Source organism: Flavobacterium sp. FlaQc-30 (assembly GCF_044005885.1).
Classification (GTDB): domain Bacteria; phylum Bacteroidota; class Bacteroidia; order Flavobacteriales; family Flavobacteriaceae; genus Flavobacterium.
Window position 1 is genome coordinate 173,015 of the sequence record NZ_JBIPCO010000004.1, and the last position, 115,343, is coordinate 288,357.

The 115,343-nt window shown below is 34.5% G+C and carries 78 protein-coding genes and 1 tRNA gene (2 of these 79 running past the window's edge); 39 read left to right on the forward strand and 40 right to left on the reverse strand.

Annotation, left to right across the window (positions count from 1 at the left end; genetic code table 11):
* From ACHRV0_RS11060 to ACHRV0_RS11125, 14 genes are all read left to right on the forward strand, one after another.
* Positions 1–34, forward strand: partial view of a penicillin-binding protein gene (locus ACHRV0_RS11060; protein WP_370432554.1) — the end only. The gene continues 1,976 nt to the left of window position 1, outside the view; only the last 34 of its 2,010 coding nucleotides appear in the window; its start codon lies off the left edge, out of view; the stop codon is at positions 32–34.
* Complete coding sequence (locus ACHRV0_RS11065; protein ID WP_129023810.1) at positions 31–1,494, forward strand: UDP-N-acetylmuramoyl-L-alanyl-D-glutamate--2,6-diaminopimelate ligase; 1,464 nt, start codon at positions 31–33, stop codon at positions 1,492–1,494. Before ACHRV0_RS11060 ends, ACHRV0_RS11065 begins: the two co-directional genes overlap by 4 nt.
* Before the next feature lie 99 nt (positions 1,495–1,593).
* Positions 1,594–2,826, forward strand: coding sequence for a phospho-N-acetylmuramoyl-pentapeptide-transferase (mraY, locus tag ACHRV0_RS11070; protein WP_129023809.1), 1,233 nt, complete (start codon positions 1,594–1,596; stop codon positions 2,824–2,826).
* Positions 2,827–4,158 carry a UDP-N-acetylmuramoyl-L-alanine--D-glutamate ligase gene (gene murD / locus ACHRV0_RS11075; RefSeq protein ID WP_089054915.1) on the forward strand — a complete coding sequence of 444 codons (1,332 nt, stop codon included), beginning with the start codon at positions 2,827–2,829 and terminating at the stop codon, positions 4,156–4,158.
* Positions 4,159–4,235: 77 nt separating this feature from the next.
* On the forward strand, positions 4,236–5,552 hold the full coding sequence (locus ACHRV0_RS11080; protein ID WP_395415291.1) for an FtsW/RodA/SpoVE family cell cycle protein: 1,317 nt from the start codon (positions 4,236–4,238) through the stop codon (positions 5,550–5,552).
* Positions 5,553–5,586: 34 nt separating this feature from the next.
* Positions 5,587–6,675, forward strand: a complete 1,089-nt coding sequence (murG, locus tag ACHRV0_RS11085; RefSeq protein WP_395440867.1) for an undecaprenyldiphospho-muramoylpentapeptide beta-N-acetylglucosaminyltransferase — start codon at positions 5,587–5,589, stop codon at positions 6,673–6,675.
* A 140-nt stretch (positions 6,676–6,815) separates the two neighbouring features.
* Positions 6,816–8,165, forward strand: coding sequence for a UDP-N-acetylmuramate--L-alanine ligase (murC, locus tag ACHRV0_RS11090; protein WP_395440868.1), 1,350 nt, complete (start codon positions 6,816–6,818; stop codon positions 8,163–8,165).
* On the forward strand, positions 8,152–8,874 hold the full coding sequence (locus tag ACHRV0_RS11095; protein WP_129023805.1) for a cell division protein FtsQ/DivIB: 723 nt from the start codon (positions 8,152–8,154) through the stop codon (positions 8,872–8,874). Before murC ends, ACHRV0_RS11095 begins: the two co-directional genes overlap by 14 nt.
* Positions 8,875–8,880: 6 nt before the next feature.
* Positions 8,881–10,287, forward strand: a complete 1,407-nt coding sequence (gene ftsA, locus ACHRV0_RS11100; protein ID WP_089054910.1) for a cell division protein FtsA — start codon at positions 8,881–8,883, stop codon at positions 10,285–10,287.
* A gap of 77 nt (positions 10,288–10,364) precedes the next feature.
* Complete coding sequence (ftsZ, locus tag ACHRV0_RS11105) at positions 10,365–12,353, forward strand: cell division protein FtsZ (protein WP_395440869.1); 1,989 nt, start codon at positions 10,365–10,367, stop codon at positions 12,351–12,353.
* A gap of 288 nt (positions 12,354–12,641) precedes the next feature.
* Positions 12,642–13,091, forward strand: coding sequence for a GatB/YqeY domain-containing protein (locus tag ACHRV0_RS11110; RefSeq protein ID WP_089058254.1), 450 nt, complete (start codon positions 12,642–12,644; stop codon positions 13,089–13,091).
* Positions 13,092–13,169: 78 nt separating this feature from the next.
* Positions 13,170–13,243: transfer RNA gene (locus ACHRV0_RS11115), tRNA-Arg, on the forward strand.
* A 201-nt stretch (positions 13,244–13,444) separates the two neighbouring features.
* On the forward strand, positions 13,445–14,002 hold the full coding sequence (locus ACHRV0_RS11120) for a suppressor of fused domain protein (protein ID WP_395440870.1): 558 nt from the start codon (positions 13,445–13,447) through the stop codon (positions 14,000–14,002).
* Between the two features lie 33 nt (positions 14,003–14,035).
* Positions 14,036–14,767 carry a hypothetical protein gene (locus ACHRV0_RS11125; RefSeq protein WP_395440871.1) on the forward strand — a complete coding sequence of 244 codons (732 nt, stop codon included), beginning with the start codon at positions 14,036–14,038 and terminating at the stop codon, positions 14,765–14,767.
* Positions 14,768–14,892: 125 nt separating this feature from the next.
* Here ACHRV0_RS11125 and ACHRV0_RS11130 read toward each other — a convergent pair whose 3' ends face one another.
* A complete protein-coding gene (locus ACHRV0_RS11130; protein WP_395440872.1) occupies positions 14,893–16,467 on the reverse strand; it encodes a RagB/SusD family nutrient uptake outer membrane protein in 1,575 nt (524 codons plus the stop codon).
* Between the two features lie 7 nt (positions 16,468–16,474).
* Positions 16,475–19,918 (reverse strand): TonB-dependent receptor, encoded by a 3,444-nt coding sequence (locus ACHRV0_RS11135; RefSeq protein ID WP_206733597.1) that lies wholly within the window; start codon positions 19,916–19,918, stop codon positions 16,475–16,477.
* A 1,141-nt stretch (positions 19,919–21,059) separates the two neighbouring features.
* Here ACHRV0_RS11135 and ACHRV0_RS11140 point away from each other — a divergent pair.
* Positions 21,060–23,660, forward strand: a complete 2,601-nt coding sequence (locus ACHRV0_RS11140; RefSeq protein WP_395440873.1) for a family 20 glycosylhydrolase — start codon at positions 21,060–21,062, stop codon at positions 23,658–23,660.
* 6 nt (positions 23,661–23,666) lie between these two features.
* Here the strand turns inward: ACHRV0_RS11140 and ACHRV0_RS11145 are convergent, their stop codons facing one another.
* Together ACHRV0_RS11145 and ACHRV0_RS11150 are read right to left on the reverse strand one after the other, a co-directional pair.
* Positions 23,667–24,131, reverse strand: coding sequence for a DUF962 domain-containing protein (locus ACHRV0_RS11145; RefSeq protein ID WP_395440874.1), 465 nt, complete (start codon positions 24,129–24,131; stop codon positions 23,667–23,669).
* 139 nt (positions 24,132–24,270) lie between these two features.
* Entirely contained in the window at positions 24,271–25,527 is a 1,257-nt protein-coding gene (locus tag ACHRV0_RS11150) for a TMEM143 family protein (RefSeq protein ID WP_395440875.1), read from the reverse strand.
* Between the two features lie 711 nt (positions 25,528–26,238).
* Here ACHRV0_RS11150 and ACHRV0_RS11155 point away from each other — a divergent pair.
* Both ACHRV0_RS11155 and ACHRV0_RS11160 read left to right on the forward strand, forming a co-directional pair.
* Positions 26,239–26,631, forward strand: coding sequence for a hypothetical protein (locus tag ACHRV0_RS11155; RefSeq protein ID WP_129023800.1), 393 nt, complete (start codon positions 26,239–26,241; stop codon positions 26,629–26,631).
* 332 nt (positions 26,632–26,963) lie between these two features.
* Positions 26,964–28,493, forward strand: coding sequence for a SulP family inorganic anion transporter (locus ACHRV0_RS11160; protein ID WP_395440876.1), 1,530 nt, complete (start codon positions 26,964–26,966; stop codon positions 28,491–28,493).
* Positions 28,494–28,721: 228 nt separating this feature from the next.
* Here ACHRV0_RS11160 and ACHRV0_RS11165 read toward each other — a convergent pair whose 3' ends face one another.
* The 9 genes from ACHRV0_RS11165 to miaB all read right to left on the reverse strand — a co-directional run bounded on the left by ACHRV0_RS11165 (position 28,722) and on the right by miaB (position 38,121).
* The gene (locus ACHRV0_RS11165; RefSeq protein WP_395440877.1) at positions 28,722–29,921 is read right to left on the reverse strand and encodes an ectonucleotide pyrophosphatase/phosphodiesterase; all 1,200 of its coding nucleotides are present in this window, start codon (positions 29,919–29,921) and stop codon (positions 28,722–28,724) included.
* Between the two features lie 397 nt (positions 29,922–30,318).
* Entirely contained in the window at positions 30,319–31,947 is a 1,629-nt protein-coding gene (gene groL, locus ACHRV0_RS11170) for a chaperonin GroEL (protein ID WP_089053993.1), read from the reverse strand.
* Between the two features lie 114 nt (positions 31,948–32,061).
* Entirely contained in the window at positions 32,062–32,337 is a 276-nt protein-coding gene (gene groES, locus ACHRV0_RS11175) for a co-chaperone GroES (RefSeq protein ID WP_012023920.1), read from the reverse strand.
* Between the two features lie 141 nt (positions 32,338–32,478).
* Positions 32,479–32,805 carry a preprotein translocase subunit SecG gene (gene secG, locus ACHRV0_RS11180; RefSeq protein ID WP_395440878.1) on the reverse strand — a complete coding sequence of 109 codons (327 nt, stop codon included), beginning with the start codon at positions 32,803–32,805 and terminating at the stop codon, positions 32,479–32,481.
* Positions 32,806–32,808: 3 nt separating this feature from the next.
* The gene (locus ACHRV0_RS11185) at positions 32,809–34,206 is read right to left on the reverse strand and encodes a tetratricopeptide repeat protein (RefSeq protein ID WP_395440879.1); all 1,398 of its coding nucleotides are present in this window, start codon (positions 34,204–34,206) and stop codon (positions 32,809–32,811) included.
* A gap of 98 nt (positions 34,207–34,304) precedes the next feature.
* Entirely contained in the window at positions 34,305–34,808 is a 504-nt protein-coding gene (locus ACHRV0_RS11190) for an LptE family protein (RefSeq protein ID WP_395440880.1), read from the reverse strand.
* A gap of 102 nt (positions 34,809–34,910) precedes the next feature.
* Positions 34,911–36,167, reverse strand: coding sequence for a sigma-54-dependent Fis family transcriptional regulator (locus tag ACHRV0_RS11195; RefSeq protein WP_089058323.1), 1,257 nt, complete (start codon positions 36,165–36,167; stop codon positions 34,911–34,913).
* A 57-nt stretch (positions 36,168–36,224) separates the two neighbouring features.
* On the reverse strand, positions 36,225–36,596 hold the full coding sequence (locus tag ACHRV0_RS11200) for a GxxExxY protein (protein ID WP_395440881.1): 372 nt from the start codon (positions 36,594–36,596) through the stop codon (positions 36,225–36,227).
* A 79-nt stretch (positions 36,597–36,675) separates the two neighbouring features.
* On the reverse strand, positions 36,676–38,121 hold the full coding sequence (miaB, locus tag ACHRV0_RS11205; RefSeq protein ID WP_395440882.1) for a tRNA (N6-isopentenyl adenosine(37)-C2)-methylthiotransferase MiaB: 1,446 nt from the start codon (positions 38,119–38,121) through the stop codon (positions 36,676–36,678).
* A gap of 319 nt (positions 38,122–38,440) precedes the next feature.
* On the opposite strand from miaB, the gene topA reads away from it, so the two are divergent.
* The 8 genes from topA (at position 38,441) to ACHRV0_RS11245 (ending at position 49,474) form a co-directional block, all read left to right on the forward strand.
* Positions 38,441–40,957, forward strand: a complete 2,517-nt coding sequence (topA, locus tag ACHRV0_RS11210) for a type I DNA topoisomerase (protein ID WP_395440883.1) — start codon at positions 38,441–38,443, stop codon at positions 40,955–40,957.
* 3 nt (positions 40,958–40,960) lie between these two features.
* Positions 40,961–42,112, forward strand: a complete 1,152-nt coding sequence (locus tag ACHRV0_RS11215; RefSeq protein ID WP_129023792.1) for a formimidoylglutamase — start codon at positions 40,961–40,963, stop codon at positions 42,110–42,112.
* A 262-nt stretch (positions 42,113–42,374) separates the two neighbouring features.
* Entirely contained in the window at positions 42,375–43,778 is a 1,404-nt protein-coding gene (gene gldK, locus ACHRV0_RS11220) for a gliding motility lipoprotein GldK (protein ID WP_129023791.1), read from the forward strand.
* A 69-nt stretch (positions 43,779–43,847) separates the two neighbouring features.
* Positions 43,848–44,495 carry a gliding motility protein GldL gene (gldL, locus tag ACHRV0_RS11225; protein ID WP_089053983.1) on the forward strand — a complete coding sequence of 216 codons (648 nt, stop codon included), beginning with the start codon at positions 43,848–43,850 and terminating at the stop codon, positions 44,493–44,495.
* Positions 44,496–44,546: 51 nt separating this feature from the next.
* Positions 44,547–46,082 carry a gliding motility protein GldM gene (gene gldM, locus ACHRV0_RS11230; RefSeq protein ID WP_129023790.1) on the forward strand — a complete coding sequence of 512 codons (1,536 nt, stop codon included), beginning with the start codon at positions 44,547–44,549 and terminating at the stop codon, positions 46,080–46,082.
* Between the two features lie 45 nt (positions 46,083–46,127).
* On the forward strand, positions 46,128–47,117 hold the full coding sequence (gene gldN / locus ACHRV0_RS11235; RefSeq protein ID WP_089053981.1) for a gliding motility protein GldN: 990 nt from the start codon (positions 46,128–46,130) through the stop codon (positions 47,115–47,117).
* A gap of 188 nt (positions 47,118–47,305) precedes the next feature.
* Positions 47,306–48,295: a gliding motility protein GldN gene (gldN, locus tag ACHRV0_RS11240; protein WP_395441027.1), complete on the forward strand. Its 990-nt coding sequence runs from the start codon at positions 47,306–47,308 to the stop codon at positions 48,293–48,295.
* A gap of 78 nt (positions 48,296–48,373) precedes the next feature.
* A complete protein-coding gene (locus ACHRV0_RS11245; protein ID WP_395440884.1) occupies positions 48,374–49,474 on the forward strand; it encodes an NAD(P)/FAD-dependent oxidoreductase in 1,101 nt (366 codons plus the stop codon).
* Here the strand turns inward: ACHRV0_RS11245 and ACHRV0_RS11250 are convergent.
* Complete coding sequence (locus tag ACHRV0_RS11250) at positions 49,424–49,807, reverse strand: DUF983 domain-containing protein (protein ID WP_089053978.1); 384 nt, start codon at positions 49,805–49,807, stop codon at positions 49,424–49,426. The genes ACHRV0_RS11245 and ACHRV0_RS11250 overlap by 51 nt on opposite strands.
* A gap of 66 nt (positions 49,808–49,873) precedes the next feature.
* On the opposite strand from ACHRV0_RS11250, the gene abc-f reads away from it, so the two are divergent.
* The gene (gene abc-f, locus ACHRV0_RS11255; protein ID WP_089053977.1) at positions 49,874–51,787 is read left to right on the forward strand and encodes a ribosomal protection-like ABC-F family protein; all 1,914 of its coding nucleotides are present in this window, start codon (positions 49,874–49,876) and stop codon (positions 51,785–51,787) included.
* Between the two features lie 191 nt (positions 51,788–51,978).
* Here the strand turns inward: abc-f and ACHRV0_RS11260 are convergent, their stop codons facing one another.
* Positions 51,979–52,938: an App1 family protein gene (locus ACHRV0_RS11260; protein ID WP_395440885.1), complete on the reverse strand. Its 960-nt coding sequence runs from the start codon at positions 52,936–52,938 to the stop codon at positions 51,979–51,981.
* A gap of 63 nt (positions 52,939–53,001) precedes the next feature.
* Here ACHRV0_RS11260 and ACHRV0_RS11265 point away from each other — a divergent pair, with 63 nt between their 5' ends.
* The gene (locus ACHRV0_RS11265) at positions 53,002–53,871 is read left to right on the forward strand and encodes a diacylglycerol/lipid kinase family protein (protein ID WP_395440886.1); all 870 of its coding nucleotides are present in this window, start codon (positions 53,002–53,004) and stop codon (positions 53,869–53,871) included.
* A 33-nt stretch (positions 53,872–53,904) separates the two neighbouring features.
* Here the strand turns inward: ACHRV0_RS11265 and ACHRV0_RS11270 are convergent, their stop codons facing one another.
* Positions 53,905–55,050 (reverse strand): peptidogalycan biosysnthesis protein, encoded by a 1,146-nt coding sequence (locus tag ACHRV0_RS11270; protein ID WP_395440887.1) that lies wholly within the window; start codon positions 55,048–55,050, stop codon positions 53,905–53,907.
* 118 nt (positions 55,051–55,168) lie between these two features.
* Complete coding sequence (locus ACHRV0_RS11275; RefSeq protein ID WP_129023784.1) at positions 55,169–55,657, reverse strand: DUF1761 domain-containing protein; 489 nt, start codon at positions 55,655–55,657, stop codon at positions 55,169–55,171.
* Positions 55,658–55,843: 186 nt separating this feature from the next.
* Between ACHRV0_RS11275 and ACHRV0_RS11280 the strand changes: the two genes are divergently transcribed.
* Positions 55,844–56,629, forward strand: coding sequence for a Two component regulator three Y domain protein (locus ACHRV0_RS11280; protein WP_395440888.1), 786 nt, complete (start codon positions 55,844–55,846; stop codon positions 56,627–56,629).
* A gap of 256 nt (positions 56,630–56,885) precedes the next feature.
* Positions 56,886–57,191: a hypothetical protein gene (locus ACHRV0_RS11285; protein ID WP_395440889.1), complete on the forward strand. Its 306-nt coding sequence runs from the start codon at positions 56,886–56,888 to the stop codon at positions 57,189–57,191.
* Between the two features lie 67 nt (positions 57,192–57,258).
* Here the strand turns inward: ACHRV0_RS11285 and ACHRV0_RS11290 are convergent, their stop codons facing one another.
* On the reverse strand, positions 57,259–57,552 hold the full coding sequence (locus ACHRV0_RS11290; RefSeq protein ID WP_089053970.1) for a GNAT family N-acetyltransferase: 294 nt from the start codon (positions 57,550–57,552) through the stop codon (positions 57,259–57,261).
* 184 nt (positions 57,553–57,736) lie between these two features.
* On the opposite strand from ACHRV0_RS11290, the gene ACHRV0_RS11295 reads away from it, so the two are divergent.
* Entirely contained in the window at positions 57,737–58,588 is an 852-nt protein-coding gene (locus ACHRV0_RS11295) for a helix-turn-helix domain-containing protein (protein WP_395440890.1), read from the forward strand.
* 62 nt (positions 58,589–58,650) lie between these two features.
* Positions 58,651–59,214, forward strand: a complete 564-nt coding sequence (rclC, locus tag ACHRV0_RS11300) for a reactive chlorine resistance membrane protein RclC (RefSeq protein ID WP_395440891.1) — start codon at positions 58,651–58,653, stop codon at positions 59,212–59,214.
* 34 nt (positions 59,215–59,248) lie between these two features.
* Here rclC and ACHRV0_RS11305 read toward each other — a convergent pair whose 3' ends face one another.
* The 9 genes from ACHRV0_RS11305 to ACHRV0_RS11345 all read right to left on the reverse strand — a co-directional run bounded on the left by ACHRV0_RS11305 (position 59,249) and on the right by ACHRV0_RS11345 (position 77,081).
* Positions 59,249–59,671 (reverse strand): MgtC/SapB family protein, encoded by a 423-nt coding sequence (locus tag ACHRV0_RS11305; RefSeq protein ID WP_395440892.1) that lies wholly within the window; start codon positions 59,669–59,671, stop codon positions 59,249–59,251.
* Between the two features lie 109 nt (positions 59,672–59,780).
* Complete coding sequence (locus tag ACHRV0_RS11310; RefSeq protein WP_395440893.1) at positions 59,781–62,732, reverse strand: FAD-binding and (Fe-S)-binding domain-containing protein; 2,952 nt, start codon at positions 62,730–62,732, stop codon at positions 59,781–59,783.
* 272 nt (positions 62,733–63,004) lie between these two features.
* Positions 63,005–65,302: an aminotransferase class III-fold pyridoxal phosphate-dependent enzyme gene (locus ACHRV0_RS11315; protein ID WP_395440894.1), complete on the reverse strand. Its 2,298-nt coding sequence runs from the start codon at positions 65,300–65,302 to the stop codon at positions 63,005–63,007.
* 142 nt (positions 65,303–65,444) lie between these two features.
* On the reverse strand, positions 65,445–67,577 hold the full coding sequence (locus tag ACHRV0_RS11320; protein WP_395440895.1) for a beta-galactosidase: 2,133 nt from the start codon (positions 67,575–67,577) through the stop codon (positions 65,445–65,447).
* A 38-nt stretch (positions 67,578–67,615) separates the two neighbouring features.
* On the reverse strand, positions 67,616–69,616 hold the full coding sequence (locus ACHRV0_RS11325) for an MGH1-like glycoside hydrolase domain-containing protein (RefSeq protein ID WP_395440896.1): 2,001 nt from the start codon (positions 69,614–69,616) through the stop codon (positions 67,616–67,618).
* Positions 69,617–69,805: 189 nt separating this feature from the next.
* Positions 69,806–71,305 carry a RagB/SusD family nutrient uptake outer membrane protein gene (locus tag ACHRV0_RS11330; RefSeq protein ID WP_395440897.1) on the reverse strand — a complete coding sequence of 500 codons (1,500 nt, stop codon included), beginning with the start codon at positions 71,303–71,305 and terminating at the stop codon, positions 69,806–69,808.
* A gap of 24 nt (positions 71,306–71,329) precedes the next feature.
* A complete protein-coding gene (locus ACHRV0_RS11335; RefSeq protein WP_395440898.1) occupies positions 71,330–74,455 on the reverse strand; it encodes a SusC/RagA family TonB-linked outer membrane protein in 3,126 nt (1,041 codons plus the stop codon).
* 167 nt (positions 74,456–74,622) lie between these two features.
* Entirely contained in the window at positions 74,623–76,176 is a 1,554-nt protein-coding gene (locus tag ACHRV0_RS11340) for an aldehyde dehydrogenase family protein (protein ID WP_395440899.1), read from the reverse strand.
* Between the two features lie 92 nt (positions 76,177–76,268).
* Complete coding sequence (locus ACHRV0_RS11345; RefSeq protein WP_395440900.1) at positions 76,269–77,081, reverse strand: DUF1338 domain-containing protein; 813 nt, start codon at positions 77,079–77,081, stop codon at positions 76,269–76,271.
* A gap of 188 nt (positions 77,082–77,269) precedes the next feature.
* Here ACHRV0_RS11345 and ACHRV0_RS11350 point away from each other — a divergent pair, with 188 nt between their 5' ends.
* A complete protein-coding gene (locus ACHRV0_RS11350) occupies positions 77,270–77,740 on the forward strand; it encodes an Lrp/AsnC family transcriptional regulator (protein ID WP_129024530.1) in 471 nt (156 codons plus the stop codon).
* Positions 77,741–77,947: 207 nt separating this feature from the next.
* On the opposite strand, the gene ACHRV0_RS11355 is transcribed toward ACHRV0_RS11350, so the two are convergent.
* Positions 77,948–79,255: a S28 family serine protease gene (locus ACHRV0_RS11355; RefSeq protein ID WP_395440901.1), complete on the reverse strand. Its 1,308-nt coding sequence runs from the start codon at positions 79,253–79,255 to the stop codon at positions 77,948–77,950.
* Between the two features lie 155 nt (positions 79,256–79,410).
* On the opposite strand from ACHRV0_RS11355, the gene ACHRV0_RS11360 reads away from it, so the two are divergent.
* The 3 genes from ACHRV0_RS11360 (at position 79,411) to ACHRV0_RS11370 (ending at position 82,893) form a co-directional block, all read left to right on the forward strand.
* Positions 79,411–80,385, forward strand: coding sequence for an ornithine cyclodeaminase family protein (locus ACHRV0_RS11360; protein WP_395440902.1), 975 nt, complete (start codon positions 79,411–79,413; stop codon positions 80,383–80,385).
* Entirely contained in the window at positions 80,378–81,445 is a 1,068-nt protein-coding gene (locus ACHRV0_RS11365) for a proline racemase family protein (RefSeq protein WP_395440903.1), read from the forward strand. Before ACHRV0_RS11360 ends, ACHRV0_RS11365 begins: the two co-directional genes overlap by 8 nt.
* Before the next feature lie 236 nt (positions 81,446–81,681).
* Entirely contained in the window at positions 81,682–82,893 is a 1,212-nt protein-coding gene (locus tag ACHRV0_RS11370; protein WP_395440904.1) for a M24 family metallopeptidase, read from the forward strand.
* 156 nt (positions 82,894–83,049) lie between these two features.
* Here ACHRV0_RS11370 and ACHRV0_RS11375 read toward each other — a convergent pair whose 3' ends face one another.
* From ACHRV0_RS11375 to ACHRV0_RS11410, 8 genes are all read right to left on the reverse strand, one after another.
* Positions 83,050–86,898 carry a M43 family zinc metalloprotease gene (locus ACHRV0_RS11375; protein WP_395440905.1) on the reverse strand — a complete coding sequence of 1,283 codons (3,849 nt, stop codon included), beginning with the start codon at positions 86,896–86,898 and terminating at the stop codon, positions 83,050–83,052.
* Between the two features lie 280 nt (positions 86,899–87,178).
* On the reverse strand, positions 87,179–88,636 hold the full coding sequence (locus tag ACHRV0_RS11380; protein ID WP_395440906.1) for a SusD/RagB family nutrient-binding outer membrane lipoprotein: 1,458 nt from the start codon (positions 88,634–88,636) through the stop codon (positions 87,179–87,181).
* An 11-nt stretch (positions 88,637–88,647) separates the two neighbouring features.
* Positions 88,648–91,842 (reverse strand): SusC/RagA family TonB-linked outer membrane protein, encoded by a 3,195-nt coding sequence (locus tag ACHRV0_RS11385; RefSeq protein ID WP_395440907.1) that lies wholly within the window; start codon positions 91,840–91,842, stop codon positions 88,648–88,650.
* Between the two features lie 496 nt (positions 91,843–92,338).
* Positions 92,339–93,634 carry an aminopeptidase P N-terminal domain-containing protein gene (locus ACHRV0_RS11390; RefSeq protein WP_395440908.1) on the reverse strand — a complete coding sequence of 432 codons (1,296 nt, stop codon included), beginning with the start codon at positions 93,632–93,634 and terminating at the stop codon, positions 92,339–92,341.
* Between the two features lie 4 nt (positions 93,635–93,638).
* Entirely contained in the window at positions 93,639–94,874 is a 1,236-nt protein-coding gene (locus ACHRV0_RS11395; protein ID WP_395440909.1) for an NAD(P)/FAD-dependent oxidoreductase, read from the reverse strand.
* A 266-nt stretch (positions 94,875–95,140) separates the two neighbouring features.
* A complete protein-coding gene (locus ACHRV0_RS11400; protein ID WP_395440910.1) occupies positions 95,141–96,151 on the reverse strand; it encodes a 4-hydroxyproline epimerase in 1,011 nt (336 codons plus the stop codon).
* A gap of 3 nt (positions 96,152–96,154) precedes the next feature.
* A complete protein-coding gene (locus tag ACHRV0_RS11405; RefSeq protein WP_395440911.1) occupies positions 96,155–97,738 on the reverse strand; it encodes an aldehyde dehydrogenase (NADP(+)) in 1,584 nt (527 codons plus the stop codon).
* Positions 97,739–97,898: 160 nt separating this feature from the next.
* The gene (locus ACHRV0_RS11410; RefSeq protein ID WP_089058305.1) at positions 97,899–98,819 is read right to left on the reverse strand and encodes a dihydrodipicolinate synthase family protein; all 921 of its coding nucleotides are present in this window, start codon (positions 98,817–98,819) and stop codon (positions 97,899–97,901) included.
* A 164-nt stretch (positions 98,820–98,983) separates the two neighbouring features.
* On the opposite strand from ACHRV0_RS11410, the gene ACHRV0_RS11415 reads away from it, so the two are divergent.
* The gene (locus tag ACHRV0_RS11415; RefSeq protein WP_395440912.1) at positions 98,984–99,850 is read left to right on the forward strand and encodes an AraC family transcriptional regulator; all 867 of its coding nucleotides are present in this window, start codon (positions 98,984–98,986) and stop codon (positions 99,848–99,850) included.
* 280 nt (positions 99,851–100,130) lie between these two features.
* Here ACHRV0_RS11415 and ACHRV0_RS11420 read toward each other — a convergent pair whose 3' ends face one another.
* From ACHRV0_RS11420 to ACHRV0_RS11430, 3 genes are all read right to left on the reverse strand, one after another.
* A complete protein-coding gene (locus tag ACHRV0_RS11420) occupies positions 100,131–101,276 on the reverse strand; it encodes an agmatine/peptidylarginine deiminase (RefSeq protein ID WP_395440913.1) in 1,146 nt (381 codons plus the stop codon).
* Between the two features lie 140 nt (positions 101,277–101,416).
* Complete coding sequence (locus tag ACHRV0_RS11425) at positions 101,417–102,145, reverse strand: LytR/AlgR family response regulator transcription factor (RefSeq protein WP_395440914.1); 729 nt, start codon at positions 102,143–102,145, stop codon at positions 101,417–101,419.
* On the reverse strand, positions 102,123–103,112 hold the full coding sequence (locus tag ACHRV0_RS11430; RefSeq protein ID WP_395440915.1) for a sensor histidine kinase: 990 nt from the start codon (positions 103,110–103,112) through the stop codon (positions 102,123–102,125). Before ACHRV0_RS11430 ends, ACHRV0_RS11425 begins: the two co-directional genes overlap by 23 nt.
* 289 nt (positions 103,113–103,401) lie before the next feature.
* Here ACHRV0_RS11430 and ACHRV0_RS11435 point away from each other — a divergent pair, with 289 nt between their 5' ends.
* From ACHRV0_RS11435 to ACHRV0_RS11445, 3 genes are read left to right on the forward strand one after another with little or no spacing between them, the layout of a single operon-like run.
* Positions 103,402–105,063, forward strand: a complete 1,662-nt coding sequence (locus tag ACHRV0_RS11435; RefSeq protein ID WP_395440916.1) for a T9SS type A sorting domain-containing protein — start codon at positions 103,402–103,404, stop codon at positions 105,061–105,063.
* An 8-nt stretch (positions 105,064–105,071) separates the two neighbouring features.
* Positions 105,072–111,089, forward strand: coding sequence for a DUF5977 domain-containing protein (locus ACHRV0_RS11440; RefSeq protein WP_395440917.1), 6,018 nt, complete (start codon positions 105,072–105,074; stop codon positions 111,087–111,089).
* A 43-nt stretch (positions 111,090–111,132) separates the two neighbouring features.
* Positions 111,133–114,624, forward strand: coding sequence for a DUF6443 domain-containing protein (locus tag ACHRV0_RS11445; protein ID WP_395440918.1), 3,492 nt, complete (start codon positions 111,133–111,135; stop codon positions 114,622–114,624).
* 503 nt (positions 114,625–115,127) lie between these two features.
* Here the strand turns inward: ACHRV0_RS11445 and ACHRV0_RS11450 are convergent.
* Positions 115,128–115,343 carry the 3' portion of a helix-turn-helix transcriptional regulator gene (locus ACHRV0_RS11450; RefSeq protein ID WP_395440919.1) on the reverse strand. Its footprint extends 39 nt past the window's final position, so only the last 216 of its 255 coding nucleotides appear in the window; its start codon lies beyond the right edge, outside the window — the gene reads right to left on this strand; its stop codon occupies positions 115,128–115,130.

Genomic DNA, 115,343 nt, shown 5'->3' on the forward strand with positions numbered 1-115,343 from the left:
TAAAAACTCAATTATAGTATTAGAATTATCGTGAAAATACTAAAAGACATATTATACAAAGCGGCGATTGAATCTGTTATAGGTTCAACAGAAACACCGATCCATAAAATTGAATTTGATTCGCGAAAAGTTGAAGCAAATGATGTTTTTGTGGCAATTCGAGGAACACTTTCTGATGGTCACGATTATATCAATAAAGCTATTGAGTTAGGAGCGGTTGCAATTATTTGCGATACACTTCCTGAAACAACTCAAAAAGGAATTACTTATGTTCAGGTAAAAGACACCAATACGGCTTTAGCTTTTATGGCGGCGAATTATTTTGAAGATCCGTCAGCAAAATTAAAATTGGTTGGAGTAACAGGAACAAATGGTAAAACAACAATTGCATCATTATTATTTCAGTTGTTTCAAAAAGCAGGATTTAAAGTTGGTTTATTATCAACTGTAAAAATCATGGTGGATGATACGGAATATCCTGCAACGCATACAACGCCAGATTCAATTACAATCAATCATTATTTAAATGAGATGATTGAAGCTGGAGTAACGCATTGCTTTATGGAAGTAAGTTCACACGGAATTCATCAAAAACGTACAGAAGCATTGCATTTTGTAGGTGGAATTTTTACGAATCTTTCACATGATCACTTGGATTATCATCCAACTTTTGCAGAATACAGAGATGTGAAAAAATCATTTTTTGATTCTCTGCCAAAAACAGCTTTTGCTTTATCAAATATTGATGATAAAAATGGAACTGTAATGCTGCAAAATACGGTTGCAAGAAAATTTACTTATGCTTTAAAAACATATGCAGATTTTAAAGCAACAATATTAGAAAGCCAATTATCAGGATTATTATTAAAAGTAAATGACAATGAAGTTTGGGTAAAACTAATTGGAACTTTTAATGCTTACAATGTTTTAGCTATTTATGGAACAGCTGTAGAATTGGGTATGGATAGTCTTGAAGCGTTGCGCTTATTGTCTGATTTAGAAAGTGTTTCAGGTCGTTTTCAATATATTGTTACTGATTCTAAAATCACAGCAATTGTCGATTATGCACACACACCAGATGCTTTAGAAAATGTTCTAAAAACAATTGAAGACATCCGTACTAAAAACGAGCAATTGATTACAGTTGTGGGCTGCGGCGGAAATAGAGATAAGACAAAAAGACCAATTATGGCAAAAATTGCTACAGATCTTAGTGATAAAGCAATTTTAACATCTGATAATCCTAGAAACGAAGATCCTGAAGTGATTTTGGATGAAATGGAAAAAGGTGTAGAAGCACATAATTACAAAAAAATATTAAGAATTACTGATAGAAAACAGGCTATAAAAACAGCTTGTCAATTGGCTCAGCCAAATGATATTATCCTAATTGCAGGAAAAGGTCATGAAACCTATCAAGAAATAAACGGAGTTCGTCATCATTTTGATGATATGGAAACCGTAAAAGAAATTTTAGATCAATTAGCAAAGTAAAGTTTAAACGGTTAATTGGTTATTCGTTTAATGGAGTAATTATTAAATGAGCAATTAACGAATCAACAAACCAACGATTAAACAAATAAACCACGATATATGTTATATTATTTATTTGAATATTTTGACAAAACACTGGATTGGCCAGGAACAGGAGTTTTTCAGTACATCACTTTTAGATCAGCTTTGGCTTTTATGCTTTCGCTGCTTTTATCAACGATTTACGGAAAAAGAGTTATTAACTTCTTGCGTAACCAGCAAGTAGGAGAAACAGTTCGTGAGCTTGGTCTTGCGGGGCAAAATGAAAAGGCAGGAACACCTACAATGGGAGGTCTGATTATCATTTTTGCAACCTTAGTTCCAGTTTTGTTATTTGCAAGACTGCACAACATTTACATCGTATTGCTTATTGTAACTACGTTGTGGATGGGTACGATTGGTTTTGTTGACGATTATATCAAAATATTTAAAAAAGATAAACAAGGACTTAAAGGAATCTTCAAAGTTATCGGACAAGTTGGTCTTGGTATAATCGTAGGGGCAGTTCTTTATTTTAATCCTGCAGTTACCGTTAGAACTGATACAGGAAGAGCAGATATTTTTAAAGTAAATGCAAGCACCACTGTAATATTGCCAGCTCCCGCTGAAGAAAAATCTACAGCAACAACAATTCCGTTTGTAAAAAATAACGAATTTGATTATGCTGAAGTTTTATCATTTTTAGGAGATGGATATGAAAAATGGGCTTGGTTGGTATTTATTCCCGTAGTAATTTTTATTATCACTGCAGTTTCTAATGGAGCTAATTTAACAGATGGAATAGATGGTCTTGCGGCCGGAACCTCGGCGATCTCAGTCCTCGCCCTCGGAATTTTTACGTTTGTTTCGGGTAATATTATTTTTTCTAATTATTTGAATATAATGTATATCCCCAATTCAGGAGAAATGACCGTCTTTATCTCTGCTTTTGTTGGGGCGCTGATTGGTTTTCTTTGGTACAACTCCTATCCGGCATCTGTTTTTATGGGAGACACAGGAAGTTTAACAATTGGAGGGATCATTGCAGTTTTAGCAATTGCAGTTCGTAAAGAAATATTAATCGTTTTGTTCTGTGGAATTTTCCTTGCAGAAAGTGCTTCGGTAATTATTCAGGTAGCTTATTTTAAATATACAAAAAGACGTTTTGGAGAAGGTCGAAGAATTTTCCTGATGTCGCCATTGCATCATCACTATCAGAAAAAAGGATACCATGAAAGTAAAATCGTTACAAGATTCTGGATCGTTGCAATTATGTTAGCCATTTTATCAATCATTACTTTAAAATTAAGATAGATGAGATTGGTAGTACTAGGAGGAGGAGAAAGCGGAGTTGGAACCGCGATCCTCGGGAAGAAAAAAGGTTACGATGTTTTTGTATCTGATTTCGGAAAGATAAAAGAGAGTTATAAAGAAGTTCTTATCATAAATAAAATTCCTTGGGAAGAAGAACAGCACACTGAAGATTTGATTCTGAATGCTGATGTGGTAATGAAAAGCCCTGGAATTCCTGAGAAGTCTCCGATAGTAAAAAAGCTGATCGCGGCAGGAATAAAAGTGATTTCGGAAATTGAATTTGCATTTCCTTTTACAGAAGCAATGACAGTGGGAATCACGGGAAGTAATGGTAAAACAACGACAACAATGTTGACCTATCATTTACTAAAATCGGCTGGACTCAATGTAGGTTTGGGAGGAAATATAGGAAAGAGTTTTGCCTGGCAGGTTGCCGAAAATAAATACGATGCATACGTTCTTGAATTAAGCAGTTTTCAGCTGGACGGAATTATAGATTACAGACCGGATATTGCGATAATAACAAATATAAGCCCGGATCATTTAGATCGATACGAATATAAATATGAAAATTATATCAATTCGAAGTTCCGAATAACAATGAACCAGACTGAAAGTGATTATCTCATTTACGATGCGGATGATGAAGCAAGTGCAGAATGGTTAAAGAACAACAAAACAAAAGCAAAATTAATTCCTTTTTCATTGACTCAGAAATTTGATGAAGGGGCTTCTATAAATAACAACAAAATGGAAATAAAGATCAACCAAGAAGAGTTTACAATGGAAACAGAACACATTGCGTTAGAAGGAAAACATAACATGAAAAACGCAATGGCAGCAAGCTCCGTAGCTAAATTGATGCAGATTAGAAATGCAACAATTCGCGAAAGTTTATCTAATTTTCAAGGTGTTGAGCACCGTTTAGAAAAAGTATTAAAAATTCAGAACGTACAATATATCAATGATTCAAAAGCAACAAATGTAAATGCTACTTTCTTTGCTTTAGACAGTATGAATGTTCCAACAGTTTGGATTGTCGGCGGCGTTGATAAAGGAAATGATTACAACGAATTAATGTCATTAGTTCGTGAGAAAGTAAAAGCAATTATTTGTTTAGGAATCGATAATCGTAAAATTATTGATGCTTTTGGAAACGTTGTTGATATTATGGTTGAAGTAAATAATATGAACGACGCTGTAAAAACAGCACAAAGATTAACAGAAAAAGGAGATGCTGTTTTATTGTCTCCAGCTTGCGCAAGTTTCGATTTATTCGAAAATTACGAAGATCGTGGAAAGCAATTCAAACAAGCGGTACATAACTTGTAGAAAATAGTTTAATGTTTCAGTCTTGATAGCTGTCGAGATTGAAACCTGAAACAAAAGAAACTTGAAACAAAACAACAATGAAGGAGTTAGTTAACAAACTAAAAGGAGATAGAGTAATATGGTCATTCGTGGCTCTGTTGGCGTTGTTTTCATTTATGCCGGTTTTTAGTGCGAGTAGTAATCTAGCATATATAGGTCATGGAACTGGGAATACATTAGGTTATTTGGTTAAGCATTTAGCGCACGTTTGTATTGGTTTTTTGATTATTTACTGGGTTCACAAAGTGCCGTACCATTATTTTAGAGCAATTTCTAAAGTGGCGCTTCCAGTAGTTTGGTTGTTATTATTATACACCTTGTTGAAAGGAACTGTAATTGCGGGAGCAAATGCAAGTCGTTGGATTCAGGTGCCGTTCATTGGAATTACATTTCAAACATCAACATTAGCGGCAAGCGTATTGTTTATTTACGTGGCTCGTTATTTGTCGAAAACTAAAGAAGAAAACGAACCGTTTCAAACCTCGTTTATTCAGCTTTGGGTTCCGGTTTTTATCACTCTGGCGCTTATATTACCAGCTAACTTTTCGACCACAGCGTTGATTTTTTCGATGGTTATGATGTTAACGTTTATTGGTAAGTATCCATTAAAATATATTGGATTTATCATTGGTTCAGGAATTGCAATGCTGGCATTTTTCCTTTTGGTGGCAAAAGCATTTCCAGATTCTAGATTCTTCAGCAGGGTATCAACTTGGGAAAGTCGTATTATGAACTTTACCACTGACAAACCAGATGAAGATGATTATCAAATTGAGAAAGCAAAAATTGCAATAGCATCTGGAAGATTAGGAGGATTAGGTCCTGGGAAAAGTGTTCAGAAAAACTTTTTACCGCAATCATCTTCAGATTTTATTTATGCAATTGTAGTAGAAGAGTATGGTTTGGTAGGCGGAGTTTCGATATTGGTTCTTTATTTATTGTTATTATTCCGATTTGTGATTGCATCGCATAAAGCCAATACGCTATTCGGAAAATTAGTCGTCGTTGGTCTCGGATTCCCCATGATATTTCAGGCAATGATTAATATGGCGGTTGCAGTAGAATTACTGCCAGTAACAGGACAAACGCTTCCGCTGATAAGTTCTGGAGGTAGTTCGATTTGGATGACTTGTTTTTCACTTGGAATTATTATAAGTGTAACCAAGAAAGATGAAGAGATTGCAGAAGAAATGGAGGAGAAAGAAAGACGAAAAGAAGCACTTCAAAGATTAATTGATAAAGAATTAGCTGAAGAAGATTTAGCTGTTGATGAAAAAGAAGTTTATCAAGATGCAGAAATGTATTCAATCGAGGATAGTTCAAAAAATCCAATGAATGCAGTTTTAAATAAATAGGATAAAATAGTTTATAATAATAGCTATTAAAAATATGACAAAGTATAAATTCATACTAAGCGGAGGAGGAACAGGAGGACATATTTATCCTGCAATTGCGATTGCAAACGAATTAAAATTACAATTTCCTGATGCTGAATTTCTTTTTGTGGGCGCCAAAGATAAAATGGAAATGCAAAAAGTACCGCAGGCAGGTTACGAAATAAAAGGTCTTTGGATTGCTGGTTTACAAAGAAAGTTAACATTGCAAAACATGATGTTTCCTTTAAAATTGGCTTCAAGTTTATTAGAGTCAAGACGAATTATTAAAAAGTTCAAACCAAACGTAGTTATTGGAACTGGTGGTTTTGCCAGTGGTCCATTATTGCAGGCAGCTGGTTCAGCTGGTATTCCGACAGTAATTCAGGAACAGAATTCTTTCCCAGGAATTACCAATAAATTGTTGAGCAAAAAAGCAAATGCAATTTGCGTAGCCTATCAAAACTTAGAAAGATTTTTTCCAAAAGAGAAAATTGTTTTGACAGGAAATCCAGTTCGTCAGGATTTAATTGATATTGAAAGTAAGCGTGATGAAGCGATTGCATTTTATGGTTTAGATCCGAACAAAAAAACATTGTTGGTTCTAGGAGGAAGTTTAGGTGCGCGAAGAATCAATCAGTTGATCGAAAAAGAATTGCCAAACTTTCTTTTGCAAGATGTTCAGGTAATTTGGCAGTGTGGAAAATTATATTTTGAAGAATATAAAAAATACAATCAGCCGGGTGTAAAAGTGGTTGATTTCATTGAAAGAATGGATTTTGTATACGCTGCTGCGGATGTGATTATTTCAAGAGCAGGAGCATCATCAGTTTCAGAATTGTGCATTGTCGGGAAGCCGGTAATTTTTATTCCGTCACCGAATGTAGCTGAGGATCATCAAACTAAAAACGCACAAGCTATTGTAGAGGCTAAAGGTGCAATTTTGTTGAAAGAATCTGAATTGGATAATGAATTTAGCATTGTTTTTGAAGCGCTGCTGAAAGATGAAGGAAAGCAAAAACAATTGAGTGCAAATATTAAAAAATTGGCGATGCCAAAAGCAACACAAGATATTGTTGCTGAAATTGTCAAGTTAATTCAATAAGCTGTAAGCTATAGGCAATAAGCTTTAAGCTTGATGCGCTGTCTACAGAGTAGCAAAGTGTAAAAGGAATATAATAGAGAGTAATAAAGATAAAAGTTGAAGGCCTAAAGCCTATAGCTTAATGCTTAAAGCAAAAAAAAATGAATTTAAATCAAATACAAAACGTTTATTTTATTGGTATTGGAGGCATCGGAATGAGTGCTCTGGCCCGCTATTTCAAATATATAGGGAAACAGGTTTCTGGTTACGATAAAACGCCGTCAATGCTTACAAGTGAATTGATTGAAAGCGGTATAGAGATTCATTTTGAAGATAATATTAATTTAATTCCGGCAAATTATCATGTAGAAAATACATTGGTGATTTTTACGCCTGCGGTTCCTAAATCGCATTCTGAATGGAATTATTTTATTGAAAGAAATTACGAAATTAAAAAACGTGCTGAGGTTTTAGGAATCATTACCAAAGACACCTTTAGTTTTGCAGTTGCAGGAACACACGGTAAAACAACAACGTCTAGTATTTTAGGACATATTCTATATGAAAGCGGTGCTGATGTAACAGCTTTTGTGGGTGGAATTGTAGAGAATTACAACTCTAACTTAATCGGAACTGGAAAAACAGTTACTGTTGTTGAAGCAGACGAATTTGATCGTTCGTTTTTGCATTTGCACCCAAATATTGCCTGCATAACCTCAATGGATGCAGATCATTTGGATATTTATGGAACAAGTGAAGCTATTGAAGCTTCGTTTGTAGAATTTGCAGACAAAGTAGAAGATAAAAATAATTTGTTTATTACTAAAGAATTACCTCTTGAAGGAGTTCAATGTGCTATAAACGAAGATGCTGTATATAAGGCGTATAATGTTAGAATCGAAGATGGAGCTTATGTTTTTGATGTGCAGACACCATCAGAAATAATGAAAGATCTTCATTTTGGACTGCCTGGTAAACACAATTTAATGAATGGGTTAATGGCTATTGCGATGGCAAAAACTTATGGCACCCCGACCAGTGCTATCGCAAAAGCCATTGCTTCATTTAACGGAATCAGAAGACGTTTTTCTTATCAGATCAAATCGGATAAGTTGGTTTATATAGATGATTATGCACATCATCCAACTGAAATAAATGCTGTTCATCAGGCGGTTAGAGAGTTGTATCCTGGACGAAAAGTTTTGGCGATTTTTCAGCCTCATTTGTTTAGCAGAACAAAAGATTTTGCTGACGGATTTGCTGAAAGTCTTTCTCAGTTTGACGAAGTGTTTTTAATGGATATTTATCCTGCACGCGAATTACCAATGGAAGGGGTTACGTCGCAATGGTTATTGGGTAAAATGACAAATTCGAACAAAAAAATTGTTGCAAAAAATGATTTATTAGCGGAAATCAAAGCCAGTGATGCGCCAATAATTGTGACAATAGGAGCTGGGGATATTGGAGAGATGGTGCCGTCAATCAAAAAAATGCTGCATGAAAATATTTAATTGGACAAATATTCGATTAATACTAATTTTTGGATTGGTACTTTTTTTATATTCTTTCGCACAACATCGAAATGGGGAGCGAAAATTAAAGAAATCCGAGGTCGTTTTTGTAGGAGAAAATACGCTTTTTGTGAAGCCGGAAACGGTTAATAAATTGTTGATAGAAAATAAAAGAGACGCTTCCAGTATTAGAAAAGATGAGTTAGATTTGAATAAGATTGAAAAAACCCTTGATACGCAAGACATGATTGAAAAGTCAAATGTTTTTGTAAGTATCGATGGTGTTCTAAAAGCGGTAGTAAAACAGAAGACAGCCATAGCAAGAGTTTATGATGGCGATCAGTCTTTTTATATTGACTATGAGGGTGGTAAAATGCCTTTGTCTGACAATTTTACTGCTAGAGTTCCTCTTGTTTCAGGGGCAATAAATGAAAAAAATAACGAAGATTTAGCTGCTTTATTTCGCACAATTTATGACGATGCGTTTTTGAGAAAAAACATCATTGCAATAGAGATTATGCCGAATGGCAGCCTAAAAATGTTTAATAGAAATTATAATTACTTCATCGATTTTGGCAGAATGATGAATGTTGATAAAAAATTTAGAAACTATAAAGCCTTTTTTCAAAAAGCGGTTTTGGATAGTTCGTTATATAAATACAATAAAATTGACCTTAGGTTTACGGAACAAGTAGTTTGCACAAAATAATAGAAAATGGAAAAAGATAACATTGCAGTAGGTCTAGATATTGGAACGACAAAGATAGTTGCCATGATAGGCAAGAAAAATGAGTATGGAAAGCTTGAAATTTTAGGTATTGGAAAATCTAAAAGTTTAGGAGTTGCTAGAGGAGTTGTAAACAACATTACGCAAACTATTCAATCAATTCAGCAGGCTATACTTGAAGCAGAAAACAATTCAGGTTATAAAATAAAAGATGTTGTTGTGGGTATCGCCGGACAGCACATCAGAAGTATTCAGCATACAGATTACATCAGCCGTAATAATCCAGAAGAGGTAATTGGAGAGAAAGATATTCAGCTTTTGATCGATCAGGTAAATAAATTGGCGATGCTGCCAGGTGAAGAAATTATTCACGTTCTACCGCAAGAGTTTAAAATTGACGGACAATCTGAAATTAAAGAGCCAATCGGAATGTACGGCGGAAGATTAGAATCTAGTTTTCACGTTGTAGTTGGTCAAGCGTCTTCAATCAGAAATGTGGGACGTTGTATTCAAAGTTCAGGAATCGAATTGTCTGGATTGACATTGGAGCCATTAGCTTCGGCAGATGCAGTTTTAAGTCAAGAAGAAAAAGAAGCGGGTGTTGCATTAATCGACATCGGAGGCGGAACAACAGACTTGGCTATTTTTAAAGACGGAATTATTCGCCATACAGCCGTAATTCCTTTTGGAGGAAATGTAATTACGGACGATATTAAAGAAGGCTGTTCGATTATCGAAAAACAAGCAGAGCTTTTAAAAATAAAATTCGGATCGGCTTGGCCGGGAGAAAATAAAGACAACGAAATTGTTTCTATTCCAGGTTTAAGAGGCAGAGAGCCAAAAGAGATTTCTCTTAAAAATTTATCTAAAATTATTCACGCACGTGTTGTGGAAATTGTAGAACAGGTTTTTGCAGAAATCAAAGCTTACGGACACGAAGATCCTCGTAAAAAGTTAATTGCAGGAATTGTTCTAACTGGAGGTGGTGCTCAATTAAAGCATATTAAACAATTAGTAGAATATATTACTGGAATGGATACCAGAATAGGATATCCAAACGAGCATTTAGCAGGAAATTCAAGCGAAGAAATTTCAAGTCCATTGTTTGCAACAGCTGTTGGTTTAGTAATGAACAGTATTGAAAACAGTACGCAAAGCGCCGTTAGGATGGAAATTGTAAACGAGCAGCCAAAAGTAGTTTACAGAAATGTTCCTCCGCCAGTGCAGCGATACGAAGTAGAAGAAAATTACGTTGAAAGAGTAGAAACTATTGAAGATACTCGAGAAACAGTAAGCAGAGTTGAAAAACCTGAATCTACAGAAACAAAAATAAGAAGATCATTTTTTGATAGATATGTCGACAAAATCAAAGATTTTTTAGACAACGCAGAATAATAAAAGAAAAGGATTACTCTTTGCCCCAAGCCAAGAAGTAAAAAATGTATTAAATAAGAATTTCAAAAACCAAAAAGATGATGAGCAACTCAGAATTTGGAAGTATTTCATTTGATTTACCAAAAAACCAATCAAATGTTATCAAAGTAATAGGTGTAGGTGGAGGTGGTAGTAATGCTATCAACCATATGTTTAAACAAGGTATTAAAGGCGTTGATTTCATCGTTTGTAATACAGATTCACAAGCGCTGCAAAACAGTTCAGTGCCTAACAAAATTCAGTTAGGTATGAATTTGACAGAAGGTCTTGGAGCAGGAGCAAATCCTGACGTAGGACAGCAGTCTGCTATTGAAAGTATTGCCGATATCGAAAAAGTATTGGATCGTGGTACTAAAATGGTATTTATCACTGCAGGTATGGGTGGTGGTACTGGTACAGGTGCTGCTCCAGTAATCGCGCAATTAGCAAAAGAAAGAGAAATCCTTACCGTAGGTATCGTGACAATTCCATTTCAATTTGAAGGGAAAGTGCGTCAGGAGCAAGCGTTATTAGGAATCGAAAAATTACGTAAACAAGTTGACTCTTTAATCGTAATTAATAATAATAAATTAAGAGAAGTTTACGGAAATCTTGGTTTCAAAGCTGGATTCTCTAAAGCCGATGAAGTTTTAGCAACTGCCTCTAGAGGTATTGCTGAAGTAATTACGCATCACTATACTCAAAATATCGATTTACGTGATGCTAAGACAGTTTTAGCAAACAGCGGAACCGCTATAATGGGTTCGTCTGTGGCAGAAGGTGAAAATAGAGCTAAAGATGCGATTATATCAGCATTAGATTCACCATTATTAAATGACAATAAAATTACAGGTGCCAAAAACGTATTGTTGCTTATCGTTTCTGGATCTAATGAGATAACGCTTGACGAAATTGGAGAAATCAATGATCATATTCAAGCAGAAGCAGGTTATAATGCTAATATTATCATGGGAGTTGGTGAAGACGAAACTCTTGGTGAAGCTATTGCAGTAACTATTATCGCTACTGGTTTTGATGTTGAACAACAAAATGAAATTGTTAATACAGAGCCTAAAAAAATAATTCATACGTTAGAAGATGAGCAAAGAAGTGTTCATAATTTAACAAATAAAACACTTGCTTCTTTTGATTTGAATGCAGATACACCTATTGCAAAATCAGAGGAAAAAGTTATTTTTGATTTAATGGACGATACGGATACGGTTGCTCCCGTAAATGAAATTCCAGCTGCTCCTGTAACAGCACCAACCATTAATCAAGAGGAATTGGTGGTAATGTCTGAGTTTATTAAAAACCTTGACGTAACTTTTGAAATTGTTTCGCCAATTACAGATATTGATTTCAAAATTTCAACGCCAGCAGTAGAAACTGTTCAAGAAGTAAAACCAGTGCAGCAAAGAACATTTGAGAAAGAAGAACAAACGACTTTTTCTTTTGATCTTCCTCTTTTTAGATCAGAGCCTGAAGTTAAAAGAGAGCCGGTTGCTGAGCAGGAATCAAAAATTATGTTTGAGTTGAGTAATGAAACTCGCAACATTAAAGTAAATGATCCTGTGCAATTTGTGCCGGTAACTGAACTTTCAGATAAAGGTGTGATAAAATATTCTTTAGAAGAATATATGGAGGTAGAGAATGACTTATTGTCTTCAAAACCTGCTGAAAAAGTAATCGAAGATGTAGTTCCAGAAGAACTGAACATTACGTTGAAGCCAAGAGTAGATTTTGCAACAGATGCAGATTATACAACCACTTCGGAAGTTTCTCCAATGGAATTAACAATTGAAGAAACATTACGATTAAGAGCTGAAGAAAGAAGAAAGAAACTAAAAGAGTTTAACTATAAGTTTCATAATAATGTTTCTAGAATTGATGAGTTGGAAAAAGAACCAGCTTATAAGAGATTAGGAATTGATTTGTCAAATAATCAATCTAACAATACAAATTCTAGAATTTCAGTTGGAACAGATAGTAATAATGATCTTCAATTACGTTCAAATAATTCATTTTTGCACGACAACGTAGATTAATTTTACAATCATAATATTAGGGTAACCCGAAAATTGGATTTAATTTTCGGGTTATTTTTTTTATCTTCGCACAGAATTTAGAAATTTGACTCGTAAATAGTGCTTTTAAAACAATATTGTCACCCTGAGCGTAGTCGAAGGGCTTCTTATTGGAAAAGGCTTCGACTAAGTTTATCCTGAGCGAGGACGAAGGACTCAGCCTGACAAACTATAGTATTAGTTTAATAAAAATTCCAAATTAATATATCAATTAATAGGCATTTTGCTTATTTTAAATAAAACATAAACATGAGTTTACAAACACAAATCATGGACGAGATAAAAACGGCCATGAAAGCAAAAGATACTGTAGCGCTAGAATCATTAAGAGCTATTAAATCTGAGTTGTTGTTAGCTTCGACAGCTTCAGGATCTAAAGAAGATTTATCAGAAGATGAAGAAATTAAATTACTTCAAAGATTAGTAAAAACTCGTAAAGAGAGTGCTAGAATTTTCACAGAGCAAAATCGTCCTGATCTAGCTGAGCCAGAATTAGCTCAAGTTGCAGTAATCGAGAAGTTTTTACCTGCGCAGTTAAGTGAAGAAGAAGTAGAAGCTGTAGTTGCAAAAATTATTGCAGAAACTGGAGCTTCAGGAATTGCTTCAATGGGTAAAGTAATGGGATTAGCATCTGCTCAATTAGGAGGAACTGCTGAAGGAAAAACCATTTCTGCAATTGTAAAGAAACTTTTAGTTTAAATAAATTTAGACTTCAGAATGTAGATTTTAGATTGCAATCAGTATCTAAAATCTACATTCTAAAATCATAAATCAATCGACCTCGTAGTTCAACTGGATAGAATATCAGATTTCGGCTCTGAGGGTTGGGGGTTCGAACCCCTCCGGGGTCACTATAATAAAGTAAAAAGCCTGGGAATTTAGATTCTCAGGCTTTTTTTATGGTTTGAACTTAGTCAAGTCTTTGAAAATTCTTGAAGGATATTATTATTTGCATATTGATACTAAAGTTATTAAGTTCACTTTGTCAAATAATTGTTTTTGCAAGATTGATTTGACTTATAAACAGATTCTATTTTCACAATAAAAAATGCATGCAAAAGAATTATTCTACAAACTTGACACATCATTATAATTTCTATTTTGGAATTTCTGGAAAAAGAATAAAGTGGGAAATAGGTCCAACATGGAAAACCCATCCGGAGTTCTTCATTTTAGAATTCGCTCCGAATGAAATCCATAATATGTGGGCGTATTGTACAGTTGGAATGTCAGCTGATTTAATAGATGATAACTTAATTGAGTTAGTCATTTATTCTCCGAGACAAGATAATTCTTTGGTTGAATTGTTGACTGTTCATGCTTCTCATCACAGATTAACGCCTTTTAATATTCATCATACCTCAAATATTGGAAGACCATGGCTAGAAAAATCAGAATGTGATCATGCGTTTATTTCATTACCTTATCTTGACGGAGAAAATTTAGAAATTTTTCAATTTGAAGAGAAAGTAATTCATTGCTATTGGCTTATACCAATTACAAAAAATGAGCGCGATTACAAAATAGAGTATGGTTGTGATGCATTAGAAGAATTGTTTGAGGAAAAACAATTGGATTATTTAAATCCTTTGCGAACCTCTTTAGTTTAATTGACTAAAATTAGAAATTTAATTAAAAAGCGTATGTTATTTGGACTATTTAAAAGTTTAGATGAAAAAGTTAAAGAAGATAAAGAAAATCTAATATCTAGGTTAAAGAGCTCTGAGTTAAAGACTTTGATTGTAGAAATGGGAAACAACAAGCCTATTTCGAATAACATAATTAAAAGGCAGAAGCGAGACCAGTCTTTTGAAAGCAAAGATTTTCCTAGTTGGTATGCTTATAGGATTTCTGATGAATTAAGTGATGTAAACTTAAAATCGGAACTTATTGAATTGCTTAATGACAAAGATTTTTTTCAATATAAAAAATATGTTTTAAGATGCTTAAGCAGCTTATGTGTAAACTGTAAAGATTACAAACTTTTCGATTTTTTGATTTCAGAGCTTGAAAATACTGACGAAGAAGAAGTAATTACAACAGTATTAAGCAGGCTTAATGAATTGCGAAAACCAGCTAGTCTGAACATTGATTATCTTAAGCAATTAATATTAAAAGGCACATATCAGAATAGAATTGACGCGCTTAATGCCTTAAAGAACTCTGAGCACAAAGATTTAGAGGAGATTTTAATACTGAAATTTAAGACTAGTGATCAGCATACTAAATGTATGATTTGTGCAACGCTTAGGTCTACTGGAACAATACAATCACTAGAAATATTGAAAGCGGAATTTAAAAGAACAAGAAGCAATGATTTAAAGTATTTTATTCAAAGTGCAATAGAAGAAATAAATGAACGAGAAAATAAGTGAGGCTAACTTTTAAATTTTGACTTGAATCTTCAAATTTTCTAACAGTTGGTTCGAATTTTGCCTCATCAAGGTCAATAAAAAAGCCCCAACAAAACATTTTTGTTGGGGCTTTGAGTTAAAAAGCATTAAGTGCCTTTGTATAATGGGTTTTGTTCTAAAGTTGGATCGCTGTTCAAAGTAGGAACATCTATTGGCCATATTATTTTATGGTTTATTCCGTCAATATTTTGAAGTACACCAACTAAAGGAAGGTCTATTCTAAATACTAAAGGAGTTCCCGTTGCATCTTGCATACGGCGTAAGTCGTACCAAATTTTTCCTTCGGCTACGAATTCTTTTTGTCTTTCAGCGAAAATTGCCAATTCGTTTTGTTCAAAAGAACCATTTGCATAAACAGGAGCAGTACCGCCGCCGCCAGCATAAGCGCGGGTTCTAATGATGTTGATTTCGGCAGAAGGATCTTGTCCTTGTTTGTTTTTTATTTCTGCCAGCATTAAATAAGCTTCTGAAAGACGGTAAACAGGGAAGTCGTCTGAAAAAGTACGCGCGCCATCAACAATAGTTCCAATAAACTTACGCAGATTAGTAGCGTGAACTGTTCCTTTGTTGAAGTTTAAGAAAGTAACATTTGCTCTTGTGTCGGCTGCTTCATATTTTTGATATAAGTCATATTTGTACTCGTATCTTATAATGGTTCCGCCTCCATTTACCTTTAACGGATCGTTAGAAGGAATTGCAATACCTTTGTCATCAACATAACCCGCTAATGGATCTGTAATAGCGTAAATAAATTGACCATAGCTGTTTGTTGCTTCTCCAAAACCAAATCTCAAAGCAAAAATAATTTCATTATTTCCTTTTATTGAAGCTGTAGCGGCTGAGTTAAATACATTAGTAAAGCTTGATTGTAAACTGTATTTAGGAATAACTGCTTCTACTGCAGTTCTTGCAATCGCTAAATCAGAAGCTGTAGATGTTGGATTGGCGCCATCAATTTTTACTTTAGCCGACCATAGGTAAACTTCGGCCTGAAGCATTTGTGAAGCTCCCAAAGACCATTGTCCTTTTTGCATTTTAGAGGTGTAATCTCCAGAAAAACTTGCAATAGATTTCGTTACGTCTTCTTTGATAAAGTCTAAAGTTTCTTTTTCTGTTTTTGTACGGGGCAAATAAGCATCTTGAGCTGTTGTAGGTGTAGTAATAGCTACTTTAGGTTCTTTGGTTACAGGAAGTCTCCCGTAAGTACGATACAATTGAAAATAATAAAACGCTCTTAAACCATAAGCTTGACCAAGATAATAACTTTTGTCGGCAGCAGTCAAATATTGGGCTTTTTCTACTTGATAGATAAAATTGTTTACCTGAAATATAGGTGCGTAAAGTCCCGCCCAGCCTGTAATACCAGGAGATGATTCTCTAATATCCTGACGAACGATAGATCCTGAGTTTAAAGATGCAGTTCCAGTAAAGCTGGTTCCGTCTCTTAATGTTCCTCCTCTAAGTTCTCCTAATGTAAACAATGTAAATTGATAGCTTCTTAGTTGGCTGTGTAATCCTACCATTGCTCCATCTACTTGAGAAGGAGTTTTCCAAAAGCTTTCACTAGCGTAATAATCTTCTGGAGCTAAATCCAGTTTGTCGCAGGCATTAAACGTAATTGACAACGCTAAAAATGCAATTCCTATTAATATCTTTTTCATATCTTTTTTATAAAATAATTTGAACACCAAAAACCATAGTACGAGGTAACGGATAGCCCCCAGTAACATTTATCCCTTGATCTGTTTTCTCTGGCGAAAACAAAGTCGATTTACTTATATAGCCTAAATTCTGTCCAGTTAAAGTAAGCTTGATTCCTTCTATTTTTAATTTAGTCAATAAGTCAGCAGGCAATGAATACGATAAACTGATTTCTCTAAAGGATAGATAATCTGCCTTATTGTAAAACATGCTCGAAGTACGCATAGTGTTGTTTTTAAACAATTGATCAGCCCAGTAATATGTTGGGTATTTAGCATTTGGGTTCTCAGGGGTCCAAGTGTCAAAAACTTCTTTGGTCGTATTAAATGTTCCTTGTGCATTACTTAAAAACCAAGATCTAGGACCATCATATTGAACAAAGCCTAAAGCATAGTCAAAACGAGAGCTAAAAGCAAAACCTTTGTAAGTTGTGTAAAAACCAAAACCACCAGTTACTCTAGGAACAGTTCGTCCCATATATTCTCTGTCATAACTATTGATAATACCATCTCCGTTTACATCTTTCCATTTTACATCACCTAAAGCTATAGGGTAAGCCAGTGCTTTTTCAGAAGAGCTCATAGCATTATAAACATCTGGATGAACCAAAACTTTGGCGCCAATTAAATCTCTTAATTTTAAAGCGTAAGAATCTAAGTCAGCTTGAGTTCTAATAATACCTTCGGCAACATAAGCATAGGCAACGTTTGGATCTTGACCTTCTTGCAGACCGCCAACCCAAATTAAATTACCATCTTTATCTGTAACCTGACTTCCGCCAACTCTATTGTTTTCTAAACCATTGTTTGGCAGTTTCAATATTTTGTTAACATTGTAAGCTGCATTTGCATTAAAATCTAATGAGAAATCAGCCGTTTTGATGACTTTGTAATTCAAATCAACCTCTAAACCTTTGTTTTGCATATTACCTAAGTTTGTAGTAATCGATGTTATGCCTGAGGTAGCTGGCAGAGTGAAGCTTGAAATTTTGTCTTGTGTTTGTCTATTATAATAAGCTAGCGAAAGATCTAATCTGTTAAATAAACGTGTGTCTAAACCAAACTCGTAAGTGGCAGAACGTTCCCATAATAAATCAGGAAAAGGAAGTCCGTTAAGCTGATAGCCAACAGTTCCGTCATATTTACTGCTTCCGTATGATCCTTGCAATTGGTATGGGCCAATAAGGTTGTCGCTCACGTTTCCGTTTTGACCATAGCTCGCTCTTAGTTTTAAAGTATTGATTATTTTAGAATCGCTTAAGAAGCTTTCTTTATGTACATTCCAACCTACAGATATTCCAGGGAAATTACCCCAGCGATTATTTAGCAGTTTTGAGTATCCGTCACGTCTGATGGTAAAAGTTGCTAAGTATTTTTCATTATAATCATATGTGACACGGCCAAAGAAAGATAAAATGCGTTGACGCGTGTGGTAAGTGTCAATACTTCTTTTGTCTTTATCTGAACTAGTGTACTGTAAATCCATAAAATCATCAGATGGTGCGCCTGAACCTGCAGCGGAAACACCATTTGAATAGATGTCGTAGTATTCTGCTCCAATCATAGCATCAACATGATTTTTTCCTAAGAAATCAGTATTGTAGTTTAAAGTACCATTATAAGTCTGGCTGAATGATCGATCAAATTGAGCCGACGAAGAACGGGTTTTGTTGATGTTGTTAGGACTTGATAAGAAATCTTTATTGAACGATTCATAAAAACCTTCATTATAAAACCAGTTGGCACTAGTTCTAAAATATAGATTTTTTAATATATCAGCTTTAAAAGATTGCGTCATTGTAAATTTATCAGTTTGGTTTTTGCGGATGAACTTATCATCATTAACAGCTGGATTACCATCTGTATAATCTCTTCCTACTAATAAATCTCCATTAGCATTCGTTCCTCTCATTGTTGGCGGTGCGCCTAGAGAACGAGTTAAATAATTGCTTTCGCCATTTGTTTGCGGACCTCTCCATTGCGCTGTTGCGAAGTTCAAGCCAGAAGTAGAAGTCAGCCAAGGCTTTATTTTATAATCACCATTAAAAACAAAAGTCAGCCTTTTGTAAAAAGTATTAATTGGTAAACCTTCTTCGTTATAAGAACCAATACCGGCATAATAACTGCCTTTTTCACTTCCGCCTGTCATAGATAAATTAATATCTTTAGTTATACCCTGAGGTCGAAGAGCGTAGTCTTTATAGTTAAAATCTTTGAAAATGATTTCCTTATTGGTACCATTCGGGTCGTAAGCTCCAGCAGCATTTGTACGAACAGGATCAGTCATACTCTGCCAGCCTTGTCCCAATAACTCTTCGTTACTTGGATTTCTAAACATTGGGCTCCATACAGCAGATGCGTTTTTATTACCATCAAGAATATTTCCAGATGCATCTTTATATAAATTTCCAGTACCAAATGGCCCAGTAGAATTTAACTGACTAAGACGGCTGGCGTCATAGGAACCAGAAGTCTGAATAGCTTTTCTAGACCAGTACAAATATTCTTGTGCATTGATAAAATCAAATGGTATATTTAAAGTATTGATACCAAGATTTGTATTTATAGTGATATTTGAAACACCCGCTTTACCTTTTTTGGTAGTAATCAAAATAACTCCATTATTGGCTCTAGCACCATAAATAGCTGTCGCCGAAGCATCTTTTAAAACTTCGATAGACGCAATGTCATCAGGATTGATTTCGCTGAAACTAGCTCTCAAAAAACCGTCTACCATTACTAATGGAGATCCGCTTCCGTCGTAATTAGTTCCTCCACGTAAAGTGATGACAGGAACAGCACCAGGACTTCCTGAAGCTTGCTGCACTCTTAAGCCTGGGATTGTACCAGCCAGAGCCGAAGCAGGATTAGAACGTACTCCAGTTTCTAAAACTCTATTATCTAGTTTTGATACAGAACCCGTTATTTTAGATTTTTTCTGAGTACCATAACCCACAACAACAATCTCGTTTAATTTTTGTCCCGATTCTTTTAAGACAACTGTAATCGATGAAGCTCCAATAGTTAATTCCTGCTGATCCATACCGATGTAAGAAACGATAAGTTTTGTAGCGCCCTCAGGAACATTTAATTCAAAGTTACCGTTGAAGTCAGTTTGAGTTGAAACTTTAGTTCCCTTAACAACAATATTTGCTCCAGGCAGTGGGTTTCCAGCCTCGTCGAGTACCTTTCCTTTTATTTGTTTTTGAAATAAAGATGATTTAATTGTCGTTCTGTCATTTGCTGCTTTTACTATTTCATTTTTTTCTGATAAAATAGTCGCTGCAGTAGATTTTGCTGCCGATACCTGTATAGTAAAAGGTATCAAAAATAAGGGCGTTAATTTGATAACGTTCCCTAATTTAGGCATAAGCCAATAATTCTCAGGCTTGCTTTTTGGTAGTAATTTCATACTTTTGTAATGGTTTGGTTAATAATAATTTTCCTTCGTGGTCATGTTTATTTTTTCCAATCTATATTTCTTAATAAGAAGAAATCGGCCAGTAGTGTTCGCAGCATCTGCTGGCTTTTTTATGAAAAAAAAGTATAAAAAAGGGTTTCCCCGTTTTAGTCAAATTGGCTTGTTGTTTTTATATTGATATCCTTTCTTTCTAAATACTGGTTTAGTGTTCTTTTAGTACTTATAAACTTCAATCAAAACGTTCCAGTAAAACTTCTTTTCCTTTTTGATGTGTTGTTTATAATCAAATCAAGTCAGTTATTTCAATGTAAATAACTTTCAAGATTACCTATTGCTCAAAGAAGGGAGGATTCTTTTCTTGCGATAGTATTTCTATGTTGGTTTTAGTTGATTGTGCTAAAATATTATGGTTCCATTTTTACTGCATAAAAGAGCAAAAGATCAAAAAAGAACTAAATGATTTTGACTAAAACGTTTTTCTAGGTTGTAAACGTATGAAATGTTTTTAATAAATTAATCTAATTATTAAAAAAATTTATTAAGTATTTTTTAACAATGAGGTAAACCGTAAAGAAATCAGCTAATAACGCTTATATTGTTGTATTGTAATTTTTTATCTTAAAATAAAACATTTTAAATATTTTTATTAATTCGTGTTTATGTATAATGTGTTCGAACACATTTTTACTATTTTGCTTTTTTTCTTAAATAATAATATATACATTTGTTAAATATTAAAATATTTTATTAAATAAAGACGGGTTTTAGTTTTCTGTTTCAGCTAAAAAAAGAATGTTTTTGAAAATCAGATAGGAGGAATGATATTTAGGGAATATTCAATTTACTGAAATGAAAAAGACTAAAAAGAAGAGGATTTGTTTGATGAAATGAAAGAAAAGAAAAATGAAATAAAAAGTTTTAATAATGACTAGCTGTAATTGCACTGTGATAATGAGAGTTTGAAAATAATCTTGCCAAAGGAGGATCGAGCAGGTTTGTTGATGTATAATTCTCTAAATTAACAGTGTGATTGTAAAAGAATAATTAAGGGGAGAAGAAGTAATTATTTTGGAATGTTTTTAAATTAGATTTGAAGAACGACTATTTAAAATGAGAAAATTAGAATTGAATTATGAATTATTATAAAAAATACAGATGGTTTCATTTTGCAATGATTGTTATGCTGTGTGCCACGATAAGTGCAAATGGTCAGATAAAAAAAACAGTATTGCCAGATAGTTTGTTTTCTACTTTTTATCATCAGCGCGTTTCTCATTTTAGAACACTTCCATTGACAAAAAACGACATTGTTTTTGTTGGAAACAGTATTACAAATGGCGCAGAGTGGGCTGAATTATTTGCAGATAATCGGATAAAAAATCGTGGAATAAGCAGTGATGTAAGTGCTGCAGTTTTGAATCGAATTGATGAAATTGCCATTAGAAAACCTGAAAAAGTTTTTTTATTGATTGGAGTTAATGATTTGTCAAGGAATATTTCGACCGATAGTATTTTTAAAAATATTGTAAAAATTGTTTCGTATTTAAAACAAGAATCTCCATCGACAAAATTGTTTGTGCAAAGCATATTACCTGTAAATGATTTCTATAAAAAATTTGAAAACCATACAGGCAAAGGAGAACAGATAAAGCGCTTAAATGCTGTTTTGAAACAAAATTCGGCTGTTTATCAATATACTTATATTGATTTGCACAATTCCTTTTGTGATGAAAACGGAAAGCTAAGAAAAGAGTTAACTAATGACGGTTTGCATCTTAAGGGAGACGGCTATTTGTTGTGGAAGCATTTAGTTTATCCTGATGTTTTTGATCTAGAATCAAAACCTTCGTTACTGCCAAAGCCACAACAGTTGAATTGGAAAACTGGTGCTTTTTCGTTAACTGCAGAAACAGCAATTCTCGTTGATAATCCAGCTTTAGAGAAAGAAGCTTTGGTGTTGAAAGAAGCTATGGAGCAAAAAGGATTGAGGGTAAAAGTGACAAATAAAACGGCATACAATGAAAAATATATTCAGCTGTGTTTAGGGAATGTTTCCACTCCAAAAAATCAATCAGAGGCATATCGCTTAGAAACGACATCAGATAAAGTAATCCTTACCGCCAATACCTCGCAGGGAATTTTTAATGGTATTCAAACCTTACTGCAATTAATGCGGGATAATACCTTTGTAGATGCTTCTGATATTACCGATTGGCCTGCCTTTGCATGGCGCGGATTTATGGTAGATGTGGGAAGAAATTACCAATCTGTTGCGCTTTTGAAACAGCAAATAGATGTTATGGCAGCGTATAAATTAAATATCTTTCATTTTCATCCTACAGAAGATATTGCATGGCGTTTGCAAAGTAAGTTATATCCGCAGTTAACAGCTCCAGAATATATGCTTCGTGATAAAGGAGAGTATTATACAGAAAACGATTTAAAAGAGCTTATTAAGTATTGCAAAGAGCGATACATAACTTTGGTTCCTGAAATTGATATGCCTGGACATAGTGCAGCGTTCAGAAGAGCAATGGGAGTCGATATGCAAAGTGATTCAGGTTTAGAAATTGTAAAAAATATAATCAAAGAATTTTGTGCGACTTATGATGTTCCTTATCTGCATTTAGGTGCCGATGAAGTTAAAATAACCAATCAGAAATTTTTGCCAGAAGTTATTGCTTTGACTGAAAGTTTAGGTAAAAAAGTAATAGGATGGGAGCCCGGCGGGAATTTTAACGATGGAGTAATTCGTCAGCTTTGGATGGAAGGCGCGACAAGTGTTAGTAAGAATAAAAATATAAAATATTTAGATTCTAGACACTTGTATTTAAATCATATGGATCCTTTAGAAAGTGTTGTTACAATTTTTAATCGTCAAATATGTAATTTGACTGAGGGTAATGAAAATGCTTTAGGAGGCACTGTTTGTGTATGGAACGATAGAGCTGCGGCGAATGAAGAAGATGTTATGAAAATGAACCCCGTTTATCCCGGTATGCTGGCTTTTGCAGAACGCAGTTGGCAAGGCGGCGGTTATGCGGGCTGGACGGCAGTTATTGGTCAGCCCGAAAGCGAAAGAGCTAAATCATTTGCAGTGTTTGAAAACCGTTTATTAGATCAAAAAAAACAATATTTTAAAAACCTGCCTTTTAATTATGTTAAGCAGGCAGATTTAGTTTGGGATATTTATGGACCTTATGATAATAAAGGAGATTTGTCAAAAGCTTTTGCATTCGAAAAACAGTCATTTAATACAGTAAAAGAAAAACCAGTTTACAAAGCTGTTGGCGGTACTTTGGTTATGAGACATTGGTGGGCACCGCAAATTTCGGGCGTGATCGAGAAGCCGCAAGAAAATACAACTTGGTATGCTCAAACTCAAATTTGGAGTGATGAAGACAAAGAACAGGAATTTTGGATAGGATTTAATAATTTATCACGTTCAATGAGTACAGATTCGCCGGCTGCTGGTACTTGGAGTAATTTAAACAGCGCAGTTTGGGTGAATAATTTATTGGTAAATCCGCCAATTTGGAAACATCCTGATATGAAAGGTAATTCAGAAATTCCATTGATTGACGAAGGATATGAATTTAGAGATCCAACAAAAATTGCATTAAAAAAAGGATGGAATACAGTGAGAATTAAACTGCCCGTTGGAGTTTTTAAAGGTAAAGATTGGCAAAATCCAGTAAAGTGGATGTTTACTTTTGTTGAAGTGAGAAAATAATGATTATTATTTTCTAGAAAATAAATTTTCAACCACCCAAGCCGGACCAATTAACAAAAACTGAAGATCTTTTAAGAAAGAAGGTTTCTTGCCCTCAATATTATGTCCGTAAAATTGCCCAATCCAAGCAATTACAAATACGCCGATCGAGAAAATCCATAACGGAAAAACCTGTCCGATATAGTAATTCGCTATTAAACAAAGAGCCGAAAAAATGGCAATTTTAACCGCCATCGCAATCGATAATCGGATGTAGAAAATTAGAACAAAAAGTAAAACGACAAATGCCCAATTCTCGATAAGCGGAGCATTTAGTTTTAATGTATTTGCGATTAAACCGCTTGGAATACTCATTAATAAACCAACGATAGAAAAGAAAATTGCGGGCACACAAATGTAGTGTATCGCTTTGTTCTTTGGGTTTTGATGACTTACAGCGTATTCAGTAAACCATTGGTCTAATGTTCTCATTCTCTTTGGATTTAGGTATTTGTAAATCTAGTAAAATTTTCTTTAGATTTTACTTATTCCGTTTTGAATGTTTCATTGAGAATGGTAATGACTAAATAGGCAGATAGAATTTCTAAAACTGTAATTCTTGATCTGTTTTTTAGGCGAGAACTTCAGTTTGCATTTTATTACGCTCATTATAATCAAAAACGTCATCCCACAATTCGTCAATCTTTATCAATGCTTCATTTAACGGAATAACGCTCCATTTTCCGCTAGTTTCAATTCCAATTCCAATGTTTTTTAATTTGAATAAAGCATCGTTTACATCAAAATCCAATTCTGTTTTTAATTCAGAGGCAAACCAAGCTTCTATTTGTAAATCCAATTCTTTGGCAGTTAACGGATATTGACTTCTGCTTAAAAAAGAATAAGCCAAAATGGTTTCTTTCAAAGCCTCTTCTTCAGATGAATTTAAAAGCGAATAAAAAGCACCGCTGTTGTTTCCTAAGTTTTTGAAATACAAACTGTCTGAAAGCATTTTAGAATATCTGATTTTTTTGTTTACAAAGTTGTTGTACTGTCGAAAACAATAGGCAGATAATATTCCTAAGGCAATTAGACCTTGATTTAGCGAGGTTTTGCTGTTAAGTAAATCAATAGCTTCTCTCGTTTTATAAGCGCCGTACATATTAATTAAAGCTGGAATTACTTTCGCACTTAATAATGAAAGACCTCCAAAAATTCCAGGAACCCAAAGCAGTAATTTGTCTTTTAAAGACATTTTCGGAATGGCATTTGGAAAAATAGTTTCAAGATCATTTTTAGGAACGCGTTTAAAGATTTTCAATGCAATCGAACCTGGATCGATAGGCATTTTTCCTAACTTCACTTTCTTTTCGCTCAAATAATCAGCCTCATTATAATTAAGAAAAATCATTACCCGATCGTAATATTCGATCTCAACTTCCTTCTTCCAGAAAATGTATTTTGTAATTTTTTCTTTAGCTTTATGATGACCGCGAACATAAAGTTCGTAATCTTTAAAAGCATTAAAATCGATCGATAAATCGAGTCCAATTAAGTCAGATTCCTTAAAAGCAACTTCCAGTGTTTCTTTGTCAATGCGATGATAATTGCCGCGTTCTAAAACCGTAAGTAAAGTGTTTTTAAAAACAGAAAAATCACTTTTTCCAATAAAACCCTCGCGTTCTTTTTCGCTCAAATCAGGATCAAAAAGAGAATAATTTTGTTTTAAATTTCGATTTAGATTAAAAGATTCGTAATGATAATAATGTTCTATAATGTCGAATAATTTCTTGAAATCGTCAATTTTATTTGAGTCTTTAGCGAAAGCAGTAATTTGTTGTTCGAGTAAAAATTCCTTGTTAAAAGGAATATAATGTTCTCGTGTCATATCGATTTTTGAGGCTTTAATTTTTGAAGTATATATTAACGCAAAAATACTGCTCCAAATTTGATTTTTTAAGTTTTTTTTAGAAAGGAATAAAGATTTTGATACTCATTTAATCAAAAATAAGAATCTGTATAAAAAGACAAAAGCCGTAAAGAATTTCTTTACAGCTTTGACTTCCTTGAGAGGGTACCTTAGATATGTGCGGATCAGTTACATATCTAAAATTGTTTCTATTGCATGAATAGATTTACATCGACCCTTCTTATAATAGTAATAGCAGAGAGTGAGGATTCTTCTGTGTTATATTATAAGCACTATTACGGAGATTAGTGTAGGGTCTGTTTTTTATATAATTTAGTTTTTATCAGTTTAAAATCGAATAAATTTTAATGGCAGCGGTTATTTTTTCACATCCTTTAATTTGCTTATTTGGCTTTCCATTAGTTTTTTATACTCATTAACAAGCTTGGAATATTCAGCTTTAATAAGATCGCAGGTTATCCCGGTTCTATCACCTCGAATAGACTTTCGAATATAATCGTAAGAATATCCGTATCTATTTTTGATAATCTTTAAGACATCTTGATTGTAACTTGGTTTAGTTTTTATATTTTTGTCCATTGCTTAATTTGTATTAAAAACGAGACAAATATAGTAAGATATTTCTTAATTACAAAATAAATAGAATATTTTCTAATAAAATAATAATTTATGTCAGAAAACACCTTACAGAGAATAAAACAGTATCTTGATTACAAGGGTATTAGAGTTAGTGCTTTTGAAAGAGAGATTGGTATGTCTAATGGATCTTTTGCGAGCCAATTAAAAAGAAATAAAACAATAGGGCTCGATAAGTTAGAAAATATCCTAAGAAGATATTCAGATATCAATCTCGAGTGGCTTTTAAAAGGTACCGGCAGTATGATAAGGTTAGATGCTTTTCGTGAAGAACCAGTTATATATTACAAAACAGAGAAGACAGACAAAGACGAAGAAGCAATCAATTACAAAGATCTTGCAGAAGCTCGAAAAGAGACAATTGAAAGCCTTCAAAAAGTAATTCAATATTTAGAAGCACAAATTGCAGAAGGAGATCAGAAGTAAGAAGTTCTGTTTTTTAGTTGTTTAAGCGACAAGTTTTTTTTCTTTACCAAAAGCAAAATGCGCTTGATTCAGTTTTGATTCCGTAACAAGAAGGAGATGCGACAGTGCGAAAACAGGTATAAATACCTAGTTGTTTGTACTGTTTTATAAATAATTTTGAATTTCTTATAAAAGTCAAAAATAGATTATGATACATTTTATACTCTCTGTTTTAGTTTTGGTATTAAAGCAGTTGTTCTAAGTTGAAATTTTCTTTATTGCTATCACTTTAGTTTTTTTATAGAACAAAGCTTTATTCCATTTATGGGCATTATTTTTTACATTTGTGTCCTATGAAAAAAGCTTTTCAACTCTTCGATTTTACTCAAAAAGTCAATTACAAAAACGAAATTTTAGCAGGTTTAACCGTTGCAATGACAATGATTCCAGAATCTTTGTCGTTTGCAATTTTGGCTGGATTTCCGCCTTTAGTTGGTTTGTATGCTGCTTTTATAGCTGGATTAGTTACTGCAGTTTTTGGCGGAAGACCTGGAATGATTTCTGGAGGCGCGGGAGCAACAGTAATTGTTTTAATTGCTTTAATGAAATCGCACGGATTAGAATATGTTTTTGCGGCGGTTGCGCTTGGCGGACTGGTGCAAATAACTATTGGACTTTTTAAACTGGGAAAATTTATACGTTTAGTCCCGCAGCCTGTTATGTTTGGTTTTGTAAACGGATTGGCGGTTGTGATTTTTATGTCGCAGCTCGAGCAGTTTAAAACTATTGTAAATGGCGAAACGACTTGGCTGCAAGGAACGCCGCTGTATATAATGTTAGGTTTAACTACACTTACAATTAGTATCGTTCTCCTTTTTCCGAAACTTACAAAAGCAGTTCCAGCTTCTTTAGTGGCAATTATGGTAGTGTTTGCCATCGTACTTATTTTTAATATTGAGACCAAAACAGTCGAAGATATCGCTTCAGTTCAAGGCGGATTTCCTCCGTTTCATATTCCTAATATTCCCTTTACTTTTGAAACTCTTAAAGTAATATTTCCCTATTCTGTAATTGTCGCAGCCGTTGGTTTGACCGAAGGTTTGCTTACACTCAATCTTGTTGACGAGATTACGGGAACACGAGGGAATAGTAATCGCGAATGCATTGCGCAAGGAAGTTCAAATATCTTAAACGGTTTCTTTTTCGGAATGGGCGGCTGCCCAATGATCGCACAAACTTTGGTAAATCTTGGTGCCGGTTCCAGAGCAAGACTTTCTGGAATTATTGCTGCTTTAACGATTTTAATGATTGTACTTTTTGGAGCTCCTGTTATTGGTAAATTGCCAATGGCGGCTTTGGTTGGTGTTATGATGATGGTTGCAATTACAACATTTGAATGGTCGAGTTTCAGAATTATCAATAAAATGCCTAAACATGATATTTTCGTTGGTATTTTAGTCGCTCTTATTACAATTGTATTGCATAATCTAGCTTTAGCAGTTTTAATTGGAGTAATTATTTCTGCCTTGGTTTTTGCATGGGAAAGTGCCAAAAGAATCCGAGCAAGACAGTATGTAGATGAAAACGGAATAAAACATTACGAAATTTATGGACCGTTATTTTTTGGTTCGATAGCTGCCTTTACAGAGAAATTCGACATCAAAAACGATCCAGATCATATTGTTATAGATTTTAAGGAAAGCCGAGTTTCAGATATGTCAGCAATCGAAGCGTTAAATAATTTGACTAAAAAATACAATCAGCTAAACAAGGTTGTAGAATTGCAGCATTTAAGTGCAGATTGCAGGCAATTGCTTAAAAATGCTGATGCTGTTATCAATGTAAATGTAATAGAAGATCCTACGTACAAAGTGGTTTCTTAATTAGATAATTAGAAAATGTGTCAATTAGATAATTACATTGTAGAGGCATAATGTAGTGTGTCTATGCAGCGTATTTAGATAATTTATATTGTATAGTATTGCCTCCAGCTTTAGCTGGAGGCAATACTATATATTGAGCTATTCCAATTCAAAAATTATCTAATTATCTAATTATCTAATTATCTAATTATCTAATTATCTAATTATCAAATTGACAAATTATCAAATTTAACGAAGCATCGATTTTACGTCGCTGAACTTTCCGTCAATTTCGCCTATTTGCAGGCCTAAAATATGAGCAATTAAAGGATAAACCGAAACGTTTTGAAAAGTTTTTACCGTTTTATCTACTTTAAATGCAGGACCTTTTGCATAGAAAATGGCGTGCATATCTTTTTCATTATTGTCGTAACCATGAGTTCCGCCTTTTATATTTTGACTTTCTTTGCTGACTAGGCTGTATCCTTTTTTTGCTTCGATAACAAAATCATGTACACGCGGATTGGTGCCGTAATGAAGTCTTTTTGGAACTTCTGCTGCTTTCCAAAACTTAATATGCGGTACTTTTTTTAAGGCTTTTGCGATTGAATCTTGACAGCCGGCTTTTGCCTGAAGACTCATAATTGGGTTAACTACAGCTTTATATCCAAGCCACTCTGGTTTTAAGTAATCTAAAACAGCCACTTTTTTATCATTGCTGATGTTCGTCATTCCGTGATCTGAAACAATAATCAAATTGATTTTTTTTCTAATTTCTAATTGATCTAACCTGCGAGACAATGCGCCCATAATCGAGTCCATTTTTATAACCGCTTTTTTAGTCTCTGCCGATAATGGTCCAAAATTATGACCTGTATGATCTGGCTCATCAAAATACAAAGTGACAAGATGAGGTCGTTGCTTTTCTGGAAGCTGAAGCCATTTCAGGACAGTATCGATTCGAGCTCCGTATGGAATTTTACTGTCGTATTTTTTAAAATAACTAGGATTTCTTTTATCAATGTCAGAACCCGGCCAGAAAAAAGAACCCGTTTTTACACCTTGCTGCTCTGCAAGATTCCAAATAGGATTTCCGCCGTAGTAGCGAGAATCAGTTTTGGCATCGCTTGATAATGAAAATGATTCGTTTAAAGCGGCATCATAAAAAACATTATTGATGATACCATGATGATCAGGGTAAAGCCCTGTAACAATAGAATAATGATTTGGAAAAGTTTTACTTGGATAAGAAGGTTTCATTGATTTTGCATGAACACCCTCAGCTGCAATTTGCTTTAAATTTTGAAGCTTAAATTGTTTTACATAATCCCAGCGAAATCCATCCATAGAAACTAAAACTACATAAGAATCTTTGTTAGTTTGAGCCTGTAAAAAAGTAGTAAGAAGTAAGAGTGTAAAAGATAAAAGGCGAGTTGTGAATTTTCTCATTTTGTAATTTTAATAGAACTGCAAAGGTAGAGATAACAGATTTTTTAAAGAAAAAGAGAATGTTAAATAAAGAGAGTTGCCACGAATTACACTAATTTCCACGAATTAATTTTTTTCAATCTTTTGCGCATATTTTAATTAGCCACAGATTACGCAGATTAAAAGGATTTTTATTTTATGCAGATCATAGATTATAAAAAATAAATTAATCTGCTTGAATCAGTAAAATCTATGTGAAATTTTTTTAGTGTTTCCAATAAAGAAATCCTTTTAATCTGTGTAATCTGTGGCAACTTTTTACAAGCAAAATCATTCGTGGAAATTAGTGCAATTCGTGGCAAACAAAAAAAGCGCCGGATAAAAATCCAGCGCTTTTGAGTTTTAAGAAGAGAATGAATTACATCATTCCTGGCATTCCGCCGCCCATTGGCATTCCGCCAGCGTTTTCTTCTTTAATATCGATTAATGCACATTCTGTAGTAAGGATCATTCCAGAAACAGATGCAGCATTTTCAAGAGCTACACGAGTTACTTTTTTAGGATCGATAATACCAGCTTTAAGCATATCTACATATTCGTCAGTTTTTGCATTGTATCCAAAATCTCCAGAACCTTCACCAACTTTTGCTACAACTACAGAACCTTCAAGACCTGCATTTTCAACAATTGTTCTTAACGGAGATTCAACAGCACGAGATACAATCTGGATTCCAGTTGCTTCGTCAGCGTTATCAGCTTTAAGAGAAGCTAAAGCAGCTTTTGCTCTTAATAGCGCCACACCACCACCGGCAACAATTCCTTCTTCAACAGCAGCACGAGTTGCGTGTAATGCATCGTCAACTCTGTCTTTTTTCTCTTTCATTTCAACCTCAGAAGCAGCACCAACATAAAGAACAGCAACACCGCCAGCTAATTTAGCCAAACGCTCTTGCAATTTTTCTTTATCATAGTCAGATGTTGTAGTTTCCATCTGACCTTTAATTTGGTTTACTCTGTTTTTGATAATGTCAGCTTCACCAGCACCACTTACAATAGTTGTATTGTCTTTATCGATAGAAACTCTTTTTGCAGTTCCTAACATTTCGATAGTTGTATTTTCAAGAGTATATCCTCTTTCTTCAGAAATTACAGTTCCACCAGTTAAGATTGCGATATCTTCTAACATTGCTTTTCTTCTGTCTCCAAAACCTGGCGCTTTTACAGCAGCGATTTTAAGAGCGCCTCTTAATTTGTTTACTACTAATGTAGATAAAGCTTCTCCGTCAACGTCTTCAGCAATAATTAATAATGGTTTTCCTGATTGAGCAACTGGCTCTAAAACTGGAAGTAATTCTTTTAAAGAAGATACTTTTTTGTCGTATAATAAGATGTATGGAGAGTCTAATTCAACTTCCATTTTCTCTGGGTTTGTTACGAAGTAAGGAGAAAGATATCCTCTGTCAAACTGCATACCTTCAACAACATCTACAAAAGTGTCAGTTCCTTTAGCTTCTTCAACAGTGATAACACCTTCTTTACCTACTTTAGCAAAAGCTGTAGCGATTAATTCACCAATAACTTCGTCATTATTTGCAGAGATAGAAGCAATTTGTTTGATTTTGTCAGAATCGCTTCCAACAACTTTAGCTTGAGAAGCTAAGTCGGCAACGATAGCTTCAACAGCTTTGTCGATACCACGTTTTAAATCCATTGGATTTGCACCAGCAGCAACGTTTTTTAAACCTTCTTTTACGATAGCTTGTGCTAAAACTGTAGCAGTTGTAGTTCCGTCACCTGCTAAATCATTAGTTTTAGAAGCTACTTCTTTAACCATTTGCGCGCCCATATTTTCTAATGGGTCTTTTAATTCGATTTCTTTTGCAACAGAAACACCATCTTTAGTAACCGTTGGTCCGCCAAATGACTTTCCAATGATTACGTTACGACCTTTTGGTCCAAGAGTTACTTTTACAGCATTTGCTAATGCATCAACACCACGTTTTAATCCGTCACGTGCTTCAATATCAAATTTTATATCTTTTGCCATTTTTTGTTTGCTTTAGGCAGTAGGCTTTAGGCCTTTCTACTGCGAAATTAGTATTTGGTTTTATATTGCTTTAGGTAATAGGCTTTTGTAAATGCATATTGCCTACAGCTATCTTTAGATTATCGCTAAGATGTCGTCTTCACGCATAATCAAATAATCAGTTCCTTCTAGTTTTAATTCAGTTCCTGCATATTTACCGTAAAGTACCGTGTCGCCAACTTTTACAGTCATTGTGTGATCTTTTGATCCGTTTCCTACTGCAACTACAGTTCCTTTTTGTGGTTTCTCTTTGGCAGTATCTGGAATAAAGATTCCTGAAGCAGTTTTAGTTTCAGCTGCAACAGGCTCAATAAGTACGCGGTCTGAAAGCGGTTTTATGTTTAAAGCCATGATTTTATTATGTTATTAGGTTATACGTTTTTTAATGTTCTAAAAACTTTCAGAAACTATGCCATGCTCATAAAACTGACATTATTTCTTAAAAAAAATGCCAGCTTTGACAGGCTGGCATTTTAATTTATATCAAAATTATTATTTTGTAGCAGGAGTTTGCTGTGCTGGTGCAGCTGGTGTAGTTGCAGCAGGAGCTTCTGTTTTTTCAATAATTTTAGATCCTGTGTCGTTTAATGATTCTGTAAAGCTTAAACTTGAAAGTAAAATTAAAACAATCAAAATAGTTGCTAATGTCCAAGTACTCTTGTCTAAAAAGTCAGTTGTTTTTTGAACACCACCTAACATTTGAGTTCCGCTGATAGTAGAAGATAATCCTCCTCCTTTAGGGTTTTGAACCATGATTACTACGATCAATAGAAAACAAACTATTGTGATTAAAACTAAAAAAATTGAAAATGTGCTCATTGCTTAATTGTTATTGTTATTTTGTTGTAAAATCTTTATATCCGAAATGCGGTCTGCAAAGAAAGTAATTTTTTCTGGATATTTCAAAATTAATATTTCATATGCTTGTATCGCTTTCGTATATTTTTTTTGTTCTAAATATACTCTGGCCAAAGTCTCTGTCATTAAGTAAGAATTGTCTTCTTTATTAATGTCGAATTGTACTGCAGGGGTTATTGCAGTCTGTTTTATTGGAGATATTTTAGGATTGGTTTCGATAAACTTATCGATTATTTCTGCCTTTTTCTTTTTTTCTTCCTCAATTCTCTCAACTTCTTCAGCTGTTTTGGTTTCATTATTATTTGCAGTATCCTCAGTTCTATCTATAGGTTCCGTTTTTGCCAATTGCAGCCATTCTTGAAAAGAATGCTTTTCGTTATCAGAGAAATCTAATGGTTTTCCTATTTCAAGATTTTTCTCGGCATTTTTTACAGGTTCAGAGCTCTCTGTTTCTTTTGGTTCTTCTTCTGTTTTTACCTTATCAAATACAACTGTTGATGCCTCTTTTATTGAACTCAAAATTGATTCTTCGATTGGAGATAATACTCTTACTTCTTCGATTTCATCGTCTACAATTTCTTCAAAGAAAGTTGGAATTGCTCCTTTAATAGGTGTAACCGCTTTCTGTTCAGCTGCAGGTTCAATTGTTTTTTCTTCTGATTTTGGCACTTCTTCAAAAGTATTTAATATTTCTTCTTCAGTAGGACTTATAATAGAGGACTCAATAATAGTTTCTGTTGGAGTGCTCTCTGTTTTTTCAGCCTCTTTAAAAGTGTTTAAAATTTCTTCTTCGCTAGGGCTTGCAATTATTGATTCGCTAACAGAAGTTGTTGGTTCTTCTGTTTTTACTTTTTCTTCAAAAGTATTTGCTGCAGCTTCTTTTATCGAACTTAAGATTGATTTTTCAATAATGGGATCAATAGGTTTTTCTGTAATTTTTGCTGGTTCTTCAAATACTACATTTGAAGCTTCTTTAATCGAGTCTAAAATAGACTGTTCAATCGGATCGATTTTTGTAAATGTAACTTTATCGATTGGTTTAGGCGAGACAATTTCGCTGTCAACAACAGTTATTTCTAGTAAATCTTGAAGCTTACGGTCGTAATATTCACCTTGAATTGTGGTGAAATTTTCTGAGGTAATAAAATCAAATAATACCGAACGATCAGCTGTGTGAGCGGCAGTAACTTTTAAGGCGTAGTTATACTTAAAGCTGTTTTGATTGTAAAGTCCTTTTAATCGCAGTGCTCTGGCACTTTGAAAATACGGAAATTCATTCAAAACACTTCCTAATGCTTCTGCCTGCTGTTCTGTAATAGCATCGGGTTTGTTCATTAAGTAAGTATAATCAGTTACATTCATTTCTTTTTTTATTTAATCGTTTAATTTATTTAATCCTTGTATTTGTTTAATAGGTCATCGATTGAACAAATAAACGATTAACCAGTTAAATCAAAAAACTACCATTTTGCTAATGATTCATTAAAGATATCCTGAGTAATTCTCTCAAAAATAGTTTGAATTGCTGTGTTTAAAACACTGCCTGTTGGTAATTCATTTCCAGGGAAATCGTAATAAAACTCAAATGTTCTTTCAAAATCATCTGTTTCCTTCTTTTTGTTTGTGAAACGAACATTTATACGAATCGTCAAACGGTTTTGTGCAGCCTGCTGATCAGCGGTGGCTGTCATTGGCGTTATTCTGTAATCTGTAATTTCTCCTTCGTATGTTAATTCTCCTCCAGTGCTGACCAAGTTCAAATTGGTTTGGTTTTGAATTAAATCTTGCAATGCCAATGTAAATTGTCTGTCTATTCCAGGTTCAATCAAATCAGCGTTATTTTGGAAAAAGTTAACTTGAAAAGTTTTCGCGTCAATTGGTCCCGTTCCTGTAAAGTTGTAAACGCCGCAACCGCTGAAAGTGGTTGCTATTAATAGAATAAAAAGATATTTTAAGTTTTTCATTTTTTATTTTCAGTATTGATTCGTCAGTTTATTGACGCTTGGATCAAAGGTATTCATTTTTGGTTTAAAATGTTTTGGTGTTTTATTGACTTTGCACTAAAACTATAAATCAAATTGTTTGATTTTTCGGTATAAAGTTCTTTCAGAAATACCTAATTCATCAGCAGCAGCTTTACGTTTTCCTTTGTTTTTTTCTAATGATTTTTTGATCATTTCGATTTCTTTCTGTTCAAGGCGTAAAATTTCTTCTTCTTCAATAGTTTCGGCAAACAAATAATTGTCTTCCGGCATTTGATAATTTTCTTCGCGTCCAGCAGGAGTCATAACAGCAGTTCTTGGCTCTTCTTCAAAATCAATCTCGCTTTCATTTTCCTGTGAACCGTATATTTTCTGAATTAAATTTGGATTAATATCCTGCACTTTTGAAGAGCCGTTCTTCATTAATTCTAAAGTCAATTTTTTTAGATCATTCAGATCGCTTTTCATATCAAAAAGGACTTTGTACAAAATATCTCTTTCGGTGCTAAAATCGCTTTCTTTTTTACTGTCACTTATTACAGATGGCAGGTTGCTTCCTTCTGCAGGAAGATACGATTGTAAAGTAGCTGCCGAAATATCGCGATTGGTTTCTAAAACCGAAATTTGTTCGGCTACATTTCGAAGCTGACGGATATTTCCGTTCCATCTAAATTTTTGCAATACATTTACAGCATCATCATCTAATTTTAAAGGAGGCATTTTGTATTTATGAGCAAAATCTGCCACAAATTTCCTGAACAATAAATGAATATCATCATTACGCTCACGTAAAGGAGGTAATGTGATTTCGACCGTGCTTAAACGATAATATAGATCTTCACGAAATTTTCCTTTTTCGATAGCATTAAACAAATTCACGTTGGTAGCTGCAACAATACGTACATTGGTTTTTTGAACCTGAGACGATCCTACTTTTATGAATTCACCGTTTTCTAAAACACGAAGCAAACGAACCTGAGTTGTCAAAGGCAATTCTCCAACTTCATCAAGAAAAATGGTTCCGCCATCGGCAACTTCAAAATAACCTTCACGAGTGCTTGTCGCGCCAGTAAAAGCTCCTTTTTCGTGTCCGAAAAGTTCACTATCAATAGTTCCTTCTGGAATTGCACCACAGTTTACCGCAATATATTTTCCGTGCTTTCTGTGCGAAAGCGAGTGTATAATTCTTGGAATGTTTTCTTTACCAACACCACTTTCACCCGTTACCATTACCGAAATATCAGTAGGAGCAACCTGAATGGCTTTCTCGATAGCGCGATTTAATTTTGGGTCATTACCAATAATCTCAAATCGTTGTTTTATTGCTTGAACTGTTTCCATATTAGATTTTATCTTTTGCCACGAATTTCTCGAATTTCACAAATTTTTGAAACTGGGTCAATGAATAACTCTTTTGTGTTGTAATGTCTTTTTATTAAAATTAACGATAATTCCTAAATCACTATCAGCTAGTTTTAAATAATTTATTGTTTGAGCTGTGTATTCGTCAATTATATCTTTTGATGCTTTCACTTCTAAAATGATTTCATCATAAACTACAAAATCAGCAAAGAATTTATGTGCTAAAACAATCTCTTTATATTGGATGTTGTATTCTTTTTCACGTTCATACGGAATGTTATGTTTCCTAAATTCATATTCTAATGCATCTTTGTAAACAATTTCTAAAAGTCCGCCGCCCAATATTCTATGAATTTCCATGCAAATCCCGACAATTTTATAATATTCTTCTTTTTTATATAGTTCCATGCTTTGTTTTTAAAACAAATCTATAGAAAATATTGAAAGAAAATTCGTGTAAATTGGTGGAATTTGTGGCGAAAAAAAATTAATTCATGTCGCTTAAGCCTACAGCTTCACCTTTTAAGGTTCCTGAAGTACAGCTTGTGATTTTTACGTTTACGAAATCTCCAATTTTATAATTCTCTTTCGGGAAAACTACTGTTATGCTTTGTGAGTTTCTTCCAGAGAATTCTTCTTTTGATTTTTTAGAAACTTTCTCTACTAGAACTTCAACAACTTGGCCAACAAACTCTTCGCTTCTAAACCATGCATGTTTTTGTTGTAAATCAACAATTTCTTGTAATCTTCTGGCTTTGGTTTCTTCTTCAACATCATCTTCCATTTTTCTTCCAGCCAAAGTTCCTGGACGCTCAGAATACGAATACATATAACCGAAGTTGTATTTCACATATTCCATTAAACTCATTGTATCTTGGTGATCTTGCTCAGTTTCTGTTGGAAAACCGGCAATCATATCTTGTGAAATCGAAGCATCCGGAACAATTGCTCTAATTTTGTCAATCAAAGCCATATATTCTTCACGCGTATGCAGACGATTCATTTCTTTTAAAATTCGGTTACTTCCAGATTGAACTGGCAAGTGAATGTGTTTGCAGATATTTGGATACTTCGCAATAACATGCAAAATACTCTCATGCATATCCTGCGGATTTGAAGTCGAAAAACGGATACGCATTTTAGGAAAACCAACTGCAACCATTTCTAATAATTGGTCAAAATCAACCGCAGTTGCTTTTTGCATTTCAGAAGCGTTTACGAAATCTTTCTTCAAACCGCCGCCGTACCAAAGGTAACTGTCAACGTTTTGACCTAAAAGTGTAATTTCTTTAAAACCTTTATTCCATAAATCCTGAATTTCAGCCATGATACTTTGCGGTTCACGACTGCGCTCACGTCCGCGGGTAAAAGGCACAACACAAAACGTACACATATTATCGCATCCGCGTGTAATTGAAACCAAAGCAGTGATTCCGTTACTCATTAAACGAACAGGCGAAATATCTCCGTAAGTTTCTTCTTTTGATAAAATGACATTAATAGCGTCACGTCCTTCTTCAACTTCTGCTAATAAATTCGGAAGATCTTTGTAAGCATCAGGGCCAACAACAAGGTCGACTATTTTTTCTTCTTCTAAAAACTGACTTTTTAAACGTTCAGCCATACAGCCTAAAACGCCTACTTTCATTTTCGGATTAATGCGTTTTACTGCATTGTATTTTTCTAGACGCTTACGAATCGTTTGTTCAGCTTTGTCACGAATAGAACAAGTGTTTACCAAAACCAAATCAGCTTCTTCAAGAACTGAAGTAGTATTGTATCCTCCATCAGACAAAATGGAAGCTACGACCTCACTGTCCGAAAAATTCATAGCACAGCCGTAACTTTCTATAAAAAGTTTTTTAGTATTCTCAGGTTTATTTTCTAAAACAAGACTTTCGCCTTGTTTGCTTTCTTCAATAATCTTTTCCATTGTAAAAATTCAAAGTGCAAAGATAGCGTAAATGCGGTCAATATGACAAGATGGCAGGGAAAGAATTAACAAATTTAATTTTCAGGGATTATAGCTCTATCTGAAGATTAGAAAAGTGATGTAGGTGGTTGTTAAACTCATAAATAAAAAGCATATTTCTCGGTTATCGAATAGTAAAAGTTACACCTATATATATTATAAAGAATAGTTCAGATAAATCTTCAATTTTAAGAAACATAATACTAAAATAACTCAAAAATGAATTGACGAGGTTAATATTTAAAAAAAATAAATACTTTTGTTGCAGAAAAATAGAGCAATGGCAAAGAATTTAGTAATAGTGGAGTCACCTGCAAAGGCGAAAACAATCGAGAAATTTCTAGGGAACGATTTTCAGGTGGAGTCAAGTTATGGTCACATAGCCGACTTACCATCAAAGGAAATAGGAGTAGATGTAGAGAATGGTTTTAAACCTAAATATGAAGTTTCTCCAGATAAAAAAGCTTTGGTAAGTAAACTTAAAACACTATCTAAGAATGCCGAAACGGTTTGGTTAGCAAGCGATGAGGACCGCGAGGGGGAGGCTATTTCTTGGCACTTGGCGGAAGAATTGAAACTTGACAAAAAGAAAACAAAACGTATTGTTTTTCATGAGATTACAAAATCTGCGATTCTTAAAGCAATCGATAATCCAAGAGAAATAGACTATAATTTAGTAAACGCACAACAAGCACGTCGTGTTTTGGATCGTTTAGTAGGTTACGAATTATCGCCAGTTTTATGGAGAAAAATTAAAGGCGGACTTTCAGCAGGACGTGTACAATCTGTTTCTGTACGTTTGATTGTTGAAAGAGAACGCGAAATTCAAAACTTTAATGCAGTTGCAACCTATTCAATTGTTGCCGAGTTTGTAAACGAAGCTGGAAAGGCTTTTAAAGCAAAACTGCCTAAAAACTTTAATACAAAAAAAGAAGCCGAAGATTTCTTAAATCAAAACATCGGTTCTAAATATAAGGTAGCCGATTTAGAAACTAAGCCTACCAAAAAATCTCCAACAGCACCTTTTACAACTTCTACGCTTCAACAAGAAGCAGCGAGAAAATTGTATTTACCAGTTGGAATTACAATGCAATTAGCACAGCGTTTATACGAAGCGGGACTTATTACTTATATGAGAACAGATTCTGTGAATCTTTCAAAAGAAGCAATGGATGCTGCTGAAGCTGAAATTATAAAATCATACGGAAAAGAATTTTCGAAACCGAGAGTTTTTGCAAACAAGAATAAAGGAGCGCAAGAAGCGCACGAAGCAATTCGTCCAACAGATATGTCGCGTCATACTGTAAATATTGATCGTGATCAGGCTCGTTTGTACGATTTGATCTGGAAAAGAACTTTGGCTTCACAAATGAGTGATGCGCAATTAGAAAGAACAAACGTGAAAATTGAAGCAGATAATCACAGCGAAATTTTTACAGCTTCTGGAGAAGTGTTGCTTTTTGAAGGTTTCTTAAAAGTGTACTTAGAAGGTCATGATGATGATGAAGAGGAGCAAGAAGGGATGCTTCCTGCATTAAAAGTAAACGAAAAACTGGCTAATAATTATATTACAGCTACAGAACGATATTCAAGACCGCCGGCACGTTATACTGAGGCGTCTTTGGTGAAGAAACTAGAGGAACTTGGAATTGGGCGTCCGTCAACTTATGCGCCAACTATTTCAACAATTATCAATAGAAATTATGTTGAAAAAGGAACTCTTGAAGGTCAGGAACGTAATTATACACAGCTTACTTTGCAAAACAGTAAAGTAGGAGAGAAGCTTTTAAAAGAAAATACAGGTTCTGATAAAGGAAAATTGGTTCCAACAGATATCGGAACTATTGTAACAGATTTCTTGGTTAAAAACTTCGGAAATATTTTAGATTATAATTTTACTGCAAAAGTTGAGCAGGATTTTGATGAAATTGCCGAAGGAAATATTGACTGGGCAAAGATGATGCAGGATTTCTACAATAAATTCCATCCAAATGTAAAAGAAGTTGAGGCAAATGCTGAACGTGAAAGCGGTGAAAGAATTCTAGGAAAAGATGCTGACGGAAGACAAGTTTCTGTTCGTTTAGGAAAATTTGGTCCAATGGCTCAAATTGGAGAAGCAGACGACGAAGATAAAAAGTTTGCAAGCTTAATGGCAGATCAAAATATTGGAAATATAACGCTTGAAGAAGCTTTGAATTTATTTTTACTTCCTAAAAATTTAGGAGAATATAAAGGAGAAGAAGTAGAAGTCAGCAACGGTCGATATGGTCCGTATGTTCGTCACGGAAGTGTATTTATTTCGTTACCTCGTGGAGAAGATCCTTTAGGAGTTTCAAAAGAAAGAGCACAGGAGTTAATTGACGAAAAAGCACTTGCTGATGCGCCAATTGCAATGTATAAAGGAGAACCTGTTCAAAAAGGTGTGGGGCGTTTTGGTCCTTTCATTAAATGGAATGGTCTTTTTGTAAATGTGAGCAAAAAATACAATTTTGATAATCTATCTCAGGCTGATGTTGAAGAGCTGATTGAAGATAAATTACAAAAAAATATAGATAAAGTACTTCACAATTGGGAAGATGAAGGGATTTTGGTTGAGAAAGCACGTTGGGGGCGTTCAGTAATTACAAAAGGTAAAATCAAAATTGAATTGAGTAAAGATGTTGATGCGACAAAATTAACATTGGCAGAAGTTCAAGAAATGATTGCTAAGAAAACTCCAGCAAAAAAAGCGCCAGCGAAAAAAGCGGCAACAACTAAAAAAACTCCAGCTAAAAAACCAGCTGCTAAAAAGAAATAATAAATGGAATTTGATTTTCTACAACCGCTAAATGAAGGTATGGTAAACTTCATTAGTTCATTGTCTTCACAAGAACTCGGCAGTAAAATTGTGTTGCATACACAAGATCAATTTCCAGATATTGATAAAATTAATATTGCTATTGTCGGCGTTCTTGAAGACCGCCGAAATATCAATATGATAAATGAAGTAAACCTTAATGCGGTTCGTAAAAAACTGTACGGAATGTTTCCTGGTAATTGGGATGCGTCTATAGCTGACCTTGGGGATATTCTTGCAGGTGATTCAGTAGAGGATACTTATTTCGCAGTAAAAAAAGTTACTTCGACTTTAATTAAGAATAAAGTGATTCCTATAGTCCTTGGAGGTTCACAAGATTTGACCTATGCTTTGTATCGCGCTTATGATGATTTAGAGCAAATGGTAAATCTAGTTTCTGTAGATAATAGGTTTGATTTTGGTAAAGAAAATGAGCTGGTTTCGGCTAATTCTTATTTGACTAAAATCATTATTGATGCGCCAAATAACCTTTTTAATTACTGTAATATTGGTTACCAGACTTATTATAATTCACAAGAAGAAATTGATTTAATAGAGAAGTTATTTTTTGACGCTTATCGTTTAGGTGAAATTTCGAATAAAATTACTTTGGCTGAACCTGTGTTTAGAGATGCTGATTTAGTGAGTATTGATTTGAATTCTGTTAAGTCTTCGGCTTCAGGTAATGTTGTTACTTTTGAGCCAAATGGTTTTAACGGAAAAGAAATTTGTGCTTTGGCGAGATATGCTGGAATTAGTGATAAAGTTTCTTCATTTGGAATTTTTAATCACAACAGTACAGCGCAGGAATCTCCTATTATTGCACAAATTGTTTGGTATTTTATTGAAGGGTATCATTATCGTTCAAAAGAGTATCCTTTTGGAAGCAGAACGAATTACTTAAAGTATATTGTTCCTTTGGAAGAAGAGGAGTTGGTGTTTTATAAAAGTGATAAAACAGACAGATGGTGGATAGAAATTCCATTCGAAACAAATGGCAGCAATAAACTAAAAAGAAATACGTTATTACCATGTTCATATGAAGAATATTTGAGTGCTTGCAACCAAGAATTGCCAGAAAGATGGTGGAAAGCACAGCGAAAAAATGCTTTATAGGACAAAAATTCAATAGAATTCTTAATTTTTTTGAATTACAAAATATTACAAAATATTTTTTAGTAAGATAAGGTTTATATATGATAAAAAAACGTGTTTTACGTCGATTTTTTCGGTTAGTTTGTCGATGAAATATTTTTTTTTTATTTTATTTAACATTATTTTTGAACGGTAAAATAAATTTCGCGAGTAGTATTGTTTTTTAGATAAATAATAAATACGTTTACGAACTATAATAATGAATAGATAATCCCAAATTTATATGAAGAAGTTTATTGCATTTACAGCAATGTTAACACTAGTAATTGGCTGTGGTAAGTCAGGTGACAAAGGTGAGTTAGTCGGTGTTACAGGAGGGAAATGGCATCCTGAAAAGCCTTACGGAATGACATTGGTTCCGGGTGGATCTTTTATTATGGGTAAATCAGATGCTGATTTAGCTAATGTGGAAGATGCTCCAACTAAATCAGTAACGGTTCGTTCATTTTATATGGATGAAACTGAGATTACTAACAGTGAGTATCGTCAGTTTGTAGAATGGGTAAAAGATTCTACAATGAGAGTTCGTTTGGCTATTTTAGCTGATGAAACTGGTCAAAAAAGTACTGGTGGTAAAGGCAGTAAAGGTGGTAGTATCGCTGATTATGCATTTAATGATTCTGAGCCGGATAAAATGACAGCTTATGATAAATATATGTATGATAACTATTATAGTGTAGGAACAAAAGATGATCCATATGCTGGTAGAAAATTAAACAAAAAAGTTAAGTTAATAAAAGATACAAAAGCTTATCCAGATGAGTATTATGCTGAGGTAATGGATTCTATGTATTTGCCAATTGAAGAATCATATAATGGTTTAAGAACAATTGATGTAAATAAATTGAAATTCCGTTATTCTTGGATGGACATTCAAGCTGCAGCAAAAGCTAAAGTTGGAAAAAGAAAAGACTTTGTTAAAACAGAGCAGGTAAGTGTTTATCCAGATACTACAGTTTGGATTAAAGATTTCGCTTATTCATACAATGAGCCTATGCATAATGATTATTTCTGGCATAAAGCTTACGGAGATTATCCAGTAGTTGGTGTAACTTGGAAACAAGCTAAAGCATTTTGTGCTTGGAGAACATTAAACAAAAACGGTTATATCAAATCAAAGAAAAAAGGACGTGATTTAGTTAACGCATTCAGATTGCCAACAGAGGCAGAATGGGAATATGCTGCTAGAGGTGGTCTTGAGTCTGCAACTTACCCTTGGGGAGGTCCTTATACTAAAAGCGATAGAGGTTGTTTCTTAGCAAACTTTAAGCCTAACAGAGGAGATTACGCAGCTGACGAAGCTTTGTATACAGTTGAAGCAAAATCATACGATCCTAATGGTTACGGATTATACAATATGGCAGGAAACGTTTCAGAGTGGACAGATTCAGCTTACAATCCAAACGCATATGAATATGTTTCTACAATGAATCCTAACGTAATTGACGGAAACAATCAAAGAAAAGTTGTTCGTGGTGGTTCTTGGAAAGACGTTGCTTATTTCCTACAGGTAAGTACACGTGATCACGAATACGCTGATTCAGCAAGAAGTTATATTGGTTTCAGAACTGTACAAGATTACATGGGAACTCAAGTAACTGGAAACGGAACCAGTAAAAAGAAATAGTATATTACAATTAAAATCAATACAAATCCAAATCGAATCTATTTAAATTAAAACCTAAAAAAAAGAATTATGGCATTATTAAGTAAAAAAGCAATGAATTTCGCTTATGGTATGGGAGCGGCAGTAGTAATTATTGGAGCTTTATTCAAAATTACTCACTTTGAATTGGGACCATTAACAGGAACTGTTATGCTTTCAATCGGATTGGTTACTGAAGCAATAATTTTTGCATTATCTGCTTTTGAACCAGTTGAAGATGAACTAGACTGGACTCTTGTTTATCCTGAATTAGCTAACGGTCAAGCGAGAAAAAAAGCTGAGAAAGTAGAAACTCCAACTGATGCCCAAGGATTATTATCTCAAAAATTAGATGCAATGTTGAAAGAAGCTAAAATTGACGGTGAGTTAATGTCAAGCTTAGGAAACAGCATCAAAAACTTTGAAGGAGCTGCAAAAGCAATTTCTCCAACAGTTGATTCTATCGCAGGACAAAAGAAATATGCAGAAGAAATGTCTATGGCTGCTGCTCAAATGGAATCATTAAACAGTTTATATAAAGTACAATTAGAAAGTGCTTCAAGAAATGCACAAGCAAACAGTGAAATCGCTGAAAATGCTTCTAAATTAAAAGAACAAATGCAATCTATGACTGCAAACATTGCTTCATTAAACAGTGTTTATGGTGGTATGCTTTCTGCAATGAGTAACAAAGGATAATTAGTTTTAGACTATTATATTAAATTTATTAATAAGAACTAATTAGAAAAAATGGCAGGAGGAAAATTAACCCCTAGACAGAAGATGATTAACCTGATGTATCTGGTTTTCATCGCAATGTTGGCAATGAACGTATCAAAAGAAGTTATTTCTGCTTTTGGTCTAATGAATGAAAAATTTGAAGCAGCAAACACTTCTTCAGTTAAAACAAATGGAGATTTGTTAAAAACTTTAGATTTAAAAGCATCTGAATCTAAAGGAGAGTTTACTGAGGCTGCAGGTATTGCACATAAAGTACAAACGATTTCAAAAGATTTTTATGCTTACATCGGAACTTTAAAAGCACAGTCTATTAATGGTTTTGAAATCGATGAAGAAACTGGAAAATTACCTTACGAGTCTATGGACAGAGGTGATAATATCGATGACTGGTTTACAGGAGACGGTTACACCGCAAAAGGTAATGAAATAATTGCAAAAATAGAAAAGTATAAAGCAGATATGAAAGCCGCTTTAGGATCTAAATATGCTGATATTTCTAATGAGGTTTCTAAGAAATTTGATGTTTCAGACGTAAAAAACAAAGAAGGTATAAAAGAAAAATACTTAGCTTATCATTTTAAAGGTTTTCCTGCAATTGCATCTGCGGCTAAACTTTCTGCTTGGCAAAATGATGTGAATAAAATTGAAGCGGATGTTTACAACCGTGCTTTAGGAAAAGCGGCTGTTGATGAATCTTCATACAGCAAATTTGAAGCTATCGTAGTTTTAGATAAAAATGCTTATTTCCAAGGAGAAAAAGTTACTGGTAAAGTAGTTTTAGGAAAATACGATCCAAATGCTCAGTTTAGCGGATTTGAAGGTCCGGGTAAATTAGTGAACGGGCAAGCACTATTAGAAATGACTGCTGGTGGTGTTGGAGAACAAAAAATTGGAGGTTCTTTCAATTTTATGGAAAATGGTAAACCAATCAAGTTACCTTTCAACGGAACTTACGTTGTTGTACCACGTCCAAACTCTGCTACAATTTCTGCTGATAAAATGAATGTTGTTTATAGAGGAGTTGTTAACCCAATTTCTGTATCATTCGCAGGTGTTGCTGATAATAAAGTTGTAGCTAGTGCTCCAGGATTATCATCAGCTGGTAAACCAGGGAAATATAACATGAATCCAGGTTCAGGTACAGAAGCTACAATTTCTGTAACAGGAACATTACCAAATGGAGATAAAGTTTCTGATAAGAAAACGTTCAGAATTAAAGGTATTCCTGGCCCAACAGGAACAATTAGAGGTGAGATGGGGGTTGTTAAAGGGCCTAAATCTAACTTAGAAATTGCTACTATTGGAGCTAAATTACTTGATTTTGATTTTGAAGTTGGTTTAGATGTTGTAGGATTTAATATGAAAATTGCTGGACAGCCTACGGTTGTTGTAAGCGGAAACAGATTGAATGCTCAATGTAAACAAGTTCTTTCTAGAGCTGGTAAAGGAGACCAAGTTACTATTTCTGAAATTAAAACTAAACTTGTTGGAGCTGGTAGTTATTTATTGCCAAGAACTGCTCCGGTAATTTACGAAATACAATAATATAAGTAGTGAAAACTACATTCAATATCTTATAATGATACCACGATGAAAGTAAGAAATTTTTTAATAGCTATTGTTTCTATCGCTGGAGGTTTAACTTCTAATGCGCAATCTAATTTGCTTAACGCGAAAACACCAGCCCAAATTGGACTTAAAACTCCTGCTCAGCTTATCTCTGATAACGATAAGCCCTTAGCTTATGGTTATGTGGATGATAGAGATGTTTTGATGGGAAAAACTACTTGGGAAATTATTGATTTAAATGAAAAAATCAATTTTCCATTATACTTTCCTATTGATACAGCTAATATTGGTTCAGATAGACGTTCACTTTACGACGTTTTGACGAAAGCTATCAAAAAAGGGAAAATAACTGAAGTGTACAGCGACAGTTATTTCAATACTAAAAAGTCTATGAAGGACATCGAAGGTGCATTGTCTCGTATTGATACAACAGATGCTGGTAGAGAATTAATCAACCAATACCCGGATGATTATAAAACACGTGTCGTTAAGAAAAAAGTTGTTACTGGTACTGGTAAGAAAAAAGTTGTTTCTTACGTAGACGAAACAGTTGGTCCAACAAGATCTGTACCTGCAGAATATATTTTGAAACAAGACTTGACTGCTGCTGATGTTACGCAATACAAGATTAAAGGATACTGGTACTTTGATAAACGTCAGAGTGAGTTGAAGTATCGTTTACTTGGAATCTGTCCTGTAACGCCGGACGTTTATACAATGAATAGTGACGAAAAGGATTATATCGAATTATTCTGGGTTTTCTTCCCGAATGCACGTGAAGCGCTGCATGAAGCAAAAGCTTTCAATGATAACAATTCGGCACTTCCAATTTCATTTGATCAAATATTAAATTCTCGTCGTTTTAACGCGGTTGTTTACAAAGAAGAGAACTTGTATGGAGACAGAGCAATCAGCGACTATATGAAGGATAATGCTCAAAATCAATTGTTAGAATCTGAAAGAGTAAAAGAGAAGATTCGTAACTTCGAGCAGGATATGTGGAACTATTAAGTATCTATATTAAATTTTAAGAAAAACTCTTACTACCTTTGTAGTAAGAGTTTTTTTATTTTACCTGCATTTTAAGGAGCTTCAAATTTTGTTGTTTTTTAAGGTTAAATTTATTTTTTAACTTGTTGTAGGAAAAATAACAACAAACTTCGTATTTTTGCGTTATAACGTCTTATAATTAAATTATGATGAAAATAACAAGATTTTTAATGGTGTTTGTTTTTGTTGTGGGAAGTTTTGCTTCAAATGCACAATCAAATTTGCTTAATGCTAAGACAGTTGCTCAAATTGGGCAAAAATCTCCTGGAAGGCTGATTTCGGATAATGATAAACCACTATCTTACGGTTATGTAGACGATCGGGATGTACTGATGGGGAAGACAACTTGGGAGATCATTGATCTAAATGAAAAGATCAATTTTCCGTTGTATTTTCCTGTTGATACAGCAAATATCGGTTCAGATAGGCGTTCGCTTTACGATGTTTTGACAAGAGCTATTAGAGAGGGTAAAATAACGGAGGTATATTCGGATAGTTATTTTAATACCAAAAAAACAATGAAGGATATTGCCGGATCTCTTACACGTATTGATACTACAGATGCAGGGAGGGAACTTATTAATCAATATCCAGATGATTATAAAACTCGTGTTGTAAAGAAAAAAGTAGTTACTGGAACTGGTAAAAAGAAAGTTGTGTCGTATGTAGACCAAACTGTTGGTCCAACAAGAACAGTTCCTGCCGAATATATTTTGAAGCAGGATCTTACGGCTGCTGATGTTACACAATATAAAATTAAAGGATATTGGTATTTTGACAAACGTCAGAGTGAATTAAAATATCGTTTGCTTGGAATTTGCCCAGTAACGCCAGACGTTTACACAATGAATAGCGACGAAAAAGATTATATCGAATTGTTTTGGGTCTTCTTTCCAAATGCTCGTGATGTTTTGAATCAGGCAAAAGCTTTTAATGACAAGAATTCGGCAGCACCAATTTCATTTGATCAGGTTTTAAATTCGAGACGATTTAATGCTATAATTTATAAGGAAGAAAATATGTATGGTGATCGTGAAATTAAAGATTATATGAAAGATAATGCCCAGCAGCAATTGTTAGAATCTGAAAGAGTAAAAGAGAAAATTCGTAATTTCGAAGAAGATATGTGGAACTACTAATGCTTCTACTATTAAATTATAAGCGAAACTCTTACTACCTTTGTAGTAAGAGTTTTTTTTATCTTATCTATACAAAACATGTTTGATTATATTATCGTTGGATCTGGTTTAGCTGGAATTTCATTTGCAGAGATTGCACTTAGAAACAACAAATCTATTTTAGTAATTAGTGATAATTCTCAAAATTCATCTCGAGTTGCAGGAGGATTATATAATCCTGTTATTTTAAAGCGCTTCAGCGAGGTTTGGAAAGCGGAGGAGCAGCTTGTATTAATGGAAGATTTTTATAATCATGTTGAAACTAAACTAAAAGCTAAATTTAATTTTAAACTGCCAATTCTTAGAAAGTTTTTCTCTATAGAAGAACAAAACAATTGGTTTGCAGCCTCAGATAAACCTCTTTTGGCACCATTTCTTTCAACCAATTTAATTTTTACAAAATATTTCGGAATAGATTCACCATATGATTATGGCGAAGTTTTGCATACAGGTTATGTTGATACCTCACTTTTATTAGATAAATACAAGGAGTATCTCTTGGAGAATAATTTGTTATTGCAAGAGACATTTGATTACTCAAAACTAATAATTAATAATAATTCAGTTCAATACAAAGAGTATCAAGCAAAAAATATAATTTTTGCAGAAGGTTTTGGGCTTCATGCCAATCCTTTTTTTCAAGAATTACCACTTGATGGCACAAAAGGAGAGCTTTTAATTATAAAAGCAACAGAACTAGATCTAGATGTAATTGTAAACACCAGCGTCTTTATTCTGCCTTTAGGCGATCATTTATACAAAGTAGGAGCAACTTATAATTGGAAAGACAAAACAGATCTGCCAACGGAAGAAGGCAAGACCGAATTAGTCGAACGAATTAAGGAAATTATCAATTGTGAGTTCGAAATCGTATCTCATTTTGGCGGTGTTCGCCCAACGGTTCGCGATAGGCGTCCTATTATAGGAACACATGATAAACAGCAATCACTTCATTTGCTGAACGGTTTAGGCACGCGAGGTGTTATGCTTGGTCCAGCAATGGCTAAAGATTTATTTGATTTTATTGAAAACAAAAAGCCATTAGACCCAACAATTGATATTCAGCGATTCTATAAAAAGAGAAATAAGTTATTTTCGATTTGTTTCTGGATCATAAGAAACAAACATATTGATATATAAATTTCTAGAAAGTCGTAAAACAAATGGAAACAATAGAATTAGTGTAATAACTATTGCTATAAAAGACTGTTCAATATTGGCTCCAAAAAACACAAAAGAAACAATAAATGCTGCAATTCCTACGGCAACATTTAAACCATAACTAACATACATTGCGCCATAAAAAAACGAAGGTTCTATTTGATATTTGAAACCGCAATGGCTGCAATTCTCGTTCATTTTTAGAACATTAGTCAAATGAAGCGGATTTTTGTCTGAATACATGCTCTCATTTTGACATTTTGGACAACTTCCTGTTAAAATACTATTTAGTTTGGATCCTTTTTTTAACATTTGCAAAAAATTTAAAACAAAGGTACATTTTTGTACGAATACTGCTTGCAACAATAGTCACAAATTATGCTTAATATACACAATCTTTCGGTTTCTTTTGGAGGAACATATTTATTTGAAGAAGTTACTTTTCGTTTAGGTGCCGGCGACCGAGTTGGTCTTGTTGGTAAAAACGGAGCTGGTAAATCGACAATGCTAAAAATGTTAGCAAGAGATTTTGCTCCAGATTCTGGAGTTATCTCTCAAGAGAAAGATATCAGAATGGGATTTCTGCGTCAGGATATTGATTTTGAACAAGGAAGAACCGTGCTTGAAGAAGCTTATGAAGCTTTTACCGAAATTAAAGTTGTAGAAAAAAAGCTTGAAGAAATTAATCATCAATTAGTTACCAGAACTGATTATGAAAGTGAAGAATACAGTCAGATCATCGAGGATTTATCTGATTATACACACCGTTTTGATCTTTTAGGAGGGTATAATTATGTTGGAGATACAGAGAAAATTCTTTTAGGACTTGGTTTTAAAAGAGAAGTTTTTAATAATCAAACCGAAACGTTTTCTGGAGGTTGGAGAATGCGTATCGAATTAGCAAAATTACTTTTGCAGGCAAACGATGTATTGCTTCTGGATGAGCCAACCAACCACTTAGATATCGAAAGTATCATTTGGTTAGAGAACTTCCTTCGTAATTATCCTGGAGTTGTAGTAATTGTATCGCACGATAAAATGTTCCTTGATAATGTTACAAACCGTACAATCGAAATCTCTTTAGGAAAAGCATACGACTTTAATAAACCATATTCTCAATATTTAGAATTACGTCATGAAATTCGCGAAAAGCAACTAGCAACGCAAAAAAATCAGGCGAAGAAAATTGAAGAAACAGAAAAATTAATCGAGAAATTCCGTGCAAAAGCTTCAAAAGCTTCGATGGCGCAATCGTTGATTAAAAAGTTAGATAAAGTTGAAAGAATCGAAGTTGACGAAGATGACAATTCAGTAATGAATATTTCATTTCCAGTTTCAAAAGAACCTGGAAAAGTAGTTATTGAAGCAGAAGATGTCACAAAAGCTTACGGCGATAAAACCATTTTAAAAGATATTAGTTTATTGGTTGAACGAGGCAGTAAAATTGCTTTTGTCGGTCAAAATGGGCAAGGAAAGTCGACTTTTATTAAAGCATTGGTTAATGAATTCGAGTACCAAGGAAATATCAAATTAGGGCATAATGTGCAACTAGGATATTTTGCACAGAATCAAGCGGAATACTTAGATGGCGAAATTACTTTGCTTCAAACCATGGAAGATGCGGCGACAGATACAAACCGATCTAAAGTTCGTGATATGTTAGGTTCTTTTTTGTTTCGTGGTGACGATGTAGAGAAAAAAGTAAAAGTACTTTCTGGAGGAGAACGTAACCGTTTAGCACTTTGTAAACTATTATTACAGCCAATCAATGTGTTGTTAATGGATGAGCCTACCAATCACTTAGATATTAAATCTAAGAACGTTTTAAAGGCCGCTCTTCAAAAATTTGGTGGAACTTTATTGTTGGTTTCTCACGACAGGGATTTCTTGCAAGGAATGTCGAATATCGTTTATGAATTCAAAGATCAAAAAATCAGAGAATATTTAGGAGATATTAATTTTTTCTTAGAGCAGCGTAATTTAGAAAATATGCGTGAAGTCGAGAAAAAAGATGTTGTAAAAACAGCCGCTCCTAAAGAAAACAATAAAACTTCTTACGAAGATCAGAAAAAAGGAAAAGCACTTCAAAACCGTTTGAGTAAAGTCGAAAGCCAAATCAAACAGTTAGAAAAAGACATTCAGCATGATGATAAAATGCTGGCTTCAAATTATGACAAACATATCGAAGACGCTTCATTTTTTACTGCTTACAATAAAAAGAAACAAGATCTAGACCAATTGCTTTTAGATTGGGAAATCGTTCAGGAAGAAATTGATAATTTTAACGCTTAATATAAAATTGTTTCAAGTTTAAAGTTGAATATTTTACGTAGAGCTTAACCGCAAAGCACACAAAGGATTGCGCAAAGTTCGCAAAGTTTTTTTGACAAAGCTTTGCGAACTTTGTGTTTTATAAAACCTCGCACATCAAAAAAACTTTGTGTGCTTTGCGGTTAGATTTACTAGTCTAGATGGCAACTTGATTAAATAATCCCAATAGATTTAGAATGCGCAATGGCTTCGCTGCTTTCCTTAAAATAGCAAACGGCAACATCAAGAGATTCTAAATTTTGCATTACTTTTTTTACTTCACTCTTCTGTGATTTACCAGTTTGTCTTATGTAAACAGCAACTACAGTAACGGGGAAAATTTTACAAATCCGTTCATATAAAACAGGATCCTGCTGCGAATCGTCACCCAATAATACATATTTAAGATTCGGATAGAATTCTAAAACGTGTTTTATCTTGTCAAATTTATGATCATGATTACCGCGTCCGCTCATAAAAAAGTCAGTAAGGCTTCGTTTAATATCTTTTAACAGAATTACGGCTCTCGGTAAACGGTGTATTTTGGCAAATTTTACAATAAATCGGTACAAATTCCATTCACTGCTTGAGATAAAGAAAAAGGCATTTTCGCCCTCAGTATTATGACGTCCAGCAGAACTTAATGCTTGATAATGTGATACAACGTCTTTAAAAACTCTGCGGTCGTTTACATTTTTAAAAAGTAAAATATATATTTTTCTAAAGATATTCTGAGTATGCGAAATCAAAAAAGTATCATCAATATCAGATATAATTCCTAGATTTCCTTTATGCGGTCTAATGAAATTTGCTTTTGATACTATAATTTCCGAATCATATTTTATGCTTACTTCATATTCGATCCATCCAAAATGCGTTTCTTTTTCAAGCGGAATGCAAAATTTAAAATAACCATCATCAAGCGTTTTGGTATGAATCTCTTGATTACCATACTTTAAATAAACATCAAAATTTTCAAGTGTTTTTATCCTAAACTGATTGATAATTGAGCTGGCATTTTTGAAGTTTTTTTTCTGAAAATCGTAGTCATAAGTTCTTTTAAAGACATGCCCCATTACAATTAATTCTTCTTCATTGGCATAACCTCGATATAATTGTAAAATTGGTTTCATTAATTCCGTACTTTTATAGAGTACTGTAAATTAATTATTTTAATTGGTTTTAAAAATAAAATTTTGAAAAAGAATATACTATTTGTTGTAAATCCTATTTCTGGAGATCTTGATAAAACAGATTTAATTGATGCTGTTAGAGAATTTGCAGCAGTAAATCATTTTGATTTGAAGGTTTATGAAACTACAGGAGAAAATGATCTAAAAGAGATACAAACACTATACAATCAATATAATCCAGAACGAATTATTATAGCCGGAGGTGACGGAACCATTAAAATGGTAGCCGAAGCAATGGAGCAATATGACATAATTCTTGGCATTCTACCAGCAGGTTCTGCGAATGGCCTTTCGGTCGATTTAAATTTACCATCAAGTATCGAAGAGAATCTCAGAATTGCATTTTTGCACCATTATATCGAGATGGATATGATTTGTATAAACGGTAAAAAAAGTATTCATTTAAGCGATCTTGGTTTAAATGCTAATTTGGTTAAAAACTATGAACAAAGTGATTTGAGAGGTTTTTGGGGATATGCTTTGCAGGCATTTTCGGCTCTAAAAGAATCAGAGGAACCTTTTATTGCAACGATTTCAGCCAATAATGAAGAAGTTGAGCATACGGCAAGAATGCTTGTAATTGCCAATTCGCAAAAGTATGGAACAGGAGTAGTCATTAATCCGAATGGTGCAATGAATGACGGGAAATTTGAATTAGTAATTTTAAAAAGCCTTGATTTATTATTGATCGGAAAAATTATTACAGGTAATATGCCAATTGATTCTGATGATATTGTTATTATTTCAACAGATAAAGCAACGATAAAAACAGATTATCCGGTCAATTTTCAGATTGATGGTGAATATTGCGGAGCACAGACTAATCTAGAAGTTCATATTTTGCATAAGCAGATGAAAATAGCAATTCCGTAAGTGAAAATTGAACTTTATCAAAGTTTTACTGGACTATTTAAAAGGATTTCGTTCCTGCCATTCCGTTTTAGGTTCCAGATAATTAAAGAATCTGCCAATATTGTGATTGATTAATGCATTGCTGTGTGTAATTAAACCGTACATTTTTACTGGTTTTGCGCCAACAGAACTTTTAATTTCAAGAGCAGTTCGAGCAAATACAATTGATGAAAAACCTTGATTAATAGAATACGCAATCATATCATAAAGCATATTTAAATAAAGCATTTTTTCGCGCTGAATACTTTCATCATATCCTAAAAAATAAGTATCCATTACAGCTCCATTCTTTATCAATGTATTAAAACCAATTAGTTTTTCATCTAGAAAATAACCGTAAAGCAAAAAATCATCTTTCATGATTTCTTTAAAAAAGCTAAAGTGATTTCGAGCTAAGAAAAAAGTATTAAAAGGCGCATTTTTTGCCACATGAAAATACAACTCGTAAATGACATCTTCATATTTTCGAATATCAGAAAGTGACATTTTTTTCTTTTCAATTCCTTCAGATTTTTTTCGAGCCCGCTTGTACTGATCTCGATATTTTTTTGACAAAGCATCGATATAGTCTTGTTCGGTTTTCCAATTTTTATTGATTTCAAAAACCATATTGGGCTGAGTCGAAAAAGTATAATTGTTTTTAAATTCAGCTTGCAAAGGCTCAATTTCTTTTGCGGTAAAATCTTTTATACTCGTAATATGTACTTTTTTGCCTTGTGCTTTTAAATCTTTTTTGAGTTGTGTAATTGCTTTATGAAGTGTTTTAATTGCTTTTGCTTCTTTTATATTTGGACTAAAAGCAAAGGCATTTTGTCCTGTGAGCATATTATTGCCAACAAATAAAACGTGCGATGCAAAGTTTTTGAAAGCAAAATTACGCACAGAAGTTTTCAAGCATTGATCGCGTTCACCAAAAGATTCCAGCTTTTCAGCAAATAAAAACTGAGTTAATGCAATTCCTAAAAGAGTTTCTTTATCAAAAATTCCAATAAAATGGCAGATCATATTTACAGGAGAAGAATTTTCGAGTATCTCGAGATATTCCCGTGTCAAAAAGATGTTATTATCAGCCAGCGAGTTCCATTCTAAAGGCAGTAACGAAGCGCTGTTGTAGATTTGAAAAGAATAAGTTGTATTCAAAAGAGAGTGCTAATTTGTTCAAAATTAGATAATTTTTATAATAACTCAATTGGTTTAAGTTATTATTAAGAAAAACCCGTTTGAATTTACTTTTTCAAACGGGTTAGTTATTTGTTATTTATGCAAATCCACAGATAATACCGCCCATTAAAGCAAGCGTAACCATCCAATAACCTGCGTGAATGAAAATATATTTCCAAGACTTTCTTTCAAATAAGCCATTAATTCCAACAATTGGAAGCGCAAAGAATAAGCCAGACATAAACCCATGAAGTGCGCCATGTTTAAAGGTGCGATATGCAGTACCATAATCAGCCATAAAAGCTTTAAATGAAGGTTTTGCAGCCTCAATCAAAGGCGGACCGCCAACCATTCCTACGGCTCCAGATTGATGAATAGTTAATCCCATTAATATTACTGTAATCATTAAAGAGAAAATATAAGTAAACCCAAATATTTTGAGCATATTTCCAGTTTTAAGATCATCTTCTGTAAAATTATTTTCTTTCATCCAGATTGTACCAAATACTTTAGGATGATACCAAATGAAACCAACTACCAATGTGACAATTGCGGCTAATAAAAGCGCTGTGAAGTGAATTTCCATATTATGAGGTTTTTTATAATTAGTTGATTCAAAAATAGTTAAAAAATGGTTAGGTTGTTAAAAGTTAAATAAGTAGTAAAAATAATACGTATTTTTTATTTATCAACACTTTATCGACAATACATGCATTATGTCTAGTAATTTCTTAATTTTGAAAATAGAAAAACCTAATTCCCCAAATTAGTTATGAAAAGCTTAACCACACTTTTTTTAATGCTTGTTTTTTCTCTAAATAGTTTTGCAGATACTGTTTCAGATAAAGAGAAAGAAGCATTACTAAAATTTTATCATGCTACAAATGGGTCAAATTGGAAAATAAAGTGGGATTTATCACTTTCGGTCTCGACTTGGTATGGTGTTGAAATAGAAGATGGAAAAGTTGCGGCGCTCAATTTGCCAGACAATAATTTACAAGGAGAATTACCACCTGAATTTTTTGATTTAGTCAATTTAGAAAGGATCAATCTGCACAAAAATAAATTAGAAGGAACATTACCAAATGAAGTAAATAGCTTTAAAGAACTTGAAATTCTAGACATTTCGTCGAATAAATTATCTGGTGAATTGCCTTTAAGTTTTGGGAGTTTAAAAAAGTTAGAAATACTTTCGTTATTTGACAATGAAATTGAAGGACAACTGCCGGGTTCAATATATACGATTACAACCTTAAAAGTATTGCTTTTAAACAGTAATAAATTCTCTGGAAATTTGAGTAAAGAGATATTGAATTTAAATGCTTTGCAAAACCTAAGTTTATTTAATAACAGTTTTGATGGCGAAATTCCTGAAGAACTGGAGAAATTAAAGAATTTGTCAGAGATGAATCTTTCGTACAATAAATTTAAAGGAGCTGTTTCAAAAAAATTAACCTTGTTGGATTCGTTGAATATGACAATGTTTGATGAAGATGGAAATCCATTTTTATTAGATTTAATCGAAGAAAAAATACCCGAAAATATTATCGCAAATTAATCGTGCTTATGAATGAATTTTACTCGTTGAAAAAAGTTGATTAAATATATTTAGTTAATTGCCGAAAAACCGTAATTCTTTACGGTTTTTTTTATTTAGTTTTTTGAGTTTATGAATTGTTAAAAGGCATTGCAGTTATTTTTATTGTTTTAATTTTGTCAAATAAATTTGATGTTAATTTTTAAAACAGTCATTTTTTTTCATAACTTTAAATAAGAGTAAAGAGAAAACATATAACCTTTTTAATTATAAAATTATGGTATTACAATATCAAGGTGAACAACACGGAAAAGCGACTACTTTTACAATAAGAATTATTGGTAACAACTTGTCAAAAAGCAGTTCTAATTATCAAATTGATTTATTAGTAGGCGATAATAAACTGCCAACTTTTACAACTTCAATTCATCAAAGTCTGTCGAATTGCTTGAAAGAAATTTACTTGTTTAGAAAACATAATGGAATCAAGTTTGATGAAGCATCAGAGAAGATAACGTCACTTTATGTGCCTTATGATAAGGTTTTGTACAATTATAATAAACATGCACTATTTATGGCTTAAAAGCCATTTAGCTGTTATATATAAAAGACTACTCGGTTTGAGTAGTCTTTTTTTTGTTTTATCAGTTTTATAATTCTTTATTATGAAATAATGAATTAGCTTGATATTCTGGATGTTTGTCGATGTAAGCTTTTATGTAAGGACAATACGGTTTTACTTTAAGATGATTTTCTTCTGCGTAATCCAAAACATATTTTGCTATGTAAGCCGCTAATCCTTGTCCAGATAATTCTGGCGGAACCTCAGTATGAATATAGGCAATACCGCCATCGAATAATTTGTATTGTTCAAACGCCATATGTCCATCTACGTGAATCTCAAAACGTTTGTCTTTTTCGTTGTTTATAACTGTATATTCCATAATTGCTTTTTTTAGTATTGTAAAATTAGTAAGTATAAAACCTAGTAGACTTAATCTATGACAAGAAATTTTAAAAAAAAACAGCATTGATTTATCTATTCTTTAAAAGTCAGTTCCCCAAAATAATACTCTAACTTTGAGTACTGCTTAAAACAGCAAATAGAATTTGCAGTATAGATCATCAATGAAAGATAAAGAAAATAATCAAAAAGGCTGTTCAGTTCAGGAATGTACTACAGATGATATTAACCGTACAGGCAGTTCGCCGCTCTACACTATATTTCTTTTTGAAGGCAATGGGAAAGTAAGCGTAGATTTGGTAAAGTACTCTTTTAATGGCAAAATTGTATTGTTTTCAACTCCATATCAAATGGTTTATTTTGAATCTGAATCTCCAATTAAAGTAAAGAAACTGCAGTTTCACGGCGATTTTTATTGTATTGAATACCATAAAAAAGAAGTCGCCTGCAATGGACTTTTGTTTAATAATATTTATCAGCAGACTTTTATAAATCTTGAGCAAGAAGACTATACTGAAATTGACAACATCTTAAGAAAAATGATAATCGAGCTTCAAGAGTCGAATACGTATGCTGCAGCAGTTGTAAAAGCATATTTACAATTGATTTTGGCGTTATGCAGTAAAATTAAATCTAAAGATAATAGTATCGAAGCAGAAAAGAATGCATATCATCCACTGATGAATTTTAAGGAACTGCTGGAAAATAATTTTCATAAAGAAAGACAGCCCTCTTTTTATGCCGCAAAAACGGGAATTTCTCCCAATAATTTTTCGAAGATCTGCAAGCAGTATTTCTTAAAAACACCTTCGACATTAATTCATGAAAGAGTAATACTTGAATCTAAAAAGTTAATTCATCTGACTTATAAGAGTATGAAAGAAATAGCAGCTGAATTGAATTTTGATGATGAGAATTATTTTAGTCGTTATTTTAAAAAACATACTGGAATTACGCCAACAGCTTTTCGCGAAAATGTTGGAATATCTATCGTTGCAGATTTGTCCAGAGAATAGCCATATTTGTCCATTGTGGTCTAAATTGGCTCTTCTTAATTTTGTGTCTAAATACTTAGACTATGAAAATCTTAATCATTTTATCAAAATTACAAGGGCAGTTTATCAATTTTATGCGAATCGCTATTCTTATAGTTATGGTGTGGATTGGCGGACTTAAAGCTTTTCAATATGAGGCTGACGGAATCGTTCCTTTTGTAGCCAACAGTCCTTTGATGAGTTTCTTTTATAATAATCCGCAAGAATATAAAGAACATAAAAATAAAGAGGGGGAGATGGTTCAGAAGAATATTGAATGGAATCATCTAAACGGAACTTATGGTTTCTCGTATGCTTTAGGAACTGTTATTGTCATTATTGGTTCACTCACTTTTTTAGGTATTTTCAACGATCGTTTGGGACTTATCGGCGGATTGCTTACTGCAGGTATGGCATTGGTAACTCTTACTTTTTTAATTACAACTCCGGAAACTTGGGTTCCTAATTTGGGAGGTGATATGCCAACGCCGCAATTTGGTTTTCCTTATTTATCAGGGGCTGGTAGATTAGTTGTAAAAGATATTATTATGATGGCGGGCGGTTTGATTGTCGCTTCTGATTCTGCTAAAAAGCTTTTGAAAGAGTAAGAAAAAAGAGCAGAAACAAGTCAATTAGAACTTATTACTTCCTGTTTTTCAACCATCTTTCGATTGGTTCAATGGCGGTGTTTATGATAATTACAGTGAGTGTACAAATTAAAGCTTCGGCAAAATAACCAGAAGCGGCAATACAGCCAATAGCGGCACTGCACCAAATTGTAGCGGCCGAGTTTAAACCATGTACATTATCGCCTTCTCTAAAAATGACTCCTGCACCTAGAAAACCAACTCCCATAACAACCTGAGCCGTAATACGAGTAACATCAACATTTAAGGCAGTACCCGCAACTTTTATAGATAATAATACAAAAGTTGCGGCTCCTATTGCTACCAATGTATTCGTTTTTAATCCAGTTTCTTTATGATGCCATTGTCTTTCAAAACCTATAATTAATCCCGCTAAAGTGGCGGCGGCAAGTCTTGTTAAAAATTCTGTAGTACTCAAAATTATTACTTTTTAGATCATTAAAAAAAGATTCATTTTCTTGTAAAAGCTGTTATCTTAACATAAAGATATTTAAAAAATAAATATGGGCAACGAGTTTAAAAAGAATCTATTTTAGTGCCTCAAACAATATTTCTACAGGATGCTGCGCTTTACGACCTGTACCATCTGCGATTTGATGTCTGCAGCTAGTTCCTGAAGCCGAAATTAATGTCGCTTGATCTTCTGAACGGATTGTTGGAAACAAAACTAGTTCGCCTATTTTCATCGATATATCGTAATGCTCTTTTTCATAACCAAAAGAGCCTGCCATGCCACAGCAGCCACTCGGAATGTTTAAAACGGTATAGTTTCTTGGCAGCGTTAAAATTTTCTTTAACGGTACTAATGAAGATAAAGCTTTTTGAAAACAATGCCCATGCATACGCACACGTTCTGTTTTATCCGTAAAACTAGCTGATGAAACACGGCCCTTGTCTAATTCTTTGGCTAAAAATTCTTCGATTAAAAAGGTTTTTGAAGCAAATAATTTTGCTTTTTCTTTTAAATCGCCGCGGCATAAATCGGGATATTCATCTCGGAAAGATAATATTCCAGAAGGCTCTATTCCAATTAAAATTCCGTCTTGAGGTATGCTTTTTTCAAAATATAGAATGTTTTTTTCCGCTATTTCTCGTGCTTCTTTCAGCATTCCTTTAGAAAGATACGTTCTTCCGCTGATGCCGATTTTCGAAATTTCGACTTGATAACCTAACCGATTTAAAAGTCTAACAGCGGTTTGACCAATTTCAACATCATAATAATTCAGGAATTCATCATTGTACAAATACACTTTACCATTTGTAAAATCTCCTTTTTGAGTATAGTTTTTCATCCATTTTGCGAAAGTGATTTTATGCATTAAAGGCAATTTTCTCTCCACAGCAAAACCTGATGCTTTTTTGATAATATTTCCTAAAACACCCTTAGTAGATAAATTGTAAATCCAAGGTGTTGCTGCAAACAAATGATTTATTTTGGGCGTATTTCCAATCAATTTCGAACGGAATTTAATGCCGTTTTTGTCATGATACTGTTGTAAAGTTTCGGCTTTTAGTTTTGCCATATCAACATTCGACGGACATTCAGATTTACAGCCTTTACAGCTTAAGCATAAATCGAGAACCTCAAGAAGACCTTCGTCATCAAATTTGTTTTCTTTTTTTGAATTCGTTATCGTTTCTCTTAAAATATTTGCCCTTGCACGTGTAGTGTGTTTTTCGTCGCGAGTTGCCATATAGCTCGGGCACATTGTACCGCCGCTTTTTTCAGTTTTTCTACAATCTCCAGAACCATTGCACATTTCAGCTGCACGCAAAATTCCGTTATTTTCAGAAAAATCAAAATAAGTTTCAGGCATTGGTGTTTCTTGACCAGCTGTATATCTTAAACTGGTATCCATAGGTGGCGTATTTACAATTTTACCAGGATTAAAAACACCCCAAGGATCCCAAACATCTTTTATTTGAACGAACATTTGATATATTTCTTCGCCTAACATCAAAGGGATAAATTCTCCGCGAAGTCTTCCGTCACCGTGTTCGCCGCTCAGAGAACCTTTGTATTTTTTAACTAAATGCGCAATGTCTGTGGCGATAGTTCTAAAAATTGCCGTGCCTTCTTTTGTTTTTAAATCGATAATAGGGCGCAGGTGCAGTTCGCCGGTTGCAGCGTGAGCATAATGCACACAATTTAAATTTCGTTCTTTTAAAATGGCATTAAAATCTTCAATAAAATCGGGTAAATCGTTTACATCAACCGCCGTATCCTCAATTACAGCAACAGCTTTGGCATCGCCAGGAATATTTGACAATAAACCTAATCCAGCTTTTCTTAAAGCCCAGACTTTATTAGTGTCTTCTCCGTAAATTATTGGAAAATGATAGCCAAGATTTTTAGAACGCATCAAAGCTTCCATTTCTATCGCAACAGTATCAATTTCTTCTTGAGTATCACGTAAAAATTCGACCGCTAAAATCGCTTGCGGATCACCTTTTACAAAAAAGCGATTTTTGCTTTGCTCAATGTTTTCTTTTGTACATTCTAGAATATAATGATCGATTAATTCAACGCTGTCTGGATTGAATTTTAAGGCTTCAATATTGGCTTTTAATGATTCATTAATGCTTTCAAAATGGATGCAGACTAAAGCAGCGTGGGGTTTTAAAGCGTCGACTAAATTTAATTTTATCGCTGTAGAAAAAAACAAAGTTCCCTCTGATCCTGCAATTAATTTACAAAAATTGAACTTTTCGTCTGAATCTCCAAAAGGCATAGAATCTGCCAATAAATCTAAAGCGTAACCCGTATTTCTTCTCGGAATTGTTTTTTTAGGAAAGTTATTCTCGAATAATATTCTGTTGGTTTCTGATGATAAAAGATCTTTAGCTTGAAGGTAAATGGCTTGTTCGAGAGGACTTACGGTGTTAATTCCGTTGCATTTGTCTTCAAATTCGGCATTCGTCAAAGCACCAAAAGTAACCTCGCAGCCATCAGCCAGAAAGCCTTTAATTTCAAGTAAATGCTCACGAGTAGAACCATAAACAACAGATCGTGCACCGCAGGCATTATTACCAACCATTCCGCCAATCATGCAGCGATTACTGGTAGAAGTTTCTGGTCCAAAAAACAGTTTATACGATTTTAAATGTAGATTTAATTCATCACGAATCACTCCAGGTTCTACCCAAGCCGATTTTTCAATTGGATCAACTGAAATGATTTTGGTAAATTCCTGCGAAATATCAACTATAATTCCATTTCCAACCACTTGACCAGCAAGCGAAGTTCCAGCAGCACGCGGTATTATGCTGCTTTTATTTTCCCTTGCAAAAGCAATAATTTTTTGAATATCTTCTTTAGTTTTTGGAACCGCAACGGCCAAAGGCATTTCTTTATAAGCGCTTGCATCAGTAGCATAAAGCAGACGCATGGTATGATCGTAAAATAATTTACCTTCTAATTGCTTTTCTAAACTTTCAAGATTAATAGAATTCTTGGAAAGGATATTATTGTTATTCATTTTAATACAGTAATTATATAGAAGATTGCCTTATCCAAAATTATTCGGATAAAGAAGTCAGGAATAGTCTTAGTTTATTTTTGTTTGCTGTTTTTTTAACACATAATCCAGAAACTCAATTAGAGTTTTGTCATTTCGACCGAAGGGAGAAATCACACAAGAAATTCCACAATCAAAATCGCCAATCTTTGTCGAATCCCCCGTGTGATTTCTCCCTTCGGTCGAAATGACAATATTGTGTTCAAACGTTTGGATTATGTATTAAATACTTTTTACAATTCGCTTAATGCAATATCAAGTAAACGCACCATTTCATCAGCATTTTGTTTGCTGAAAGTCATAGGCGGTTTTATTTTTAAAACATTGTGCAAAGGACCGTCTGTACTGAGTAAAAAGCCATTTGCTTTCATTTTTTCGACTACAATATCAATTTCAGGAACGGCAGGTTCCATTGTAGTTCTGTCTTTTACCATTTCGGCGCCAATGAATAATCCGTGTCCTCGAACATCGCTTATTATCGGATATTTTGCCATCAAAGTTTTAAGACCGTTCATCAAATGATTTCCTACTTCAAGTGCATGCTGCTGCATTTCTTCTTCCTGAATAACATCTAAAACGGCTAATCCTGTAGTCATAGAAACCGGATTTCCTCCAAAGGTGTTAAAATACTCTAAACCGTTATTAAATGAATCTGCAATTGCCTCTGTTACAATTACTGCTGCAAGCGGATGACCGTTTCCAATTGGTTTTCCTAAAACAACAATATCCGGAACTACATTTTGCAATTCAAATCCCCAGAAATAATCTCCGATTCTTCCAAATCCAACTTGAACTTCATCGGCGATGCAAACACCTCCAGCGGCTCTTACATATTCGTAAGCTGTTTTTAGATAGTTTTCGGGTAACGGAATTTGTCCGCCGACTCCCAATAAAGTTTCACAAATAAATACAGCGGGCGCTTTATCTTCTTTTTTTAAATCTTCGATAATTCGTTGCACATCAGCAGCGTATTTTTCGCCTGCTTTTGCATCGCCGTATTTAAAAGGACCTCTATATAAATCGGGATTGATTGCTTTGTGAATCCATGGCATTTGACCAGAACCGCCTTTGCTGTCAAATTTATAAGGACTCATTTCCATTGCCACAGTTGAGGTTCCGTGATACGCATGATCCAGTACAATAATATCTTTTTGTTTGGTATAATGACGGCTCATTCTAATAGCCAAATCATTTGCTTCGCTGCCAGAGTTTACAAAATAACAAACACTTAACTTTTCAGGTAATGTAGCAGTTAGTTTCTCTGCATATTCTGTTATCGCGTCGTTTAAATAACGCGTATTGGTATTTAAAGTCGCAATTTGTTTTTGCATTTTTCTAACCACAACAGGGTGGCAATGCCCAACATGCGAAGGATTGTTTACGCAATCAACAAAGGTTTTTCCTTTGTCATCATACAAATATTGCAGTGCGCCTTTAACAATTTTTAATTTGTCTTTGTAACCAATGCTTAGATTTCGACCAATTTTCTTTTTACGAACTTCAAGTAAATCGCTATAATCATTATCATTAATTAATCCTTCAAAACCACAAGCTTTTCTAAAAGCATTTTGCGCTTTGATTGGATTAATTTGAATTAACTTATACAATAAATCCCAAGCTGGTTTTTCAGTAATAAAATGATGTTCATTATTACTGTCTAACGAAGCATTGTAAGCAGATTGTGTAACACTGATACAAAGTCTTCCAGCTATTAAATAATACAATAAATCTAATTCCTGTTCTGTAAGTGGATAGGCACTATGATACCCCTGAACAATTGATGCCGCAACAGCAAGCGGATCTTCTTCATCGAGCATGGCATAAGTACAAGCAATAGCTAGATTATTGACAAGAGCGGTGTAAACCATATCGCCAAAATCAATCAAACCACTAATGCGATTACCTTGTACTAATACATTGTAGTCGTTGGCATCGTTGTGTATATAAGCATGTCTCAAGCGATGTATTTGAGGCAGAACTTCTGTGTCAAATTGAAGTAGAAAATAACCTGCAATACGTCTTTTTTCGTGATTTAGAATGTGTTTTAAGTTGTCTCCAGCTTCACTCGCATGACTAATGTCCCAAGTGTAATTGCGATGCATTGCAGGATGCGAAAAATCCTTTAAAGCATTGTCCATATTCCCTAAAAAAGAACCTAAATTATAATGTAATTCGGTCGTTTTTGCTTTTTCATCAACCCAAAAAATGCCTTCTAAAAAGTTTAGAATTCGTATATAATAAGTGTGGCTGTCAAGTACTATTTTAGTCAATTCACCGCCTTGTTTATTAATGCAAAAATGCTGAAAACAATCAGAGATATTGCTTCTCGTTAAGTGTTTTATGATTTCCACCTGCGCCTCTAAAAAAGGAAATGAGTGACTCTCATTTGATACTTTTAGAATGTACTTTTCATTTTTGTCATTCGATAAAAGAAAGTTTAATTCATCATATCCATTTAATGCCTTTGCGGTTACGGTTAATCCGTAATGTTCTTTTACTAAGTCTTGAATAGCTGCTTCTGAAAAAGTCATTGGTATTGTATTTTATTGTTTTTGTTTGTTTTATTTTTCGCCACAAATTGCACGAATTTACACTAATTATTGTGTGTATTCTATTTGAAAAAATTCGTGCCAATTCGTGTAATTTGTGGCAAACCTTAATCTTGGCAAACTTTTACTTCCAAATCACAGCTTGCGCAGGCTGTAAAGGATTTTGTCCGACCAATATTTTACTTCCTTGAGGAATTGGCAGATTAATAGGCTCATTGGTATAATTTACACCTACATAAAAACCATCTCTCCATTCTATAAAAACGCCTTTTGGTAAGTTTTCAATCGCAACTTTGGCGCGAGAATACGTATCGCGTACAATTTGTCTCTCTAGATTTCCATCATTGCTTTCTGCTCCAATATAAGTGATGGTTCCTTTACCTAATTTTCGAGTCACCGCCGCAGCTTTGCCTTTGTAAAACTGATCGTCATAAGTGGCTAAAACTTCTGTTCCTTGTTTAGGCGATAAAACATCTGCCCAAGTATTCCATTTGTAACTGTTGTTTCCTGCTTTGATGGTTCCGTTTACATCAGCTACCAGCATATCAAAAAAGTCAACATCAGCACCAATTAAAGGAACAATAGGAGCATTCCAATTTGCTTCGAAAAAATGACCATTTCTGTCTTTCTGTCCTGTACGACAAGTTAGAATTAAATTTCCTCCGTTCTCTACATATTTTTGCCATTTTGCCACTAGTTTTTGATCAACAATCTGATAAGCAGGTGCTACAATAAATGGATAATCATCAAAATTAGCCTCTTCCGTAATAAAATCCATAGGTGCACCAGTTGATTTAATGGCCAAAGTATAAGTGTTTCTGTGTTTCCAAGTATTCCAGAATTTAGTTTGTTTCTGGTTTTCTAAATCCCAAAGATTATCATGACTCCATAAAAAGCCGGTTTTTCTTTTCGCAATATTTTGCGGTATTACAGCTTTCGGATTGTATTCTTTACGAAGCAGTTTCATGTCTTCGATAGATTGTACAAATTCTTTTCCGCCTTGTGTAAGTGTTACGCCATCGGTGCCAACGATTCCGTCATGATACATTTCGCTGCTTCCAAGCGGGTGTCTGTATCTGTACGTACAAGTAAAAGAACAGCCGCCGCCAAAAGCCTGTGAAATCCACATGTGAACAGTTCCCGGAAGTAACTGGGGATTAATACTTGCCCAGTTTACCTGTCCAGGTTGCAATTCCATAACACCAGTAACGCCCGTTATTGATCTGTAATAATCATTTGCTTCTGAAATTTTGCTTGGTGAGCCCATTCTAAAACTATCGCCACCTAACGGATTTTGACCGCTTACAGGATACATTGTATAGGTTATAAAATCCATTTTGTCAGCACTTCTTGGATCAGCGTCATAAATTACGTTGGTAAAGTTTGTGGTAATCCATTGTTTTGGATCAACATATTTTCTAAGTATTTCAGCTTGTCTGTTTAAGTATTGAGCTTGAGCATCAGATGTAAATCTTTTAAAATCTAAAACGGCATGCGGACTCAATTTATCTTCAAAATACATTTCGGCATTTGGTAAAACAATTTGTTCGAAATTATTGTAACGTGTACTCCAGAAATTTCCAACCCATTCTGTGTTTAACTTTTCGATTGTTCCGTATTTGGCTTTAAGCCAAATTTGAAATGCTTTGCGTGCCGACGGACTGAAATCTGCTGTACCAAGAGGTTCATTGTCGATCTGCCAGCCCATAATATTTTTATTCTTACCGTATCTTTTTCCTAATTCGGCAACAATTTGATCTGTAAATTCTCTGTATTTTTCATTAGTTATAGACACATTTGCTCTGTTTCCGTGTTCTCTGCGGCGGCCGTTTGCATCTACTAAATAAATCTCAGGATATTTTTCTCCCATCCATGCCGGCGGAGTTGGAGTTGGCGTACAAAGAATTACTTTTAAACCTTCTTTTTCGGCTATAGCCAAAGCATCGTCCAGCCATTTAAAGTCATAAACACCCTCTTGCGGTTCCATGTAAGTCCAGGCAAATTCAGCGAAATGTGTAAATTCAAAACCAAGTTTTTTAATGTTTTTCAGATCGCGTTCCCATTGTTCTCTTGGCCATTGTTCAGGATAATAATAAACGCCAATCTGCATTAAATCTGGTTTTGAGAAAAAACGCTGCGGATCTTTTTTTTCTGAAGAGACTGCTTTTTTATTTTGAGCAAAAATAGGTGTCGAATGACAGCCTGCAATAAATGTTACTGCAGTAATAAATTTTGCAAGAGATATATTTTGGTTCATGGTTTATTTAATAGTTAATCAATAATAAATTTTAAGTTTTAGTTCAAAATAAGCATTAAATAATGCGCTGCCGACCAGCTGAAATTATAAGCTTCAAGTCCTTTTCCGGTTAGAGGCTGATAATTTTCTCTAATAGAAGTTCCTTTGCCCAAAACACCGTCAGCGTTATGAATAAGCTTATGCGCTAATTGGTTTGCTTCGTTTGTGTATCCGTATTTTTCAAGTCCGTTGATGCCAAAATAACTTTGATCCAGCCAGATTGGTCCTCTCCAATAACCGCCTTCAGGTTTAAATTTTGGATGATTTGCTGCTAATGTCGGCAACGGAACAAAAGTGTTGAAAATAGCAGGATTAAGCATGTTTTCTTTCATTAATTTAGTTTGTTCAGGAGTTGCAACTTCTGCCCAAATTGGCAAATATCCCTCGCATCCCATAATCTTTATTAATGATTTTCCATCGATTGTTGTGTCGTAAAACCAACCTGTAGAAGCATCCCAGAATTGTGTTTGAATTTTAGTTTTTAATGCTGTGCTTGCGTCTTGCCAGTCTTTTGATTCTTTGGTTAATTTTAAAACCTGAGCCATTTTGCTTAAATAGTTTTTTTCGGCATATAAGAATGAATTTAAATCGACACTTTCCTGATCTAAAGAAAAAGCTTTCTCTCCGTTTTTCAAGATTTTACTGTCATCAAAACGAACTGCATTATCCATTCCGCTTTCCCATTTTCCTGCAATTAGAGTTCCGTCTGTTGAGCCAAATTCGCATAAACCATCTTGATCGTGATCGCGTTCTTTGTACCACCAATTATGGTATAGTTTTAACTTTGGATAAAATTCTTTTAAGAAAGCTGCATCTTTTGTCTTCTCATAAATCTGCCAAATTGCCCACGCTGCAAGCGGCGCTTTTGTGTTGCGGTAATTGTTTTCTTCGATAAGATTATTTCTGTAAACGCAATCAGGAATAAAACCGTTTGGTTCTTGATAATCAAATAAAGCATGCATTTGGTTTTTTGCCAATTCAGTATCATAATTAGCAACAGCTGCCGCGTGTTTCCAGCTGTCCCATGCCCAAAATCCATGAAACCATTCATAATTGTAGCTCGGAAAAAGACCTCCGTGTTTTAATCCTTCTGCCGCAATTCTGGTATTGTTTTGTAATGTCAATTCTAATTTTGCAATTAAATCAGAATAAATATTGTCTTTGTAAATCGCTTTTTTCTTAGCAATTAATTGTGTCAATAGATTTTCTTTTTCTTTTTGTGTGTTGTTCAGCAGTGTGTTAAATGTTGTTTTAGCGATCGTTTCTTTTTCTTTCTTCCATGAATACTGTGGAAAAATATAGGTTTGAGAAACAACAATATCTTTAGTTTCATTAGGTTTTAAAGTCAGTTTTTCAGTTTGAGCTTTGTAACCTTCTTTTGTAATTTCGATTGCAGGATTTGAGTTTAAAAACTGAACGTATCCAATCGCTTTACTTTTTGAAGAAACTATTTTTAAAGTTTTATTTTCATCGGATAATTTTAAATCGTTTAAAAAAAGAGAGGTATTATAAGAGGGATAAAGTGTTATCGTTTTTCCTGTTTTATTGGTAATACTTGTTTTTTGAAGTGCCGAATGACCTGATAAATAAACCAATTGTTGTTTTACGTTTACTTTTTCGTTCTGAAATTGCTGCTCTAAATGACTGTTGTAACTGTTTTGATTTATTAAAGTGTTTTTCCAGTTAATGACTTCGTTTTTACTTTCGTCAGTAAGCTGTAAAGAAACAAATGATGGACTCAGCCAAACTCCGTTTTGTTCTGTCATTAAAAATGGACCAGAAAACCCTGCCTGCGTATTTGGTGTATCCAAGAATCCGAATGCAAACCAAGCGCCTTTATCAGAAAAAGCCAATGAGTTACGATCTGTAGCATTCGCTGGATTTCCCTTATAATTTAAGCTGTTTTTTGCGGATTCTAAAATTGGAAATCCTTTTTGCGCCGAGCTGGATTGTAAGATAAAAAAGAAGGATAGAATAAAAAGTGTATGCCTTTTGCCCATGTTATTTCGTCTTTATTGAATGTTTTTTGTTTTTATTTCAGCTGTTTATATGAGTCGATGCTTTTCGATAAATATAATATTGAGGAGAATGGTTTAAAAAATACTATCTCCAGCAATTTGCTATTAGATAAAAAGAATAGCCCAAGAAATATAGGGCTATTCTTTTAAAAATTGTAATTATTTAATGGATTAATTTGCTTGTAATTCTGTTATCGGAATAGGGTAGAAGTTGTTTTTTACAGGATCAAACCCAGTTCGTCCTGCAGCATCAAGAGCAGTTTTTGTTTTTCCCCAACGACGTAAATCGTAAAAACGATAGTTTTCAAGCGGAAATTCAAGAATTCTTTCGTGCTCGATTTGAGCTTTTACAGCGCTTGCAGTTGTTCCTGTCATTGCTGGCATATCTGCTCTATTACGCACTTTGTTGATGTACGGAATTGCTTCTGGTGTACGACCTAATTCGTTTAATACTTCGGCTTGCATCAACAATACGTTTGAGTATCTCATTAATGGAACGTTGATTGCAGTAAATTCTTGATTCATTTTTTCCTGTGTACTTGGAATAAATTTACGGAATACAGGTTTGTCTGTATCGCCAAATTTTTCATCATAAGTAGTTCCTAATACTAACGGATTATTTGGATCATTAAAATAAGGATCTTTAAAGAAAATAGTACTGTAAAAACGAGTGTCGTAGTTACCTGTAGTTGCCGTTTTTCCTTCTTTCTTAAATTCGTTTATAAGTACAGTACTTGGTAAAATTTCATCCCATCCGCCTAATTCTGCAGCAGCCATCCAATAATGAAGTGCATTACGATAAAAAGCACCGTTTGCGGTTGTCTCTGTAAACTGCAATTCGAATATTGATTCTCTGGTATTTTTAGAGGTACCATCAAACATAGAAACATAATCTTTGACTAAGTCATATCCTTGTACTTTGTTAAGCGCAGTAAGAGATTCGTTTAAGAAAGCTTGTTTTTGAGCCGTTTCTTCATAAGCTCTGGTTAAATAAGCAAATCCAAGGTAGCTGTTTGCGGCACCGCTTGTTGCACGTCCCGTTTTATCTGTAGATTGTTTTGCAGGAAGTACTGCTGCCGCAGCTTTAAGTTCGCTTGTAATAAAATCCCATGCTTCAGCACGTGTTGATAACGGAATGCTTAGATCGCTTTCTTTAGTAATGTATTTTTTTCTAACGTAAATCTGATCCCAGTTTAGAAGCAGTTTCATGTGGTAATAAGCACGTAAAAAACGAGCTTCGGCTTCAATTTGTGCTCTGTCAGCATCGTTTAGGTTAGCAGCAGGAACTTGCGGCAATTTATCGATAACTTGATTCGCATTACTGATTCCTCTGTAGTTAAGTCTCCAATAGGTTGCAAACTGCGGGTTTCCATTTGTATAAGTAAATGTCGAAAGTTCAACCCAGCTTTGGTAGTTTAAGGCGTCGCTTCCTAAATCGCAAATGTCTTCACGATACGCTTCAACAGGCCATTTTACTTCGGCGAAAGCCCATTCGTCAACAGCCGCTTCCAATTGTGAATAGGTTGCTGCCAAAGCAGATTCGGCATCAGCTTTATTTCTCCAGAAATTACCCGAGGTAAGCTGGTCAGGAGATTGCTGGTCTAGATAATCACTACAACTTGTAATAGTGAATAAGCTTATGATGGATAATAAATAAAATATCTTGTTCATGATTTTTGTCTTTTTTAAATAGAATTAAAATATATATTGAACACCTGATACAAATGATCTTGTAAATGGATAAACAAAACGATCAACACCTGTATTAAGAACAGATGCACGAGAAAATTCTGGATCAATACCTGAGTAATCAGTGATTGTAAATAGGTTCTCAACACTTACATAAAATCTAAGTTTGTCTATTTTAGCTTTACCTAACATTTTACTTGGGATTGTATATCCTAATTGTATTTGACGCATTCTCACGAAGTTTCCGCTTTCAAGAAAACGATCAGATTCACGGCTGTTTCCGTTAGGATCTTGCAATACGGCGCGTGGCATGTTGCTGCGGTTTTCTGGTGTCCAAGAATTTAGAGTTGTAGCCAGCATATTGGTTCCTGCACTCATAGATTCGTAAAAATATCTATTTCCGTTATACAGTTTGTTACCCCATCCGCTTCCAATTAATGCAGAGAAGTCGAAACCTTTGTAACTCGCTCCTAAACTTAGATTTGCTTCTAATTTTGGCAATCCTGTTCCAGCGTAAGCTTTGTCATTTTCATCTATAGAACCATCGCCATTTAAATCTTTAAAACGAATATCTCCAGGCTGTGCATTTGGTTGTAATAAAACACCATTTTTGCTGTGCGCATTTACTTCGTCAACAGTTTGGAAAATACCATCAGTTTTGTATAAGTAAAAACCACTGATTGGACTTCCTACACGTGCTTGTGTTGGGAAATGTTCTTCTCCAAATTTCAATCCTTCACCATAAATAGTTTGCCCTTCGTTTGCCAAAGACTCTACTTTATTTTTAAGTGTAGTAAGGTTGAAACCTACGTTGTATTTAAACTCATTAACTTGATCACGATAGTTTACCTCAAGTTCAAAACCGCTGTTGCTGATTTTACCAACGTTAAGGATCGGGTCGTCGATACCAGCAGATGGTGCTAATCTTTTTGTAATCAATAAATTATCGGTAACATTGCGGTAGTAGTTCATCGAACCACTGATTTTTCCATTTTTAAGCGTAAAATCGATACCAACGTTTTTAGAATCAGTTGTTTCCCATTGCAAGTTTCTGTTTTCTAATGCAGTTGCAATACTTCCAGGCCAAGGGTTGTTTCCAACGCCTTGCACATAACCGTTACCTAAAGTATTTCCAGTTTTGATTAAAGTATTTGCAGAGTAATATCCTAAAGCAGCTTCGTTACCCAATTGTCCCCAGCTTGCACGCAATTTTAAATTTGAGATGAAAAAATCTTTTGGGAAGAAGTTTTCTTGATCTATTTTCCATCCTAAAGCAATCGATGGGAAAGTTCCCCAACGGCTGTCTTCTCCAAATTTAGATGAACCATCTTTTCTAACTGTCATTTGAAGTAAGTAACGATCGTTGAAAGAGTAGTTTAAACGGCTGAAAAAGGATACACGGTTGTATTGAAATTTTGAACCGTCAGCAGAGTAAGTTCCTCCTTTACCTGCACCGATAGTTTCAAAATTTGGATCTAAAAATCCAGACGGACGATCGATTGATACTAATTCTCCGTTTTCTACAGAATAGTCTGTTGTTTTTCCTTCAACACTTACTTGATTCCAGTTTGATGATTGACCATTAATAGTGTTACCAAGCATTAAACCAAAAGTATGTTTTCCAAAAGTTTTATCAATAGTGATGATATTATCTAAGATCTGCTCATCCCAATGTGATCTCAACTCTGTTTGCATCGGATAAAGATGCACTTCTTTTGGATTAGCAATAAACGGCGGAAAATGAGCCATTTGCTGATTGTTTTTCATGTGGTAAGAATAGGCAATTTTATATTTCAGCCATGAAGTAATGTTTGCTGTAATAGCAATATTTGCTGTTAAATCCTGTCCGTTATCATTACTTTTTCTAAAATGTTCTTCAGCTACTGGATTTGTTCCTGCTGGAAGTCCATTTTTACCTGTTAATCCATAACCATATTGTTCATTTGAATCGTAAACAGGAACTAAAGGAGCCATTGTATATACCTCTTTTAATTGAAAATTAGGCAATGCATTTTGTGTTGCTATATAAGCCATTTTTCCATCTACATCAAAAATAGATTTCTTAAAACTCACTCTTGCACTTGCTGTTTGCTGACCAAAATCATTATCAATTACAACTCCTTTTTGTTTTACGTAGTTACCATACAAAGCAAATTTAATATCGCCTTGTCTTCCTTGAACTCCTAAACCATAATTTTGCGTAAGTCCAGAACGGAAAACTTCGTCCTGCCAGTCTGTATTAACATCAGATGGAGCAGTAATATAAGCAGGAAGCGGTTTTGGCGATGTAGCATATTTGTTATACTCATCATACATCCTTTTATGTACAGTACGATAACCATCAGCATCTAATAAGTCTAAAGTGTTGGCAACATTTGTTAAACTTAAAAACGAACTAAAATCTACTTTTATGCCTTCTTTTTGACCATTTTTAGTGGTAACGATAATTACCCCATTTGCCGCAACAGATCCGTAAATCGCAGCAGCAGCTCCATCTTTAAGAACCTCCATCGATTCGATGTTTGTTGGGTTTATGGTTTTAATGTCGCCTTGAAATCCATCAATAATATAAAGCGGTTCAGTTGCTCCAAAGGTGTTTACTCCACGTATTTTTACCCTTACATCAGCACCGGCAAGACCACCGCTTTTTTGCACATTCACACCCGCTACTAAACCTTGCAGTGCTTCGGCAGGATTTGTTGCAGCTCTTGCTTCAATACTTTCTTTTTTAACAGATGAAATGGCTCCGGTAACATTCCCTTTTTTCTGAGAGCCGTAACCAATTACAATAACCTCATTAAGCTTATTGGTTTCTTCCATCATTGTTACATTAATTGTAGTCCGGTTGTCTGCAGTTTCTATTTTTTGAATAAAACCCAAGAACGAATAAATAATCGTAGGATTTGTTAAATTTGATGGGAATGTCAATGTATAATTACCATCAAAATCTGTTGAAGCATTGTAGTTTGAATCTTTTATAGAAATGCTTACGCCTGGTAACGTATTGTTTTTATCATCAGTTACTTTTCCGGTTATGCTTTTTTGTGCTTGACCATAACTGAGAGTTGGCAGCCATAATAAACATAATAGTAAAGGAATAAAATTCAGCTTCCTAATTAATAGTTTTTTCATTTGGTGATAGTTTTTGGTTAATTAAAATCCGATAGTTTTTCTTTTTTTTTTTAGTTTTTTTTAATTGTTATAAAAGCAGTTTACTTTTTGGCTTCGGTTTCAAACCTGATGTATAAAATGCGATGAATTTTTAATCTGTTTTTTTTTTAGTTTTTTTTAGTTTTTGCTTACAGATCAAATTTTATTCCTTGCGCCAATGGTAAACTAGTAGTATAATTGATTGTATTGGTTTGTCTTCGCATGTATACTTTCCAAGCGTCAGACCCAGATTCTCTTCCTCCTCCGGTTTCTTTTTCTCCTCCAAAAGCGCCGCCAATTTCAGCGCCGGAAGTTCCTATATTTACATTTGCAATACCACAATCAGAACCTGTAACTGATAAAAATAGTTCAGCTTCTCTTAAATTATTGGTCATAATTGCCGATGATAATCCTTGCGCAACACCATTTTGAACAGCGATTGCATTCTCAACGGTTCCTGAGTATTTAAGTAAATACAATACAGGAGCAAAAGTTTCGTGCTGTACGATTTCGAATGAATTATCTGCCTCAGCAATTGCAGGTTTTACATAACAGCCGCTTTCGTATCCTTCGCCAGAAAGTACGCCGCCATCCACTAGAATTTTACCTCCTTCGGCAACTACTTTTTCAAGAGCATAGTTGTACATTTCGACAGCTTGTTTGTCGATTAATGGCCCAACATGATTCTTTTCGTCCAAAGGATTTCCAATACGTAATTGTTTATAAGCCGAAACGATTGCATCTTTTACTTTATCATAAATACTTTCGTGAATAATTAATCGACGTGTAGATGTACATCTTTGACCTGCAGTTCCTACAGCGCCAAAAACAGCACCAATAACTGTCATTTTAATATCAGCATCCGGAGTTACAATAATAGCATTGTTTCCGCCCAATTCTAATAACGATTTCCCTAAACGTCCTGCAACAGTCTGTGCGACTATTTTACCCATGCGAGTAGAACCTGTTGCGGAAATTAACGGAATACGGCTATCATTTGTTAGTATTTCACCAATTTTATAATCGCCGTTGATCAAACATGAAATCCCTTCAGGAAGATTGTTTTCTTTGATAACCTCGGAAATAATGTTTTGACAAGCAATTCCGCAAAGAGGTGTTTTTTCGGATGGTTTCCAAACGCAAACATCACCGCAAATCCAAGCCAGAGCTGTGTTCCAAGCCCAAACGGCTACAGGGAAATTAAACGCCGAAATAATTCCAACGACACCCAAAGAATGGTATTGCTCGTACATTCTATGTCCAGGACGCTCAGAATGCATTGTTAAGCCGTGAAGCTGACGTGAAAGTCCTACTGCAAAATCGCAGATATCGATCATTTCCTGTACTTCGCCATAACCTTCCTGCAATGATTTTCCCATTTCATATGAAACCAGTTTACCTAAAGCTTCTTTATTTTTACGCAGCTTTTCGCCAAACTGACGTACAATTTCACCACGTTGAGGTGCCGGCATTACTCGAAATGTTTTGAAAGCGGTTGTAGCTGCCTTCATTACTTTCTCGTAATCTGCTGCTGTCGAAGTTTTAACTTTAGCAATTAATTGTCCGTCAACAGGAGAAAAACTTTCTAGTACTTCTCCGTTCGAAAAGTTATTTAATCCTGTTGACGTTCCTTCGTTAATTTCCTTTATGCCTAATTGGTCTAAAGCTTCTTTTATTCCAAATTGTAATTCTGTTGTTGTCATTTTGACCTTTTTTGATATGTTAGTCAACTTTTATCGGACATTAAAAAAGTTGATTTTTTGATAAGAGAGATTGTAATAAATCAATCTGAATATTAAGAATTTTGCAGTTTAACATCTGTGCTTTCAAATATTTTATCGGCAGATGAAGCAACAAATCCTTGATATAATTCTCCGTTTGACATTGGGTAACGAAGTGCAAATTCATAATAGCAAGATGGAATTTCTAGAGCTCCTTCTTCAAAATCAATTGTATACAAATCAGCCAATGTGCTTGATTGCTCTAATAATTGTTCTGGAGTACCTTTAATTTTTCCACCAGATTCATTCAATTTCCAGCCGTTGTTTTCTAAGAAAGTGTTCAGCTCCTCTAATGTTTCAAAATCTTTTAAAGCATTGGTATTTATAGTAAAGTGATTGGCTCTAAAACCGTAAACGTACATCCAAGCTGCATATTCAGATTCACTTAATAATGATTTATAGATTTTCTGTGAATTTGCCTTCCAAACAGAACCGCTTAAAACTAGTTCAGGATTTTTGAAGGTATCATCATCACAGCTGTTCAAAATGTCTTTTACAGTTTCCTGCAATTCAGTAGAACATTTTTCTAATTCCAATTCAGAAATAAAAATTCTCGGAGCATCTTTGTCTGTAGCATGCTCATAATGTTTAGCAAATAATTTTTTAGTTTCAAAATTGTATTCTCCTTTTGCTTCGTAACCAACATTTAAGAAAGGTTTTTCTAATACCTCTATATTAATACGTTTATCATTAAAAGTTCGAATTGCGATATGGTCATTTTTTATTACTTCACCTTTTTTTTCTAATAATTCATGAATTTTTTTTGCTGATGGAGTGATAGCAGCATACTGCTCCCATAGTTTTGTAAGTAGTTGATCTTTATTCATTTTGGTTCTGTTAAAAATGTGTGATTATGACACAAATCTATATAAAATGGTGTTATTATAACAATGTGTGTACGTGATTATTAATAATTAGACATTTCGTGATTGTTTTTTTGTAATTTTGACACTTTAAATGCTGGAATCAGCTTTAGAATTGTCAAAATAGTATAATCAATCTAAAAAAATGAGCCATGGCAAGTACAAAAAACAATGAAAATACTGACTATTTAGATAAAGAAATCATCAAAAAACTTAGTGAAAACGGAAGAGTGCCATTTTCTGATTTAGCTAAAGAATTAAACATATCAAACTCGCTCGTACATTTAAGGGTCAGAAAATTGCAGGAGTCTGGAATTATTACCGGATTTTCGGTAAAACTGAATGCCAAAGAACTTGGTTATGAAACGGTTACCTATACAGGGATTGTTACTAAAGAAGCGCGTTTTTCTTACTCAATTGCTGAAAAATTGAAAGAAATTCCTGAAGTAATCGAATGCCATTGGGTTTCTGGAAAATATGCTTTATTTATAAAAATTGTGTCCTATAATAATGAAGAACTTCGTAAAATTTTATACGAGCAAATTCATCAAATTGAAGGAGTAGGAAGCACAGATTCTTTCTTCTCATTTGGTTCAGCTTTTGAAAAAAATGTGCCTGTATAATAAATTAAAAAACGCTCACTAGAGCTGCCTCGTAGAGACAATAAAAAAAGCAACACAGATTGCACTAATTGTCACTAATTCGTTTTTGAAATTAATTTCACAAACAAGATTAACCTATTAAAATTGGTGCAATTTGTGTTCAAAATTGATTTATAATAGTCATGTCTATATAATGTGGCTGAAGAAAGTTTTCTTCAGCCACATTTTTTAGTTTAAGTTTGGTTGTTCTGTTAACCATCTTGTCAGTGTATTCATTATTTTGTCTTGATCTTGCTCTGAAAAGTTTTTTATTCTAGTGGCATGACTGCCGCCGGCTAAAACCATTTTTAAAGCATCGAGATTTGAATTAGGAGTTGGAGAACAAGATTCCCAAGTGTCATAGCCTCCATAAATGTAAAGTATTTTTGAACCTTTCGTTTCTACATAATCCCTCACTTTTTTAATGTATTTTGGATTGTAGGTTATTCGAACATCTTTTGGAGCAAAACGATTGTTTGAAGTGCTTTTTACAGTCGTCAATAAATCTTTAACCGGTGTAAAATCAAATCCGTAATACCCTAGTTCGCTCATGTGCTGGTAATACGACGGTAATAAATCATAATAGTTTTTGTCGTTGTAATAACCAATTCCAACAATTTTGTTCATATAATCAAACAGCGTTTTTGATGATGCTGTGTTGTTGGGAATGTCTTCGCATTTTCCTCCCCACTGCCAGAACGAAAAAGGAAATTCAAGAACGCCATATTCTAAAGCTTCATCAAATGAAACCTCAGTAAAAGTCATTTTTTCTTGTTCAGCATACGCTTTTATTTCTTTAAGAAGCGCTGTTCTGTTTTGTAATAAAGTGCGTTGAAAATCAACTATTTTTTTACGACATTCTGCAGTTCCTACAGTTGCCAGATGCTGTTCGATTCTAGGATCTTCCTGTGTGTTTATTAAAGGAGCCACATACGGAACCGCAACATCAATATCATTAGGATATTTCGATTTGTAAATTAAGGTCGTTTCTCCGCCTTTACTAATTCCGGTCGAAATCCATTTTCCTGTATACAATTGTTTCAATTTTGTTACAATCGAATGATAATCTTCGATAGCTTGATCATTGGTTAAATATTCCCATTGAATTGGGTTTGGTCTCGAGTTTCCGTAAAAACGATATTCAACAATTACCTGATTCGTATGCAGTAAAGAACTCAGCTCCGTTTTTTTATAGCGTGCCGCATAACCTTCAGTTTCAATCACCATTGGACTTTTAAAATCTAAATGCGATAAATAAACATAATGCTTGAAAGTTCCTTTTTTCGGATTATTGTGGTCTAAAGGTTCGTTAAGAACTAATTGATACGACTCGCTAAAACCGTCAAGATTTTTAGTTTTTGTAATAGCAGCATCCGGAAATAATTCCTTCAATTTGCCTTCTAAGCTCGTTTGAGCTGTGGTTTCAGTTTGAGCAAAACTAGTACAGAATGTCAAGGAAACAGTCAGTACTACTAAAATGTGTTTTAACTTTTTCATTATTTTTTAAAATTGTTTTTTATAAAAATAGGCTCATAAAACCTAATCAATTTGTACTATATTAACCTTAAGTTGGTGTATGTTATCTGGTTTTGGGGTGAAATAGTATTATCATAAAATAATCTTCTATTTTTAGTAAAATTTCAACAAAATACATGGAACCTATACAACTTATTTCAGATCATTTCATTGAAGAAAAATGCAATTTTAAAGAGCTTATAGAAAGACTTCGTACTGGATTTTCGGCTTCGGCAATCCAAGTTCCTATGCGTCATCATCATGATTATCCTAATCCCGCAGAAGAAAAAGATTCGACATTACTGCTAATGCCGGCGTTTCAAGCAGGTAAAGATTTAGGAGTAAAAATAGTTACCGTAAGTCCTAATAATGGTAAATATGATTTGCCTTCAATACAAGGAACTTATATTTATCTCGATGGACATAAAGGAAACATAAAAGCAATTCTTGATGCGAAGTCATTAACAGGAAAACGAACCGCAGCGACATCTGCATTAGCGAGTAGTTATCTTTCTCGAAAAGAGTCTTCGTCTATGCTGATGATTGGAACAGGAGCATTAGCCATAAATTTAATTCAAGCTCATGCAAGCGTAAGACCTATAAAAGAGGTCTATGTTTGGGGAAGAACTATAGAAAAAGCACAATTGGTTTGCGATGCAGTTAAAAATTCTTCGCTTATCTGTAAACCAGTTTCAACTGTTGAAGAAGTTATTTCTCAAGTAGATATTATTTCGGCAGCAACTTTATCGCCTGTTCCGCTTGTTTTTGGAAAATGGCTGAAAGCAGGACAGCATTTAGATTTGGTTGGCGCATATAAAAAAGATATGCGTGAAGCAGACGATGAAGCCGTTTTAAAATCGAGTATATTTCTGGATACGTATCAAGGCGGACTTAAGGAAAGCGGCGATATTTTGATTCCGCTGACAAGTGGAATTATCAGAAAAGAAACGATCAAGGCAGATTTGTTTGAACTGTGCGGCAATACAAAAGCGGGCAGAACATCTGATACTGAAATCACCTATTTTAAATCCGTTGGACACGCTTTAGAAGATCTTGTTGCAGCTGGATATTTTTATGAAGAGTATAATTTAAAAACACAAAAAAATGTCTAAAACCTACCAAAATATTTGTAATAATATTGATTATAAAGCAGAGGCAGATGTACTGCAGATAAAAACAATTGATATGCACACAGGCGGTGAGCCTTTGCGTGTGATTGTTTCTGGTTTTCCAAAATTAAAAGGAAATACTGTTTTAGAATACCGAAGAGATATAAAAGAAAACTACGATTATTTAAGAACAGCATTGATGTTTGAACCTCGCGGTCATGCTGATATGTATGGTTGTATTTTGCTTCCGCCAAATGATGATGATGCCGATTTTGGTATTCTTTTCATGCATAATGAAGGATACAGCAGTATGTGCGGTCATGCGGTTATTGCGATAAGCACTTTGGTAGCAAAAATGAATTGGATTGCAATAAAAGAAGGTGAGAATGAATTGAAAATTGATGCTCCGTGTGGTCGAATTTTTTCGTTTGTAACCATTTTAAATGGCGAAGTAACTGGAGTGAGATTTCATTGCGTACCAAGTTTTGTCGTAGGTTTAGATCGTATTGCAAACGTTCAGGGCGTGGGAGATGTTGTTTATGATTTGGCTTATGGCGGCGCTTTTTATGCTTATGTTGATTTGAGGAAAAATACGCATTTGAATTTTGGTTTAACCGAAGAAAATTACCGTATGATTATTCAAAATGGCGTTGATATAAAACACGCGGTAATGGCTCATGATAAAGAAATTCAGCATCCGTTTGAGGAGGACTTGAGTTTTTTATACGGCACTATCTTTATTGATGAACCACAGCATATTTCTAATCACAGCCGAAACGTTTGTGTTTTTGCCGATGGAGAAGTTGACCGTTCTCCAACTGGTTCCGGTGTTTCTGGAAGAATTGCGATTGAAAAAGCTAGAAATGCCATAAATTTGAATGAATTTATTACAATAGAAAGCATAACAGGAAGTACTTTTACAGGATCTCTTGTTAGAGAAGAAAAATTTGGCCCTTTTAAAGCGGTAATTCCGCAAGTAGAAGGAACAGCTTTTGTAACCGGAGTAAACACATTTTTAATAGATCCAAAAGATCCTATGAAAAATGGCTTTATACTTAGATAATTATAAAGTTTAGCATAATTGCTTAAAATTATTTAACACATAGAAACATAGGTTTATTTTTTGGATAAAAGATTAAAATAAATGACACATCATTTACACATAGAGTCTCTATGTGCATTCATGTAAAGTGAAACGCCTTTTTACGCGACAAAAAAGCTATGTTTCTATGTGTTGAAAGTAATCGCGCCCAACGGGTTTAGATAATTTAATTAATCAATTTTTAAAAAATATATAAAATGACAATTGGTATAGGAGGCTCAACTGCTGCTGCGGAGTTAGAAAAAATCGAAAATATGACATTGGATGTAAAGCCAATTCAGCTAGATGAATATTCGGCACGTTTAAAAAAAGCAGTTACGATTATGAAAGACAGCAACGTAAAAGTGCTGTACGTTAATGCAGGAACAAACCTTTATTATTTTACGGGAACGAAATGGAATCCGTCAGAAAGAATGGTAGGCGCTTTATTGTATGATGATGGAACGTTGGATTATATTGTCCCAAAATTTGAAGAGGGTACTTTTAAAAAATACATGCAATTAAACGGAAAAATTAATTGTTGGGAAGAGCATGAATCTCCTTATGCTTTGATGGGAGAATTATTGAAAGGTAAAAACATCCTGAACGGAAATATTGCAATAGACGAGTCGGCTCCTTATTTTTTGGTTGATGGTGTGGTAAAAACAAATCAGTCTTATGCTATTATCAATGCACTTTCTATTACATCAGCTTGTCGCATGCAAAAGTCGGCTAACGAAATTGCAATTATTCAAAGAGCAAAAGATATTACAATGGTTGTACAACGTGCAGCCGCAAAAATATTAAGACCGGGAATTACAGCCGTGGAGGTTACTAAATTTATAAATGAAGCGCACATAAAAGCAGGTGCTGTTTCTGGTTCTTATTTCTGTATTGTTTTATTTGCTGATGATACACAATATCCGCATGGTGTTTCTGTACCTCAGGATTTAAAAGAAAATGGGGCGGTAATTATAGATACGGGTTGTAAATTAGAAGGGTATATCTCAGATATTACAAGATCGTATTCATACGGAACTCCGTCTGAAGAATATAAAACGATTTGGAATTTAGAAAGAGCAGCGCAGCATGCGGCTTTTGAAGCGGCTCAAATAGGAGCGTCATGCGGATCTGTTGATGATGCAGCTAGAAAAATATTATTAGAAGCAGGTTTAGGTCCAGATTATAACTTACCGGGATTGCCGCATAGAGTAGGGCACGGAACAGGTTTAGATATTCATGAATACCCATATTTAGTAAGAGGCAGTAAAATTGAACTTCTTGAAGGGATGGTGGTTAGTAATGAACCAATGATTTGTATTCCAGGAAAATTCGGAATTCGTCACGAAGACCATTTTTACATGACAGAAAACGGGCCAAAATGGTTTACAACGCCAATGGAAAGTGTTGAAAATCCGTTTGGGTATTAAGTACAACAAACACAAATTAATTCGTAAAAATTAGTGTTTAAATTATATTGTTTTGCATGAAGTTTTTATGATTAATGGTATAAAATGAAAAACCGCTGAAAGAGATTCTCTCAGCGGTTTTGTTTTTTAGAATTTTATTGTAATTATTTTTTAGGATTACTTAACGATTAGTTTTTTTCTCTGAGTGAAATTACCATCAGTAAGTACTACATGATAAATACCAGTTGGTACATTCTTTAAGGTATAGCTTGATGTATTGCGAACAGTATCAATTATGGCACCAACATTATTGTAAATCGTAATTACAGCAGTTGCAACATTTACGTTTTCAAAATTGAAATTTACAACATCAGTTGCTGGATTCGGGAACATTGAGAATGATTTTTTACCCGTTAAAAGATCATTTCCTTCAGCTCCAGAAAGTGGCAGATTGATGTCTAGATAATTACTCCAAGCGCTCGTTCCAGATGCATTTGCTGCTCTTACTCTAAATCGGTAAGCCGTTTCAGTTCCTTGTTTCGGAATCCATAAATAATAAGTAGTTGAAGTTCCTGTAGTTGCCCATCCAGTTGAAGCTTTGTATAATTGTACTTCATAGCTTGTAGCATTCGCAACTTCAGTCCAAGAAGCATAGAATCCTGATGAATAAACGCCTGAATTTCCAATATTTGTCGGCGTATTTAAAGTAACCGGATTAGGATTTGAAGCTCCAAAAGTTACCGTGTAATCTTCAACTTCACCGTCGCCAATATTATCGCATGGCGTTGCAGGATTTCCGTTGTATTTCATTACAATACGCATTCTTGTTGTTCCAGTTTCATCTGCAACTGTAAAATTGCCAGTAACTGTACCTGTTGACGAAAGTCCGTTGATTACTTTTTCAGAAGGTTCAAAAATGTTGTTTTTGTTGTAATCGATCCAAATTCCCCAAGATTCTGAATAGTTAGAACCTGAAAAACCTGGCGTTAAACTTACTGCAGCGCTAGTATTAGGCGTTAATGTTATGTTTTTAGAAGTATAATTTCCGTAACCAGAAGCATCTGCACCAGATGTAGTTGTAAAACTTCCAATTGTAACATCTTTGATATATTCATATGAATTGCTTCCTTGCGCTGTACAATAGGCTGATGCAGCTTCGATAACAGCAGTTGCTACATTCGAATAATCTGAGGAAACAGCATTGGCATTGGCTTTAACTCTATAGGTATAAGTATTTCCAGCAGTTAATCCAGTATTAGTGTACGTAACCACATTGGCTCCTAAAGTTGCTATGCTGCTGTAAACACCATCTGTAGAAGCTCTTTCTACTGTATATCCCGTTTCGTTAGTGGCATTATCTGCCCATGTTAAAACAGCTTGAAGATTGGTTGAATTTGCTGTTGCAACTAAATTTGTTGGAGCAGCAACAGTTATTCCGCCTGTTGCTCCTGCAATAATAGCTTGATTTGGCTGTGTGTTATAAGCAAACTCTGAAATTGTATAACCATCTCCGTTTGCTGTTACTTTTACCTTAAACCATCCGTAGCAAGTTCTGCCTCTTCTGCTGTATTCAAAACCTACATAAGCCGTTTGATTGTCCCAAGCAGTGTAAGCTGCTGTACGTAAATCCAATTGATTCGGATATGCACCTGGAGCCGTAAAGTTGCTTGTTGCGCCTATTGATGTTCCTGCAGCGATTTTAGTAATGTTTCGTGTTCCAGTTTCAGTAACCAGTCGTTTGCCATACGTTTCAATTTTTAAAGCATTAGCCGCATATTGCCACGCGCCATACTCTGTATTGTCACCAATTCCTAAATCAAAATATTGCCAAACCGATGCTGGCGAAGCAACATAATCTGGATTGTTAACATAATAGATTCCGTAAGGAGATTCGAATTTTAGATTTATGGTTTTTGCAGCATTGTCAAGCGTTGCTATTCCGCCTGTAATGGCAGCATCTTTAAAGGTTACAATTACTGCAGCATCATTGGCTGGTAAATGTGAACTTGCTTTTCCTGTAAAAGTAAGAGCTGTTTTTGAGTTGCTCTGCAAGGTTAAAACTGCTGTTAAACCTGCTGGAACGCCAGTAATAGTGTAGTCTGTATTTGCGGTAAAAGTGCCAGTGCTTTTTGTAAAAGTTCCATTATTTGTAGACAATGAAATTACTGCATTTGTGGTAATAGCTCCATCATTAGCATCTGCTTCATACAAAGTGTCAGTAGAAAGAACTACAGCTGTTTTTGGAGTCATTCCAGTATAAATTGCAGCTCCTGGCTGTGTATTATAAGCATATTCAGTAATGCTGAAACCGTCACCATTTGCATCAACAGTAACTTTAAACCAGCCATAACAAGTTAAACCATCAATAAGATAATCGAAACCAACATATCCAGTTTTTCCGTCCCAATTAGTATATGTTGCTGTGCGTAAATCTAACTGATTTGGATAAGCACCCGGAGCTGTAAAATTGCTTGAAGCGCTTATAGGAGAATTAGCAGGAAGCAGAGTGATGTTTCTTGTTCCAGCCTCGCACACTAATTTTTTAGCATAAGTTTCAATTTTTAAAGCATTTGCAGTATATCTCCAGGAGCCAAAAGCGGGATCATCGCCTTTGTTTATTTTAAATGCTTTCCAAGTTTGAGCTGCAGATGCTGTTGCGTCTGGCATATCGACAAAGAAAATACCATAAGGATCTACAAACTTAAAGTCGTAGTTTAAGCTGGTACAAGTTAAATCTGCAGTTCCGCCTGTGAAAGCGGCAGGTAAAAATGTGATAGCGCCTTTTGTATTATTGGCAGTTTGATGATTTACAGCGTTTCCAGTTAAAGTTACCGTTAATTGTGAGTTTGAATTAACAGTGATTACAGGTGTAATTCCTGCTGGAAAAGTGTGAGAAAAGTGAGTTCCAGAAGTCATTGTTCCAGAAGAAAGTGCAAATGTTTTTCCAGAAAGTGTTACGACTGATGCTGTGTCAAAAGAACCATTATTAGAGACAGCTTCTTTAAACGAACTTGTGTTTACAGTTAATAAACCTCCTGTAGCGTTAACTCCAGTAGCAATAAGGTTGCTTGCTTGCCAAAGTGATTTTCTTGCCGGATGTTCTAAAGCTGCAACCATTCGGTCAATTTGTCCTTGAGTGTACATTTTGTAACAACCTTGTGCTCCATTATAGCCCATGTAGTTTTCATTGTTAACTCGGTCTCCGTTGCAGTTTGTGCCTTGAGTGCAAGCTAGAGTATGTTTTCCGTCTTCAAGAGGAGTATCGTCTACCTCATCAGTACCTGTACAACCTCCTTCAAAAGTGTGAATTAGGTTCAAGAAATGTCCAAATTCATGAGTAAGTGTAGCCGAAAATTCTGTGCTGTAGGAGTTGTCATAAAGATAAGCTCCATTAAAAACAACTCTCGCCGTATTACTGGCAGTCATTCCAGAATCAGGATACCACGCAACCCCCGAATTGTTTAAAGCGCCATCTGCGTATAAATCGTTTTGAATGTAAACGTTCATGTATTTTGTATTGTCCCAAGCATCGGCTGCAATTTGATCGTCGTAACCACCGCCGTTACCAAAACCGTTTTTAGCAGGATGAAATACAACTCCCGAAGTACAGCCGCCGTTTGGATCGATTTTGGCAAGTTTAAATTCGATTTTTAAAGTACCTCTTCTGGCTTGAAAAAAAGGATCAACCGTTTGATAGTCGGCATTACGACCGTTAAAATCATCATTAAGATGTTGTAAATGGTTTACTATTTTTTGATAAGTAACTGTTTTTCCGCTTTGAACATCGCCGTAAATGTGAAATACAACAGGAATGACATAAGAGGTTTCGGCCATTTTACCAGTTTTTGATTTTCTGGCTGCACTAAAGTTTTTACTAAAAGTATCAAAGTCTTGTTTTTCTTTTAGTGCATGAGGATTTGATTTGTAGATTTTTTCGTTCTCCTCGCTCGTCCGACAGGGAAGACCTTGAGCGCTCATTTTAAGCATCATAAGTAACGATGCGAATAAAAATAATTTTGTTTTCATAAATGTAGGTATTTGTTTAGTTGAACCAAAGGTATTTTTATATGAAATGAGATACTTATACTATTTTATTCGGTTATGATATGAAATTATCTTAAAATTAACTTTAAAATTATGTTATGTGTTTTTATTTAGTTAATTAGGTGTGTCATTGTTTTGTTTTTGTCTTGTTTTGAGATTTCTGCAGAAAATCTAATATTTCAGTTTATTCCAAAGAAAAAGCAGGCGTTTTTAAGGCGCCTGCTTCAATTCAATGAGATATTAAATTGCTTACTAATTCAAATTAAAACTTATCCCAGAATAATTTTGTTGTCATTTTATCACCGCCAATTGCTGTTGCGGCTGCATTGTAGTTTGCTGTATTTAAAGTAGCGTCAAATAAAGAATAAATGTTTCTTACGGGTACTTTTCCTTCAGCTTCAGTAACTGCTGTTATTGGTGCAACTAAAATAGGGAAGTCTAATCTTCTGTATTCTGTCCAAGCTTCAAAACCACGGTTGTAGTACGCAATCCAAAGCTGATACGCTATTTTTTGTTTATCAGTTCCAAAGGCAGTTGCATAAGCAACATCTGTTCTAGCTAGGTAAGTATTAGTGTCAGCAGTTGAAACTCCCCAGTAATCCATACTTGAACGAATTCCTTTTTCATAATATTCTGCAGCTGTAGCACCTACACTAAAACCTCTGCTGGCAGCATCTGCAAGTAAAAAACAAGTTTCAGTATAATCAAAGATTACCCCTGGATTTGATCTTTCTTTTATTCTTACACCTACATTCGAAAAGTTTTTGTAACTAACTTGTTGTGCATACGGCGCGCCTTTGTAAGCTCCTGCAATTTTTGAAGCTGGATTAAAAAAGATGTCTCTTCTAGGATCAGATTTTCCGTTTAATTCGTTTACAAAAAATTCTGACGGCATGATTTGACTTTCGTTTACCAAACTGTTGTATAATGGGTTTTGATCGATTATGGTTTTGTAATATTGAAATAAAGCATTTTCAGCATTATTCCCAATTACGCCTGAGCTGTACGCTGATTCTACCATTGCTTTAGCTTTGGCAGCGTCAACATCGGCTAAGTGCATTCCTAGTTTTAGTTTAACACTATTGGCTAGTTTTTTCCATTGTGACACTTTTCCTTTGTAAATAAGATCAGCTGATCCAAAACTGTCATAGCTGCTATCCATATCTGCAATCGCAGCATCTAAACGTGTTGCTAAATCTAAATAAACTGTTTTTGCATCGTCGTATTTTGGATTTGGATATTTTTCTATATCTAAAGCTTCTGAATATACAATGTTTCCAAAAAGATCTACTAGTGTTTGGTAAGCCATTATAATTTGAACTTCCAAAATAGCAATTCTATTTTTTTTAACAGCTGCTTCAACAGGACCTAAAGCCTGCTCTTCGGTTATTTTCTTTTTTGCAATTACGAAATCCTGCAAAACATCTCTGTAAAGTATTACAGAATGAGAGTTGCCTAAGTTTCTCTTAGCTTGATTGTAATTTACTTCGTCTGTATAAGTCGATGTAGTCCAATGCTGTGCATAACCTCTAAAGTTATTATCATTAACAGAAGCATTAGTCAAGAAATAAGAATAATTTACTTGAGAACTTGTCATTAAACTTCCTGGTAGGGCTGAGGTATATGCTTTTGTATTCTCGTTTAATCTGTCGATGTCTTCGCAAGAAACAGCAGAACTTAGCAATATTCCGGCAAGGAGTATGGTTGTTATTTTTTTCATTTTGTTTGTTTTTAGAATTGAACTTTGATGTTAAAGTTGTACTCTTTTGTTGTTGGTAATACTCCAGTTTGAAAACCTTGCATATTTCCAGATGATGTTCCAGCTTCTGGATCAGCATAAGGAAGATTTTTGTGGATAATCCATAAATTGCTTCCATTTACTGCAAAAACAAGACTGTTGATAAAAGTATGCGTCAGGTATTTTGAAGGGAATTTATAGCTTAAACCTACTTCGCGTAATTTTACATAAGAAGCGTCGTAAACATAAGCCTCTTGAGGCATCGAGTTGTAAGTGTTGTAATCAGCAGGAACAACTGTTGTATTTGGTGTTCCATCTGCTTTTACGCCCGGAAGAATAATTCCACCGCCATCAGCAATTGAGTTTCTTACAGGATTTCCTAAGTGATTGTTTCCAACTGTGCTTTGGTAAATACCTGTAGTATGACCGTATTGTTGATCTAGAGACCATACGCTTCCGCCTTTTTTCATGTCTATTAAGAAGTTGAAAGCGAAATCTTTGTAACGGAAAACGTTGTTGATACCGCCAGTCCAGTCAGGATTTACGTCACCAATTGTTGCTCCAGCTACTACTTCATATAAACCGTTTGCTTTTACAACTCTTTCGCCATCTAGATATTTAAATCCTCTTCCGATGAACTGACCAATTGGTTTTCCAACCTCAGCAATGTATCCTACTCCTTGAAATGAACTTATCGAAAGTCTTTCAGCACCATTTAGATCAATAACCTTGTTTTTGTTAGATGCCCAGTTGATTCTGGCTTCCCATGAAAAGTCTTTGGTTTGAAACGGAATCACATTCAACGAAAGTTCATAACCTTTGTTTTCAACATTCCCGCCATTAATCCACTGTCTGCTGTAACCCGTTTGTACAGGAACCTCGATAGATAAAATTTGGTTTGTAGTATTGGTTTTGTAGTATGAAAAATCTAAACCAATTCTGTTTTTTAAGAATTTAAGCTCAACACCGGCCTCAACACCTTTTGTAAGCTCGCTTTTTAAGTTAGAATTGCTTTTGTTGTTTTCATTTGAAAAACGAATTCCATCAGGACCAAAATTGCTGTTTTTTGCAAACGTTGATTGAATAACAGCAAACTCAGCGTCGTTACCAGTTTCTGCATAGTTTAAGCGAAGTTTTCCAAAAGATAACCAGTCTGCATTAAGATGTTTGCTGAAAATGTAAGTTCCTGTAATAGATGGGTATGTATAAGTATTGTTTTTCTTAGGAAGCGTAGAAGATTGATCTACTCTGTATGAACCTTCAACAAAAAAAGTTTCATCAAAATTGAAAGTAGCATTTGCATAAACACTGTTTGTACCTATTGTTTCGTAAAACTCGTCAGGATAGTTAATAGGAGCAATCGTGTTGCTTAACATGTATTTACCAGGAACAATTAAACCTCCATTGGTTCTGGCATAAGTATTACTGTTTACTGAGCGTCTTGTATTACCTCCTAATAATCCATAAAATTTGATCGTTTCAGTAATATCAGTTTTAAAGTTTAAGATTAGATCTAAATTGATCTCACGGAATGTTTTGTCATATCTAGAATATTGTCCTAACATATTGGCTGTTCTTTTAGAACCTACAGCAATACGTTCTTCTTGCAATTGAGTGTAGTAATCAACAGATCCTTTTCCTACAATGTTTAACCAGCTTGCTACATCTGTACTTAATGCAAAATTACCAAAGAAACGATCTCTGTTTAAAGAGTTGTAATTGTTGTAACGTTGAAAGTATGGGTTGTCATGAAACTGAACACTTAAGTCCGTTGGTCCGCCAACACTCCATGTTGTGTTTCTTTTAGTTAAATTGTAAGCATCTTCTAAATCCTGAAAATCAGCACTCATATTGTACCATTGTCTTACACTGCTCAAGTAGTTATTTCCACCATCTCCGTAACCTGTTTCGTTCATTCCTTTAGCGTATGCTTTCAAGTAATTTGCCGAAGCAGAAATTTTTGTTTTTGAACTAAGTTTGTAGCTTGATGAAAAATTAAAGTTGTCTTTTTTGTTACTGCTGTTTGGTAGAATTCCTTGCGTCTGGTTATAGTTTGTATACCCAAATCTAAAATCTCCATTTTCATTTGATGCCGAAACAGCGATGTTGTTCGTATACGTAAGACTCTTTTGGTAAAAACTGTTTGGATTCTTTTTTACAGGTGCCCAAGGCTTTGCAATACCATATGTAGGTAATTCTGGGTAAAAAGAGTTCCAGTTGTAAACCAATAAATTTGGATCGTATTTTGGTCCCCAAGATGCATCATCTGTTGCTGCGTAAGGGTGCGTACCGCTGCCTAAATCTACAGTTCCATAAAAATCACCATATCCGCTTCCGTATTGATTTTGGTATTCTGGTAATGTTTTTTTGTCTACAGATCCAACATTTACTCCGCTTGTAAAAGTAATTCCTAATCCGCCTTTAGATTTGCTTCCTTTTTTTAATGTAACAAGGATAACACCATTTGCAGCTCTAGAACCGTACAAAGCAGAAGCCGCAGCACCTTTTAAAACGTTCATAGATTCAATATCGTCAGGGTTTATATCTGATGCCGCATTTCCATAATCGTATCCACCAGTATTTCCGCCAATTTTTTGTTCGATTGAATTTGTATTGTCGTTATTTAAAGGGATTCCGTCTACAACCCATAAAGCTTGGTTGTTTCCTGTAAGAGAAGACGATCCACGAATAATAACATTTGTTGATCCGCCAATGTTGTTATTTCTTCTAATATCAACACCAGCCACTTTTCCCGAAATAGAGTTGGCAACGTTTCCGCTGTTAACTCTTGTCAAATCTTCACCTTTGACTTCTTGTGTAGCATAACCAAGAGATTTTTTCTCTCTTTTAACACCTAAAGCGGTTACTACAACTTCTTGAAGTGATGTTGAACCTCCAGACATTTTAATATTTATTTTGTTTGTAGATGCTGGTACTTCCTGAGCTTTCAGTCCTATATAGTTAAATGTTAAAACTTGGTTTGCAGATGCGCTGATGGAAAAAGCGCCGTCAAAGTCTGTTTGTGTTCCTGTTTTGGTTCCTTTGATGGATACACTTACGCCTGGTAAAGGCAGTCCTGCATCATCGGTAACAACTCCTGTCACTATTCTTTCCTGGGCAAAGATTAGCTGCGTTGCAAATACAAAAAAGAGTATCGCAATCTTTCTAAAATAAAGGTTAATTCTCATATTATGATTTTATGATTAGTAGGTGCAAATATTTTGCATTTATGGTTTTTTTTATGCCAATATATTATCATAAAATCAGATTATATTATCGTGTTTTGCGTATTGTTTATTTTGTTATTTTGCAGTTGTAAGTATTTATTTGCGTAAGAAAGCTGCGGTATTTTACATTTTAAAACTTGCAGACATTTGGTTAAGATAATCTAGACATTAAAAAAGTATAAAAATTTCATTTTCAGAATAAAAAAAAACAGTTACAAAATTGCTCTTGTAACTGTTTTTTTATGATGATAAATTTTAAGTCCCAACGGGACAATGTGATTAAATTTTAAGTATAATATTGTCATTTCGACGAAGGAGAAATCTTCGCAAGTAACTCCGCAACGAGAATCCGATCTTTGTCGAGCTTCTCATGAAGATTTCTCCTTCGTCGAAATGACAAAACTTTGCGATTTTGTTTCTTAACTTAATGATACTACCCTCTGGGACTTAAAAGAAACTATTTGTGCTGCATCAATTTTTCGATATCTGCAATTTCAATAGGCAATGCTTCAGAAAGGTTTATGTTTCCATCTTCTGTAAGCAGGTAATCGTTTTCTAATCGACAGCCAATTCTTTCTTCTCTAATATAAATTCCGGGTTCGCAGGTCAATACCATTCCTTTTTCTAAAGTGCGGGAATACAATCCAACATCGTGAACATCAAGACCTAAATGATGAGCCGTTCCGTGCATGAAATATTTTTTGTAAGCTGGATAATCAGGATTTTGGTTGGCAATATCTTCAGGAGTAATCAGTTTTAATTTAATTAATTCCTGTTCGATTAAAGCCGCCATTTGCTTTTCGTAATCGCTGTGACGAATGCCTGGTTTTAACAGTTTTGAACCTTCTTTTAAACAATGCAGAACAGATGAATATACTTCGCGCTGACGAGGTGAAAAAACACCATTTACAGGAACACATCTTGTAGTATCTGAATTGTAGTTGGCATAACAAACACCAAAATCGACTAAGATCATATCATTTTCTTTGCAAACGGCATCATTAGTATTGTAATGCAGAGCGCAGGCATTTTTTCCAGAAGCAATAATAGGTCGGAAAGCATGACGAGAAGCGCCATTTTTAATCACTTCATAAATCAGTTCAGCCTCTAATTCAAACTCTTTAATGTTTGGTTTAACTGCTTTTAAAAGACGTTCAAAACCTTTCACGCTGATTTCAGAAGCTTTTTCTATAAGAGCAACTTCTTCCGTAGATTTTATAGGGCGTAATTCACGTGTAATTTTTGCTGCACTGTAGTATTGATGCAATGGATATTTTTCTTTACACCATTGAATCATTCGATCTTGACGAGTCGTCATTTCGGCGGTTACTCTTTTGATGTGTTCATTATGACCCAAATAAAAAGCATCGGCCTCAAAAGCAAAAAGCTGTAAAGTCTTTTCGAATTCATGAACCCATTTTATGTTTTTTATACCCGAAATTGCTGAAGCTTCTTCTTTGGTCAAAAAATCACCATCCCAAAGTTTGGTGTGCTCGTTTACTTCTTTTATAAATAATATAGTTCGATTTTCTTCTTTGTAGGCATCCGGACAAATAACCAAAATAGTTTCGTCCTGATCAATTCCCGACAGGTAAAATAAATCGTTGTTTTGAGCAAATCCCATTACATCATCTGCATTGTTGGGCATTACATCATTAGAAACCAAAACCGTAATGGTGTTTGGGTTCATTTTTTCAGAAAAACGTTTTCTGTTTTCGATGAATAAAGAAGGGGATATGGATTCGTATCTCATAAAATTATAATTGAAACATTTCTGTATTGACCGATGTGGTTTTCTCCGAAATAATCTCCGAAACCAGTTTTCCTGTTGCCGGTGCTAAACTTAATCCCATCATCGCGTGTCCTGTTGCCAAAGTTAAGTTTTTTATTTTTTTGTCTCGCGTAATTATTGGCATTCCAGACGGTGTGCAGGGTCTAAAACCAAACCAAGTTTCTTTTTCTTCTGGCATTTCGATTTTTAAATCGGGATAAAAGTCGTTAATGCTGTTTACAATTCCCTGCACTCTGTTTTTGTTTATTTGAGTGTCATTTGTATGCGTTATTTCCATAGTACCGCCAAAACGAATATCGTTGTTCATAGGTGTAACAGCGACTTTTCCTTCGCATAAAATGGCAGGAATTGAGGGTTTTTGTTTGGTATCCTGTAAAGTAAAACTATATCCTTTTCCGGGCAAAATTGAAATTGATCGATGTAGTTTTTTTGCAATTTCCGGGCTCCATGATCCTGTTGCTAAAACGACTTCATCTGTTTTAAATGGTCCTATATCAGTAATTATTTCTGTAACAGAATTGTTTTTTATAACGAAATCTTCGACCAAAGTTCTATTGTAAATTTTTACATTCAATTTATCTAATTCACCTTTTAAAAAGCGCATGAATTTTTGCGGATAAAGATGTGCGTCACTTTTATAATGTACCCCGCCAATTACGTCTGTTCGAGTTCCTTTCTCAAGTTTCGTTACTTCGTCTTTGGATAAAAAATCGACTTCTAATCCAAAAGAAGCAGCCAGTTCCCCTTCATGGATTATTTCTTCTCCTGTTTTTTCTGTTTTATAAAGCATTAAAAGACCTTTTTTCTCGTAAAAAAAGGAATCGTTTTCTTTAGTAAAATCCTCGTACAATTCTTTGCTGAATAATGATAAATTGCAAAGTGCCGGCATCGCTTTTTCGACATGTTGTTTATTGGCATGTTTATAAAATTGAAGTCCCCATTTTGCAAGATCAGCACTTAATCGCGGCTTTACATAAAAAGGACTTTGGCTGTCAAACATCCATTTTATGCCCTGTGCAATCATTCCGGGTTGTGCCAATGGAATAATGTGAGAAGGAACAATCATTCCGGCATTTCCATACGAACAGCCGTCGGTCATATCTGATTTGTCAAAAACAACTACTTCATAACCTTCTTTAGCGAGATAGTATGCAGAACATAGTCCTATTATTCCGCCGCCAATAATACTTACTTTTTTCATTAAAATTATGCATTTTAGAAAGCATTGGTAAGCGTGTCTTCTCGCTGAAACCAATGATTTATTTTGATATTAAATTGATCTGCTGCCTGTAATTTTTTTAAACACATAGAAGCATAGGCTTTTTGTATAATACAAGAATACAAAAGAGAAATGCATTTCTCTCACAAAGCCTACTTTGTGTATTTAAAATAAGTGAAACGCCTTTTTTTGGGATTAAGCATCTATGTTTCTATGTGTTAAATAATTGTATTAATACGCAAAAAAAATTAGATTACTTGAAATCCAAATGCGTAAGGATCATCTTCTTCATCAATAATTATATTGTTGTAACCATATACTTTTGCCCATCCTTGAATGCTTGGTACAATGGCTTTAATATCTCCAATAGAAGTTTCTTCTTCAACTCTTCCTATAAATTTACTGCCAATAAAACTTTCGTGAATAAAATCTTCGCCTTTTTTCAGTTTGCCTTTCGCATGAAGTTGCGCCAATCTGGCTGAGGTTCCTGTTCCGCAAGGCGAACGATCGATTGCTTTGTCTCCGTAAAAAACCGCATTTCGCCCAGACGATGATGAGTCTAATGGATCACCTGTCCAAAGCATATGACTTACATCTCTAATAGTGCTGTTTTCTGGGTGAATAAACTTGTCAGGATATTTCTCGTTGATGCGTTTGCGAACTTCCTGACTGTATTGTACAATTTTTGCCGCGGTAAAATCTTGTATTCCCGAAAAATTAGTCTGCGGATCTACAATAGCGTAATAATTTCCGCCATAAGCAACATCAAAAGTTATTTCGCCAAGTTCAGGACAATCAATAGTAAGTCCTTCGGCAGCGAGATATGATTTTACATTGGTTAAACGTACCCAATCTACTTTTTTTCCTGTTTGCTGATATTCAATTTGAACTAAACCAGCAGGCGCTTCCATTTTTATTTTTCCTGGAATTTTTGGAGTAACCAATCCTTCTTCAACCGCAATGGTAATTGTTCCGATAGTTCCGTGGCCGCACATAGGCAAACAGCCGGAAGTTTCGATAAACAAAATACCAAAATCATTATCAGGATTACTTGGCGGATAAAGTATACTGCCGCTCATCATATCATGACCTCGGGGTTCAAACATTAGTCCTTTGCGAATCCAGTCGTATTCTTTTAAAAAGTGCTGGCGTTTTTCGCTCATATTGTCACCAATTAAATTTGGACCGCCGCCGGCAACCACTCTCACTGGATTACCACAGGTGTGTGCATCGACACAAAAAAAAGTTTTTCTTGGCATAAATTAAATAGGTTTGTTTGTTATTACATCATTAACAGTTCTATTGATATTTAATGGGTTTTTATTTTGAAGTGCTTCCGGAAGTAATTCATCCGGCCAATTTTGATAGCTGAAAGGGCGTACCCATCGTTTTACGGCATGAATTCCCACAGCGGTAAATCTAGAATCTGACGATGCAGGGTAAGGGCCTCCATGCAGCATCGAAGCGCATACTTCAACACCAGTAGGAACTCCATTAAAAATTAAGCGTCCAACTCTGTTTTGTAAAGCGCTTATAACAGTGTCATAATTTGAAATTTCGGAAGATTCGGCAATTATAGTTCCAGTCAGCTGTCCGTCTAATTTATTAATAATAGTGGTAAGTTCTTCTAGATTTTCGCATTGAACGATAATCGAAAATGGACCAAAAACTTCATGGCTTAATATTGTATTTTCTAAGAATGTTTTACCATCTACACTTAGTACAGTCTGCTGTGCATAATTAGGTGCAGTTTCTTCCTTGTATTCGGCAACAGTTGTAACACCATTTTGAGATCTGATTTTTTCTCTGCCGTTATTAAAATCAGCTTTAATTGACGGATGCAGCATACAAGAAGGTGCTATTTTCTCAATTTCTTCGGATAATTCTTTTGTAAACTGATCTAATTCTTTTCCTTTTATTCCTAAAAGTAATCCAGGATTGGTACAAAATTGTCCCGTTCCAAGTGTTATTGAACCAGCATAAACGGCTGCCCATTTTTTGCTGTTTTTTGCTAATGCTTCGGGTAAAATTACAACAGGATTTATGCTTCCCATTTCAGCAAAAACAGGTATTGGTTCTGGACGTTGTGAAGCCAGATTAAATAAAGCACGTCCTCCATTTATACTTCCTGTAAATCCAACAGCCTTTACAAGCGGATGTTTTACTAAACTTGTACCAAGTGTTGTACCGCTGCCAATTAAATTAGAAAAAACACCTTCGGGCATTTGGTGTTTTTTTGCCGCTTTGATCACTGCAGATGCAACCATTTCTCCAGTTGCAATGTGCATAGAATGACTTTTAACAATTACGGGACATCCCGCAGCTAAAGCCGATGCAGTATCACCTCCTGCGGTAGAAAATGCAAATGGGAAATTACTAGATCCAAAAACAACAACAGGACCTAACGGAACCAGCATTTTGCGCAGATCTTCTTTCGGGAGCGGTGCTCGATCAGGAATTGCTGTGTCAATAGTAGCTTCAAGCCAGCTTCCTTCTAAAAGCATATTGGCAAAAGAACGTAATTGAAAAATAGTACGTCCTCTTTCAGATTCTGCTCTGCCTTTTAAAAAACCTGATTCGGTGCAGTATATTTCTAATAAAGCATCTCCCAATTCTAGGATTTCGTCTGCAATTGAATTTAAAAAAGCAGCTTTTTTTGCCGCTGGATAATTTTTATAAATTTTAAAGGCATCATCCGCTAAAGCAACCGCCTGTTCAATTTCTTCAGGAGACGCTTCTGTAAAAGTCCATGGATTTTCTATATTCCACTGCGGGTTTATGGTTTTATATGTTTTGGTTCCGCCCGCCAAAAGCTGGCTTCCCACATAATTTTTTCCTGTAATCATTTTTATATATATTAAGATTAAAGTTAAATCCAGATTTGTTAAAAATTACAGTGTTTTGTGTGCTGGTTATTGCTATAATAACCAGCTCAAAAACAAACAAACTAAATCAACCAAATTAAACTTTTTGAGAAAAAAGATTAATTTTCTGTTCAATACAAGTTTATAATACTATAGACTTGTAATCTGGAAGTGTAGGTCTAGTGCGAAGGCTTTCGTTGATAATAGCCAACACTCTTTCTCTTTCAGCTCCATGAAGCGGTAATCTTGGTGCACGAACATACTCTGTTCCTAAACCTGTGGCAACTTCAGCCAGTTTTATATTTTGCACTAAAAGCGGATTAATATCTAATTCTAAAAGAGGTAAAAACCATCTGTAAATAGCCAAAGCTTCTTCGGCTCTTCCTGCTTTTGCCAGTTTGAAAATCGCAACAGTTTCGGCTGGGAAAGCATCCACTAAACCAGAAACCCATCCGTCAGACCCCATGAAGATACTTTCTAGTGCCAATGTATCTACACCAGATAAGATTTTTAATCTTCCGTTAAAACGGTTTATAATTCTTGTTACATTCGAAATGTCTCTTGTAGATTCTTTTACGGCTTGAATGTTGTCGAATTTTAAAATTTCTTCAAACATATCTAATGTTACTTCTATTTTATAATCTATAGGATTGTTATAAATCATGATAGGAAGCGAGGTGCTTTTTGCAATTTCAGAGAAATAAGTAACTGTTTCGTGACTTGCAGCATTGTAACGCATAGGAGGAAGTAACATTAAACCTTTTGCTCCATTTTTTTCTGCTTCATTAGCAGCAAGAATCGCGGCACGAGTTGTTTGCTCGGCTATATTCATAATTACCGGAACTTGCCCGTTAACGATATTGATTGTCTCTTGAATTAATTCTTTCTTTTCATCTTGTAATAATGTGCTTGCCTCGCCAAGTGTACCTCCTAAAATTATTCCAGAAACACCCGCTTCGAGTTGAGCTTTAACATTTACTTCAAACATATTGAAGTCTAATTTGTCATCGGCAGTAAATTTTGTGGTTACTGCTGGCATAACGCCTTTCCATTGAATACTCATAATTACGATTTTAATTTTTTCAAAAATATTTATAAGTAGTAAATATGTGCTTAGGGAAGTTATCACAAAAAGATACTATATTATCCGCTTTAGTATTAATTTTTAAAATTATTACTTAATATGTGTACATTTTTTTATATTTATCACTTGTAATTAAATTGATTATGAAAGTATTTCCATTTAAGATTCCAAAAACTAAAGAAGATTCGTTAATTTATCAAGAGGATATTGAGTTTGTTTTCTATGATAAATTGCATCAGCACGAAGAAATACAAATCAGCTATATTGAGAATGGCGAAGGAACCATTTTTGTAGGTGATACTATTTCACCCTATCAAAAAGGTGATGTGGTAGTTATAGGCAGTAATCTGCCTCACGTATTTAGAAGTGATGCCAACACAGAAGAATTATCTGTAATGTTAACATTGTTTTTTACTGCCAATTCTTTTGGAAAGGATTTCTTTTCACTGCCCGCTTTAAAAGAAATTCAACCGTTTTGGGAGGGCTGTAAAAATGGTTTTGTGGTTAATAATCCGTCTAATAAAGTTATTAAATCCTTTAAAAAGATTAAATCAGTTAATGAATTTGATCGGTTTATGCTTTTTTTAGAAATAACAAAAAAGCTTTCGCAGGATAAAAAAACACCGCTTTCGAGTTATATATATGATAAAAAAATAACTGATAATGAGGGCAAGAGAATGCAGACGGTTTTTGAATATGTGATGACTAATTTTCAAAAAAATATTACGCTCGAGGAAATCGCTGCTTTATCGAATATGACAAAAAATGCATTTTGTAAATATTTTAAAGTGCGAACTAATAAAACCTTTTTTCAGTTTTTGATTGAAATTAGAATTGAGAGGGCAGGGAAGCTGTTGTCGAAATCGCAAGAACTTTCAGTTCTAGAAGTTTCTGAATTGTGCGGCTTTAATAATATTTCGAACTTCAATAGAAAGTTTAAAGAGATTAAAGGAATGTCTCCTTTGGTTTATCGGAAATCCCAAAGATTGAAGTGGAAACAAAAGGCATAAACGTGGGCTGTAATTTTCAAAAAAATGTTTAAACACATAGAAACATAGGTTTTATAGCTGGAAAAGAATACATAAAGAAATACATTTCTTTCGCATAGCCAGTCCCGAAGCTTCGGGATGCATTTAAAACAAGTGAAACGCCTTTTTTTTTAGAACTCGGAGTCTATGTTTCTATGTGTTAAAATAATTACACATAATGAGTTAATAAAACAATTGAGTGCAAATAAAAAAGCTCCTTAAACATTCTTGTCTAAGGAGCTTTTGAGTTTTATGTCTTTTATTATTGAGGCTGCTGCTGTGTTACACAATGAACCATTCCTCCGTTTTTGTATAAATTTCGAACATCGATACCTACAACAGTTCTTCCAGGAAATAAGCCGGCAATAATGTTATTGGCAACAGCATCGTTTGGATCGTTATAGTTTGGAACTAATACTTTTCCGTTGGCAACATAAAAGTTTATGTAACAGCCTTTGTATCCTAGATTGGTGCCGTTTGTAGTAACAACATCATTTTTTGATAATGGCAGAAATACTTTTGTATAAGCCTGATTGTTTTTGTTAGAAGCGCTGTACAATACATCTATATCTTTTTGCGTCAATCCCCAGTTCAATAAATCTTCATTATTCATGGTAACCAATTTATTACCTGGAACAAATTTAGCAATACCGTCAATATGCATATCTGTTACATCTTCTTTGCTAAATCCGCCTTCTAACCAGATGAATTTTGTAGCTCCGTAGTATTTCGTAAAATTAGCTTCGGCTTGAGCCTGCGTCATATCTGCATTTCGAGTTGATCTATTTTTTTGGCTCAGTACAGAACTTTTTGTAGCCATCATTACGCCATTACCGTCTAATTCTACAGATCCGCCTTCGTTTACCATTGGTACGTTTACCGCTTTTATACCAATTTCACCAGCGATAAATGATGGAACTTTATCACATTTTTTATAACCAAATTTTTCTCCCCAGCCATTAAATCCCCAATCTTGAAGCACTAATTGACCAGATTGGTCTTTTGCAAAAATAGGACCGTTGTCTCTCACCCAAACGTCGTTTGTTTCGTGTATTTTAAAATTTACGTTAGTTAACGGCACACCAGCATTTGTCAGCAGAGTTTCAATTCTTGATTGTTCTGTTGCGTCATAAGCTATAATATGAACTTTTTCTGTTGATTGAAGAGCTTTTGTCATCGCCACCCATGTCGCGTCTAGACTGTTGCGGTATGTAACACCATATTCATATTGGTGCGGCCATTGCAGCCAAGTGCCTTCGTGCGGTGCAGATTCTTCAGGCATTGTATAAAGAACGTTAGTAACAGGTAAAGTTGGATCAGGATTTTGTGTTGATCCTTCGATTTCATTGCTGTCGCAAGCTGAAATTAAAATGGCAAAAGTCATTGATAAAATTGCTTTGTTGTACATTTTGATGTTTTAAATTATTGAATAAATGCGTTCAGGGTTCTAAAAATTATTCGACAAAGAGAATAATTTTTAAAACCCTGATAATTTTTTTTCTCCCAAATGAACTAGTTTGGGTACAGAAAGTTTGTTTTACGCTTAATTTACCCAATTTTCTTACCTAATTTGACAAGAAGTTCTTGTTTGTTTAATTTGCTGATGGGTATTTTATGAGTCCCAATAATGGCTAAATTTCCATCAATCAGTTCCACTTTACTTAGATTGACAATAAAAGAGCGATGACAGCGGTAAAAAAGCTGTTTTGAAAGTTCTTCTTCCATCGCCGTAAGAGCAATTAAAGTAGTATATGTTTTTTTCTCGGTTACGATTTTTACATATTTATGAAGGCCTTCGATAAACAATATGTCGCTCAAAAGAATTTTGATGTGCTGATGACTGGATTTTATAACTATCGATTGATCTATAACTGAGGCTTCAGATGCTTCTTTGCTTTCGTTTTCTAATTTTAATAATTCCAGCGCTTTGGCTACAGCCTTATAGAAACGCTCAAAAGTTATGGGTTTTAGTAAATAATCTATAATGTTTAATTCGTAACCATCTAAAGCAAATTCAGAATAAGCAGTTGTAAAAATTACTTTTGGCGGATTTTGAAGTGACTTTAAGAAATCGATTCCAGACAAATGCTGCATTTGAATGTCTAGAAACAGTAAATCGACTTTATTTGTTTTTAAATAATCGTCGGCTTCAAGTGCCGACGAGCATTCGTATACAATTTCCAGCTCAGGAATATGCATTAAATGAGTACGTATTAAAGTACGGGCTAAAGTTTCATCATCGACGATGGCACATTTATATATTGTCTTTGTTTCCATAAAAACGTAAACTTACTTTATAGATTGAATCGATGTCTTCGGTACTTAATTGGTAATTGTCTCCAAACAGATTTTTGAGCTGCGATTCTATATTTTTCAATCCAATACCTTGATTTTTTGATTTAGATTGAAAAGAATTAACAACAGTAAACTCAATTTTATTGTTGGCAGCAGTAAGAATTATGTCGACGAAACCATTTTTATTTTCAATAATATCTCCATGCTTAAAAGCATTTTCTATTAATGTAAGAAATAATAGGGGAGGTACCTCTGGAATAGAATTGTCATTAGAAATGGTAAAGCTGATATTTTTCATTCCTGCAATTTCTCGGTATTCCTGAATTTGAAGGTATTTGTGAATTATTTCTATTTCTGACAGCAGAGATATGCTTTTCTTGTCGCCTTCATATAGAAAATAACGAAGTATATCAGCTAAACAAGCAAGCATTTTGGGAGCATTGTCACTTTTTATTAATGTTAGTGCATAAATGTTGTTAAGTGCATTAAAAAGAAAATGTGGACTAATTTGTGATTTTAACAGCATCATTTCGGTTTGCAGTTTTTCATTTTCTGCCTGCAGGCGAAGTTGTTTCTCAGTAAAATATTTATTGAAAAACCAAACAATATAAGAGATGAAAAGATAAAGCGAATGATTTAGGAGGAATGAAATAAATGATTTCAGCAAATCATCATCATACAAAACAACATTCAATCCAGTGCTGTAATAGATTAAAAAGCTAATACTTAACAACAGAATTAAAGCTGAGACATAAGCTGTTTTTCCTTTTTTGTTTAAAACAAAAGGCAGCAGAACGAATAGGTTAATGTAAAATTCAGAGCAAAAAGCAGCAACTTCAAATGAAGTGTAAAGAATGCTTTCTTTTAGATTGTAAAATGAAGCTATGTAATCAAATACATACAATGAGATAAACAACCAAAAAAGCAGATGGTAGTAAATTTTATTCATTTGGCTCTTAATTTTATGCAAAGTAATTAAATTATTAAAGAACATTAGGTAAAAGAGGATAATTTAAAGGCTGCTTAATAAGTGTTAGATTTTTTTGTACCAATATGAAATTATGACATCCTGTTATAAAGTTAAAAATAACTTTTTTTTTATTGAACCCCCTTTGTTTGTTGATGTGTTTAAAAAATTAAGATTTGATTACGGGAAACCGTAAAAAATTAACATTTCACCTTGTTATGTTTGTGGGTGCAATATTACCTTTTATTTAAAATTTACCCCCAAATTGAAGATGAAAAAACTTTACTTACCATTATTTATTCTATTACCGTTTTTAATTTATTCTCAAGATATTCTTTGGGAAAAGTCTTATGGCGGTATTCATGCAGACTACCTTTTTGATGCCCAGCCCACAGCCGATTATGGGTTTATTCTGGCAGGAAGTTCTCTATCAAATAAAACCGGAAATAAAACTGAAAATAATCACGGAGATTTAGATTATTGGATTTGGAAAATGACGGAAAAAGGAGAACTGGACTGGCAGAAGAGTATAGGTGGAAATGGTTTCGACCTGCTTCAAAGTATAAAAGGCACTAAAGACGGTGGTTTTATACTGGCAGGAACTTCAAGCTCTGGAAATAGTTTTGAGAAAAAAGAAGACTGTAAAGGACTTACTGATTTCTGGGTTATAAAACTCGACGCATCAGGTAACGAACAATGGCAGCGTACTATTGGCGGCGATGGCCAGGACGAATTATTATGTGCTTTTCAAACCAAAGATGGAGGCTATGTATTAGGAGGTTCTTCCAGCTCGAGTCCATCTTCAATTACGAACGTAAAAGCAGAAGGAAAAACAGCTGAATCTTCAACCATAGATTTATACGGGAAATCTGAAAAAAGCCGTGGTAATATGGATTACTGGGTTGTGAAATTAGACAAGCAAGGCGTGATTGAATGGCAGAAAACCTATGGAGGCCGTTATGCTGACTTGTTAAGAAGTATGGAGCAAACAACAGATAACGGATATATTCTGGCAGGATATTCAAATTCGCCGTTGTCTGGAGATAAAACAGAAGGTAACAAAGGAGTAGGCGATTATTGGATTGTAAAAATTGATGATATAGGAACGATTCAATGGCAGAAAACCTATGGAGCAGATGGAGACGATCAGCCATATGTCATTCATCAAACAATTGAAGGAGGTTATATTGTAGGAGGTAATTCTAATAGTAAAAATGCTTTAACCTCTCTTGGCGGTATTGTTGCTAATGGAACCGATTTTTGGGTTTTAAAGCTGGACTCAGAAGGAGGAGTTATTTGGAGTAAAACCTACGATTTTGGAAAAGTAGATATTCTAACTTCTCTTGTCGAGAATAAAGATCATACGTATTTGATCGGCGGTTATGCAAAAGCTGAAAGCAGACAGTCAACCGTTGGTCAAGTGGCAAAAATGGCTGGTATTGGTAAAGATAAAGAAGGAATTAATGATTACATCGCATTGAAGATTGATGAGAATGGAGAAGAATTTTGGAATAAAACGGTTGGAAGCAGCGGAGAAGATATATTAAGAAAACTTATTGAAACTAGAGATGGAGGCTATTTAATGGCAGGGACTTCAAATTCAAATTCATCTATGGATAAAAATTCAAATATTGGAGGCAACGATTTTTGGGTAGTAAAACTTAAAGATAAAGCCAAAGTCGAGAAAGTAAAAGCCAGTATTGAAGCCATTCCTAATCCGGCAGTTACCTATACAAATGTAATTATTGGTTACGATTTTAATGATGGCACCGCCTCTGTTATTGATATTTTAGGAAGAGTTTTACAAAACTTCAAGATTAGCAGCAGGACAGTCCCTGTAGACCTAAGTCATTATGCAGAAGGAATCTATATTATAAAGATTCAAACTGATGTTAAAACGGAGTCGGTAAAGGTTATTAAAACTGTTAGATAAAAAATACAATGAAAAATATTATTATAGTCTTATTCGTTTTAGTTTCTAAAACACTATTTTCCCAAGTGGGAGATGTAAATAAAATTATTCCTTTGTCTCCAAATGCAGCAGCTTTTGCAAAATATGGAGAAATTCCAGTAAGTAACTTTACTGGAACAGCCAATGTTTCAATTCCAATTTACACTATTCAAACCAAAGAATTTAACCTTCCTTTAGCGTTAAGTTACCATACTGGTGGAAATAGAGTTGAAGATGTTGCTTCTTGGGTTGGTTTAGGCTGGTCTATGGGGACAATACCGATGATTTCCCGTTCCGTAAAAGGCATACCTGATGAAGTAACAGGTGGTTTTATGAGTAAGTTTCTGGGATACACTGTTCAAGAATTATATTTTTTACCGGAAGAAGATCAAAAAAGAATAAATTTTTTGAATGCATTAAAAGAGGGAACTGCAGATTCTGAACCTGATGTTTTTAATTTTAATATACTGGGAAAAAGCGGGAAATTTATTTATGATCAGCAAAATAACAAATTTGTTACACTAGAAGAGTCGCAGGTTAAGATTTCATATGACAATGGTTCTTTTAAGTTAGTTACTGAAGAAGGGGTGGAATATTTATTTTCTGAGCGAGAAGTAACTTTTTCCAATGGAGAAGATACAACAGCAGGGTGGTCTGTTTCAAGAATTTCGTCGCCAAATAAAAATGAGAACATTTTGTTTGATTATGATTTAGAGGTGCAGACATTAAAAACATTAACACCACGAACTAAATTAATTTTTGCAGGAGGACTTCCAGGTGATACGGGGGTTCTCACTTCTGGACCAATAACAACAATTAGTACAGTTCATGCCAATCTAATAAAAAAAATATCTTTTAGCGGCGGTACTGTTGAGTTTACCAGAGATACAAACGAACGTTTGGACTTGCAGGGCGGCTATAGTTTAAAGGCTATAAAAGTCAAAACTCTTAACGGACAAGAGGTCTTTAAGTATGATTTTGAATACAAATTTATCAATGGAACGAATTGTTATTCTAATGAAACCTATACTAATAAATGGATGCTTCTTGAAAAATTTAAAAATACATCTTCTGCTCAAACGCCCATAGAGCATTCCTTTTTATATGATGAATCGTCAATCCCGCCATGCAGGAATAGCCAAGCGCAGGATTATTGGGGATACTATAACGGAGCGAATGGTAATTTAAATTTAATTCCAACTGTATTTTATAAATCATTAGAAATTGAAGGAGCTAATAGATTTGTAAACCCTGATAAAACGCAATTTGCAATTTTAAAAAAGATAGTCTATCCTACTGGGGGTTATACTGAATTTGATTTTGAAAACAACATATCAAATTCGGTCAAATTACCTGATACTTATGTGGACGATTTTTGCAGTATGGATGAAAATTTTACAACAGGAATTTACAGCCCCTATGAAAAAACATTTACAATAAATAACCCTCCGGAAGCTTTTTTAAATGGATTAAATTCGTTAGGAGGTGCATACGCGGATATTGTTATGGGATGTGATGGTTATGAATTAAAAGAAGGCATTGCAGATGCTAATGTTAATTTTCGTCTAATAAAAGAGGCTGCGCCAGGTTCTCCAGAAAGTTCTTTCTATATATCTAGAAGCAGTGGGAGATATTATCTGCAAAACGGAGACTATAGATTGGTAGCTTCAATTAATGCTCCTGGTGGAGAAGATTTGACTATAAAAAGTATTTTTGTACTAATAAGTTGGAAAAAGAAAAACCCTAATACAACTCCAGAAAATACGAATAGATATATTGGAGGGTTAAGAGTTAAAGAAATCAGAAGTTATGCAGATCCGCTTTCTTTACCAATCGTAAAAAGATATAAATACACAGAGGGATATGACTCCCAAATAAGTTCAGGAAAAGTATTTAGTGAGCCAAATTTTGTTTTTGAAGATGATGTTTTATTAGGTGATGGTGATTGTCAAGGTGGTATTTGCGCTGGGCTTTATCATCGACTTAAATCTTATAGTAATGTGCAGCAAATAAGTTATTCAGGCTCCACATTAGGATATGAAACGGTAATAGAAGAATCTAATGATCCTGTCAAAACAGGAGTTACAATTTACAAATATACCCATTCAATGGATAATGTAATTAAGAGATTCCCGTATCCGCCTCCAATCAGTATGGAGTTGTACAGAGGTCAGCCTAAAGAAATTACACACTATAAAAAAAATGGCATACAATTAATTCCTGTCGAGAAGAAGGAGTTTGTATATAATGCAGAGATAAGCAATGCTCAGAGAAGTCTTTTCGAAAATATGTTTGCTTTTAAGATAGGTAAATTTGGATATTTTTCAGTAGATCATGATTTTACAAATGCCTTTGCTATAGGATCATATGAAATTAGTACAAGTATTGATTTATTAGCGTCAGAAAAAACAACGACCTATTTTGATAGTGGGAATGTAAGTACCACAAAAACGTATAACTATGGAGGAACTAATCATATTCAATTGACTTCACAGAGTTCAATAAATTCTAGTCAAGAAAATCAAGAAGTAAAATATTATTACCCTCAAGACCCAGAAATGTCTTCTCAGCCATTTGTAAATGAGTTTATTGCTGGTAATAGATTGGCTTTGGTATTAGATACAAAAACGCTCAAGTCTGGTGCAAAATTATCGGAACAATTAACGGTTTATGATAAAAGTACAGCAACTAGTAATTTGTTATTGCCAAGTAAGGTCTATGAAAACAAAGGCGACGCTGCTATAAATTTAAATTCTGATGGAAAAATTACCTATGATCTTTATGATGAAAAAGGAAATATTTTACAATATACACTAGAAAACGGAATGCCGGTCTCAATAATTTGGGGTTATCATAAGACACAGCCAATTGCAAAGATTGAAAATGTACTATATTCTAGTATTTCTTCCCAAACTATATCAAATCTTCAAACGCTTTCGAATGTTGATAATGATAATTGTATGTCAGACAATTGTACAGAACAAGTATTAAGAAATGCGCTGAATCAATTTCGAATAGCATTGCAAGATGCTTTTGTATCAACTTATACCTATGATCCATTGGTTGGAGTAACAAGTATTACCGATGTGAAAGGAATGACTTCTTATTTTGAATATGATTCTTTTGGCAGGCTGAAATTTGTAAAAGATAAAGACTTAAATGTACTTCAAAAATACTGTTATAATTATAAAGGCCAGCAGACAGACTGCAGTGATAATTCTTCGACAAGTGTCTTACTGTATAAGAGTATTGCCAGAAGCGGTTCGTTTACAAGAGCCAATTGCGGAGCGGGCGCAATTGCTTCTAGTGTAGTGTATAACCAGCCGGCTGGTGCTGTTATTTCAACAATTTCTCAAGCTGATGCTGACTCTCGTGGATTTGATAAGTTTAATATTGATGGTTTAACAAATGCAAATGCAAATGGAGAATGTACATTCAGTAACATTGCCAAAAGTGGTTCGTTTATAAAAAATAATTGCGCTGTTGGAGGGATTGGTTCGGCAGTTGTATACTCAGTACCTGCAGGCAGACATTCATCGACAATTTCACAAGCTGCTGCTGATGCAATAGCTCAAGATGATGTTAACAATAACGGTCAGGCTTATGCCAACACAAATGGGGAATGTACGTTTAGTAATATTGCTAAAAGCGGGACATTTACAAAAAATAATTGTGCTGTGGGAGGAATTGGCTCTAATGTGGTCTACACAGTTCCTGCTGGTAAGCATTCATCAACGAGTTCACAAGCGGCTGCAGATGCATTGGCTCAAGATGATATCAACAATAATGGTCAGGCTTATGCCAACACAAATGGAGAATGTTCGTTCAGTAATATTGCTAAAAGCGGGATATTTATAAAAAATAATTGTGCTGTGGGAGGAATTGGTTCGAATGTGGTCTACACAGTTCCTGCGGGCACATATTCATCGACAAGTTCACAAGCAGCTGCAGATGTATTAGCTCAAGATGATATTAACAATAATGGGCAGGCTTATGCCAATACAAATGGTTCATGTATATTTAGTAACATTGCAAAGAGTGGATTATTTACTCGAAATAATTGTTCGCCTGGCGGCAGTCCTGCAAGTGTTTGGTATACGGTTCCCGCAGGAAGATACAGTTCTACAGACTCTCAGGCTGCTGCAGATGCATTAGCCCAAGATGATGTTAACAATAATGGACTGGCTTATGCCAATATAAATGGTTCATGTACATTTAGTAATATTGTGAAAAGTGGATTGTTTACTAAGAATAATTGTCCGTCTGGTGGAAGTCCATCAAGTGTTTGGTATATAGTTGCCGCAGGAAGATACAGTTCTACAGATTCTCAGGCTGCTGCAGATGCATTAGCCCAAGATGATGTTAACAATAACGGACTGGCTTATGCCAATACCAATGGTTCATGTACATTTAGTAACATTGTGAAAAGTGGATTATTTACCCGAAATAATTGTTCACCTGGCGGCAGTCCTGCAAATGTTTGGTATACGGTTCTCGCAGGAAGATATAGTTCTATAGACTCTCAAGCGGCTGCAGATGCATTAGCTCAAGATGATGTTAACAATAATGGTCAGGCATTTGCAAATAATGATGTCAATGCAAAATGTACTTTTTGGAATTCTGTACAAAGCAGGCTAATTACAAGAAACAATTGCGAACCTGGAGGTACACCGGCTAGTGCTTGGTATACTGTTCCCGCATCAAGATATTCTTCTGAAGTATCTCAGGCAGATGCAGATGCTAAAGCACAGGCAGAAATTAATGCCAATGGTCAGGCATTTGCAAATAATGATGCCAATGCAAAATGTACTTTTTTGAATACCGCTCAAAGCAGGTTAATAACAAGAAATAATTGCGCTGCAGGAGGTACACCAGCGAATGTTTGGTATACTGTTCCGGCATCAAGATATTCTTCTGAAGTATCTCAAGCAGATGCAGATGCTAAAGCACAGGCAGAAATTAATGCCAATGGTCAGGCATTTGCAAATAATGATGCCAATGCAAAATGTACTTTTTGGAATACCGTTCAAAGCAGATTATTTACAAGAAACAATTGCGCCGCAGGAGGTACACCGGATAATGTTTGGTATACTGTTCCCGCATCAAGATATTCTTCTCAAATATCTCAGGCAGATGCAGATGATCAGGCGCAGAGAGAAATTAATACTAACGGCCAGGCTTATGCAAATAACAATGCTAATGCAAAATGTACTTTTTATAACATTCATATGGCGGGCCTTTTTACTAAAATAAATTGTGGGAATGGGCAAGGAGAGGACGTGTATTATAATGTCCCTGCAGGAACATACTCATCAATTGTTTCGCAGCAAGACGCTAATGATCAAGCACAAAATGACATAGACACTAACGGACAAACTTATGCAAATAACATGCCCGATGCAAGATGTACTTTTTGGAATGCTGCCCAAAGCAAATTAATTACCAGAAACAATTGTGCCGCAGGGGGTACGCCAGGCAGTGTTTGGTATACCGTTCCTGCATCAAAATATTCTTCTCAAATTTCGAAGGAAGATGCGAATGCAAAAGCAAGGGAAGAATTTGATAATTTGGGTCAGGTATTTGCAAATAGCGATGATAATGCAAAATGTACCTTTAGAAGTATAGCTAGAAGCGGTTCGTTTACTCGAAATAATTGCCCGCCGGGAGGAGTTGCTTCAAGTGTTGTTTTTAATCAAGCGATAGGTGACGTTACATCAACTATTTCTCAAGAAGATGCGAACTCAAGAGGATGGACTAAGTTTATGAATGATGGGCAAGCATATGCAAATAATACTGCCTGTACTTTTATTTATTATAACGTCGATGTGGGAGGAATTTTTACTAAAATGAACTGTTGGAGGGGGCAAGGAGAGGATGTGTATTATAATGTTGCCGCAGGAACGTATTCTTCAACTGTTTCACAGCAAGATGCTAATGATAAAGCGCAAGCTGATGTCGATATTAATGGACAAGCTTATGCTGAGGAAAATGGAGGTTGTTACCCATAAAAAACATAAAAAATATACTTCATTCTATTAAAAGAACGACTCGATGAAAAAATATATACCAATTATAGTTTTATTACTCTTTGCAGGTTTTAGCTCCTCTGCGCAGACCTTTAGCGACGACAATTTTATATATACAATAGCTCCCAAAAAGGCTGTTCAATCCGGTAATTTAAACACTTTGACAAAAGATCAAATGAGTCAAAATGTAAGTTATTTTGATGGACTTGGACGTCCGGTACAAACAATGGCTATAGGACAAGGAGCAAATGGAGAAGATCTAATTACTCCAGTTGAATATGATGGTTTCGGAAGGCAGATAAAGGAATATCTGCCTTATGCCGCAGCAAACGGGGGTAATAGTTATCCTCGTATTGAACTGCTTACTGCCGTAAATACTTCGATATCGTTTTATACAAACTATAAAAATACCTCAAACCCATTTTCAGAGAAACAATTAGAATCCTCTCCATTAAACAGAGTATTAAAACAGGCTGCGCCAGGAACTTCGTGGGCAATGAACAGCGGTCATGAAATTAAATTGAAGTACCAAACTAATCAAGATGCAGAGGTGCGATTGTTTAAAGCAAATACTTCTTGGGATGCCAGTCTAGGTTTATATGGAATCAGTTTTTCAGATGCAGGCAGTTATGGCATAAATGAGTTGTATAAAAACGTGACGTTTGATGAAAATTCAGGGAATACCCCATCAGAAACAGGAGGATCGACAGTTGAATTTAAAAACAAAGAGGGACAGGTAGTCCTAAAAAGAACCTATGATGCAGGGGATAAACATGATACCTATTATGTGTATGATGTTTATGGAAACCTAACATATGTAATTCCTCCAAAAGCTGAAGGTGTAATTAGTAACCAGATGTTAGATGATTTATGCTATCAATATAAATATGATAATAAAAATCGTTTAGTCGAGAAAAAGCTGCCAGGCAAACAATGGGAGTTTATTGTTTACGACAAATTAGACAGACCTGCAGCGACAGGTCCCGCATTTTCACCTTTTAAAGACGATTCTTCTATAGGATGGATGATTACTAAATATGATGCTTTTAACCGTCCTGTTTATACCGGATGGAACAATCAAACCTGTACTTCTGCTGCAAGAAAAGCACTTCAGGATGCCCAAGATGCTGCAACTGCATGTTCTGAAACTAAACAAACATCAGGAAGTATTGATGATATACAAGTTTACTACAGCAATAATACGGCGATCAAAAATTTTAAACTTTTAACGGTTAATTATTATGACAATTATAATTATCCAAATGTGCCGGCGGTTCCAAGTCAAATTGAAGACCAGCTTGTTTTAAGTAATGTAAAAAGCTTAACCACGGGCAGCTGGGTTAGAACATTAGAAACGGCTTCATCTTTAGCAGGAGAAACCACCACAACATTTTATGATGACAAAGCCCGCCCGATACGAACCTATTTGCAAAATCATTTAGCAGGATATACTTTAACAGACAGTAAATTAGATTTTACGGGTAAAAATCTTTATACAATTTCAAAACATAAGCGTACTTCAGGCAGTATAGAATTAACCATAAGAGAAGAATTTACTTATTCCCCTCAAGATCGCCTGCTTACACATACGCATCAAGTAAATGGAGGTGCGGTACAGCTTATGGCATCAAACACTTACGATGAGATGGGACAGCTGATTAGTAAAAATGTAGGTAACAGCACAGGGAGTCCTTTTCAGAAAGTTGATTACAAATATAATGTGAGAGGCTGGCTTACTGGAATTAATGAAATAGATAATTTGCAGCAAAATGCAGATCCCGAAGATTTATTTGCTTTTAAGATTAATTACGATAAAGCAGAAACTCAGATTACTGATGTTGATCCTTTGTACAACGGAAACATAGCCGAAACGTTCTGGCGAACTGATTCTGATGATCTCGAACGCTCTTATGGCTATCAATACGATAAATTAAACCGTTTGAAAAGTGCGATTTATCAAAAATCGAAACTTACTACCGATTGTTATAATGAGATTATGTCTTACGATAAAAATGGTAATATTAAAATCATGAATCGAAACGGAGATTATGACCCTCAATTAGGGAGTAATATAATTGATAGGTTAGTTTACGGATATAAAGATAATAGCAACCAACTCTTAAAAGTAACAGATAATGGCAACAACAGCAGTGGTTTTAATGATTTAAACACAACGGGCGATGATTATGGTTATGATGCTAATGGTAATATGACCAGTGATAAAAATAAAAACATTACCAATATAGCCTACAACCATCTTAATCTGCCTAAGAAAATTACATTTGGAACAGGAAATACAATTGAGTACATTTACAACGCTGCAGGGCAGAAGTTGAGTAAAATCGTAACTGATGCAGGAATAGCAGCAGTAACAGATTATTTAGGTGGTTTTCAGTATAAAAACAATAATTTAGAGTTTTTCCCAACCGCTGAAGGATATGTTAAAAATACAGATGGTGTATTGTCGTATGTATTCCAGTACAAAGATCATTTAGGAAATATTCGTATTAGTTACGCTAAAAACCCGCAGACACAAGTTCTTGAAATTATCGAAGAAAATAATTATTACCCTTTTGGTTTAAAGCATAAAGGATATAATGATGTTTTAGCCACGAATAACAAGTATAAGTACAACGGAAAGGAACTGCAAGATGAGTTGGGGCTTAATATGTACGACTATGGAGCAAGAAATTATGACCCTGCACTTGGTCGCTGGATGAACATTGACCCCCTTGCTGAAGTCTCAAGAAGGTGGTCACCCTATAATTATGCATATAATAATCCTGTAATCTTTGTTGACCCAGATGGAATGCTTGCAACCTATAATTGGGAAGAGCATTATAAAGGTAATACAGGTGTTTACACTGATAATGGAAGTGTAGTATCTTTCGGAGAAGCTATGGCTGGTTATGGAATGAATACTAATGGTTCCCAGAAAGAGGGTGACCCAAAAATAATTTCAAGAGAAGAATGGGGAGCGAAAAAACCAATTACAAAAGGGCGAGAGTGGGAACCAATAAAGGGTAACTTGTCAGTTTATTATAACACGATTACTGTACACCACTCAGGGAATGAGGATAATTCATTAACAATTCAAGAATTGCAATTGAAGGAGCAAAATGGTGGGTATGCAGATATCCCCTATCACTTTGCTATAGATGGAAAAGGTAATATCTATGAAGGAAGACCGTTAAATATTAAAGGGTCTCATGTTAAAGGAGGTAACACTGGAAATATTGGAATTGTTTTATTGGCAGATTTAGATTCTCAAGATAGGGGATTAAATATACTTTTTAAGGCAATAGAAAAAGTTACAGGAGATGGAGAAGCAACAACAGAAATGATTCAATCTTTAGTTAATCTAACTCAATATCTAAATACCACTTATGGAATACAGTATTATGGAGGTCATCAAGAAGCTATACCATCAAGATATTGCCCTGGAAATATGGGAATGGAGTGGGTCGAAAGAATTCGACAAACATTCAAGATGCAAAAACCAATTATGAAAAATTAATTAAATTATGAAAAAGATTTCTTTTTGTCTAAATTTCTTATCAATTGCTTTGGTAGTTGTAACGCCACATTCATTTCATAACGATTATATAATCTTTTGTGACGCTGTTATAGCTGTTACGATAATTTTAAACCTTTTTCTTCTTAGAATAATAAAATATTATTTTATTAAGAAATATTTAATAATATCAATTCTTCAATTTTTATATTGTATTTTAACTATATCTTCTAATTCTGAGTTAGAATATAAAAGAGCAAGGATTTCTGATATATTTTCAAAACCAGATACTTTCAGTTTGAATATTTTATCAGTTTTAGAGAATGTTTCAATAATCTTTTTTTTATTGTTTGTAATCTTTGAAGTTTGGTTCCTCTACATTTCGATAACTAAAAATCAAAAAAAGGTTAGCCAAAAGTTTTGATAATTTATACTAGTTCTGTATTTATAAAAAAGCCACTTCAAATAGAAGTGGCTTATCTTTTTTATATTTCGTTTGAAAATGTTTAAAGTTCAAAATTAAATAATTCGCTAGGTCGAACTTCTAAGGCTCTGGCGATTTTGAATATTGTGCTGACGGTTGGATTTATTCTGACAGTCTCAATTCTGGCAATTTGAGATAATGTTATTTCAGAGCGATAAGCCAGTTCTTCCTGCGATATACCCTTTTCAGAGCGTATTTCTTTTAGTCGCTTGGCAAGCAACTCCAAACCTTCTTGGTC

What these genes read in the sequence shown, in the direction of transcription:
- mraY (WP_129023809.1), top strand. Translation starts at nt 1,594, where the DNA reads ATGTTATATTATTTATTTGAATATTTTGACAAAACACTGGATTGGCCA.
- murD (WP_089054915.1), top strand. Translation starts at nt 2,827, where the DNA reads ATGAGATTGGTAGTACTAGGAGGAGGAGAAAGCGGAGTTGGAACCGCG.
- ACHRV0_RS11080 (WP_395415291.1), top strand. Translation starts at nt 4,236, where the DNA reads ATGAAGGAGTTAGTTAACAAACTAAAAGGAGATAGAGTAATATGGTCA.
- murG (WP_395440867.1), top strand. Translation starts at nt 5,587, where the DNA reads ATGACAAAGTATAAATTCATACTAAGCGGAGGAGGAACAGGAGGACAT.
- murC (WP_395440868.1), top strand. Translation starts at nt 6,816, where the DNA reads ATGAATTTAAATCAAATACAAAACGTTTATTTTATTGGTATTGGAGGC.
- ACHRV0_RS11095 (WP_129023805.1), top strand. Translation starts at nt 8,152, where the DNA reads ATGAAAATATTTAATTGGACAAATATTCGATTAATACTAATTTTTGGA.
- ftsA (WP_089054910.1), top strand. Translation starts at nt 8,881, where the DNA reads ATGGAAAAAGATAACATTGCAGTAGGTCTAGATATTGGAACGACAAAG.
- ftsZ (WP_395440869.1), top strand. Translation starts at nt 10,365, where the DNA reads ATGATGAGCAACTCAGAATTTGGAAGTATTTCATTTGATTTACCAAAA.
- ACHRV0_RS11110 (WP_089058254.1), top strand. Translation starts at nt 12,642, where the DNA reads ATGAGTTTACAAACACAAATCATGGACGAGATAAAAACGGCCATGAAA.
- ACHRV0_RS11120 (WP_395440870.1), top strand. Translation starts at nt 13,445, where the DNA reads ATGCAAAAGAATTATTCTACAAACTTGACACATCATTATAATTTCTAT.
- ACHRV0_RS11125 (WP_395440871.1), top strand. Translation starts at nt 14,036, where the DNA reads ATGTTATTTGGACTATTTAAAAGTTTAGATGAAAAAGTTAAAGAAGAT.
- ACHRV0_RS11130 (WP_395440872.1), bottom strand. Translation starts at nt 16,467, where the DNA reads ATGAAAAAGATATTAATAGGAATTGCATTTTTAGCGTTGTCAATTACG.
- ACHRV0_RS11135 (WP_206733597.1), bottom strand. Translation starts at nt 19,918, where the DNA reads ATGAAATTACTACCAAAAAGCAAGCCTGAGAATTATTGGCTTATGCCT.
- ACHRV0_RS11140 (WP_395440873.1), top strand. Translation starts at nt 21,060, where the DNA reads ATGAATTATTATAAAAAATACAGATGGTTTCATTTTGCAATGATTGTT.
- ACHRV0_RS11145 (WP_395440874.1), bottom strand. Translation starts at nt 24,131, where the DNA reads ATGAGAACATTAGACCAATGGTTTACTGAATACGCTGTAAGTCATCAA.
- ACHRV0_RS11150 (WP_395440875.1), bottom strand. Translation starts at nt 25,527, where the DNA reads ATGACACGAGAACATTATATTCCTTTTAACAAGGAATTTTTACTCGAA.
- ACHRV0_RS11155 (WP_129023800.1), top strand. Translation starts at nt 26,239, where the DNA reads ATGTCAGAAAACACCTTACAGAGAATAAAACAGTATCTTGATTACAAG.
- ACHRV0_RS11160 (WP_395440876.1), top strand. Translation starts at nt 26,964, where the DNA reads ATGAAAAAAGCTTTTCAACTCTTCGATTTTACTCAAAAAGTCAATTAC.
- ACHRV0_RS11165 (WP_395440877.1), bottom strand. Translation starts at nt 29,921, where the DNA reads ATGAGAAAATTCACAACTCGCCTTTTATCTTTTACACTCTTACTTCTT.
- groL (WP_089053993.1), bottom strand. Translation starts at nt 31,947, where the DNA reads ATGGCAAAAGATATAAAATTTGATATTGAAGCACGTGACGGATTAAAA.
- groES (WP_012023920.1), bottom strand. Translation starts at nt 32,337, where the DNA reads ATGGCTTTAAACATAAAACCGCTTTCAGACCGCGTACTTATTGAGCCT.
- secG (WP_395440878.1), bottom strand. Translation starts at nt 32,805, where the DNA reads ATGAGCACATTTTCAATTTTTTTAGTTTTAATCACAATAGTTTGTTTT.
- ACHRV0_RS11185 (WP_395440879.1), bottom strand. Translation starts at nt 34,206, where the DNA reads ATGAATGTAACTGATTATACTTACTTAATGAACAAACCCGATGCTATT.
- ACHRV0_RS11190 (WP_395440880.1), bottom strand. Translation starts at nt 34,808, where the DNA reads ATGAAAAACTTAAAATATCTTTTTATTCTATTAATAGCAACCACTTTC.
- ACHRV0_RS11195 (WP_089058323.1), bottom strand. Translation starts at nt 36,167, where the DNA reads ATGGAAACAGTTCAAGCAATAAAACAACGATTTGAGATTATTGGTAAT.
- ACHRV0_RS11200 (WP_395440881.1), bottom strand. Translation starts at nt 36,596, where the DNA reads ATGGAACTATATAAAAAAGAAGAATATTATAAAATTGTCGGGATTTGC.
- miaB (WP_395440882.1), bottom strand. Translation starts at nt 38,121, where the DNA reads ATGGAAAAGATTATTGAAGAAAGCAAACAAGGCGAAAGTCTTGTTTTA.
- topA (WP_395440883.1), top strand. Translation starts at nt 38,441, where the DNA reads ATGGCAAAGAATTTAGTAATAGTGGAGTCACCTGCAAAGGCGAAAACA.
- ACHRV0_RS11215 (WP_129023792.1), top strand. Translation starts at nt 40,961, where the DNA reads ATGGAATTTGATTTTCTACAACCGCTAAATGAAGGTATGGTAAACTTC.
- gldK (WP_129023791.1), top strand. Translation starts at nt 42,375, where the DNA reads ATGAAGAAGTTTATTGCATTTACAGCAATGTTAACACTAGTAATTGGC.
- gldL (WP_089053983.1), top strand. Translation starts at nt 43,848, where the DNA reads ATGGCATTATTAAGTAAAAAAGCAATGAATTTCGCTTATGGTATGGGA.
- gldM (WP_129023790.1), top strand. Translation starts at nt 44,547, where the DNA reads ATGGCAGGAGGAAAATTAACCCCTAGACAGAAGATGATTAACCTGATG.
- gldN (WP_089053981.1), top strand. Translation starts at nt 46,128, where the DNA reads ATGAAAGTAAGAAATTTTTTAATAGCTATTGTTTCTATCGCTGGAGGT.
- gldN (WP_395441027.1), top strand. Translation starts at nt 47,306, where the DNA reads ATGAAAATAACAAGATTTTTAATGGTGTTTGTTTTTGTTGTGGGAAGT.
- ACHRV0_RS11245 (WP_395440884.1), top strand. Translation starts at nt 48,374, where the DNA reads ATGTTTGATTATATTATCGTTGGATCTGGTTTAGCTGGAATTTCATTT.
- ACHRV0_RS11250 (WP_089053978.1), bottom strand. Translation starts at nt 49,807, where the DNA reads ATGTTAAAAAAAGGATCCAAACTAAATAGTATTTTAACAGGAAGTTGT.
- abc-f (WP_089053977.1), top strand. Translation starts at nt 49,874, where the DNA reads ATGCTTAATATACACAATCTTTCGGTTTCTTTTGGAGGAACATATTTA.
- ACHRV0_RS11260 (WP_395440885.1), bottom strand. Translation starts at nt 52,938, where the DNA reads ATGAAACCAATTTTACAATTATATCGAGGTTATGCCAATGAAGAAGAA.
- ACHRV0_RS11275 (WP_129023784.1), bottom strand. Translation starts at nt 55,657, where the DNA reads ATGGAAATTCACTTCACAGCGCTTTTATTAGCCGCAATTGTCACATTG.
- ACHRV0_RS11280 (WP_395440888.1), top strand. Translation starts at nt 55,844, where the DNA reads ATGAAAAGCTTAACCACACTTTTTTTAATGCTTGTTTTTTCTCTAAAT.
- ACHRV0_RS11285 (WP_395440889.1), top strand. Translation starts at nt 56,886, where the DNA reads ATGGTATTACAATATCAAGGTGAACAACACGGAAAAGCGACTACTTTT.
- ACHRV0_RS11290 (WP_089053970.1), bottom strand. Translation starts at nt 57,552, where the DNA reads ATGGAATATACAGTTATAAACAACGAAAAAGACAAACGTTTTGAGATT.
- ACHRV0_RS11295 (WP_395440890.1), top strand. Translation starts at nt 57,737, where the DNA reads ATGAAAGATAAAGAAAATAATCAAAAAGGCTGTTCAGTTCAGGAATGT.
- rclC (WP_395440891.1), top strand. Translation starts at nt 58,651, where the DNA reads ATGAAAATCTTAATCATTTTATCAAAATTACAAGGGCAGTTTATCAAT.
- ACHRV0_RS11310 (WP_395440893.1), bottom strand. Translation starts at nt 62,732, where the DNA reads ATGAATAACAATAATATCCTTTCCAAGAATTCTATTAATCTTGAAAGT.
- ACHRV0_RS11315 (WP_395440894.1), bottom strand. Translation starts at nt 65,302, where the DNA reads ATGACTTTTTCAGAAGCAGCTATTCAAGACTTAGTAAAAGAACATTAC.
- ACHRV0_RS11320 (WP_395440895.1), bottom strand. Translation starts at nt 67,577, where the DNA reads ATGAACCAAAATATATCTCTTGCAAAATTTATTACTGCAGTAACATTT.
- ACHRV0_RS11325 (WP_395440896.1), bottom strand. Translation starts at nt 69,616, where the DNA reads ATGGGCAAAAGGCATACACTTTTTATTCTATCCTTCTTTTTTATCTTA.
- ACHRV0_RS11330 (WP_395440897.1), bottom strand. Translation starts at nt 71,305, where the DNA reads ATGAACAAGATATTTTATTTATTATCCATCATAAGCTTATTCACTATT.
- ACHRV0_RS11335 (WP_395440898.1), bottom strand. Translation starts at nt 74,455, where the DNA reads ATGAAAAAACTATTAATTAGGAAGCTGAATTTTATTCCTTTACTATTA.
- ACHRV0_RS11340 (WP_395440899.1), bottom strand. Translation starts at nt 76,176, where the DNA reads ATGACAACAACAGAATTACAATTTGGAATAAAAGAAGCTTTAGACCAA.
- ACHRV0_RS11345 (WP_395440900.1), bottom strand. Translation starts at nt 77,081, where the DNA reads ATGAATAAAGATCAACTACTTACAAAACTATGGGAGCAGTATGCTGCT.
- ACHRV0_RS11350 (WP_129024530.1), top strand. Translation starts at nt 77,270, where the DNA reads ATGGCAAGTACAAAAAACAATGAAAATACTGACTATTTAGATAAAGAA.
- ACHRV0_RS11355 (WP_395440901.1), bottom strand. Translation starts at nt 79,255, where the DNA reads ATGAAAAAGTTAAAACACATTTTAGTAGTACTGACTGTTTCCTTGACA.
- ACHRV0_RS11360 (WP_395440902.1), top strand. Translation starts at nt 79,411, where the DNA reads ATGGAACCTATACAACTTATTTCAGATCATTTCATTGAAGAAAAATGC.
- ACHRV0_RS11365 (WP_395440903.1), top strand. Translation starts at nt 80,378, where the DNA reads ATGTCTAAAACCTACCAAAATATTTGTAATAATATTGATTATAAAGCA.
- ACHRV0_RS11370 (WP_395440904.1), top strand. Translation starts at nt 81,682, where the DNA reads ATGACAATTGGTATAGGAGGCTCAACTGCTGCTGCGGAGTTAGAAAAA.
- ACHRV0_RS11375 (WP_395440905.1), bottom strand. Translation starts at nt 86,898, where the DNA reads ATGAAAACAAAATTATTTTTATTCGCATCGTTACTTATGATGCTTAAA.
- ACHRV0_RS11380 (WP_395440906.1), bottom strand. Translation starts at nt 88,636, where the DNA reads ATGAAAAAAATAACAACCATACTCCTTGCCGGAATATTGCTAAGTTCT.
- ACHRV0_RS11385 (WP_395440907.1), bottom strand. Translation starts at nt 91,842, where the DNA reads ATGAGAATTAACCTTTATTTTAGAAAGATTGCGATACTCTTTTTTGTA.
- ACHRV0_RS11390 (WP_395440908.1), bottom strand. Translation starts at nt 93,634, where the DNA reads ATGAGATACGAATCCATATCCCCTTCTTTATTCATCGAAAACAGAAAA.
- ACHRV0_RS11395 (WP_395440909.1), bottom strand. Translation starts at nt 94,874, where the DNA reads ATGAAAAAAGTAAGTATTATTGGCGGCGGAATAATAGGACTATGTTCT.
- ACHRV0_RS11400 (WP_395440910.1), bottom strand. Translation starts at nt 96,151, where the DNA reads ATGCCAAGAAAAACTTTTTTTTGTGTCGATGCACACACCTGTGGTAAT.
- ACHRV0_RS11405 (WP_395440911.1), bottom strand. Translation starts at nt 97,738, where the DNA reads ATGATTACAGGAAAAAATTATGTGGGAAGCCAGCTTTTGGCGGGCGGA.
- ACHRV0_RS11410 (WP_089058305.1), bottom strand. Translation starts at nt 98,819, where the DNA reads ATGAGTATTCAATGGAAAGGCGTTATGCCAGCAGTAACCACAAAATTT.
- ACHRV0_RS11415 (WP_395440912.1), top strand. Translation starts at nt 98,984, where the DNA reads ATGAAAGTATTTCCATTTAAGATTCCAAAAACTAAAGAAGATTCGTTA.
- ACHRV0_RS11420 (WP_395440913.1), bottom strand. Translation starts at nt 101,276, where the DNA reads ATGTACAACAAAGCAATTTTATCAATGACTTTTGCCATTTTAATTTCA.
- ACHRV0_RS11425 (WP_395440914.1), bottom strand. Translation starts at nt 102,145, where the DNA reads ATGGAAACAAAGACAATATATAAATGTGCCATCGTCGATGATGAAACT.
- ACHRV0_RS11430 (WP_395440915.1), bottom strand. Translation starts at nt 103,112, where the DNA reads ATGAATAAAATTTACTACCATCTGCTTTTTTGGTTGTTTATCTCATTG.
- ACHRV0_RS11435 (WP_395440916.1), top strand. Translation starts at nt 103,402, where the DNA reads ATGAAAAAACTTTACTTACCATTATTTATTCTATTACCGTTTTTAATT.
- ACHRV0_RS11440 (WP_395440917.1), top strand. Translation starts at nt 105,072, where the DNA reads ATGAAAAATATTATTATAGTCTTATTCGTTTTAGTTTCTAAAACACTA.
- ACHRV0_RS11445 (WP_395440918.1), top strand. Translation starts at nt 111,133, where the DNA reads ATGAAAAAATATATACCAATTATAGTTTTATTACTCTTTGCAGGTTTT.